This is a genomic window from Streptomyces sp. BV286, assembly GCF_019090165.1.
In the GTDB taxonomy this organism is placed as follows: Bacteria; Actinomycetota; Actinomycetes; order Streptomycetales; family Streptomycetaceae; genus Streptomyces.
Window position 1 is genome coordinate 1 of record NZ_JAHRIB010000178.1, and the last position, 113,695, is coordinate 113,695.

The window sequence follows — 113,695 nt, forward strand, 5'->3', positions numbered from 1 at the left end:
GTACTCACCCTCTCGGGCTTTCCTCCGGGCGCTTCCCTTCGGTCTTGCGTTTCCGACTCTATCAGACCGTTTCCCGATCCGATTTCCTCGGCGCTTTCCAGGTTTCCGCTTTCGCGTTTCCCTTTCCGGCGATTCCGACTCTATCAGATCCTTTCGGGCCCGATTCCCAGTCGAAGTGGGTTGTCTTCGCGGCTGTTGGGCCGTTCCGACGAGTGAGACTTTAGCGGAATCCTGGCCCCCGAGCTAATCGGGGTTGCGTCCTTTCGAACGCGGATTCCTCATTTCGCAAACGCGCATGAAAACGAGCCGACGACGGGTCGTCGATCGCTGTGTGTTTGTTGCGGAATGGCTGTCCGGGGACCAACCGAAGTCGGCGCTCACGTCGAACAACTCGGAGAACACTACGTAGGGGCCTGAGGTGTGTCAACTTGAGGCCAGGGGCCACCCTGGAGGCGTACCCTCGGCGTCATGACTACGCACGCGTGCACCCAGTTGTGGTGGGCCGCCTGACGGCGGCCGTACATACGCGTGTACTCAACGGCCGCCGCCTCGGCGGCCGTTCTCGTATCTCCTTCCTGGAGCGTCGGCCGGCGGTGGTGGCGGCCTCGACCAGGAGGTAGAGGAATGAAGCGGGTCTTCAGCGGGGTCAAGCCGACCGGGCACCTGACACTGGGCAACTACCTGGGGGCGATGCGGCGCTGGAGCGCGGTCGACCAGCACGAGGCCGACGCACTGTTCTGTGTCGTCGACCTGCACGCGCTGACCGTGGACCACGATCCCGGGCGGGTCCGCAGGCTCAGTCGGCAGGCGGCCACCCTGTTGCTGGCCGTGGGCCTCGATCCGAAGCTGTGCACGCTCTTCGTACAGAGTCACGTGGATGAGCACGCGCGGCTGTCGTACCTGCTGGAGTGCGTGGCCACCGACGGCGAGATGCGGCGGATGATCCAGTACAAGGAGAAGGCGGCGGCCGAGCGCGCGCGGGGCGGGAGTGTGCGGCTGTCGCTGCTGACGTATCCCGTGCTGATGGCGGCGGACATCCTGGCGTACGGGACCGACGAGGTGCCGGTGGGGGACGACCAGGCGCAGCACGTGGAGCTGGCGCGGGACCTGGCGGTGCGGTTCAACCAGCGGTACGGGCACACGTTCGTGGTGCCGCGGGCCACGCATCCGGAGGTGGCGACGCGGGTCATGAACCTGCAGGAGCCGACGTCGAAGATGGGGAAGTCCGACGACGTGGGGCCCGGGATCGTCTATCTGCTCGACGAGCCCGAGGTCGTCCGGAAGAAGATCATGAGGGCCGTGACGGACAGCGGGCGGGAGGTCGCCTACGACCGGGAGGCCCGGCCCGGGGTCTCGAACCTGCTGGAGATCCTCGCGGCCTGTGCGGAGGGGAACCCGAACGACCTGGCCGGTGTATATGAATCGTACGGATCTTTGAAGAAGGACACCGCCGAGGCCGTGGTGGAGCTCCTCGGGCCCGTACAGCAGAGGCACAAGGAGTTGTGCGCGGATCCTGCGTACGTGGAGGGGGTGTTGCGGAAGGGTGCCGAGAAGGCCAGGGAGATGGCGAGGCCGACGGTGGACTCGGCGTACCGGGCGATCGGGCTGCTGCCTGCGGAGTGAGGAGCGGTGGGGTGACGAGCGGTGGGGCCGGGTGCGGGCCCGGCCCCGGGGCTGTCAGCCGTTGCCGGAGGCCAGTGCGCGACTGCGGTCGCGGGCTGCCTCCAGGGCGGCGATGAGGGCGGCCCGTACACCGTGGTTCTCGAGTTCGCGGATGGCGTTGATCGTGGTGCCCGCGGGGGACGTGACGTTCTCGCGGAGCTTCACGGGGTGCTCGCCGCTGTCGCGGAGCATCACGGCGGCGCCGATCGCGGACTGGACGATGAGGTCGTGGGCCTTGTCGCGGGGCAGACCGAGCAGGATGCCGGCGTCGGTCATGGCCTCGACCAGATAGAAGAAGTACGCCGGTCCTGAGCCGGAGAGAGCGGTGCAGGCGTCCTGCTGGGACTCGGGGACGCGGAGTGTCTTGCCGACGGCGCCGAAGATCTCCTCGGCGTGGGTGAGGTGCTCGGCGGTGGCGTGGCTGCCGGCGGAGATGACGGACATGGCCTCGTCGACGAGGGCCGGGGTGTTCGTCATGACACGGACGACGGGGGTGTTCTGGGCGAGGCGCTCCTCGAAGAAGGAGGTGGGGATGCCCGCGGCGCCGCTGATGACCAGGCGGTCCGCGGGGACGTGCGGGGCCAGTTCGTCGAGGAGGGTGCCCATGTCCTGCGGCTTGACCGTGAGGATCAGGGTGTCCGCGCTCTTGGCGGCCTCCTGGTTGGTCACCGGGGTGACGCCGTGGCGCTCCTGGAGTTCCTTGGCGCGCTCGGGGCGGCGGGCGGTGACCAGGAGGTCGGCGGGGGCCCAGCCGGCTCGGATCATTCCGCTGAGCAGGGCCTCGCCGATCTTGCCGGTGCCGAGCACTGCGACTTTCTGGGTCATGTTCGGTTGCCCTCCGGGGGTGCGTCGTCCGGGGCCCATCCTCGCACCGGGGCACGGGGGCGGGTCGCGTTGTCCGCTGGGCGGGACACGGTCGTGCCCTTCGGGCGGGCGGGCTGAGGGGCGGCGCGGCTATGCGGTGCGGCGGCGGAGGGTTGCCGCGCCGAGTGTCAGGACGAGAAGGGCGCAGGCCGCGACGATCAGGGCGTCGCGGACGAAGGCGGCGGTGACGTCGGTGTGGATGAGGACTTCGTTCATGCCGTCGACGGCGTACGACATGGGGAGGACGTTGGAGATGGCTTCGAGTACGGGGTGCATGTCGGAGCGCGGGGTGAACAGGCCGCAGAGGAGGAGCTGGGGAAAGATCACGGCCGGCATGAACTGGACGGCCTGGAACTCCGAGGAGGCGAACGCCGAGACGAAGAGGCCCAGGGCGGTGCCGAGCAGGGCGTCGAGCAGCGCGACCAGGAGGAGCAGCCAGGCCGAGCCGGTGACGTCGAGACCGAGGGCCCAGACGGCCAGACCCGTGGCCAGGACGGACTGGACGATGGCGATGGCCCCGAAGGCGAGGGCGTAGCCGGCGATGAGGTCGGCCTTGCCGAGGGGCATGGCGAGGAGGCGTTCCAGAGTGCCGGAGGTGCGTTCGCGGAGGGTGGCGATGGAGGTCACCAGGAACATCGTGATGAGGGGGAAGATGCCGAGGAGCGAGGCGCCGATGGAGTCGAAGGTGCGCGGGCTGCCGTCGAAGACGTAGCGGAGCAGCAGAAGCATCAGGCACGGGATGAGGATCATCAGCGCGATCGTGCGCGGGTCGTGGCGGAGCTGGCGCAGGACGCGGGTCGCGGTGGCGGTGGTGCGGGCGAGGTTGATGGCGCTCGGCCCGGGGGGTGCGGCCGGGTTCGCGCGTGGCGCGGTGCTCGTGCTCATCGGACGGGCTCCTTGTGGTGCTTGTCGTGGTGCTTGTCGTGGTGCTTGTCGTGGTGCTGGTCGCGGGGCTCGTCGCCGGCCGCGATGGCTTCGTCGACCAGGTGGAGGAAGGCGGCCTCGACGGTGTCGGCGCCGGTCCGGGTGCGCAGGGCGTCCGGTGTGTCCTCGGCGAGGATTCCGCCCTCGCGCATCAGGAGCAGGCGATGGCAGCGCTCGGCCTCGTCCATGACGTGGGAGGAGACGAGGAGGGTGGCGCCCCGCTCGGCGGCGATGGTGTGGAAGAGCTGCCACAGATCGCGGCGCAGTACGGGGTCGAGGCCGACCGTGGGTTCGTCGAGGACGAGGAGTTCGGGGGTGCCGAGGAGGGCCACGGCGAGTGAGACGCGGCTGCGCTGGCCGCCGGAGAGGTTGCCCGCGAGGGCGTCGGCGTGGGAGGCGAGGTCCACGTCGGCGATGGCGTGGGTGACGTTCTCGTGGCGGCGGGTGGCGGCGGCGCGGCCGGGGTCGAGGATCGCGGCGAAGTAGTCCAGGTTCTGGCGGACGGTCAGGTCGTCGTAGACGGAGGGGGCTTGGGTGACGTAGCCGATGCGGGAGCGGAGCGTGGCGTGGCCGGCGGGGAGGCCGAGGACCTCCAAGGTGCCGGTGACCTGGGCCTGGGTGCCGACGATCGACCTCATCAGGGTGGATTTGCCGCACCCCGAGGGGCCGAGCAGGCCGGTGATCCGGCCGCGAGGGACGTCGAAGTCGAGTCCGCGGAGGACTTGGCGGGTTCCCCGGACGACTGTGAGGGCCTCGGCGTGGACCGCGGAGGGGACGGCTGTGTGGCCCGGAGCCGGTGTGTGGTCCGGGGTCTGTGGCGTGGGGTCGGGTGGGCCCGGCGCTTTATTCATCATGTGATGAATATTGCTCCCGGGGGCAGGGGTCGTCAAGCCCGGGCGGGGCATCGCATGGCGGGGTGTCGCGTCGGCGGGGGGCGTTGCCGCGGGGCGGGGCGGCGAGGGCGTGGCCGCGTACCGCGTCGGCAGGGGGGCGTGGCGAAGTGCCGCGTCGGCGGGGGCCGTGGCGGTGGACGGCGGAGCGGCTGGGAGAGGAGGGGCGCAGGCCTGGAACGGAACGGAACGGAACGGAACGGGGCAGGGCAGCAGGGTGAGGGGCGGTGGACGGCCGGGGCCGAGACCGCCGGGTGAAGGGCTTCGAGCTCAGGGACAGTGGGACTGCCTCGGCTGCCTCGGCTGCCCGATGGGCCGTCCGGTCAGGCGCGTCGTCCGCGTGACGGTTTGCCCTTGCGGCGGGACGCGCGGCGGTCGTACTGGGCGCGGGCCGTCTCGTACTCGGTGCGGTGGAGGCGCTCGCCCGGCGCTTCCGTCAGCGAGCGGAAGAAGTAGGCGGTGAGAGTGCCGACGAAACCGATGGTCAGCAGGCCTCGAAGGGCGGACTGGGTGTCCGGGGCCGGGCGGGCCGAGTAGCCCGACCAGGTGTTGCGGAACGCGACCGCGCTGCAGACGGCGAACATCGTCACGACGAGGAGGGTGACGAAGCCGCCCACGGCCGCGATCTCCAGGCCCTCGTAGGCGAAGCGGAGGACCAGGCAGCCGACCACGATCGCGGCGAGCGAGCCCGCGGTGACCGCCGCGCGGCGGGCGCGGTAGCCGCCGTCGTGGTTCACCCACGTCGTTCCGAAGAAGCGGATCGGCTCGGGGCGGGGGCCTGCGGAGGTACCTGGTTCGTCGCTCACGGTTCGATTATGGCCTCGGTCGGCCGGGCGACGGCATTCGCGTGCGGACCGGAGCGGTGGCGGGGCGAGCGGGAGCCCCGGCCCGCCGGCCCGTGGCCTGCCGGTGGGCGGGTCGGTAGTCGGCGGACCGGGGCTCGCGGCGGTTCAGCCGCAGCGCCCCGCCACGTAGCCGTCGCTGCCCGTCTGCACGTAGGCGTCCGAGATGTACTGGCCGTTGTCGATGTTGTCCCAGATCTTCGTCGTGCCGTACGGACCGGTGATCGTCTCGCCCGGGGTCTGGCAGTAGATCGGGACCTTGGCGCCGACCGGGAGCGTGCGGATGATGGAGTAGCTGGTGCTCGGTCCGCTGCGGACGTTCACGGAGTAGCCGGGGGCGACCGAGTAGTACCTCTGGTTCACGGCGGCGCTCGCCGCCGGGGCCGAGGCCATGACCATGAGGGTCGCCCCGATGGCCGCACCCGCGACCAGCGCGGCTCTGCCCTTGCCGAACCTCGCGGACCTGCTGAGCTTCACTTCTGTTTCCTCCCGGGTCTCATGGCCCCTGCTTCGTTCAGGCGCAGCGCGGTGCCACGTAACCGTCGCTGCCCGTCTTCACGTACGCGTCCGAGACGTACTGGCCGTTGGCGATGTTGTCCCAGACGTTCGTCGTGCCGTACGTGCCGGTCACCCACTCGCCGGGCTTCTGGCAGTTGATCGGCACGCGGGCGCCGAGCGGCAGCACCTTGACGAGCTGGTACTGCGTGCCGGGGCCGCTGCGGACCTTCAGGCGGACGCCCGGAGCCACCGGGTAGCGGACCGCCGTCGCCTCCGCGCTCTCCGCGGCGGCCAGTGTGCCGACCGCCGTCCCCTCAGCCGTGTCCTCGACCGTTCCTTCGACCGTGGTCGTGCCTTCCTCAACAGCCATGGCTGCCTCCCCCGTTGATGTTTTCCCCGTCGGTGCGTTCGTGGTTCTCACACGCGACCCGCGCAGGCTAGCAAGCCCCTCCGACATCGCACGCACCATCGACTAGGCTCCGTGCGTCGCGCTCGGCGGACACAGACACGGGGGTGGGCCATGGCCCCGCTGCGCAGCTTCGGACCCGGACAGGAAGCGGAACACCCGGACTACGCCGGGCAGTACCGCCTTGAGTCGTGCCTGGGTGCGGGCGGCATGGGTGTGGTGCATCTCGCGACGTCCGCTTCCGGACTGCGTCTCGCGGTCAAGGTCGTCCACGCCGCGTACGCGGCCGACCCCGAGTTCAGGGCACGCTTCCAGCAGGAGGTGAGCGCCGCCCGGCGGGTGAGCGGAGCCTTCACCGCGCCCGTGGTGGACGCCGACCCGAACGCCGAACTGCCGTGGATGGCAACGTTGTTCATACCGGGCCCGACCCTCGCCGAGCAGGTGAAGCGGAACGGCGCGATGGAGCCGGGCGAGGTGCGCAGGCTCGGTGCCGGTCTGGCCGAGGCGCTGCGCGACATCCATCGCGCCGGAGTGGTCCACCGTGATCTCAAGCCGAGCAACGTCCTTCTCGCGCCCGACGGGCCGAAGGTCATCGACTTCGGCATCTCGCGGCCGACGGACAGTGATGTGCGCACGGAGACGGGCAAGTTGATCGGTTCGCCTCCGTTCATGGCGCCCGAACAGTTCCAGCGGCCGAGGGAGGTCGGGCCGGCCGCCGACGTGTTCGCGATGGGCGCGGTGCTCGCCCACGCGGCGACGGGCCGCGGGCCCTTCGACTCCAACAGCCCGTACATCGTCGCGTATCAGGTGGTGCACAACGAACCGGACCTGGCGGGTGTCCCGGACGACCTGGTACCGCTGATCCTGCGCTGCCTCGCGAAGGAACCGGCCGAACGGCCCCTGCCCGCCGAGGTGATGGACGCACTGCGGCAGCCGGTGCCCGCGCCCGCACCCCGTATTCCGCTCCAGCGGCGGCCTCCCGAGGAGACACACATCGCCGCGGGCCCGCGGCCGGTGACGGCCGCTCCCGCCCGTACCCGCCGCCGCCCCGGACGGGCCGCGGTGGCCGGCGCGGCACTCGTGCTGGCCGTCGGCGGAGGGCTCGGTGTACGGGAGTTGGTCTCGTCCGAGGCACCTCCGGCCGGCTCCGCCCAGGCGAGTCCGGAGACCTTTCGGCCGTGGAGTACGGCTCTCACCGGCACCGGCACCGGCACCGGGACGGCCGGGGCACAGGTCACGCCTCCGGTCTGCACCTCGGGTGAGGGCGCCCTCTTCTGCTCGGCTCCCGGGGTTCCGGCGGCGCGGCTCGATCCCGTGGACGGCCGGATCATGTGGTCGTACAAGGGCGGGGACGCGGAAACGGGTGCGGGCGACAGCGGTAGCAGCAGCGGCAGTGGTGGCCGTGGCGACGGCGACGGTTCAGTGGACGCGAAAGCACTGCCCGAGCTGTCGGGCGGTCTGTTGCACATCACGAGCGGCGACCGGCTCAGCGCGGTCGATCCACGGTCGGGCAAGCAGCGTTGGGGCGTGGACATCTCCGCGTACGCGGCCGTCGTGCACGGTGTGGACACCACGCTCCTCGTCGGTGAGCGTGGCGCGGTGCGGGCACTCGACAGCGGGACGGGCAAGGAGCGCTGGAGCGCGCCGATCGGCGGACTCGGCACCCAGTGGATCGGCGGCTCGGCCGGGGCGGGCGTCCTCTACGCGGTGACGCCCTCCGACGACGGGACCACCACGCAGGTGAGCGCGGTGTCCGCGGAGCGGGGCACGGTGCTGTGGACGGGGTCGGCGGCCGGGAACCTGAGCCCGTTCTCCGCGCCCGACGGCGCCCTGTACCTCCTGTCGACGAACGCGGACCAGATGGTCGACGCGATCGTCCGGTTCGACAGTGGGAAGCGAAGCGCCCGCCGGGTGCCCCTGCCGACCCCGCTCGACCGGGCCTCCGCCGCGCAGAGCGGTGGAATCGCGTACCTCAGCGACGTGGGCGGCTCACTCGTGGCCGTCGACACGCGTCCGTCCGGGAAGGGCTCCGAGCTGTGGCGCCTGGAGACCTCGGTGAGCCGTCCGTCGCGGCCCGTGGTGGCGGGCGGCCGGGTGTACGTCACCGGTCCGGACGGCCGTCTTCTCGCCACGGACGCCGACAGCGGCGAACCCCTGGGGCAGACCCGGCCCCGGCTGGGCGGTGACACGGCGCGGGTCGTGGCGGAACTGCCCCTGCCGGTGGTCATGGACGGGGCGGTCTTCGGCAGCGCGCCCGACGGCAGTGTCTTCGCGGTGGACGCGGGCAGCCCTGCCGCCTGGTGAACCGGTGCACCGGCCGACCGGCCCGGCCGGGCCTGGTGAAGCGGTGCACCGGCCGCCCGGGCCGGCCGGTGACCCCCGGGAACGGCGAACCCGCCCGGTGGTGAGGACCGGGCGGGTCCACGTGCGGGTGGCGCTGCCGGGCTAGCCGAGCTTCGAGACGTCGCGGACCGCGCCCCTGTCCGCGCTGGTCGCCATCGCCGCGTACGCGCGCAGGGCGGCCGAGACCTTGCGCTCGCGGGCGACCGGTGCGTACACACCGGCGAGGGCCTCGCGGCGCGTGGCCAGTTCCTCGTCGGAGACCAGGAGCTCGATGCTGCGGCCCGGGATGTCGATGCGGATGCGGTCGCCGTCGCGGACCAGGGCGATCGTGCCACCGGCGGCGGCCTCGGGCGAGGCATGGCCGATGGAGAGGCCCGAGGTGCCGCCGGAGAAGCGGCCGTCGGTGATCAGGGCGCAGGTCTTGCCCAGGCCGCGGCCCTTCAGGTACGAGGTCGGGTAGAGCATCTCCTGCATACCGGGGCCGCCCTTGGGGCCCTCGTAGCGGATGACGACGACATCGCCCTCCGTGATCTCCTTCATGAGGATCTTCTGCACGGCCTCCTCCTGCGACTCGCAGACGACCGCCGGGCCCTCGAAGGTCCAGATCGACTCGTCCACGCCGGCCGTCTTCACGACACAGCCGTCGACGGCGAGGTTGCCCTTGAGGACGGCGAGGCCGCCGTCCTTCGAGTACGCGTGCTCGGCGCTGCGGATGCAGCCGCCGGCGGCGTCCGTGTCCAGGGCCTCCCAGCGCTCCGACTGGGAGAAGGCCTCCGCGGAGCGCACGCAGCCGGGGGCCGCGTGCCACAGCTCCAGCGCCTCCGGCGACGGGGAGCCGCCGCGCACGTCCCACGTCTTCAGCCAGTCGGCGAGGGACGAGCTGTGGACCGAGTTGACGTCCTCGTTGAGCAGGCCCGCGCGGTGCAGTTCACCGAGGAGGGCGGGGATGCCGCCGGCCCGGTGCACGTCCTCCATGTAGTACGTGCGGTCCTTGGCGACGTTCGGTGCGACCTTCGCCAGGCACGGCACCCGGCGCGAGACCTCGTTGATGTCGTCCAGGTCGAAGGCGACGCCCGCCTCCTGGGCCGCGGCCAGCAGGTGCAGGATCGTGTTGGTCGAGCCGCCCATGGCGATGTCGAGGGCCATGGCGTTCTGGAAGGCCGCGAAGGTGGCGACGTTGCGGGGCAGGACCGTCTCGTCGTCCTGCTCGTAGTAGCGGCGGGTGATGTCCATCACCGTGCGGCCCGCGTTCTCGTACAGCGCGCGGCGGGCCGTGTGCGTGGCCAGGACCGAGCCGTTGCCCGGGAGGGCGAGTCCGATGGCCTCCGCGAGGCAGTTCATGGAGTTGGCCGTGAACATGCCGGAACAGGAACCGCAGGTCGGACAGGCGTTCTCCTCGATACGGAGGATGTCCTCGTCCGAGATCTTGTCGTTCACGGCGTCGGAGATCGCGTCGACCAGGTCGAGCGTACGGACCGTGCCGTCGACCAGGGTGGCCCGGCCGGACTCCATGGGGCCACCGGAGACGAAGACGGTCGGGATGTTCAGCCGCAGGGCGGCGTTCAGCATGCCCGGGGTGATCTTGTCGCAGTTCGAGATGCAGATCAGGGCGTCGGCGCAGTGGGCCTCGACCATGTACTCCACGCTGTCCGCGATCAGGTCGCGGGAGGGCAGGGAGTACAGCATTCCGCCGTGGCCCATCGCGATGCCGTCGTCGACGGCGATCGTGTTGAACTCGCGCGGGATGCCGCCCGCGGCCGTGATGGCCTCGCTCACGATCCGGCCGACGGGCTGGAGGTGGGTGTGGCCGGGCACGAACTCCGTGAAGGAGTTGGCGACCGCGATGATCGGCTTGCGGCCGATGTCCGCGCCCGGTACACCGGAGGCGCGCATAAGGGCGCGTGCGCCCGCCATGTTGCGGCCGTGGGTGACTGTGCGGGACCTCAGCTCGGGCATCGTCGCTCGCTCCTTCGGAGAGTGTTGACTCCCATCGAGCGTACGCCGGTCATCCAGGGGGCGGACACGATGTCCGGAATGCGGGATGGTTGTCTCGGTTTTCAGCCCCGGACCGTGGTGGGCGGCCCGCGCGGTTCCCACAGCTTTGGGAGCTCCCAGGAGGGCCGGGCTCAGGGGTTCGTCAGGTGGCCCTGGATCACGGGGGCCACCCTCGCGATGATCTGTTCCGGGTCCGCCGAGGCGAGGGGCTCGACCTTGATCACGTAACGCAGCATCGCGATGCCGACCAGCTGGGCGGCGGCCAGTTCCGCGCGCAGTTCGGCGTCCGGCACGTCGAGCCGGCCGGCGACGCGGCGCAGCAGCTGGGCCGAGACGAGGCGGCGGAAGACCGAGGCCGCGACCTCGTTGTTCACGGCGGAGCGGATGATCGCGAGCAGCGCACCGCGGGTCGCCGGGTTCTCCCAGACCCCGAAGAAGAAGCGGGCCAGCTGCTCGCCGACACCGTCGAGCGGGCCCTCGGCGATCGCGCCGGGAGCCTTCAGGAGAGGGCCGAACGCGACCTCGATCGACGACTCGAAGACCTGTTCCTTGGTACCGAAGTAGTGGTGCACGAGCGCCGAGTCCACACCCGCCGCCTTGGCGATGCCGCGCACGGACGTCTTCTCGAAGCCCCGCTCCGAGAACTCCTCGCGGGCCGCCGCCAGGATGCGGTCACGGGCCGCGGGGGCGTCCGTGGAGTCCGTACGGGAAGGGCGTCCCCGGCGGCGCGGGGCTGCGGCGGTCATGTACGCGGAACCCGGGCGGCCGCCGAGGCCAGGTGGAGCCGGGTGAAGGCGAGGGCCTCCGCCAGGTCGGCCTCGCGCTCGGCGCCCGACATGGCCCGGCGGGTGTTGACCTCGATGACGACATGGCCGTCGAAGCCGGACAAGGCGAGCCGTTCGAGCAGCTCGGCGCAGGGCTGGGTGCCGCGGCCGGGGACCAGGTGTTCGTCCTTGTTGGAGCCGTTGCCGTCGGCAAGGTGGACGTGGCCGAGGCGGTCGCTCATGCGGTCGACCATCTGGAGCGCGTCGGAGCGGGCGGTCGCGGTGTGGCTCAGGTCGATCGTGAAGTGCCGGTAGTCGTCCTTCGTCACGTCCCAGTCGGGGGCGTACGCGAGCATCTCGCGGTCGCGATAACGCCAGGGGTACATGTTTTCGACGGCGAACCGTACGTCCGTCTCGTTCGCCATGCGCCAGATGCCGCTGACGAAGTCGCGGGAGTACTGGCGCTGCCAGCGGAACGGAGGGTGGACGACGACCGTGCTCGCCCCGAGCTTCTCGGCGGCCGCCTGGGCGCGCTGGAGCTTGGTCCACGGGTCGGTGGACCAGACGCGCTGGGTGATGAGCAGGCAGGGAGCGTGCACGGCGAGGATCGGGACGTGGTGGTAGTCGCTCAGGCGGCGCAGGGCCTCGATGTCCTGGCTGACCGGATCGGTCCACACCATGACCTCGACGCCGTCGTAGCCGAGGCGCGCGGCGATCTCGAAGGCCGTCGCCGTCGACTCCGGATACACGGAGGCCGTGGAGAGCGCGACCTTCGCATCCGGGATGCGCACGACTGGTTCTGCCACGGGGACAGGTTACGGGGTGGCTTCGGTGGCTGTGGCAGGGCGGTGGGGTTTGGCCGGGGAGCACCGGGTCGCCGACGGGGGCGCGGTCCCGGGCGGCAGCGGGCCGGCCGGGGCCTGGCCCGAGAACGCCCCTGGCCGCGCATGTCACGACCCCGCGCCGCCAGGCGGGTGGGGCGGGGGCGTGCGGCGGGTGGGGCGCGGAGTGTGCGCCGGGTGGGTTGTCCGGGGTTGTGCGCCCGGTTGCTCGCGCCCCTGTGGACGCCCCTGCGGCGGGGCGGCCTGGTCCCTACGGCAAAGCCGCCTGATCCCTGCCGCGAAGCCGCCGGTCCTTACGGCGAGGCCATCTGGTCGAGGCTGCGGAGGATCACGCCCTCGCGGAGCGCCCAGGGGCAGATCTCCACGGTCTCCACCCCGAAGAGGTCCATCGCGCCCTCGGCGACGATGGCGCCGGCGAGGAGCTGGCCCGCGCGGCCCTCGGACACCCCGGGGAGTTCCGCGCGTTCGGCGATGGTCATGGAGGCGAGCCGCGGCACCCAGTCCTCCAGGGAGCGGCGCTTGAGCTCACGCTGGACGTACAGGCCGTCGGTCGAGCGCGCGGCGCCGGCGAGGCGGGCGAGCTGCTTGAAGGTCTTGGAGGTGGCGACGACGTGGTCCGGGGCGCCGAAACGGCTGAACTCCCCGACCGTACGGGCGATCTGGGCCCGCACGTGACGGCGCAGGGCCTTGATGTCCGCCGGGTCCGCCGGGTCGCTCTGGAGCCAGCCCGCGGTCAGCCGGCCCGCGCCGAGCGGCAGCGACGCCGCCGCGTCGGGCTCCTCGTCTATGCCGTACGCGATCTCCAGCGAACCGCCGCCGATGTCCAGGCAGAGCAGCTTCCCGGCCGACCAGCCGAACCAGCGGCGGGCGGCGAGGAAGGTGAGCCGGGCCTCCTCGGCGCCGGTGAGGACCTGGAGCTCCACACCGGTCTCGGCGCGCACCCGGGCCAGCACCTCGTCGGCGTTGCTGGCCTCGCGGACCGCGGAGGTCGCGAACGGCAGCAAATCCTCGACACCCTTGTCCTCGGCGGCCTCCATCGCCTCCCGGACGACGGCGATCAGCTTGTCGACCCCTTCGGAATCGATCGCGCCACTCGCGTCGAGGAGTTGGGCGAGCCGCAGCTCCGCCTTGTGCGAATGCGCGGGCAGCGGGCGCGCGCCGGGGTGTGCGTCCACCACCAGCAGATGCACCGTGTTCGAACCCACGTCCAGGACACCGAGTCTCATGGACGGAACGCTACTGCGCCCGGGCCGCCCGGCCGTCCCCAGAGTGGTCACAGGCGACTTACTCTGGACACGTGCCAAAGACGAAAAAGGCGAAGAGCGACAAATCGACCAAGGGTTCCGCCGCGGAGTCCGTGGCGGACTTCGAGCAGGCCCTGGTGTCCGGGTCCAAGAAGCCCGTGAAGTCATCCAAGACCCCGAAGCACCCGAAGCCGCCGAAGGGCGACGAGAAGGGGCTCGACTTCGCGCGCGCGTGGGTGGAGTTCCCGGACCCGGCCGACGCCGAGCAGGTCTTCCGCTGCGACCTGACCTGGCTGACCTCTCGCTGGAACTGCATCTTCGGAAGCGGCTGCCAGGGCATCCAGGCCGGCCGCGCGGACGACGGGTGCTGCACGCTCGGCGCCCACTTCTCGGACGAGGACGACGAAAAGCGCGTCGCCGGGCATGTGGCGAGGCTCACGCCCGAGATCTGGCAGAACCACGCAGTCGGTACGGAGACCGGCTGGGTCTCGAAGGACGAGGACGGTGACCGGCAGACGCGCCCGTACCAGGGGTCCTGCATCTTCCAGAACCGGCCGGGTTTCGCCGGCGGCGCGGGCTGCTCGCTGCACATCCTGGCCGTCAAGGAGGGCCTCGAACCCCTGGAGACCAAGCCGGACGTCTGCTGGCAGCTGCCGGTCCGGCGGACGTACGAGTGGATCGACCGGCCCGACGACACCCGCGTGCTGCAGGTCTCGATCGGCGAGTACGACCGGCGCGGCTGGGGTCCCGGTGGCCACGACCTGCACTGGTGGTGCACGTCGGCGACGTCGGCGCACGGTGCGGGGGACCCGGTGTACGTCTCGTACCGGCCCGAGCTGATCGAGCTGATGGGCAAGGCGGGGTACGACCGTCTGGTCGAGCTGTGCGAGGAGCGGCTGGCCTCGCAGCTGCCGCTGCTCGCCCCGCATCCGGCGGACCCGGCCCGCGGCTGAAGGGCGCCCCGTAGCGGGCGGCCGCCTGTAAGGGGCGCGGGGAACTGCGCGACCAGCCCCCACGGCCCGCGGACGACGACGCCCCGCGCGGGACGCGTTCAGCCCTCCGACGGACTCGGGGCGCCACTGTCACTGGGAGTGCCGCTGTCACTGGGCGGCGGCGTGGAACCTCCGGAGGATTCCGGCGGTGGTTCCGGCTCAGGGTCCGAGGGGCCCGAGTCGCTGGGAGTGGGCTCGGGGGCGGGGCTGGAGGGCGTCGGCTCGCTCGGCGTGGGCTCGGGATCGGGCCCCGGGCCCGGGTCCGTCGGACCGGGGTCGGTCGGCGTCGGCGGGTCCGGGCGGGGCCCGGGGTGTGTCGGGCTCGGGCCCGCGGTGCCGTAACCGTCGATCGTGACCACCGCGCCCGCGGGTGCGATCGACACCCGTGCGCTCCAGAGGCCGATCGGCTCGCGGAGATGATCGACGTACACCTTGATCGTCAGCGACTCCCCTGGTTCCAGCGTTCCCGACGACTGGCTCAGGTAGAGCCAGGACGCTCCGGTGCGCGCGGACCAGTGGACCGGTGCGCCGCCGGTCGCCCTGAGGGTGATGAGAGTCGTGTCGCCGCTGGAGTCGGCCGCCACGGAGAGGCCGTGGTCCTGCTGCCCCGGGGCCACGCTGATGACCTCCACGGAGACATCGGGCGAGCCGCTGCGCGGGGTGAAACGGGCATCGGGCCTGGTACTGGCGTTGCCCGCGTTCTCGTAGCCGGGGGCCCCGTCCCCGAACCCCTCGGAGTCGTGCGCCTCGCTCGCGGTGACAGACCGGCCGTCGGCGCCCTCACCGATGAGGGGCGCGCCGCGGTAGGCCGCCCACAGGGCGAGTACGGGGGCCGCCACGACGGTGGCGACGACCGTGGTCGTGACGGCACGCGCGCGGAGACGGTCCCGGCGGGCCGCGTGGTCCTTGGGGTCCATCGGGAAGCCGCGCCGGTCGAAGCGCGGACCGCCGCCCCGCGCGCGCGGGAGGTGCGTCATCGCCATGTGGAGGGCCGCGCGCGGGGCTTCGAGCACGGGCAGCGCGGCGGGCGTGACGCTGGTGCCGGGCCAGGAGCCCGGGACCGCGCGCTCGGCGGTCCGGCGGCAGCGCGGGCAGTCGTCGACGTGCCGGACCAGTTCACGGCGCAGGGCCGTGCTGAGGACGAGGTGGTGGTCACCTGTGAGGCGCGTGACACCCGGACAGGTACCGGTCTCGACGACGGCGAGGGCCGCGCGTGTGCGCTCGACCTCGCAGGCGGCCGTCGCGAGGAGTTCCCGGGCGGCGGCCGGATCCATGCCGAGGACGGCGGCGACCTCGTGCGCGGCGAGCTGGTGACGGACGGCGAGTTCGAGCGCCTCACGCTGCTCGGGCGTCGTTCCGGCGGCCTCCGGCCAGGCCAGCAGGGCCAGTTCGCGACGGCGGCGGTCCTCCTCCGCGGCGGCGAGGAGGTCGGCAGTGCCGTCCCCGGAACGGTCCGGGGAGCGGTCCGGTGCCGCGGTGGGGGCGCGACGGGCGGCGTGGACGACCTTGGGCTGGCCCTCCGCGCGCGGGGCGGAGGAGCGGCCCGAAGCGTCCGCGCCCGAGGGGCGGCCCGGGGCGTCCGAGCCCGAGGGACGGCCGAGGGCATCCCTGCCCTGAGGGCGGCCCGGGGTGCGTGTGCCGGCCTCCGAGCGGCCCGAGGCGTGGGCGCCATGACGTTTCTGCTTGGCCTCGGCGAGCTTGCGCAGGCAGGACCAACGGGCGAGCGCGTACAGCCAGGCCCGGCGGTCGTCGGACGCCTCCGGGCCGCGCTGGCCGCGCCGCTCGGCCAGGGCTAGGACGTCCCCGAGAGCGGCGGTCGCCGTGTCGTGGTCGCACAGCACCGAGAGGCAGTACGTGAACAGGCCGTCCAGATACGGCTCGTAGCGCGCGGGTGGGCGCTGCGCCAGCGTGCGCGCCGCCGCCCGGTCACGCGCTGCACGGTGCGCCCGGTGTGCGCCGGTGGTGTGCGGGGAGGTCTCCGGACTGCTGCTCATCACCCGTGCGACCGTAGGTGCCTGGCAGGGGCCCCTTCTTCCTGCTTGCGCACATTTAATCCGTACGGGTGAAACGATCCCTCATAAGAGGACAGGAACCCCGAATTCCATGGCGTGTTCCTGACGAGTCGTGGCCGGTTTGTGAAGGGTGCCCGGATATCGGCATCGCGCGCCGAACAGGCCGTCACCGCACTGTCGGTGGTGCCGGTTACGGTTCGTGTCATGGCTGCCCGTACGAAGACCGCGAAGGACCGACCGTCCTACCGCTGCACCGAATGCGGCTGGCAGACGGCCAAATGGCTCGGCCGCTGCCCCGAGTGCCAGGCCTGGGGGACGATCGACGAGTACGGCGCGCCCGCGGTGCGTACGACGGCTCCCGGCCGGGTCACCACGTCCGCGCTCCCCATCGGCCAGGTCGACGGCCGGCAGGCGACCGCCCGCTCGACCGGCGTGCCCGAGCTGGACCGTGTGCTCGGCGGCGGCCTCGTGCCGGGCGCGGTAGTGCTCGTGGCGGGAGAGCCCGGCGTCGGCAAGTCCACGCTGCTGCTGGACGTGGCCGCCAAGGCGGCGAGCGACGAGCACCGCACGCTCTACATCACGGGTGAGGAGTCGGCGAGCCAGGTCCGCCTGCGCGCCGACCGCATCAAGGCGATCGACGACCACCTGTTCCTGGCGGCGGAGACCGATCTGTCGGCGGTCCTCGGCCACTTGGACGCCGTGAAGCCGTCCCTGCTCATCGTCGACTCCGTACAGACGGTGGCCTCCCCGGAGATCGACGGCGCCCCCGGGGGCATGTCCCAGGTCCGCGAGGTGGCCGGAGCCCTGATCCGCGCCTCCAAGGAGCGCGGCATGGCCACCCTCCTCGTCGGTCACGTCACCAAGGACGGGGCCATCGCCGGCCCGCGTCTCCTGGAGCACCTCGTGGACGTGGTCCTGAGCTTCGAGGGCGACCGGCACGCGCGCCTGCGGCTCGTGCGCGGCGTCAAGAACCGTTACGGGACGACGGACGAGGTCGGCTGCTTCGAGCTGCACGACGAGGGCATCACGGGTCTGACCGACCCGAGCGGCCTGTTCCTCACCCGCCGGGCGGAGCCCGTCCCCGGCACCTGTCTGACCGTCACCCTCGAAGGCCGCCGCCCCCTGGTGGCCGAGGTCCAGGCGCTCACCGTGGACACCCAGATCCCCACCCCGCGGCGTACGACGTCCGGCCTGGAGACCTCCCGGGTCCAGATGATGCTCGCCGTCCTCGAACAGCGCGGCCGGATCAGCGCGCTCGGGAAGCGGGACATCTACACGGCGACGGTCGGCGGCGTGAAGCTCTCCGAGCCCGCCGCGGACCTCGCGGTCGCGCTCGCGCTGGCCAGCGCGGCGAGCGACACCCCGCTCCCCAAGAACCTCGTCGCGATCGGTGAAGTGGGGCTCGCGGGCGAGGTCAGACGGGTCACGGGGGTGCAGCGCAGGCTCGCCGAAGCGCACCGTCTGGGCTTCACCCACGCCCTCGTTCCGGGCGACCCGGGCAAGATCCCCGCCGGTATGAAGGTCCTGGAAGTCGCCGACATGGGAGACGCGCTGCGGGTCCTCCCGAGGTCGCGTCGGCGAGACGCCCCACGGGAGGACGAAGAGCGCCGGTAGACTTTGCCCAGGTCTCGCCCGTCCGTACGAACCGAGGGCGCCCCCAGAAGCCTGCGACCGGAGGAGTGCAGTGGCAGCCAACGACCGGGCAGCAGTTCCCGGCAAGTCCGGCGGGAGTTCCGGTGCCGATGGTCTGATGCGTACCTCCCTGAGCGCCGTGGCACCCGGTACCGGGCTGCGTGACGGCCTGGAGCGGATCCTCCGCGGCAACACCGGCGGGCTCATCGTGCTCGGCTGGGACAAGACCGTCGAGGCCATGTGCAGCGGCGGTTTCGTGCTGGACGTCGAGTTCACGGCGACCCGCCTGCGCGAGCTGTGCAAGCTCGACGGCGGCATCATCGTCGACAAGGACATCACCAAGATCCTGCGGGCCGGCGTGCAGCTGGTCCCCGACCCGAACATCCCCACCGAGGAGACCGGCACCCGGCACCGCACGGCGGACCGGGTGAGCAAGCAGGTCGGCTTCCCCGTCGTCTCCGTCTCCCAGTCCATGCGTCTGATCGCGCTGTACGTGGACGGGCAGCGGCGGGTCCTGGAGGACTCGGCCGCGATCCTCTCCCGCGCCAACCAGGCACTGGCCACGCTGGAGCGGTACAAGCTCCGTCTCGACGAGGTCGCGGGCACGCTGTCCGCGCTGGAGATCGAGGACCTGGTCACCGTCCGGGACGTGTCGGCGGTGGCCCAGCGGCTGGAGATGGTGCGGCGGATCGCGACCGAGATCGCCGAGTACGTGGTCGAGTTGGGCACGGACGGGCGGCTGCTCGCGCTGCAGCTGGACGAGTTGATCGCCGGGGTCGAGCCCGAGCGGTCGCTCGTGGTGCGGGACTACGTGCCCGAACCGACCGCGAAGCGCTCCCGCACGGTCGACGAGGCGCTGTTCGAGCTCGACGCGCTCACGCATGCCGAGCTGCTCGAAATGCCCACGGTGGCGCGGGCGCTGGGCTACACCGGGTCGCCCGAGGCGCTCGACTCCGCGGTGTCGCCCCGCGGGTTCCGGCTGCTGGCCAAGGTGCCGCGGCTGCCCGGTGCGATCATCGACCGGCTGGTCGAGCACTTCGGGGGGCTGCAGAAGCTTCTCGCTGCCAGCGTGGATGATCTGCAGACCGTGGACGGGGTCGGGGAGGCTCGGGCGCGGAGTGTGCGGGAGGGGCTTTCGCGGTTGGCGGAGTCCTCGATTCTCGAGCGCTACGTGTAGCCTGCCGGCGGCTTGGCGGGGTTTTGGGCTTGGGTGAGTTGTGGGGGTGGCCCTTGCCTGGGCCCTTGCCCTCGCCGGGAGTGGGGGGCGTGTTTTCCGGTGCCGGTCCGTGGGGGCTGGTCGCGCAGTTCCCCGCGCCCCTGGAAGGCGCCTGACGGCGCCAGGTGGTTGTGCCAGTGACCGTTCCTGAGGGCTTGGCGCGCAGTTCCTCGCGCCCCTCAAGGGCGCCGGTCGGGTTTCGGTTGGGGTGTTAGTCCTTCTTCAGGACGAAGGATGTCTGGGACTTGGGGAGGCCCGGGGTTTTGGCTTCCACCAGGTATGTGCCGGGGGTTGCCGTCAGTGCCGGTGGGGTCGCGCACTGGGGGGCGCTCGCCTTGCGGTTCCATTCGACGGTGCGGGTGACGCGGTTCTCCGCAGGGACGCGGAAGAGAATGCTCGCGGCACTCGTCGGGCAGTCGGCGGAGGACCAGATCTCGTCGTCGCTCTCTGCCTGAGTGATCGTCAGGACCGCGTTCTTCGGGCCGAGGTCGAGCTTGCAGTCGCTGCCGGAGGAGTTCCTGGCGATCAGTTCGAAGGTGGGCTTCTCGTCGGGCGTGTACGAGTTGCTGACGCTGCGCAGCGTCAGTTTCACGGACCCCGCCGTGCAGTTGGGCAGGCTGGACCCGGCCGGAACCGTGTCGCCCGAGCCGCCACCGCCCTCGCCGTCGTCCCCGCCGCCACCGGAACCGGCACCGCCCGAGGCCGAACCGCCCGACCCGGAACCGCCCGAACCGCCCGAATCTCCGGAACCCGCCGACCCGCCGGACTCCCCGGACCCGTCGCCGCCACCGCTCGACTCGTCACGCCCGCCCGGGGCTTGACTGATCGCGGGGTCGGACCCGGAGGGGCCGGGTGTGATCGAGGCCGTGGGGTTCTTGCCGTTGCCCCCGTCGGCGTCGTTCCTGTTGCCGCCTCCGCCTCCGGAGGTGACCACCCACGTGATCAACAGTGCCAGCACCGCGAACATGGACGCGAGAATGGCCCTCCGTCGCCAGTAGATGGAGGAGGGAAGCGGCCCGACCGGATTGCGCAGAGATCCCACGGCGCAAACTGTACGAGAAATCGGGGAGTTCGCTGTCCCCACCCGCCGCCCAGGACCCCAACTTTTTCCGATCATCATCTCGGAAGAGCCTCGGTCCGCCGTCGTCCGCTGTCGTCCGCCGGGTGCTCCCCTCCGCGTGGGGGCGCGGGGAATTGCGCCGCGCGCCCCGCCGACCCGCGCCCAGAACACAACACAACGCCCCCGACCCCGGCAAACCGCCGGAGGCCGTGGCAGGATCGGAACTGCCATGACTGCTCCCACGAAGCCCTCATCCCGCGCCCAGGCCGACACGCTCGAGACCGTCGGCGACGACCTGCACGCCCCTGTCATCGACTGGTTCGAGGAGAACGCGCGCGACCTGCCGTGGCGGCGGGCCGACGCGGGGCCGTGGGGGGTGATGGTCAGCGAGTTCATGCTGCAGCAGACACCGGTGAGCCGGGTGCTTCCGGTGTACGAGCAGTGGCTCGCCCGCTGGCCGAGGCCCGCCGATCTCGCCGCCGACGCGCCGGGCGAGGCCGTCCGCGCCTGGGGCCGGCTCGGCTACCCCCGGCGTGCGCTGCGTCTGCACGGCGCGGCGGTCGCCATAACGGAGCGGCACGGCGGCGACGTCCCCACGGAGCACGCGCAGTTGCTCGCGCTGCCCGGCATCGGCGAGTACACGGCGGCCGCGGTGGCCTCCTTCGCGTACGGGCAGCGGCACGCCGTCCTCGACACGAACGTGCGGCGCGTGTTCGCGCGGGCCGTCACCGGAGTCCAGTACCCGCCGAACGCCACGACCGCCGCCGAGCGCAGGCTCGCCCGCACCCTGCTGCCCGACGACGAGCGCACGGCCTCGCGCTGGGCCGCCGCGTCCATGGAGCTCGGCGCACTCGTCTGCACGGCGAAGAACGAGACGTGCGCGCGGTGCCCGATCGCGGCCCTGTGCACCTGGCGGCTGGCCGGCAAGCCCACGCACGACGGTCCGCCGCGGCGCGGCCAGACCTACGCGGGCACGGACCGCCAGGTGCGCGGCCGGCTGCTCGCCGTACTGCGCGAGGCCGTCAACCCCGTGCCGCAGTCGGCCCTCGACCGTGTCTGGGAGGAGCCCGTGCAGCGGGCCCGCGCCCTGGACGGGCTGGTCGCCGACGGACTGGTCGAGCCGCTCGTCGGCGGTCTGTACCGGCTCCCGCAGAGCTGACCCACACATTCCACCGAGCCGGGTAACAGCTCCCCGGCGGGCAAATCACCGCGTACCCACCCCAGTCGCCACCTCGCTTTACCCAGGCCCTACTTCCGTTACACAACCGACGGACAGCCGAGCGCTCCCCGCAGGCTCGCTCGGACAACCCCGTGACAACACGTCCGTAACTTCAGTGCCGTACCGCGGAACAGCGGTACGGCAGGCAACGGACAACCGGCAGCACACAGGTCGGAACGGGGACGGAGGCGGTTGGAATGGCGCACGGCGAGGTGCTCGAGTTCGAGGAGTACGTACGTACCCGGCAGGACGCGCTGCTGCGCAGCGCACGCCGCCTGGTCCCCGACCCCGTCGACGCGCAGGACCTTCTGCAGACCGCTCTGGTGCGGACGTACGGCCGCTGGGACGGCATCGCGGACAAGCGTCTCGCCGACGCCTACCTGCGCCGCGTCATGATCAACACGCGTACGGAGTGGTGGCGGGCCCGCAAGCTGGAGGAGGTCCCCACCGAGCAGCTCCCGGACGCGAGCGTGGAGGACTCCACCGAGCAGCACGCCGACCGCGCGCTCCTGATGGACATCATGAAGGTGCTCGCTCCCAAGCAGCGCAGCGTCGTCGTGCTGCGACACTGGGAGCAGATGTCCACGGAGGAGACGGCCGCCGCCCTCGGCATGTCGGCCGGCACGGTCAAGAGCACACTGCACCGGGCGCTGGCCCGGCTCCGCGAGGAGCTGGAGCGCCGGTCCTGTGACGAGAACGGCGAGCCCGGCGTGCGTGCGCCGGAGCGTGAGGAGCGGGAGCGTTGCGCGGCCTAGACACTGAGGGCCCCCGGGCCCCCGAGGTCCGGACGGCGGTGATCACGGCAGTGGCCGTGATCGCCGCCCTCGGCCTTTTCGTGTCCGCCTGCGGCACGGGCGGCACCGGCGCCCGTGACGAGGGCCCGGCGCTGAGCGACTCGGCCGCCGGGAGCGTCGCGACCCCCTCCGTCTCGGCCTCGGCGACTCCCGACCGGGTGAACGCGGTCAGGCTCGTCAAGGCCGACCCCGGCGTCAGCTCGGCGGTCAAGCGGGACCTGAAGCCGTGCGTCGGTGACGAGTACCCGGTCGACGTGTCGTACGGAAACCTCACCGGAGGCTCCGCCGCCGACATCGTGATCAACGTGATGACCTGCGGGGACGCGGTCGGCGTCGGCTCGTACGTGTACCGCGAGGAGGACGACGTCTACCGGAACGTCTTCCGGGCCGAGGAGCCGCCCGTCTACGCGGAGATCGACCGGGGCGACCTGGTGGTCACCCAGCAGGTGTACGAGAAGGACGACCCGGTGACGTATCCGTCCGGCGAGGAAGTGATCACGTACCACTGGATGACGACCCGCTTCACGGAACGGGCCAGGACGCACAACGACTACAGCAAGGTGGTGGGCGGCGAGACCGCGGCGCCGACCGAGCAGTAGGGCGCGTTCCCGTACAACCGCTGGGTCCCCTGGCTCCGCAGGGCCCACCGACCGAGAAACTGAGAGCACCGGATGGCAGAGCAGACCCATGTCCTGTTCGTCGAGGACGACGACGTCATCCGCGAGGCCACCCAGCTCGCGCTGGAGCGCGACGGCTTCGTGGTCACCGCCATGCCCGACGGTCTGTCGGGGCTGGAGGCGTTCCGCGCGGACCAGCCCGACATCGCGCTCCTCGACGTGATGGTGCCGGGGATCGACGGGGTGTCGCTGTGCCGTCGGATCCGTGACGAGTCGACCGTCCCGGTGATCATGCTGTCGGCCCGTGCCGACTCGATCGACGTGGTCCTGGGCCTGGAGGCGGGCGCCGACGACTACGTGACGAAGCCCTTCGACGGAGCCGTGCTGGTCGCGCGCATCCGGGCCGTGCTGCGGCGCTTCGGGCACGCGAACGGATCGCACTCCGGCGCCGAGCCCGACGGCACGTCGTCGGTCCCCGCCGGCGGAACGCTGTCCTTCGGCGCCGGCGAACTGGAGATCGACACGGAGGGTATGGAGGTGCGCAGGGGCGGCGCGCCGGTGGCGCTGACACCCACCGAGATGCGGCTGCTCCTGGAGTTCTCGTCCGCGCCCGGTACGGTCCTGTCCCGCGACAAACTGCTGGAGCGGGTGTGGGACTACGGCTGGGGCGGTGACACCCGCGTCGTCGACGTCCATGTGCAGCGGCTGCGTACGAAGATCGGCCAGGACCGGATCGAGACGGTCCGCGGCTTCGGCTACAAGTTGAAGGCCTGAGCGGAGCGCACGATGCGGGGGAGGAACCAGAGCCCGGCCGGCGGGGCCGGTGGACCGGCTGAGGACGGGCGCGGGCGGATCGGCGGAGGTGGCCGCGTGGTGGGTCCGTCGGGAACGGGCGCCGGAGGGCACGGCGTGAGCGGGCGGGACGAGTTGCCCGGGGACGGCCGGCACCCCGGTCGCGGGGCCGGCCCCGCGCTCGAACCTGGCCCCGCGTCCGATGCCGGGCTCGGCCTCGGCGGGCGCGACCGGGGCGGTCTGCGGGAGAGAACCAGACGTCTGATGCCGCGTACGGGGATCAGGTGGAAGCTCAGCGCCGCGATCGCGGCGGTCGGCGCGCTGGTGGCCGTCGCGCTGAGCCTGGTCGTGCACAACGCCGCCCGGGTCTCGATGCTCGACAACGCGCGCGACCTGGCGGACGAACGCGTCCAGATCGCCCAGCGGAACTACGAGGCGTCCGGGCGGCCGAACTTCCCCGGCATCAAGATCGACGATCCCCTGCTGCCGAAGGACCTGCTGGCGAAGGTGACGGCCGGGCGCCGGGCGACCTACGTGACGGAGCATGCCGACGGCGTGCCCGACATCTGGGCCGCCGTCCCGCTCAAGGACGGCCGGATCCTGTCGCTGCACACGAACTTCACCGACCGCAGCACGACCGTGCTGAAGGACCTCGACGAGGCACTGCTCATCGGTTCGATCGCGGTGGTCTTCGGCGGCTGCGCACTCGGCGTGCTCATCGGCGGCCAGCTCTCACGGCGGCTGCGCAAGGCGGCCACGGCGGCCCGGCGGGTCGCGCAGGGCGAGACGGACGTGCGGGTGCGGGACTCCATCGGCGGCGTCGTGCGCGACGAGACCGACGACCTCGCGCGGGCCGTGGACGCGATGGCGGACGCACTGCAGCAGCGCATCGAGGCCGAGCGGCGGGTGACCGCCGACATCGCGCACGAGTTGCGCACTCCGGTGACCGGGCTGCTCACCGCGGCCGAGCTGCTGCCGCCGGGGCGGCCGACGGAACTCGTACGGGACCGGGCGCAGGCGATGCGGCAGCTGGTCGAGGACGTGCTGGAGGTGGCCCGGCTGGACAGCGCGTCCGAGCGGGCCGAGCTGCAGGACATCATGCTGGGCGAGTTCGTGACCCGGCGGGTGACCGCGCGTGACCCGGAGATCCGCGTACGCGTGGTGCACGAGTCGCGGGTCACCACCGACCCCCGGCGGCTGGAGCGGGTCCTCATCAACCTCCTGGTCAACGCCGCCAAGCACGGCAGGCCGCCCATCGAGGTCACGGTCGAGGGCCGGGTCATCCGGGTCCGCGACCACGGGCCGGGTTTCCCCGAGGCGCTGCTCGCCGACGGGCCGAGCCGTTTCCGCACCGGCAGCAGCGACCGTGCGGGGCAGGGGCACGGGCTGGGGCTCACCATCGCCGCGGGGCAGGCGCGGGTGCTCGGTGCGCGGCTCACCTTCCGGAACGTGCGGGCCGTCGGGGCGCCGGACGGCGTGCCCGCGGAGGGGGCGGTGGCGGTCCTGTGGCTCCCGGAGCACGCGCCGACGAACACCGGCAGCTATCCGATGATGCCGGTGTGAGAGCCGGGGGCCCGGGACCCCAGGGCTCGGGTCGGGAACGGCACGGGAACGGGTGAGGGCGGCGGGTGAGGGCTGCGGACGGCAGGCGACGGTTGGCGGGTAGCTGGCGGCTGGCGGCTGGCGGCTGGCGGCTGGCGGCTGGTGATGGAAAAAGGCCCCCGGTCGTGGACATGGTCCGCAACCGGGGGCCCTGGGCAGGGGCTGGGGCGACTCAGACGGCCTCCGCGACCGTCGGCTTCGCACCCGCGGCGTCCCCGGCCGCACCCCCGCCCGGCTCCTGACCGCCGGGCCCGCCGGAGGCTCCCCGCAACGGGACCTCCTTCACGAACACCGCGCCGATGAGGGCGACCACCGCGACGACGGCTCCCAGCAGGAACGCCGAGTGCGTCCCGGCGGCGACGGCGTGCTGGTAGGCCTCCCGGGCGGCCACCGGCAGCTTCGCCAGACTCGCCGCGTCCAGCTGTGCGGACTGCTCGGTCACCTTCGAGCCGAGCGCCCCGGCCCGCTCGGACATCACGTCCTGGACGCGGTTGTTGAACAGGGCCCCCATGATCGCGACGCCGAAGGACGACCCGAGCGTGCGGAACAGTGTGCTGCTGGACGACGCGACGCCCATGTCCTTCATCTCGACGCTGTTCTGCGAGACGAGCATGGTGATCTGCATGAGGCAGCCCATGCCGGCGCCGACGACGGCCATGTACACACCGGACGTCAGCCGCGAGGTGTCGGTGTCCATGAGCGACAGCAGGTACAGCCCGACCGCCATCAGCACACTGCCCACGATCGGGAAGGCCTTGTAGCGCCCGGTGCTGGTGGTCACCCGCCCGGCGACCATCGAGGTCACGAGCATGGCGCCGAGCATCGGAAGCAGCAGCAGTCCGGAGTTGGTCGCCGACGCGCCCTGCACCGACTGCTGGTAGAGCGGCAGGAACAGCACCGCGCCGAACATCACGAACCCGGTGATGAAGCCGACGACCGACATCAGCGTGAAGTTGCGGCTGCGGAAGATGTGCAGCGGCATGACGGGCGCGGCGGCCTTGGTCTGCACGAACAGGAAGCCGACGAGCGCGGCGACACCGATCGCGACCAGCTCCATGATCATCGCGGAGCCCCAGGCGTACTCGGTTCCGCCCCAGGTGGTGACGAGCACGATCGAGGTGATGCCCACGGTGAGCAGCGCGGCGCCCAGGTAGTCGATCCGCGCCTCCACCCGCTTCTTCGGCAGATGCAGTACGGCACTGACGGCGATCAGCGCCACGACACCGAGCGGCAGGTTGATGTAGAAGGACCAGCGCCAGCCCCAGTGGTCGGTGATGGTGCCGCCGACCAGCGGCCCGCCGATCATGGCGAGGGCCATCACGCCGGCCATCATGCCCTGGTACTTGCCCCGCTCCCTCGGCGGTATCAGGTCGCCGATGATCGCCATGACGCCGACCATCAGACCGCCCGCGCCGAGCCCCTGGATCGCGCGGAACCCGATGAGCTGTCCCATGTCCTGGGCCATGCCGCTCAGGGCCGACCCGATCAGGAAGAGCACGATCGACGTCATGAAGACGCCCTTGCGCCCGTACATGTCGCCGAGCTTGCCCCAGATCGGGGTCGAGGCGGCGGTCGCGAGCGTGTACGCGGTGACGACCCACGACAGGTGCTCCAGACCGCCCAGGTCCCCCACGATGGTCGGCATCGCGGTGCCGATGATCATGTTGTCGAGCATCGCGAGCATCATCGCGATCATCAGCGCGAACAGGACGACCCGTACGCTCCTGGGCTGCTTGCCCGCATCCACGGCGTCCGCCGGTGCCTCCGCCTCGTCCGCCGCCCCGGCCGCCGAGGCCGCCTTGGTGTCCGCCACTGTCCCACTCCCCTGGGTACCGCCCTGCACTTACTTGCCGACCGGCAAGTTGACTACACTGGGAAAGTAGACCCGTAACTAGCCGGGCGTCAAGTAAGTTTTTCTTTGCCCGCGCCGAAGGCGTGCGAGCAGGACGAGGAGCGGCCACGATGGACGGCAGCAGGCAGCGGCGGCGCGGGGACACCCGCCAGCGCATCCAGGACGTGGCCGTCGAGCTCTTCGCCGAGCAGGGCTACGAGAAGACGTCCCTGCGTGAGATCGCCGAGCGGCTCGACGTCACCAAGGCGGCGCTCTACTACCACTTCAAGACCAAGGAAGACATCCTGATCAGCCTCTTCGAGGACCTGACCAGGCCGCTGGACGAGCTGATCGAGTGGGGCAAGGGGCAGCCGCGTGCCCTGGAGACCAAGCGGGAGCTTCTCACCCGCTACAGCCAGGCCCTCACCGACGCGGCCCCCCTCTTCCGCTTCATGCAGGAGAACCAGGCGACGGTCCGCGAGCTGAGCATCGGCGAGTCCTTCAAGGACCGGATACTCAAGATGCTGGACATCATCAAGGTGCCGGACGCCCCGCTGACGGACCAGGTCCGGTGCGTGAGCGCCCTGTTCACCATGCACGCGGGGATGTACGCCCTCAAGGACATGGAAGGCGACCCCGAGGACAAGCGGCTGGCCGTCCTGGAGGTCGCCATCGACCTGGTCACGCGGGCGCACTCGGGCGCCCACGAGTCCTGAGCCGGGGTCCTCAGATGCTCAGGCCCTTGGAGCGCAGGAAGGCGACCGGGTCGACCGCGGTGCCGTAGTTGGCGGTCGTGCGGATCTCGAAGTGCAGGTGCGGGCCGCTGGAGTTGCCGGTGTTGCCGGACAGCGCGATCCGCTGGCCGGTCTTCACGACCTGGCCCGCCTTCACGTCCACGCGGGAGAGGTGCGCGTACTGCGAGTACGTGCCGTTGCCGTGCTTGATCACGACCGCGTTTCCGTACGCGGGTCCGTCACCGGCGCCGTTGCCGCCGGCCTTCACGACGGTGCCGCCGTGCGCGGCGACGACCTGGGTGCCCGAGGCGACGGCGAAGTCCTGGCCCGAGTGGGTGGAGGACCACAGGTTGCCGGCCTGGGCGAAGCTCGCGGAGAGCTTGTACTTCTTGACCGGGTCGACCCAGGAGGCGACCTTCTTCGCGGCGGCGGGCTTGGCGGCGGCCTTCTTGGCGGTCGCCTTGCTCTTCGACTGGACCGCGGCCTTGGCCTGGGCGGCGGCCTGCTGCTGCACGGAGGCGGCGGCCGTGCCCGGAAGGGCGACCGCGCTCGCCTTGGTGTCGGCGGCGACCGCGGCCCCGGCTCCGAGCGCGGCCGAGGCGCCGAGGCCGAGGGCCAGGAAGGCGGCCCGGGCACGGAGCGGGGTCGTGCCGGATATGCGGGTCGTGGTGCGCTGCGACATGGGGGCTACCTCCGGGGGACGGGCATGAACGCACCCGGCACGCTGACGATGCGCCGGGCTGGGGTCATCCCTTGGTAACCCGCACCCCCGCCATCCCCCAAAACACCCATCTACGACCGCAAGTCGTACTTGACCCCGAAACTTCCGAGTCCTTGACAGAATCGCCGTCCGGTACGAAATCCTCCTGGTTTTTTCTCAGAAGTCTGGTTTATGCCCACTTCACGGCCCCCCCTTTCGGCCCTGGAGCAGACCGGCGGAGACCTCCGCGGAGCCCCCGGGACCCCGCATCCACCCGTAGGGTCAAAGGTCCTTTTTGCCCGCCTTGCCCCCGCCACTACCGGTCCTAGTACAGGACGAATCGCCTGTGCGTCATGTCACCGGACGGCAGGACCGAGCGGCGCCGCATTGTGACGGGGGCTACAGCTCCGCCCGGTCAGAGCAACGGCAGCGCCCCGAAGACGTGCCCCTCCCACAGCGCCCGTGACGTCTCCTCCGGATACGCGGTCACGGTGGGCCGCACGTCGAAGAGCCGCACCGGCCTCCGCTCGACGTCGTACGCGGGCCACCCCGGCCTCTCCCCCGCCGCAAACCCGGTCCACGCGGCCCGGAACAGCCCCGACAGCTCCTCCGCCTCCGCGGGCGGCGCCTCCCCGAGCAGCATCGCGGGCAGCCCCCGGCCGAGGTTCCCGAAGACCAGCGGCACATCGAGCCCGTGGCAGGCCCCGAGCACCCCGCCCATACCGGGCGCCGCCCACGCCAGCTCGTAGAAGTGGGCCCGGCCGCCGCCCGCGACCTGGGCCTCGGCCAGATGGAGGGACGGCATGCGGAACAGCCAGTCGGAGTGGACGAGCTCGTACAGCCCCTCCGGGCCGAGGCCCGGGACCGCGTCCCGGTACGCCTCACCGCCGTGCCCGGCGGGCGCGAACGCCTTCAGCGCCACCGCCGCCCGCTCCTCCGTCACCTCGCCCAGCATCCCGCCGAGCGCCATGAAGAGCCGGTACTCGTCCCGGGTGTGGCCGACCACGAGCTCGACGTCCCGTCCCGCCCCGGCAGCGAGCGCCTCCCACGGTGCGACCGGCAGTACGTCCCCGTCCACCACGGGCGCGAGCGGGATCGACGTGTGCGCGAGCACCCCCCACCGCTGCGCGTACCGCTCCATCCTGGCCCCGACCGCGTCCCCCGCCGCGGGCAGCCGCTCCGGCGGCACGGCGGCCAGGTCCTCCACGGTCGGCCGCAGCCCCAGCTCCGCCGCCAGCTCTCCCGCGATGTCCGCGGCGAGCGCCGCCGAGAAGAAGGTGCCGGGCACGCTCTGCGCGACGGCCCGCCCGAACAGCCCCGCCGCGCGCTCCATCGCGAGCAGCGCGGCGACCGAACCCGCGCCCGCCGACTGGCCGAAGACCGTGACGCGCTCCGGATCACCGCCGAAGGCACGGATGTTGTCCCGCACCCACTCCAGCGCGGCGACCTGGTCGAGCAGTCCGCGGTTGGCCGGAGCGCCCTCGATGTGCGCGAAGCCCTCGATGCCGACCCGGTAGTTGAGTGTCACGAGGACGACGTTGCCCTCCCGGGCCAGCCGGCCGCCGTCGTACTCCGGCAGTCCGGACATCCCGATGACGTACGCGCCGCCGTGCAGCCACACCATCACGGGCAGTCCGGCGCCGGGGCCGGGGTCCGGCGTCCAGACGTTGAGCGTCAGCCAGTCGCCGTCGTCGGCGTCCCCCCGCGCCAGCGCGTCCATGCCGAACGCCGCGGACTGCGGGGGCGGCGGCCCGAAGCCGGCCGCCCGCCGTACGCCGTCCCATCCCCGCGCGGGCCTCGGAGCCCCGAACCGCAGGGGGCCGACGGGCGGTTCGGCGAAGGGGATGCCCCGGAACACCGCCGTGCCGGCCTTCCCGGCCGTGCCCCTCAACACCCCGGCCTTCGTACGGACTTCCGGTTCGGTTTCCATGTCGGCTCCCTCCGAGGACAGTTCGGGACACCTGGGATCCTCCCGCCGCACCGGACCGCACGGCCACCGGATTTGCCGCTCCAAGATCCACGGACAGGGGCCCGCCCCGGCGGATACGCTGGCCGACCACCCACCATGCCCTCGGGGGAGCGCCATGGAACCGGCAACCGTAGGCGTACGGCTGGCGTCCAGCGTGGCCACACCGCTGATCAGGAAGCTCTTCGTGACGGAGGGACCGGGCGCGGGCCTGGTCGACAAGCCCGTACGCATCTCGTCCCGGGTCTCCTTCAGGGGCGAGCAGCGCACCCTCCGCCGCAAGGACGTCGCCGGGCTGGCCGCCGAGCTGGTCGGGCGGGCCCTCAAGGGCGCCGCCGAACGGCCCGTCGCCGCCGACGAGGAACAGCCCGTCGTCCACGCCCTGGCCGACACCCTCCACGCCCTCGGCGACCTCACCATGACGGACGCGCAGGCCGTCGAACTGGGTCACACGGGCCTCGCCCTCCACCTGCGCCACACCGCCGGGAATCCCGGCCGGGACCTCGGCCTCGACGCGACACTCTTCTACGAGCGGCTGCTCGAAACGGCCTGCCTGCACATCCTGCACTTCTTCACGCAGCGTTCGACCTTCGTGCCCCGCACCCTCGTCGAGCAGACCCGCAGACAGGCCGAACTGATGGCCAAGGTCGACGAGTTGATCGCCCGGACACCGCGCACGGGTGACAGCGACGTGGCCTTCGAGCAGCGCTGTCTCGCCTACACGGCGACCCGGCACCGGCAGCTCACCATCTACGGGATCGACCTGGTGAACTCGCCCGACCGCTGGCCCCTGGACGCCGCGTACCTGAGCCTCCAGGCCCAGCGCCCGGCCACGAGCGACGAGGACGGCAGGTTCATCACCTCGCTCGGCACCCCTCTGCCCGCCGAAGAGGCCCTGGCGGACCAGGACCTGGTACTGCTGCGGGGCGTGGCCGGGTCGGGCAAGACGACCCTGGTGCAGTGGCTCGCGGTGACGGCCGCGCGGGGCGAGCGAGGGGACCGGATCCCCTTCGTCCTGCCGCTGCGCACGCTCGTACGCCGCCCCGACGGGCTGCCGGTGCCCGCCGACTTCCTCGCCGCCGCCCGCGTACCGTTCCACGACGCGGCCCCGGACGGCTGGGCGGACCGGGTACTCGGGGCGGGCCGCGGGCTGCTGCTCGTCGACGGCATCGACGAGATCCCCGAGGCCGACCGCGAGCGCACCCGCCGCTGGCTGCGCGACCTGATCGACGCCTATCCGGGCAACCAGTGGCTGGTCACCTCACGCCCCTCGGCCGTGCGCGAGGACTGGCTCGCCGCGGACGGCTTCACGGAGCTGGCGCTCTCGCCCATGAGCCGCGAGGACGTCACCGCGTTCATCCAGCGCTGGCACACGGCGGCCCGTATCGGCGCACCGGACACGGAACGCCTCACCGCGTACGAGGAATCGCTGCTCGACGCCGTCCGCACCAAGCCGGATCTCGGCCGCCTCGCCACCAACCCCCTGATGTGCGGCCTGATCTGCGCCCTGCACCGGGACCGGCGCGGCTATCTGCCGCACGGGCGGCAGGAGTTGTACGACGCGGCGCTGTCCATGCTGCTCTCGCGCCGCGACCAGGAACGGGACATGGTTCCCGACGGGCCGCACGGGGCGTCCGACGGGATCCGGCTGACGGAACTCCCGCAGATCCAGCTTCTCCAGCGCCTCGCCTACTGGCTGATCCGCAACAGCCGCTCGGAGATGGACCGTGAGCGCGCCGAACGTCTCATCGCCGACGCACTGCCGTCGCTGCCGGCCGTCGCGAGCCAGGGCGACGCGGCCGCGATCCACCGCCACCTCCTCGTCCGCAGTGGTCTGCTGCGCGAACCCGCCCTCGGGACGGTCGAGTTCGTCCACCGCACCTTCCAGGACTACCTCGGCGCGAAGGCGGCCGTGGAGGACGGTGATTTCGGGCTGCTCGTCCGCAACGCCGCCGACCATCAGTGGTCCGACGTGATCCGCATGGCCGTGGCCCACGCCCGGCCGCGCGAACGGGCCGAGCTGCTGGGCCAACTGCTCGCCGCCGCCTCCGCCGAACACACCGACCCGGCCGCGGGCACGCGTATCCGCCTCCTCGCGCTGGCCGGCCTCGAACACGCCACGGAGCTCGACCCGCGGGTCCGGGCCGCCGTCGAGGAGCAGGCGGCCCTGCTCATCCCGCCCCGCACGGCGGAGGAGGCCAGGGATCTGGCCTCGGCCGGCCCGCTCGTCCTGGAGCTGCTGCCCGGCCCGGAGGGGCTGTCCGACGCGGAGGCCAGAGCCGTCGTCGTCACCGCGTCGCTCATCGGCACGGACGCGGCCGTCCCGGTGCTGGCCCGCTTCCGGAACCACCCCTCCCTGCCGGTCCGCGCGCAGCTCACCTGGACATGGCACCGGTTCGACGCCGAGCGGTACGCGGCCGACGTCATCGCCCATCTCCCCCAGGAAGACCTGTATTTCACCGCCCGCTCGGCCGCGCATCTGCGCATTCTGCGCTCACTGGGCGGCCGACGCGGACTTCAGCTCGCCGGGAACATCGAGGCGGCGGAACTGAAGGCCTGTCTCGTGCCGGAGACGACACGTCATCTCGTCATGCGGGACAACCATCTGCTGCGCGAACTGGACTGCCTTTCCCCGCTCCGCGGGCTCAGGCATCTGGACATCAGCGGCAGTCCGTTCCTGGAGGATCTCGGGCCCTTGACCGGACTGCCGCTGAAATGGCTGTCACTGGACCTTTTGCCAGGCCTTGAAAGGGCGGACGCGCTGGCGCCCCTCTCCGATTCAACGACCCTGCGCGAGTTCGACACCGGCGTCCCGTTGCTGGGCGAATCCCTCGACGCCGCTCTTCCCCGGGGTCTGACGCTGACCTATCTGCGATTCACCAAGGATTCCCTGCGGTTCACCGGATTGCGCGGCTTGCGCCATATGCGCTCGGTACAGACGCTGAGTCTGGCGAGCCTGCGCTTCGACCCGCTCACCGCGGAGGACCGCGAGGAGGTCGCGCGCCTCCCGGAACTCGAGGAATTGCGCCTCAACTGGACCGCTGTTCCCTGGACCGAAGGACCTGTCCTGCCGGGCATTCGACGACTGCGCCTCAACAAATTCACCGGAAACGAAGATCTGTCGTCGGTACGGGCTCTGTTTCCCGGGTTGCAGGCGGTGACATTCGTACTCGCCCCCGAGACGGCCGAGGTGCCCGAGCACGTCCTCGGACTCTTCCCGGGCATGCACACCGTCATGAGGACGCACACCGTCCTGTAGGGGTGCGCGTGTCCGGCATCTAGCCCAACCCCAGCTGGGCGTCCTACAGTTACCAACCAGTAATCTCTCCGCTTCCCTGTGGCCCCGCAGGCCCACGAGCATGCTCCACGCCCCACGTCCGCAGCGCTCCGAACGCGAGAGGAACCCCCCACCCATGACTGGAAGCAGCTGGCAGCGCCTGATAGGCGTCACCGTCGCCACCGCGGCCGCCACCGCGGCCCTGATGAGCCCGGCCGCCGCGGCCCCGGCCGACGCCGCCGCCGTCACCTCCACGGCGACCGCCGCCGCCGCGGAGGACGTGGACTACGACACCTGGCAGAAGGACTGCAGAGCCGTCATGGCGCAGGCACTGCCCTACCTGAAGGAACGAATCTCCAAGGCGCCCTCGGGTGAGAAGCAGGCCATCGTCTTCGACATCGACAACACCACGCTGGAGACCGACTTCGGCTTCAGCTACCCCTCGCCGGCCAACGCCCCCGTCCTCGACGTGGCCAAGTACGCCCAGGACCGCGGGGTCGCCCTCTTCTTCGTCACCGCCCGCCCGGACATCATCAAGTCGGTGACGGACTACAACCTCAAGAACGTCGGCTACAAGGTCTCCGGCCTGTACGTACGCAACTTCATCGACCTCTTCAAGAACGTGGCCGAGTACAAGACGGCCCAGCGCAAGGCCGTCGAGGCCAAGGGCTACACGATCATCGCGAACATCGGCAACAGCGCCACCGACCTGTCGGGCGGGCACGCCGAGAAGACGTACAAGCTGCCGGACTACGACGGCCAGTTGTCGTAGCGGGGCCGGACGGCATGACGAAGGGGCCGGTGCCCGACGGCACCGGCCCCTTCGGCCGTACTCAGACGGAACCCCTCGGGGTCACGCCTCCTTGCTCAGGTTGGGGCCTGCCCCACCGGCCGCCTGCTCGATCGGCGGGACGTCCGGCAGCGCCGACTTCTCCTCGCCGCGGAAGGTGAAGGTCTTCGCCTCACCCTCGCCCTCGGTGTCGACGACCACGATGTGACCGGGACGCAGCTCGCCGAAGAGGATCTTCTCCGACAGGCTGTCCTCGATCTCACGCTGGATCGTGCGACGCAGCGGACGCGCGCCGAGCACCGGGTCGTAACCCTTCTGCGCCAGCAGCTCCTTCGCGGACTGGGAGAGCTCGATGCCCATGTCCCGGTCCTTGAGGCGCTCGTCGACCTTGCCGATCATCAGGTCGACGATCCGCAGGATGTCCTCCTGCGTCAGCTGCGGGAAGACGACGACGTCGTCGACACGGTTGAGGAACTCGGGCCGGAAGTGCTGCTTGAGCTCGTCCGAGACCTTGTTCTTCATGCGCTCGTAGTTGGTCTTCTTGTCACCGGAGGCCGCGAAGCCCAGGTTGAAGCCCTTGGAGATGTCCCGGGTGCCGAGGTTGGTCGTCATGATGATGACCGTGTTCTTGAAGTCCACGACCCGGCCCTGGGAGTCGGTCAGACGGCCGTCCTCCAGGATCTGCAACAGCGAGTTGAAGATGTCGGGGTGGGCCTTCTCGACCTCGTCGAAGAGCACGACGGAGAACGGCTTGCGGCGGACCTTCTCGGTCAGCTGGCCGCCCTCTTCGTAGCCCACGTAACCGGGAGGCGAACCGAAGAGACGCGAGACCGTGTGCTTTTCGCTGAACTCCGACATGTCGAGGGAGATCAGCGCGTCCTCGTCACCGAAGAGGAACTCCGCGAGTGCCTTGGACAGCTCGGTCTTACCGACACCGGACGGACCGGCGAAGATGAACGAACCACCGGGACGCTTCGGGTCCTTCAGACCGGCGCGCGTACGACGGATCGCCTTCGACAGCGCCTTGACGGCGTCGACCTGACCGATGACCCGCTTGTGGAGCTCGTCCTCCATGCGCAGCAGACGCGAGGACTCCTCCTCGGTCAGCTTGAAGACCGGGATGCCGGTGGCGGTCGCGAGGACCTCGGCGATCAGCTCGCCGTCGACCTCGGCCACGACGTCCATGTCGCCGGCCTTCCACTCCTTCTCCCGCTTGGCCTTGGCGGCCAGGAGCTGCTTCTCCTTGTCGCGGAGGGAGGCGGCCTTCTCGAAGTCCTGCGAGTCGATCGCGGACTCCTTGTCGCGGCGGACGCCGGCGATCTTCTCGTCGAACTCGCGGAGGTCCGGCGGCGCGGTCATCCGGCGGATGCGCATCCGGGAGCCGGCCTCGTCGATCAGGTCGATCGCCTTGTCCGGCAGGAAGCGGTCCGAGATGTACCGGTCGGCGAGCGTCGCCGCCTGCACCAGGGCCTCGTCCGTGATGGACACCCGGTGGTGCGCCTCGTAGCGGTCCCGCAGGCCCTTGAGGATCTCGATGGTGTGCGGCAGCGACGGCTCCGCGACCTGGATCGGCTGGAAGCGGCGCTCTAGGGCCGCGTCCTTCTCCAGGTGCTTGCGGTACTCGTCGAGCGTCGTGGCACCGATGGTCTGCAGCTCACCACGGGCCAGCATCGGCTTCAGGATGCTCGCGGCGTCGATGGCGCCCTCGGCGGCACCCGCACCGACCAGCGTGTGCAGCTCGTCGATGAACAGGATGATGTCGCCGCGGGTGCGGATCTCCTTGAGGACCTTCTTCAGGCGCTCCTCGAAGTCACCGCGGTAGCGGGAGCCGGCGACCAGCGCGCCGAGGTCCAGGGTGTAGAGGTGCTTGTCCTTGAGGGTCTCGGGCACCTCGCCCTTGACGATGGCCTGCGCGAGGCCCTCGACGACGGCGGTCTTGCCGACGCCGGGCTCACCGATCAGGACCGGGTTGTTCTTCGTGCGGCGGGACAGCACCTGCATGACCCGCTCGATCTCCTTCTCGCGCCCGATGACCGGGTCGAGCTTGGACTCACGAGCGGCCTGGGTGAGGTTCCGGCCGAACTGGTCGAGGACCAGGGACGTCGAGGGGGTGCCCTCGGCAGGACCGCCACTGGCGCCGGCGGTCTCCTTGCCCTGGTAACCGGAGAGCAGCTGGATGACCTGCTGCCGCACCCGGTTGAGGTCTGCGCCCAGCTTGACGAGGACCTGGGCGGCGACGCCCTCGCCCTCGCGGATCAGGCCGAGCAGGATGTGTTCCGTGCCGATGTAGTTGTGGCCCAGCTGAAGGGCCTCGCGGAGCGACAGCTCCAGGACCTTCTTGGCACGGGGGGTGAAGGGGATGTGCCCGGACGGGGCCTGCTGGCCCTGGCCGATGATCTCCTCCACCTGCTGGCGGACCGCCTCGAGCGAAATCCCGAGGCTCTCCAGGGCCTTAGCGGCGACACCCTCACCCTCGTGGATCAGGCCCAGGAGGATGTGCTCGGTGCCGATGTAGTTGTGGTTGAGCATCCGGGCTTCTTCCTGAGCCAGGACGACAACCCGCCGCGCGCGGTCGGTGAACCTCTCGAACATCGTTAATCGCTCCTCAGAGCGGTCAGGCAGTAAGGGGACGCTCCCCTCCCTGTCCTTCCGCAGCTTAGTCCCGCAAGCGGGGACCGCTCATTCCAACTGCCGACACCGTCCTTGGCCTCCTGACCCCGAACGCCGACATCTGCTCCAACCTGATGGTGCGAGACGATGTTCCCGCAGGCCAGGCAGATACCCCCACCATCTGTACGCCGATGGCGAACGTGAGATGCCCGAGCGCTGCGTGTCGCCCCTCCCACTAGGGATGTCTTACCCGTACGCACTGACACTCCATGCCCAGTACCCCGGTTCCCTCCGCTACGGGCGAACATCCTTGCGCCGCCGACCACCCGCAAGCGCCCACTTCTTCGGCACTCTTCGCACACGCCGGACCACTCAGCGTAACTCGAACGCGCTTCTGGCGGTTGGCCCTGCATGGTCCCCACGGTTCCCTTCCCCCGCCGTCCGGTCGACGCGTGCCGTCCGAGCGGCACGGTCCGGCACTGGTACGAGAACGAACTGGGGTGGGCGACGGTGCCCGGCACCCCCGTGGAACTGCAGACGGGGCTGCGCTTCGACGTCCTGGAGGCACCCGCGGAGGCGGGGTACGCGGCGCTGCGGCACCTGGGACCGGGCTCTCCGGTGGCCGTGCGGGCGGACCGGATGTGGCTGTTCGTGGCCGCGGGGACCGCGGAGGAGCTGCCTGGACTCCTCGACTGGCTGGAGTGGGGCGCTCTCGAACTGGACCTGCGGGCGACCGGCGCGGGCGGGCGCGTCGAGGCGCCACTGCCGCCGGGCCTGGTCCGCGCTCAGAGCGGTCGCGGTCACGCGAGCCCGGAAGGGGCGGGCCGGGACGGCACCGGACCGGGCGGGACGGGGACAGGGGCGGGAACCACGGCCGCGGGGGGCACGGTGGTCACCCCCGACGAAAGCTCGCAGGGGGCCGCTGTCTGGCTGCGGCCCCCTGAGCCTGGCTGCGAGGTGGAGCCGTACCTGCCGGCGCTCTCGACTCTCGGTGGGGGCGGTGGGGGCGCCCCCGATCTCGTACGGCTCGTGGACACCATGGCGACGGAATGCCACCGCATCCGGCTGCGCCGCTGCTGCGCTCAGCCGTTGGCCTTCTCGTAGGCCTCGCGAATGGACGCCGGAACGCGGCCACGGTCATTGACCTCGTAACCGTTCTCCTTCGCCCAGGCGCGGATCTGCGCGGTGTCCTGGCTGCCACCGGAAGCGGCGCGCGCCTTTCCACGGCCACCCGAGGCGCGGCCTCCGGTGCGACGACCGCCCTTGACGTACGGGTCGAGAAGTCCACGGAGCTTGTCCGCATTGGCAGTCGTGAGATCGATCTCGTACGTCTTGCCGTCCAACGCGAACGTCACGGTCTCGTCCGCCTCGCCACCGTCGAGGTCATCGACAAGAAGGACCTGAACCTTCTGTGCCACCGGATTTCCTTTCATCGATATCTACGGGGCCGAGAGGCCGCGGCGGCTGCCGCAGTTTCACGCCCCCTGTTATATGCAGTACTGCAGTACGTCGGAAAGCAAACCGCTTTTGCTGGAAAAACACAAACCCCTGGGAGAGACCGACGGGACCGGGAAGACCGGAAACGTGCGCGTTTCGGACATAGGGTCCGCGGGCAAGGGCGGCCGGTCTAGTGCCGGGGGTATGTCCGGGGTATTACGCGGTGGCGGTCACAGATGCAGAAGCATCCGGCTGTTGCCCAAGGTGTTCGGTTTCACTCGTTCGAGCCCCAGGAACTCGGCCACGCCCTCGTCATAGGAACGCAACAGCTCGGCGTAGACATCGGTGTCGACGGGCGTCTCACCGATCTCCACGAAGCCGTGCTTGGCGAAGAAGTCGACTTCGAAGGTCAGGCAGAATACGCGGCGAACACCGAGCCAGCGGGCGGTCTCCAGCAACTTCCCCAGCAACTGATGGCCGACACCGGCGCCCTTCATGACGGGGTTCACGGCGAGAGTGCGGACTTCCGCGAGGTCTTCCCACATGACGTGCAGAGCGCCGCAGCCCACGACCTCCGAACTCGGCCCGGTGCCGCGTTCCGCGACCCAGAACTCCTGGATGTCCTCGTAAAGCGTCACGGTCGCTTTGTCGAGCAGGATGCGGCCGCGGACGTACGAGTCGAGGAGGCTGCGAACCGCCGGGACATCGCTGGTCCTGGCCCGGCGGACCGTGAGGGCATTAGTGCTGACTTCGGGCTGCTCTGCTGGCATGTCCGGACGCTATCGCCCGGTCTCGCCCTCCGCGGCGGCGGGGTTCTCGCCTGCGGTGTTCTCCGGGGCGGCCGTTGTTTCCGGGCCCTGGACGATACGTACGGCGTCGCGCAGCGTCTCGCGCTGTTCCGGGGACATCATGCCGAAGAAGGCGACGAGAGCGGCGGCCGGGTTGTCGCTCTGGGACCAGGAGTCGTTCATCAGTGCGGCCGCGTAGGCGGCGCGGGTGGAGACCGCCTCATATCGATAGGCCCGGCCTTCCGCCTCGCGGCGGACCCAGCCCTTCTGATGGAGATTGTCCAGAACGGTCATCACCGTGGTGTAGGCGATGGACCGGCTCTGCTGAAGGTCTTCCAGGACTTCTCGGACGGTCACCGGGCGGTTCCACTTCCACACCCGCGTCATGACCGCGTCTTCGAGTTCTCCCAATGGGCGAGGCACAGCTCAGAACAATAGGGGGAGATGCCGCCGATCACGTGGTGGACGTGGCATGGAATGACAAACAGCAACAAAAAGGGCGTACGACTCGAAAAGCTGATGAGTCGCACGCCCTGTGATGAGCGTTCGTGCCGCGGCCGGTCCGCGCCGGAGCTGAGCTCAGGCGCCGGGTTCGCGCGGGGCCTGGCGGGTGTGCTCGGCGCGGGCGAGGACCGCGTCGACGGCCGCGTCCTCCTTGGCCTTGTTGGCGCCGCCCTGGGTCTTCACGATCGTCACGATCAGACCGATGAAGAACACGGCCATCACTACCGGGGGCACGAGCGCGGAGACGTATTCCATGCCGTCCAGAGTAGCCACGGCCCGGCGGTGTGCGGGGCTCGGGGTCGCGGACCGGCCCTACACGGCGGCGAGCTGTCGAGGGGGGTTCGCGGGCGGGGCGGAGGGTTTGCGCCTCGGAGGGAACACCTCGCCGGGGGTCGGAATGGGGCGGTCCCGGCTCGGGGACTGCGGGCTGGGCCGGGGGGCCGGCTTCTCGGCGGGCTTCTCCGCGGGCTTGCCGCCGGGGTCACCGGTGGCGGCGCCCGTCGTGGCCGGCGCGGTCAGGGCCGTCGCCCTCGCCGCCCCGGTCGCGGCGAGACCGCCGGGAAGGGCCGTCAGACGCGTACGGCCGCGAGTGCGCGAGGCCGGGACCGAGTGCAGGGCGAGGCGGGCGCGGACGTCCTGTTCCGCGAGTGTGAGGCAGCGGTCGAGGAGGGCGGCCGCCACGGGGTTGCCGCACAGGGCTCGCAGCGCGGCCAGGTCGTCGGGGACCGGGCGGTAGCCGGCGCCGAGCGCCTCCTCCAGAAGCGTCAGGTAGCCGGCCGCCGTTCCGGGCAGGGCGGCGCGGTAGCGGGAGAGGTCGGCCACCAGGAAGGCGCGGAGTCTGGCGCCCTCGCGGGTCGCCTCGTCGACGGTCTCCGCCAGGCGGAGGCAGTCCTGGACGTCCTGCGCCGAGGCGGGACTGGGGTGTAGGGCGAGAGCGAGCGCACGTCGGAGCACACGCAGCTCCTCCGCACCGAACGCCATGCCGCCGCGGGATCCGTAAGGCGTGGGCATGCTCGCGACGATACGCGCTAATCAGACAAAATCCGTAGATCGGATGTCGTGTGGCGTGGCTCCGTCCCGCGTGAGCAGAACGCGCACCTCCCCCGCAACCGTGCGGGGCCCGGGGGCGGTGCGCCTCCTGTCAGGTCCTGGAGACGTTTCTCTCGTAGACCAGGCGGAGGCCGATCAGGGTCAGCCAGGGCTCGTGCTCGTCGATCACCGAGGCCTCGCCGAGCACCATCGGGGCCAGACCGCCCGTCGCGATGACGGTGACGTCGTCCGGGTCCTCGGCGAGTTCGCGGGCCATGCGGCCGACGACGCCGTCGACCTGTCCGGCGAAGCCGTAGATGATGCCGGACTGCATGGCCTCGACGGTGTTCTTGCCGATGACCGTGCGGGGCCGGGCGATCTCGATCTTGCGGAGCTGTGCCCCCCGGACGCCCAGTGCCTCGACGGAGATCTCGATGCCGGGCGCGATGACGCCGCCGGCGTACTCCCCGCGCGCGGAGACCGCGTCGAAGGTCGTCGCCGTGCCGAAGTCGACGACGATGGCCGGTCCGCCGTAGAGCTCGACCGCCGCGACCGCGTTGATGATGCGGTCCGCGCCGACCTCCTTGGGGTTGTCCATCAGGATCGGGACGCCCGTCTTGATGCCCGGCTCGACGAGGACGGCGGGTACGTCGCCGTAGTAGCGGCGGGTCACCTCGCGCAGCTCGTGCAGGACCGAGGGGACGGTCGAGCAGATCGCGATGCCGTCGATGCCGTCGCCCAGCTCGTCGCCGAGGAGCGGGTGCATGCCCATGAGGCCCTGGAGGAGCACGGCCAGTTCGTCCGCCGTGCGGCGCGCGTCCGTGGAGATGCGCCAGTGCTCGACGATGTCCTCGCCGTCGAAGAGCCCGAGGACGGTGTGCGTGTTGCCGACGTCGATCGTGAGCAGCATGCCTACTCAGCCTCGCTCGTCGGTGTCCCGGAGGCCTCGCGCAGGTCGAGGCCGATGTCCAGGATGGGCGAGGAGTGGGTGAGGGCGCCCACCGCGAGGAAGTCGACGCCCGTCTTCGCGTACGCCGCGGCGGTGTCCAGGGTGAGGCGGCCCGAGGCCTCCAGGAGCGCGCGGCCGGCCACGAGGGCGACTGCCTCCTCGCACTCGCCGGGCGTGAAGTTGTCCAGGAGGATCAGGTCGGCGCCCGCGTCCACGACCTCGCGCAGCTGCTTCAGCGTGTCGACCTCGACCTCGATCGGCACGTCGGGGAAGGTCTCCCGCACCGAGGTGAAGGCCTCGGCGACGCCGCCCGCGGCGACCACGTGGTTGTCCTTGACGAGGGCCGCGTCCGAAAGGGACATGCGGTGGTTGACACCGCCGCCCATGCGGACCGCGAACTTCTCCAGGGAGCGCAGTCCGGGCGTCGTCTTGCGGGTGTCCCGCACGCGCGCGCCGGTGCCCTCCAGAAGGTCCGCCCACGCGCGCGTGGCCGTCGCGATGCCGGAGAGACGGCACAGGAGGTTCAGCGCGCTGCGCTCGGCCGTCAGCAGGTCCCGGGTGCGGGTCGTCACGCTCAGGAGCCGCTGGCCGGCCTCGACGCGGTCGCCGTCCTCGACGTGCCGCTCGACCTCGAACTCGTCGGTGCAGACCACGGAGACGACCGCCTCGGCGACCCGCAGGCCCGCCACCACGCCGGCCTCGCGGGCCGTGAAGTCGGCGGTGGAGACGGCCTCCTCGGGGATGGTCGCGACCGTGGTCACGTCCACGCCGTGGTCGAGGTCCTCCTCGATGGCCAGGTGCGCGATGTCCTCGACCTCGAGGGGGTCGAGCCCCGCGTCGGAGAGGAGCTGCGCGAGAGCGGGGTCGAGCCCGCACTCGGCGTACGCCGCGAATTCGGCGGAGTCGGCGTCGTACTCCCCGTCGGCCGCGCAGCCGCAGCCGTCGCCGCAGCCACCGCCGGTGAGAAGGGGAAGGTCGGGGGTGCTCACTTCTGTCACTGCTCCTGAGGACGGGACTGCTGTGTCGGGGGGAAGTCTGGGGTGTCGGTGGTGTGTACGGCGAGCGAGCGGTCGGGATTGAGCCGTACGACGATGTGGCGGCGCCAGGTGTCGTCGTCCCGGTCGCCCCGGTCCTCGCGCCAGTGGCAGCCGCGGGTCTCCTCCCGGAGGCGGGCGGCGGCGACGAGGACGCGCGCCACACACAGGAGGTTGGTGGTCTCCCAGGTGTCGACGCCGGGCTCGGCCGTCTTGCCGTGCTCGTCGAGCGCGTCGCGGGCGTCGGCGTGCAGCCGCTGGATGCGGTCGGCGGCGGTCTCCAGGGAGGTGGCCGAGCGCAGGACGCCGGCGCCGTCCGTCATGATCCGCTGGATCGCGAACCGTGCCTCGGCGGCGAGGAGCGGGTGCGCGGGCTTCTCCGGCTCGGCGATCGGCGCGGGCACCCGCACGCGTGGGCGGCTGTCCTCGTGCCGGCCGGTGATGTCCGCCGCGATGCGCTCGGCGTAGACGAGGCCCTCCAGGAGGGAGTTGGACGCGAGCCGGTTGGCGCCGTGGACACCGGTGCAGGCGACCTCGCCGCACGCGTACAGGCCGGGCACGGTCGTGCGGCCCCGGGAGTCCGTACGGACGCCGCCGGAGGCGTAGTGGGCGGCCGGGGCCACCGGGACGGGCTCGGTGACCGGGTCGATGCCGTGGGCGCGGCAGGCGGCCAGGATCGTCGGGAAGCGGTGCTCCCACATGTGCGCGCCGAAGTGCCGGGCGTCCAGGTACATGTGCTCGGCGTCCTGCTCCTGCATGCGCCGCATGATGCCCTTGGCGACGATGTCCCGGGGCGCCAGCTCGGCGAGTTCGTGCTGTCCGAGCATGAAGCGCTCGCCGTGCGCGTCGACGAGGTGGGCGCCCTCGCCGCGGACGGCCTCGGAGACCAGCGGCTGCTGGCCCTCCGCGTCCGGGCCGAGGAACAGCACGGTCGGGTGGAACTGCACGAACTCCAGGTCGCTGACCTCGGCGCCGGCCCGCAGGGCGAGGGCGACGCCGTCGCCGGTGGACACCGACGGGTTGGTCGTCGCGGAGAAGACCTGGCCCATGCCGCCGGTCGCGAGGACCACGGCGGGCGCGTGGACGGCTCCCACGCCGTCGTGCTGGCCCTCTCCCATGACGTGCAGGGTCACGCCGGCCGTGCGTCCGTCGGCGTCCGTGAGGAGGTCCAGGACGAGCGCGTTCTCGACCGTGCGCAGTCCCCGCGCGCGGACGGCCTCGACGAGGGCCCGGGAGATCTCGGCGCCGGTCGCGTCGCCGCCCGCGTGGGCGATGCGGCGGCGGTGGTGGCCGCCCTCCCGGGTGAGCTCCAGGCCGCCCTCCTCCGACTCGTCGAAGTGGGCGCCCGTCTCGATGAGGCGGCGTACGGCGTCGGGGCCCTCGGTGACGAGGATGCGGACGGCGTCCTCGTCGCACAGGCCCGCGCCCGCCACGAGGGTGTCGTCGAGGTGCTGCTCGGGGGTGTCGCCCTCGCCCAGGGCCGCGGCTATGCCGCCCTGGGCCCAGCGGGTGGAGCCGTCGTCGAGGCGGGCCTTGGTGACGACGACCGTCCGCAGGCCGGCGGCGTCGCAGCGCAGGGCGGTGGTGAGTCCGGCGACCCCGGAGCCGACGACCACGACGTCGGCGGTGACGGACCAGCCGGGTGCGGGCGCGTGCAGACGTATGCCTGTGCTGGTCACGAGGCGGCTCCGAAGGTCAGAGGAATGTTGTCGATCAGCCGGGTCGTCCCGACCCGGGCGGCGACGGCGAGGACCGCTTCGCCGGTGTGACCGGCCCGGACCTCGGTGAAGTCGGACGGATCGACCAGTGCCAGGTAGTCCAGGGCGAGCGGCGGGCTGAGGCGGGCCGCGTCGTCGAGGACCAGGCGGGCGGCGGCACGGACCGCGGCGGGGCCACCGGGGGCCGCCTTGGCGACGGCGTGCGCGTCGGCCGCGGCGCGGGACTCGCCGATGGCGCTGAGGGCCTCGGCACGCGCGTGCGTGGCGGGCACTTCGCGGGCACGCGCGCGCAGGGCCTCCTGGGCGGCGTGCCGGTCGCTGCCCGCGAACAGGGCCTGGGAGAGGGCGAGCGCGGTACGACGCTCGGCGGTCGACAGGTAGCGGTTGCGGCTGGACAGGGCCAGACCGTCCGCCTCGCGCACCGTCGGGACGCCGACGATCTCCACGCCGAAGTTCAGGTCGCGGACCATGCGGCGGATCAGGGCGAGCTGCTGGGCGTCCTTCTGCCCGTACAGCGCCACGTCGGGCCGGGTGAGGTGCAGCAGCTTGGCGACGACGGTGAGCATGCCGTCGAAGTGCCCGGGGCGCGTCGAGCCCTCCAGGCGCTCCCCCATGGGGCCCGCGCTGATGCGGACCTGGGGTTCGCCGCCCGGGTAGACCTCGTCCACGGAAGGGGCGAACACGACGTCCGCGCCCGCCTGCTCGGCGATCTTGACGTCGGCGTCCAGCGTGCGCGGGTAGCGGTCGAGGTCCTCGCCCGCGCCGAACTGGAGGGGGTTGACGAAGACGGTCACGACGACCTCGCCGTCGCCCGCGATCGACCGGGCGGTGCGGATCAGGGTCGCGTGGCCCTCGTGCAGGGCGCCCATCGTCATGACGACGGCACGGCGGCCGGTGCGTACGCGCGCGTGGAGCTCGTCTGCGGTGCTCAGCAGGGCGGTGGTCATCGGGCGTCTCCGGTCTCGGCACCTGCGCACGTCATCGGGCGTCTCCTTCGGTCCCGTCGGTGCGGCCGGCCCCGTCGGCGAGCACGCCGAGGAGGTCCTCGGCGAGCTCCGGCTTGAGCAGGCCGTGGGCGAGGGCCCGGTCGGCGGTCGCGCGGGCCATCGCCAGATAGCCGGCGACGGTCTGCGGCGCGTGCTTGCGCAACTCGGTGACGTGCGCCGCGACCGTGCCCGCGTCGCCTCGCGCCACCGGTCCGGTGAGCGCCGCGTCGCCCGACCTGAGAGCGTTGTCCAGGGCGGCGCCCAGCAGCGGGCCCAGCATCCGGTCCGGGGCCTCGACACCCGCGGCACGCAGCAGGTCCATGGACTCGGCGACCAGGGTGACCAGGTGGTTGGCGCCGAGCGCGAGGGCCGCGTGGTAGAGCGGGCGGGCCTCCTCGGCGATCCACTCGGGCTCGCCGCCCATCTCGATGACCAGGGCCTCGGCGGCCAGCCGCAGCTCCTCGGGGGCGGTGACTCCGAAGGAGCATCCGGCGAGCCGCTGCACGTCCACGGGGGTGCCGCTGAACGTCATCGCGGGATGCAGGGCGAGAGGCAGCGCTCCGGCGCGCAGAGCGGGGTCGAGGACCTTCGTCCCGTACCGCCCGGAGGTGTGCACGAGCAGCTGTCCCGGCCTGATGGACCCGGTCTCGACGAGTCCTTCCACCAGTCCCGGCAGGGCGTCGTCGGGGACCGTGAGCAGCACCAGGTCGGCTCGCTCCAGGACCTGCTCGGGTGTCATGAGCGGCACGTCCGGCAGCAGCTGCGCGGCGCGGCGCCGGGAGGCGTCGGACACCCCGGAGACGGCCACCGGGCGGTGTCCGGCGAGCTGGAGCGACGCGGCCAGGGCGGGACCCACACGGCCGGCGCCGACGACGCCGACGGTGAGCCGCGCGGGGCGGTCCTTGGGGTCTGCCTGGGGGAATGTACTCACTCGACGGCGGCCTTCCGTTCCAGTCCGCTCGGGGTACCGGACGCTTTCTCGTCATGTTAACGCGATTGGTCCGGGGGCCGTTTTCCTGTCCACAGGCTGTGGGGAATTCGCATGACCGGCCGCCGTGCCGTCCTGCATGATCCGGGACATGAGCGATACGGCGGAACGGGCTGCGGACGGATCGGCGGAACAACCCCCGGAACAGCCGACGGGGGAAGCGGAAGGGACGGCCGAGCAGCGGCGTGAGCGGCGCAGGGTCGCCTGGCGCGGCGCGCGGCGGGTGCTGTGGCGGCCCGGTTTCCGTTCCACGGTCGGTGAACTGCTGGCCGGGCTGACGGACGCGGCGCCCGACGTGTACGACCTGGACCGGCCGGTGGACATGTACGGCAACGGCATCGTGGAGACCCTGGAGGAGCGGGTCGCCGGACTGCTCGGTACGGACGCCGCCGCCTTCTTCCCCTCGGGCACCATGGCCCAGCAGGTGGCGCTGCGCTGCTGGGCGGGCCGGACGGGCAACGCGACGGTGGCGATGCATCCCCTCTCCCACCCGGAGGTCCACGAGAGGCATGCCTTCAGCACGCTCAGCGGCCTGCGGACCGTCCACCCGACGCGCGAGCCGCGGATGCCCTCCGCCGAGGAGATACGCGACCTGGACGAGCCCTTCGGGGCACTGTTCCTGGAACTGCCCCTCAGGGAGGCCGGTTACGTCCTGCCCTCCTGGGAGGAGCTGGTCGCCGTGACGGACGCGGCCCGCGAACGCGACGCCGTGGTGCACGTCGACGGGGCCCGCCTGTGGGAGTGCGCCACCCACTTCGGCCGCCCCCTGGACGAGATCGCGGGGCTCGCGGACAGCGTCTACGTGTCCTTCTACAAGTCGCTGGGCGGGTTCGGCGGCGCCGCCCTCGCGGGCCCGCGGACACTCGTCGACGAGGCGAAGGCCTGGCGCCACCGGTACGGCGGGCAGGTCCTCCAGCAGTTCCCCACCGCCCTGTCCGCGCTGATCGGCCTGGAGAGGGAACTGCCCCGGCTCCCGGAGTACGTGGTCCACGCGCGCGTGGTGGCCGCGGCGCTGCGGGAGGGGTTCGCCGGGGCCGGGCTCCCCTGGGCGCGGGTGCACCCCGAGGAGCCGCACACCCACCAGTTCCAGGTGTGGCTGCCGTACGAGGCCGATGCCCTGACCGAGGCGGGCATGCGGCAGGCCGAGGAGACGCTGACGTCCCTCTTTCCGCAGGTCTGGGAGAGGGGCGGGCCCGGTCTGGCGTACACCGAGGTCACGGTGGGCGCGCCGGGCCTGGAGTGGACGGCGGACGACGTACGGGCCGCCGCCGCGGACTTCGCGTCACGGCTTCCCCGCTGAACGGCCCGGGCGCCCGAACAGCCTGGCCAGTGCCGCCCGCGTCCGGCCGCGGGCCGGGCGTCCGGTCAGGGCCGCGCGGTACCGCCGGTGGTCGCGCAGTTCACGCATGGCCTGCCAGTCGTGCTCGCTGGGGGCGGGCGGCGTCGGATCGCCGTGCTGCCGGGCCCGGTGGGTGTCGAGGAGGTACTGCTGGGTGATGCTCATGGCGGATCGCCTTCTCGGGACGGGTACGGACGTCTGCCGGGACCGATACCGGTTCCGGACGTTCTCCGTGGGCCCCGCGGTGCCCCGGTGGTCCCAGCCTGCTCCCGGCGGGGCGGTCCGTCGCGTCGATTGACGACGCCCGTCAATCGGCGGCCGGCCTGTCGGTGGCGGGGTGCACCATGAGGACATGAGCGTGACCATCGACATCTCCGGGCTGCGCAGGGAGCGGGTGGCCGTCGTGCCCTCGCCCCTGGCCGAGCTCTGCATGGCGCTGCACGCGCTGGCCGAGCCGGGTCACCACCCCGGGCTTCAGGGCTGGGCGACCGCGGTGACCGCCCGGCTCGACCCGCATCTGGCGGACCGGATGTGCGAGGCGGACTTCCTGTGGCGGACGACGTTCTCGGACGTGTTCCTGCCGTACGCGGCGGCGGGCGGCACCACGCTCCCGGGCGGCACCCTCGCCGAGGAGCTGGACCTGCTCGACAAGCTGACGGACGAGCAGTTCGTGGACGCGGCGCTGGAGTTCACCTGCGCGCTTCCGTACGACGCGCAGGGTGCCGGCGCCCTCACGGACGCCGCGTCCCGGCGGCGCGCCCTGGAGCTGGCCGCAGCGCGCGGGCCCCGGCCGGCGGACTTCACCGCGCGGCTGCTGGACGATCCGCCGCGGATCCGCGCGTGGCTGCGGCGGTTCCTGGAGGACTGCGACGAGGCGTTCTTCGCCGAGACCTGGTCCCGGCTGCGCCACCAGCTCGGGGCGGACGCCCGCCGCAAGACGGACCTGCTCGCACGCCGGGGCCTGGCCGACGCCCTGGCGTCGGTGTCCCCCGCGGTGACGCTCGACGAGAGCGCCTGCCGGATCACCGTCGACAAGCTGGGCCACGGCCGCACCGCGACCCGCGACGGCGGCCTCCTGCTGGTGCCGACGAGCCTCGGCTGGCCCCACCTCATGGTGCTGCACCGGTACGGCTGGCAGCCGGTGATCCACTACCCGGCCGGTTCCCCGGAACTGACGGTCCCGACCTCCGTCGAGCAGCTGACCCTCCGGATGGCGGCCCTGTCCCACCCGACGAGGATGCGGCTGTGCCGGAGCCTGGCCCGCAGCGCGTTCACCACGAGCGAGCTGGCCCAGACGCACGGCATGACGGCCCCCGAGATATCCCGGCACCTGAGCGTGCTGAAGAAGGCGGGCCTGCTCACCACCCGCCGCCGCGGACGGTACGTACTGCACCAGCTGGACGTCACGATGGTGGCCCGGCTGGGCAGCGACTTCCTGGAGGGCATCCTGCGCTGAGCCGCCCGCGCTTCCCCGGGCCCGGGCCCCGCTCAGCCGGGACCCGGCCGACCGGATCCCGCCCGACCGGGCACGGCCCGACCGGATCCCGTGCTCAGCCCTGTCCCCCGGCCCGTACGAGACCGGTCTCGTACGCGAGGACGACGACCTGGACGCGGTCGCGCAGGCCCAGCTTCGTGAGGATGCGGCCCACGTGGGTCTTGACCGTCGCCTCGGAGAGGACGAGCCGGGCCGCGATCTCGCCGTTCGACAGGCCCTGCGCGACGAGGATCATGACCTCGCGCTCACGGCCGGTGAGCCGCTCCAGCTCCTGGTGCTGGGTCTCCTTGCCGGCGCTGGGCAGCATCGGCGCGAAGCGGTCCAGCAGGCGCCTGGTCGTCGAGGGCGCGACGACCGCGTCGCCGCTGTGCACGGAGCGGATCGCGGCGAGGAGTTCGCCGGGCGGCACGTCCTTGAGCATGAAGCCGGAGGCGCCCGCCTTGAGCCCCGAGAAGGCGTACTCGTCGAGGTCGAAGGTGGTCAGGATCAGCACCTTCGGCGGATTCGGGTCCTGGCAGATGCGGCGGGTGGTCTCCACACCGTCGAGCTTCGGCATGCGGACGTCCATGAGCACCACGTCGACCTCGGTCGTACGCAGCACCTGGAGGGCCTCGACGCCGTCGCCCGCCTCCCCCACGACCTCCATGTCCGGCTGGGCGGCGAGCACCATCCGGAACCCGGTGCGCAGCAGCACCTGGTCGTCGACGAGCATCACGCGGATCGGCATGGAAAGGTCCTCCGGTCGGTTCATGGAACGTGCACGTGTCAGTGGGCGGGCTTGAGCGGAAGCAGGGCACTGATGCGGAAGCCTCCGCCCGGACGCGGCCCCGCGTCCAGGGTGCCGCCGACCATGCCGATGCGCTCGCGCATCCCGATCAGGCCGTGGCCCTGGCCGTCGACGCCGCCCTCCTCGTAGAGCTCGTGCGGGGCGCCCTTGCCGTCGTCCTCGACGAGCAGGCCGAGGCCGTCGTCGAAGTAGACCAGGCGGACGCTCGCTCCCGCGTTCGGCCCCCCGTGCTTGCGGGTGTTGGTGAGGGCCTCCTGCACGATGCGGTACGCGGTCAGCTCGACGCCGCTCGGCAGGGGCCGCGGGGTGCCCTCGATCTTGAAGTCGACGGGGAGGCCGGAGGTCCGGCACTGCTCGATCAGGTCGTCGAGCTGCTCCACGTCCGGCTGCGGCACGTACTCGCCGGACTCCTGGTGCTCGCCGGTGCGCAGGACGCCGAGGAGGCGGCGCATCTCGGCGAGGGCCTGCCTGCCGGTCCCGGAGATGGTCTCCAGGGCCTTCCTGGCCTGGTCCGGCGCGGAGTCGAGGACGTAGGCGGCACCGTCGGCCTGGACCACCATCACCGAGACGTTGTGTGCGACCACGTCGTGCAGCTCCCGGGCGATCCGGGCGCGCTCGGCGGCGACCGCGACCTTGGCCTGCGCCTCGCGCTCCTTCTCCAGGCGGGCGGCACGCTCCTCGAGCTGCGCGAAGTAGGCGCGGCGGGTCCGCAGCGAGTCGCCGAGGACCCAGGCGAGGGCGAAGGGAACGGTCTGGAAGACCACTATCGCGATCTGCCCGCCGGCGCCGGCCTGCTCCTCCGGCCAGCGCAGCTGCGCCAGCGGGGCCGCGCACAGGCCCGCCGTCAGGGCGAGCCGGGACGCCCAGCCGGTGCCGTTCGAGGCGACCGTGTAGGTGATCACCAGCAGCGCGAAGTCGGCCGGCGCCATCTCCATGTCCAGCAGCAGCTGCGCCGCGCCCATGGAGACGGCGAGGAGCAGCATCGCCTCGGGCATGCGCCTGCGCAGCGCGATCACCAGGCACAGGAGCAGGGTGATCGGGACGGTGACGGCCAGGTGGTCGGCTCCGGAGTTCTCCTGCCCGGCCGTTCCACCCATGACCGAGATCCCGAGCAGGACGACGGCCCAGAAGCCGTCGACCCATGCCGGGTGCCTGCGGAGAAAATCATAGAGACGCTGCACGTAACCCAGCGTAGGGAAGCGTGCAGTGTGCAGGGGTCAACCGGAGGGTCGATCCGTAACCGGTGCTCGTACTCCCCAAGGTGGAGGCCCCCTTCGACTTGGCGCTTAGCCTGGCGCGGTGAGGGCGACGGAGAGCGGTGGTGGGCGCGGTGGGGCGTGAGGCGGCGGGCGGGATGCGCGGGTGGCGCGCGGCGACCGAGGACGCGCTGTACGGGCCCCGCGGTTTCTACCGTCGGCCCGAGGGGCCCGCAGGGCATTTCCGCACCTCGGTGCACGCGTCACCGCTGTTCGCGCGGGCCGTGGCCCGTCTGCTCGGCCTCGTCGACGAGGCGCTCGCCCACCCCGCCGAACTCGCCTTCGTCGACATGGGCGCGGGGCGTGGCGAGCTGGTGACCGGCGTCCTGCGGGCGCTTCCGGCCGACGTGGCGGCCCGGGTGCGCGGGTACGCGGTCGAGCGGGCCGCCCGCCCCGCCGGTCTCGATCACCGGATCGAGTGGCTGCCTGAGCCTCCGCCGGGTGTGACGGGTCTCATGTTCGCCAACGAGTGGCTCGACAACGTGCCGCTGGACGTGGCCGAGGTGGACGCCCACGGGGTGCCGCGCCTCGTCCTCGTGGGCCCGGACGGGACGGAGTGTCTCGGCGGGCCGGTGCGGGGAGCGGACGCGGCGTGGCTGCGGAGGTGGTGGCCGCTCACGGGCACGGCCGACGACCCGGCCCCCGCCGAAAGGCCCGCCCCCGAGGGGCTCTTCGCCGGGGACTCTCCCTCCGAAGGGCTCCGTGCCGAGATCGGTCTGCCCAGGGACACCGCCTGGGCGTCGGCCGTGGCCGGGCTCGGCCGCGGTCTCGCCGTCGCCGTCGACTACGGGCACAGCGCGGGAGCGCGACCGCCGTTCGGCACGCTGACGGGGTTCAGGGAGGGCCGCGGGACCGCGCCCGTGCCGGACGGCTCCTGCGACATCACCGCGCATGTGGCGCTGGACGCGTGCCTGCTGCCCGGGGGTCGGCTGCTGAGCCAGCGGGAGGCCCTGCGCGCGCTGGGAGTGAGCGGGGAGAGGCCGCCCGCGTCCCTGGCCGCCACGGACCCCGCGGGCTATGTACGGGCCCTCGCGGCCGCGGGCGAGGCAGCCGAGCTGACCGCCCGGGGCGGGCTGGGCGACTTCGGCTGGCTGCTGCAGCCGGTCGGCGTCACGGACCCGCTGGCGGGCGGGGAGCGGCTGCCCAGCGCGCACCGCCCTTCCGGGTAGCGGCGCGTCCTCCCGACGCCGGCCTTCGGCCGTCGGCTGCCGCGAGCAGGCGCAGGCGGCCGATCGTCGACCGCCTGCTGCCGACCGTCTGCCGTCGACCACCTGCCGTCGACCACCTGCCGTCGACGAACAGCTGTCGACTACTTGTCGATGTCCCCGACCACGAAGAACAGCGACCCCAGGATCGCCACCATGTCCGCGACCAGGGTGCCCGGCAGCAGCTCGGTGAGCGCCTGGATGTTGTTGTACGAGGCCGACCGCAGCTTGAGCCGGTACGGGGTCTTCTCACCCTTGCTGACGAGGTAGTAGCCGTTGATGCCCAGAGGGTTCTCGGTCCAGGCGTACGTGTGGCCCTCGGGTGCCTTCAGGACCTTGGGGAGCCGCTGGTTGATCGGGCCGGGCGGCAGCTCCGCGATCCGGTCAAGGCAGGCGTCGGCGAGGTCGAGCGCGTTGTGGGTCTGCTCCAGGAGGCACTCGAAGCGGGCCAGGCAGTCGCCCTCCTCGCGCATGACGACCTTCAGGGTGTCCTGGAGCTCTCCGTACGCGAGGTACGGCTCGTCCCGGCGCAGGTCGAAGTCGACCCCGGAGGCACGGGCGATGGGACCGCTCACCCCGTACGCGTGCACGGCCTCCGGGGAGAGGACGCCCACATTCCTCGTACGTCCGCGGAAGATCTCGTTGCCGAGCACCAGGCCGTCGAAGCGGTCCATGCGGGAGCGCACTCCGGAAACGGCCGCACGCGCGCGCGTGGTCCACCCGGCGGGCAGGTCCTCCTTGAGGCCGCCGACCCGGTTGAACATGTAGTGCATGCGCCCGCCGGAGATCTCCTCCATGACGTGCTGGAGCTCCTCGCGCTCCGTGAACGCGTAGAAGATCGGGGTGATCCCGCCCAGTTCGAGGGGGTACGAGCCCAGGAACATCAGGTGGTTCAGGACCCGGTTCAGCTCCGCGAGCAGCGTGCGGGTCCACACCGCGCGCGGGGGCACCTCCATGCCGAGCATCCGCTCCACACCGAGGACCACGCCCAGCTCGTTCGAGAACGCGGAGAGCCAGTCGTGGCGGTTGGCCAGCATGATGATCTGACGGTAGTCGCGCGCCTCGAAGAGCTTCTCGGCGCCGCGGTGCATGTAGCCGATCACCGGCTCCGCGTGCTGGATCCGCTCCCCGTCGAGGACGAGCCTCAGCCGCAGTACGCCGTGTGTGGACGGGTGCTGGGGGCCGATGTTGAGCACCATGTCGGTGCTCTCGGCAGCGCCGCCGACACCGACCGTGGTCTCTGTGGGACCCGTCGTAGGAGTCATGGGGACAGTGTCCCGTACGTACGCTTGCGGCATGGAGACGGGGACCTCGGAGAACACGGGGCAGACAGCGGGGCGGACGGCGAACGAGCCGGTGTGGATCGGGCTGCCGCCGGGGCTGCTGAGAATGCGACGGCTGTTGCTGGTGGTGTGGCTGGGTCTGCTGAGCGTCGGTACGGCCCTGCTGCTCGGCCTGCTGGCCGGGCCCGGCTGGGCGGCCTTCGCCCTGCTGCCGCTGGCGGTGCTGCTGTGGGGCTGGCCGATGCTGGGACGCAACTGGCGTTCCTGGCGGTACGCCGAGCGGGCGGACGACCTGCTGATCAGCCGGGGTGTCCTGTGGCGCGAGGAGACCGTGGTGCCGTACGGGCGCATGCAGCTGGTCGAGGTCACCTCCGGTCCCGTCGAGCGGCATTTCGGGCTGTCGAGTGTGCAGCTGCACACGGCCGCCGCGGCGACGGACGCCCGCATTCCGGGGCTCATCCCGGCGGAGGCGGAACGATTGCGCGACCGGCTGACGGAGCTGGGCGAGGCCCGATCGGCGGGGCTGTGACGACGCCACCGGACGCCCCCAAGGACGTACGCGAAGAACCCGGTCCGGACGGTCCGGCACAGGAAGCGGTCGAGGTCGGGGCCGGGGTCGGGGCCGCACCGGAAGAGGTGGGCACCTCAGGCACCGCAGGCACCCCGAGGGGAGGGGACCGGACCGGACCCGTACCGGGTGAGGCAGAGAAGGACGCTCCCGCATTGCGTGAGCGACGTTTGCATCCCGTGACGCCGCTGCGCCGAGCGTGGGCGCCGGTCGCCGTGATCGCCGGATGGGCCGTGCACGACCCCGACCAGGCACAGCGGCAGCTGACGCGGCTCACCACGGCCACCCTGCTGGCCGCCCTCGCCGCGGCCGTCCTGGGGGCCGCCCTCTACGGCTTTCTGAGCTGGTGGTTCACGCACTTCGCGGTGACCGACACCGAACTGCGCATCCGTACGGGCCTGGTGTTCCGCCGCACCGCGCACATCCGGCTCGAACGGATCCAGGCCGTCGACGTCACCCAGCCGCTGCTGGCCCGCGTGGCCGGCGTCGCCAAACTCAAACTCGACGTCGTCGGGACCGACAAGAAGGACGAGCTGGCCTATCTGGGCCAGGAGGAGGCCCGGGTCCTGCGGGCCGAACTGCTCGCCAGGGCCGCCGGTTTCGCGCCCGAGACCGCCCACGAGGTGGGCGAGGCACCGGTCCGGCAACTGCTGCACGTACCGGCCGGGGTCCTCGCCGTCTCGCTGGTCCTGACCGGGGCCACCTGGGCGACGCTGGCCGCCGCACTCGTCGTACCGGCGCTGCTGTGGTTCGCCACCCACAGCGTGTGGACGGTCCTCGCGACGGCGCTGCCCCTGCTCGGCGCGGCGGGCGCGAGCAGTGTGGGCCGGTTCGTCGCCGAGTACGACTGGACCGTCGGCGATTCCCCCGACGGGCTCCGCATCGACCACGGGCTGCTCGACCGCGCGCACGAGACGGTGCCGCCCGGCCGCGTGCAGACCGTACGCGTCGTCGAGCCGCTGCTCTGGCGGCGGCGCGGCTGGGTCCGGGTCGAGCTGGACGTGGCGGGTTCGTCCAACTCCGTGCTCGTACCGGTCGCTCCGCGCGAGGTCGCCGAGTCGGTGATCGCGCGCGTGCTGCCGGGAGTGAGCGTGCCGACCGCGCTGTCGCGGCCGCCCCGTCGCGCGGCCTGGTGCGTGCCGTTCTGGTGGCGGGGCTACGGGCTCGCCGTGACCGACACCGTCTTCGTGGCCCGGCACGGGCTGCTGCGCCGCAGTGTCGCGCTCGTGCCGCACGCCAAGGTGCAGAGCGTGCGCCTGGAGCAGGGGCCGTGGCAGCGTCACAAGGGGCTCGCCGACGTCCGGGTGGACACGGGGGCCAACAAGACGGTGACGGCCCGGCTGCGGGACGCCTCGGAGGCGGCCGAGCTGCTGTACGCGCAGGCGGACCGGTCGCACACCGGACGCCGGGAGGCCCTGCCGGACCGCTGGATGGCGTGAGGGCAGCGGCTGTTCGCCACTGCCCTCGTGTCACCTGTGGGTACGTCCGGCTCTCGCGGGCTAGGAGACCGCGCTCCGCAGCTCCGCCACGTCGATCTGTTCCGTCTCGTCGTGGGCGGTCAGGTCGATGACCTGACCGACCCCGCGGGACTCCTCGCCCGCGGGCCTGAACCCGGCCTCGGACTCGGCCTTGTGGAGCGCGAGCGCCTCCTGGCCCACCACGTCGGCGAGGTCCTCGTTCTGCACGGCCTCCAGCGCCTCGGCGCCCTTCTGCGTACCGAAGAAGTCGAAGCCGCCCTCGACGGAGGGGCGCGCGGGGGTGGCGGGTACGACCGCGACGGCGGTGGGCACGGTGAAGTGTCCGGCGGGGCGCCGGGGCCGCGCGGCGGGCGTCAGCGCGGCCGCGCTCGTCGGGGACGGACCCTCTTCGGCCGCGGGCGGCTCCTGTACGCGGGCCACCTCCGACGGGGTGGGCCGCGCGAGGGCGGTGCCCGACGGCGGCTGCGGCTCGGTGGCGGGCGTCTGCGCGTGCGCGGTGTCCGTCTCGGCGGCCGGCCTGGCAACGGGAGCGGGCCGGGGCGTCGCACGGCTCGCGGTGGCCTGCAGGGACGTCACGCCGATGGCGGCGGTCGCCGCGGTCGAGCGCTCGTGCCCGCCGACCGCCTCGGGCTTCCCCCGCGTCTCGCCCTCCTGCCGGGGCTCGCCCTCGGACTGGGCCGTCATCGTGCCCCCCGCCGCGGACGCGCCCTTCGCCGAACCACCGGGCCGGGGCGCGCCCTTGCCGGGGCCGCCGGGCGGGGGCGAACCCTTCCGGGCACCGCCCTTCGCGGCAGTCCGCTTGGCCGGACCGCTCTGCGGAGAGGCGGGCGGCGTCGCGCCACCGGCCCCGGGGCCACCGGTGTCCGGTCCGTCCGTGACCGGGCCGTCCTGCGCCGAACCACCCTCGACGGACGAGGAGTCGGCTGCCTCGGCCCCGGCGCGCTCGGACTCGGCACCGGCATCCGCGGCGACCTTGGCGGCATCCGCGGCCTCGGCCCCGACCCCGGCTGTCGTCGGGGAATCGTCCTGGGTGGAGCCGTTCCGCGTGGAACCGTCCGTCGCGGCGTCGTCCGCCAGCAGGGCGTCCAGCGCCGAAGCGACCGGCGCGGGAGCCTCCGGAGGAGTGGCATTCGGAGCAGTGGCGTCCGGTACGGGGCCCGTCTCCTCCGTCGCGCCTTCGGCGGTGGCATCGTGATCGGACGCGGACTCGGACTCGGACACGGAACCGCGCTCGGACTCGGACTCGGACTCGGACTCGGACTCGGACTCGGACTCGGACTCGGCCAAAGTCTCGTCCCCGGACTCGGTCCCGGTTCCGGTCCCGTTCTCGGCCGTGCCGTCCGCCGGAGCCGCGGTGCCGACAGCGCCTGCGGTGACCGCTCCCGCCAGCCTGTCCAGGGCCGCGTTGGCCCGTACGTAGAGAACCGAGGCCGCGGAGGACGCCGCGAGGGCCGCCTGAACCGTCGCCGCCGTCGCCTCGGGCACTACCGCCTCGGTCGCCGTGTCGGCGGACCCGCCGGAAGCCGGTGCCCCGTCCGCCGCGGCGGCCGGCAACGCCGGGACCGGAGTGGTCGTCTCTATCTCAAGAAGTCGTCGGTTCTCCAGCGCGGTGGCCCGCTCGGTCTCCGCCGTGGCGTACCGCCGCAGCAGCGCCGCGTGTTCGTTGCGCAGCCCGGCCAGCTCGGCCCGCTTGGCACGGAGTCGTTGTTCCAGCTTGGTGCGCAGTTCGCGCGACTCGTCCAGGTCGCTCTCGAGTTCGGCGACCCGCTCCTCGAAACGCCACTCGTCGCTCGCCCGTCCGCGGACGAGATCCGCGACGCGTCTGCCCGCCGACGCGTCCCAGCGACGCATCACGACCGCGCCCACGACAGCCGTCACCGCGGCGCCCGCGGCCAGCCCGCGGAGCACCAGTGGTTCGGAGAAAAGCCATGGCCCCACGGCGCAGACGACGGAGACGCCTGCGATCGCCGAGGGGGGCAACAGCCGGTGCAGCGGTGGGGAATGGCGGTGACGTCCTCGTGGCATGGCCAGAAACTTACCGCGCGTAGGCGAATCATGGTGCCCCGCGTGGCAAAAACGCAGCCACACCGAAACCTTCTCACCGCCCCTTCACCGGACAATCCCCGCACCACCCGCTCCCGGCCCACCACTTCGGCCCGGCACCGGCACTCGCAGCGGTCGCACGCCGTCCGCCGATTCCCGTCCGGCACCCGGCGCCCTTACCCGCCACCACTCCTTGATCGACCCCTTCTCCGCCAGGCGCGCCTTCGGGTACGCCCTCGGGGGCTCCCCTGGATCTGACCTGGCCTCTTCCGCTGTTCCGGGGCTTCTCGTCGTTCTCCCGCATTGCCACCGAGCGCGGTCCGGGCATTGCCGTCGACTGCGGTCCCGGTCTTGCGGCCGGACTTCCCGAGATCCGAAAAGCGTCTTCGTGCCGGGAATTCCGCGGGAGCCGCCGCGTATTCACGTGCGGAGCCGATCGCGCGCTTACGGGCCGGTCGCGTCGATTCCCCGGCCCGGCCGCATGCCGGGCCGCCGTCAGCGGTCGCTCAGCCGTCCGCTCAGCCACTGGAGGGTCGCCGGGATCTCCCGCCGCCAGGTGTTGAAGTTGTGCCCTCCGCTGTCGAGGATGATCGACGAGATCCGGGTCGGTTTCTTCGCCTTGACCAGGTCGATGAACCGCAGCGTCTCCCCGTAGTTGTTCTCGCCCTGCCTGCTGCTGCTGACGAGCAGTGAGGTGTCGGGCGCGGGCCTGTGCCCGAGGTACCACATCAGGTCGGCGCTGTTGCGCAACTCCTCGTCCCCATGGAAGAGATCACCGGTCGTGGGGTCGGTCGCCGCCTTGTAGTACGGGGAGAGGCCCGCCCCGGCCGCGTACGTCCGCGGATGGTGGACCGCGAGCTTCAGCGCGCAGTAACCGCCCGTCGAGTCACCGACGATGCCCCAGCTCCCGGGCTTCTTGCCCACCCTGTAGTGATGTGACACGGCGTCGGGGAGGTCCCTGGCGAAGAACGACTCGGTCTGCGGTCCGCCGGGGACGTCCACGCACTCGGTGTCCCGCGGGGGCGCGACGGTGGGCCGCATCATGACCAGGATCATCGGCTGCATCCTGCCGTCCTTGGCCAGCGCGTGGGCGGTCTGCGGATAGTGCAGGCCCTTGATCAGCGCCTCCGCGGTGCCCGGATAGCCGGTGAGCACGACAGCGGCCGGGAAGGTGCGGGTCCGGTACTGCGGCTGGAAGTACTCCGGCGGCAGATAGACGTACGCGGGACTGGCGATGTGGGTCCGCCGGCCCACGATGTCGACCTTCTGGAGCTGGCCGCCGATCTGCGGACGTGCCCCGCCGGACACGTTGACCTGCCGGGTGTCGACCACCTGGAGCGGCCCGGCCGTGCCCCCCGCGTCGTGGTCGACCACGATCCCCTGACCGGACTCCTGGCCGAAGAGGTCGGCCCAGCTCGCGTAGAACCCGAACGCCTGGTTGGCGCCGATGCCGACCGACGCGAAGACCAGGACCTGAGTGACCGCCAGCAGACCGATCCGGCCTGCCACCGCACGCCAGTTGCGGCCCGCGAGACGCGGCCAGAACCACACCGTGCCGACGAACAGCAGCACCGCGAAGAGGATCACCAGTGCCAGCACCTTGTTGCTCGTGAGACCCATGAGCTGTTCCTGCCTGCGCTTTCCGACCGGTGGCCGCACCGATTCCTCACGGCGCCTTGCCCCGGTCTTTCCTTGCCCTTTGACGCGGTTTTCCGGAAGGGAGTGAACCTGACTCCCTGTGACACCGTCCTAGAGGGCGCAATGTCGCCGGATGCCGGATTGGCACCGGATTCAAGGTCTCTCGCGGAACAACGGGATGCGATGTCTGTCAGGATAGATGGGGAAATGTCGGGCGAGGTTCCGGACCGAACGGGCCGACTGCGGAGCGTGCTCCGCGGTCCGCGCCCCGAGGCCGTCCCCGTCCTGGTCGCCAGGGCATGCACGCTCGTCGGAGTCCTGGACATCGCCGCGGGCGTCTTCCCGCGCTTCCGCCACAGCCGTATGCACACGCTCGCGGAGGTGCTGCCGGGCTCGCTCGGCCCCTTCGCCGCGGCCCTGTCGCTCAGCGCGGGCGTTCTGCTGCTGCTCCTGGCCCACGGGCTGCGCCGGCACAAGCGGCGGGCATGGCGGGCCGCGGTGGTGCTGCTCCCCGCCGGTGCCCTCGCCCAGTTCATGTACCGGCACTCGCTCGTCGGCGTCCTCATCTCGCTCGCGCTGCTCGCGCCGCTGCTGCGCCACCGGAGCCAGTTCACGGCGCTGCCCGACCCGCGCAGCCGCTGGCGGGCACTCGCCAACTTCGTTCTCATGGGCGCCGGTTCACTCGTCCTCGGCCTGGTCATCGTCAGCGTCCACCCGGACCGCATGGTCGGCGACCCGAGCCTCGCGGACCGCATCAGCCATGTGATGTACGGCCTGTTCGGCTTCGAGGGGCCCGTCGACTACACGGGCACCACGTCCTGGACGGTGGCCTTCTCCCTCGGCGCGCTCGGCCTGCTGACCGCCGTCACCACCATCTACCTGGCCTTCCGCCCCGAACACCCGGCCGCGCGCCTCACCGAGGACGACGAGACCCGGCTGCGCGCCCTGCTGGAGAAGCACGGCGGTCGCGACTCGCTCGGCCACTTCGCGCTCCGCCGCGACAAGGCGGTCGTCTTCTCGCCGAGCGGCAAGGCGGCCGTGACCTACCGCGTCGTCTCCGGGGTGATGCTCGCCAGCGGTGACCCCATCGGCGACGTCGAGGCCTGGCCGGGCGCGATCGAGCGCTTCATGGACGAGGCCAGGGCCCACTCCTGGACACCCGCCGTCATGGGCTGCTCCGAGACGGGCGGCGAGGTCTGGACCCGCGAGACCGGTCTCGACGCCCTCGAACTGGGCGACGAGGCGGTGGTGGACGTCGCGGATTTCTCCCTGGCCGGGCGCGCGATGCGGAACGTGCGCCAGATGGTGAAGCGCATCGAGCGAGCTGGCTACGAGACCCGGGTACGGCGCATCCGTGACCTCGGCGAGAACGAGCTCGACCGGATCCGGGCGGCCGCGGAGGACTGGCGCGGCACGGACACCGAGCGCGGCTTCTCCATGGCACTCGGCCGCATCGGCGACCCGGCGGACGGCGACTGTCTCATCGCGACGGCACACAAGGCGGACGAGGAGCCCGGCCCGTACGGCGACCTGAAAGCCGTGCTCCACTTCGTCCCCTGGGGCACGGACGGGGTCTCCCTCGACCTCATGCGCCGCGACCGCTCGGCGGACCCCGGCATGAACGAACTCCTCATCGTGGCGGCCCTCCAGGCTGCTCCCCGCCTGGGCATCACCCGGGTCTCGCTGAACTTCGCGATGTTCCGCGCGGCCCTGGCCCGCGGCGAGAAGATCGGCGCGGGCCCGGTCCTGCGGGCCTGGCGCGGCCTGCTGGTGTTCCTCTCCCGCTGGTTCCAGATCGAGTCGCTCTACAAGTTCAACGCGAAGTTCCGCCCCTACTGGGAGCCCCGCTTCGTCGTCTACCGCTCCTCCCGCGACCTCCCCCGTATCGGCCTCGCCGCCATGCAGGCCGAGGGCTTCGTGAGCCTCGCCCTCCCGCGCGTCCTGCGCCGCCGCCCGAAGCCGCTCCGTCCCTGCGCCCACGCGGTGACGGAACGGGGCGCGAGAGCGGCGTAACCGCCCCGCCGTACCTCCTCCCTCCCCCGTCCCCCACCACGGACTCCGGCCGCCTCGCGACGCCCACCCCCGCGCCGCGCGGCGGCCGGTTCGTACCCGAACCCGGGACGAACCCGCGCCCGCCGGGGGCGACCGACCGCTCACCGCCGGGGGCCTAGGCTTGGCGTATGAGCAAGAAGAGCGGGCGCGGCCATGTCGCGGGCCTTCCGGCATGGGACCGCTGCGCGGTCATGGGCGTCGTGAACGTGACGCCCGACTCCTTCTCGGACGGCGGACACTGGTTCGACACGACCGCGGCCGTCAAGCACGGCCTCGACCTGGTCGAGGAGGGTGCCGATTTGGTGGACGTGGGCGGTGAGTCCACCCGCCCCGGCGCCGCCCGCGTGGACGAGGCGGAGGAGCTCAAGCGGGTGATCCCCGTCGTCCGCGGCCTCGCCGCCGAGGGGGTCACCGTCTCCGTCGACACGATGCGCGCCTCCGTCGCCGAGCGCTCGCTCGCCGCCGGCGCCGCCCTCGTCAACGACGTCAGCGGCGGCCTCGCCGACCCGGCGATGATCCCGGCCGTCGCCGCCGCGGGCGCCCCCTTCGTGGTCATGCACTGGCGCGGCTTCCTCCAGGGCAGCACCGTACGGGGGTCGTACGAGGACGTCGTCTCCGAAGTCGTCGACGAGCTCCACGCGCGCGTGGAGGCCGTTCTGGCGGGCGGAATCGCCCCGGACCGGGTCGTCGTCGACCCGGGCCTCGGCTTCTCCAAGGAGGCCGAGCACGACCTCGTCCTGCTCGCCCACCTCGACCGTCTCCGGGAGATCGGCCACCCCTTGCTGGTGGCCGCCTCCCGCAAGCGCTTCCTGGGCCGCGTACTCGCCGGTCCGGAGGGGGCCCCGCCGCCCGCGCGGGAGCGCGACGCCGCCACCGCCGCGGTCTCCGCGCTCGCCGCCCACCAGGGCGCGTGGGCCGTACGCGTCCACGAGGTGCGGGCCACCGCCGACGCCGTCCGGGTCGCCCGGGCCGTGGAAGGCGCCCGCACGACAGAGGGAGCCCGGTGAGCGCCCCGCACACGGACGTCGAGCAGGTCGAGCTCGCCAACACCGCCTTCTACGAGGCACTGGAGCGGGGCGACTTCGAGGAGCTCTCCTCGCTCTGGCTGACCCCGTCCGACCTGGGCCACGACGAGGAGTACCACGACCCGGCGCAGGCCGGCGAGGTCTCCTGCGTCCATCCCGGCTGGCCGGTGCTCAACGGCCGCGGCGAGGTCCTGCGGTCGTACGCGCTGATCATGGCGAACACGGAGTACATCCAGTTCTTCCTGACCGACGTGCACGTCTCCGTCACCGGCGACACCGCCCTGGTGACCTGCACGGAGAACATCCTCAGCGGCGGCCCTCCGCCCGAGGACAGCGACGAACTCGGCCCCCTCGTGGGCCAGCTCGTCGTCGCGACGAACGTGTACCGCCGCACACCGGACGGCTGGAAGATCTGGTCGCACCACGCCTCGCCCGTCCTGGCCGAGACCGAGGAGGACGAGCCGGACGAACCGTCCGCCTGAGGCCGCGCCGGACCCCCGGGCCGCCCCGGACGGATGCCCGCCCCGACGATCACTTCGCCGCACCACGGTTCGACGCGCGTGTACGGGTATGCGTACCGGTGCCGCCTCCCGACGGGGCGGCGCGTACGCCGACCGCCGCCGCGAGGCCCGCCCCGGATCGGAGAGCTCGTTGATCCGCACGTCCGGGCGCAGTCGTGGTCCCGGCCGGGGCCCGGCAGCGGGCCGTGGAGCCGATCCTCGCCGTAGTACGTTGGTGATCGTGACGGCGGCCACGGACACGCGACGGGGAACGCCGTCGGGCCGGCCGGCCCGGACGTCACCGGGGCACGCCGGCCGGAGCGTTCGGTCCACACCGTGCGTCCTGCCGGGAAACGTCCGGCGCATCCGCCGGGCCATCGCGTGGACACGGGCCCCGTGGCCCGGCCGTGTCAGTGTCCGCGGGTAGATTCGTTCGAGGCCGGTGTACCGCCCGCACACCGTACGGACCGGCCCCCACCGACGATTTCAGGAGTGATTCGCGTGGATCGTGTCGCGCTGCGCGGCCTCAGGGCCCGTGGGCACCACGGTGTGTTCCCCAAGGAACGCGAAGAGGGCCAGACCTTCATCGTGGACATCACGCTGGGCCTGGACATCCGCCCGGCGGCGGCCGACGACGACCTCACCAAGACCGCGCACTACGGCATCGTGGCGGAGGAGGTCGTGGCCGTCGTCGAGGGCGAGCCGGTGAACCTCATCGAGACGCTCGCCGAGCGCATCGCCCAGACATGCCTGAAGCACGACGGGGTCCAGGAGGTCGAGGTGTGCGTCCACAAGCCGGACGCCCCGATCACGGTCCCCTTCGACGACGTGACCGTCACCATCACCCGGAGCCGAGCATGACCGCGTTCACCGGGGGCCAGAGCGACCCGACCGTCCAGCCGGTGCCCGCCTCCGTGGTGGAGCGCGTGGACGCCGCCGACACGACCCTGCAGAACCCGAGGCGCGCCGTCCTCTCCCTGGGCTCGAACCTGGGCAACCGTCTGGAGACCCTCCAGGGCGCCGTCGACGCCCTGGAGGACACCCCCGGCGTCCGCGTCAAAGCGGTCTCCCCGGTGTACGAGACGGAGCCGTGGGGCGTCGCCCCGGGCAGCCAGCCGTCGTACTTCAACGCGGTGATCGTCCTCAGGACGACCCTCCCGCCCTCGTCGCTCCTGGAGCGGGCCCACGCGGTCGAGGAGGCCTTCCACCGGGTCCGGGACGAGCGCTGGGGACCCCGCACGATCGACGTCGACATCGTGGCGTACGCGGACGTGGTCTCGGACGATCCGACCCTGACCCTCCCCCACCCGCGCGCCCACGAGCGCGCCTTCGTCCTCGCCCCCTGGCACGACGTCGACCCCGAGGCCCAGCTGCCCGGCCACGGCCCCGTGGCACAGCTGCTCGCCGCGGTCCCCCGGGACGGTGTCGCGCCCCGGACCGACCTGGAACTCCAGCTGCCCGAGTAGTCGTTAAGGTCAAGACGCACACGGGCGGTCGGCCGAAGGCCCGAAGAAACCGCGTCTTCCCCGGAGCCCCGGGCCCCGGGGTTCCCGGACCGGCCCGCCGTGGACCGGGACACGCAATCGCGAGAGGAACTGAGTGAAAGAGCTGCGCATCAGGACGCTGGCCGCGGTGTTCCTCGTGGCCGGGGTGCTGTCCTGGGCAGGTGCCCGCCTGTGGAACTCGGTGGGGACGCTCCCCCGGGTCCCCCTCGCGGCGCCCGTCGTCCTGGCTCTGATCGCCGTGGTCCTGCTGGCCACGGCGCTCTCCCTCCGGGCCCGTCTGAAGGCCCAGCGCGAGCGCCGGCCCGGCGCCAAGGCGGTCGACCCCATGATGGCCGCCCGCGCGGTCGTCTTCGGTCAGGCGAGCGCCCTGGTCGCCGCCCTCGTCGCCGGGATGTACGGCGGCACGGGCGCCTTCCTCCTGGAGTCCCTCGACATCCCGGCCCGCCGCGACCAGGCCATCTACGCCGGCTTCTCGGTCCTGGCGGGTATCGCCGTCATAGCGGCCGCCTTCTTCCTGGAGCGAGTCTGCAAGCTCCCGGAGGACGACGACACGAACGGCAGCGCGGCCCCGGCGTAGGCGCAGGCCCGCGCCCGAAGGGGCGCGAGGAACTGCGCACCCGGCCACGACGACCCCGCGGCCATGAACGCACGGCGCCTACGAGGCCGCCCTCAGCTGAGCGTCACGGCGTCACCGCGTCACCGCGTCACCGCGCCATGATGAGGCTCATGGCCTCGTTACGGGTGGCAGCGTCGCGCAGCTGCCCCCGCACGGCCGACGTTATGGTCTTGGCGCCCGGCTTGCGGATCCCCCGCATCGACATGCACATGTGCTCGCACTCCACCACGACGATCACGCCGCGCGGCTCCAGCATCTCCATCAGTGAATCGGCGACCTGCGTGGTGAGCCGTTCCTGCACCTGCGGCCGCCGGGCGAAGACATCCACGAGACGGGCCAGCTTGGACAGCCCCGTGATCTTGCCGGACGTGCTCGGAATGTAGCCGACGTGCGCGACGCCCCTGAAGGGCACCAGGTGGTGCTCACAGGTCGAGAACACCTCGATGTCCTTCACCAGGATCATCTCGTCGTGGCCGAGATCGAACGTCGTCGTCAGGACGTCCTCGGGTGTCTGCCACAACCCCGCGAAGATCTCCCGGTACGCCCGGGCCACCCGCCCCGGCGTCTCCCGCAGGCCCTCGCGGTCCGGGTCCTCGCCGACCGCGATCAGCAGTTCGCGCACGGCGTTCTCGGCGCGCTTCTCGTCGAAGTCGCCTATCCGGCCCTCTCCGTCCAGCGTCACGGGGTCGGTCATCTGGTGCCTCGTTTCTGTGCCTCTCACGCGTGTGGACCACGCGTCTCGCAGTCGGGCATACGAAGATGCCGCGCCCCCCAGGCTAGAACCTGGGGGGCGCGGCATGCATTCCGGGCCTGGTGAGGACCAGCAGAGCCGGGTTTTCAGCTCTCGGTGCGGTCCTCGGGGGCCGTCTCGGCCACCGGGGAGGCCTCCGCGGCTGCGGTGGACTTCGCGGTGATCGCGGGGCTGCCACCGTTCGTCCCGTTCGTCAGCGACAGCTCCCTGGGGGAGAGCACCGGCGGGCGGGTGGACGGCGTGCGGCGGGAGGAGCCGGTCCACGCGGGACGGGCCGGACGCTTGACGAGGGGAGCGAAGATCTCGGCGATCTGCGCCTTGCTCAGCGTCTCCTTCTCCAGCAGCTGGAGCACCAGCGCGTCGAGGACGTCGCGGTTCTCGACCAGGATCTCCCAGGCCTCGTTGTGCGCGTTCTCGATGAGCTTCTTGACCTCTTCGTCGACGAGCGCGGCGACCTCTTCCGAGTACTCGCGCGGGTGCGACATCTCCCGGCCCAGGAAGGGCTCGGTGTTGTCGCCGCCGAACTTGATCGCGCCGAGACGCTCGGTCATGCCGTACTGCGTGACCATCGCGCGGGCCGTGGCAGTGGCCTTCTCGATGTCGTTCGCGGCACCCGTGGTCGGGTCGTGGAAGACGAGCTCCTCGGCCGCACGCCCGCCCAGCATGTACGCCAGCTGGTCGAGCATCTCGTTGCGGGTCGTGGAGTACTTGTCCTCGTCCGGCAGGACCATCGTGTAGCCCAGCGCACGCCCTCTGGAGAGGATCGTGATCTTGTGGACCGGGTCGGAGTTCGGTGAGGCCGCCGCGACCAGGGCGTGTCCGCCCTCGTGGTACGCGGTGATCTTCTTCTCCTTGTCCGACATGATCCGGGTCCGCTTCTGCGGGCCCGCGACCACACGGTCGATCGCCTCGTCGAGCATGTTGTTGTCAATGAGCTTCATGTTGCCGCGCGCGGTGAGCAGCGCGGCTTCGTTCAGCACGTTCGACAGGTCGGCGCCCGTGAAGCCGGGCGTACGACGCGCGACAGCCCCGAGGTCGACGTCCGGAGCGACCGGCTTGCCCTTCTGGTGGACCTTGAGGATCTCCAGACGGCCCTGCATGTCCGGGCGGTCGACCGCGATCTGGCGGTCGAAGCGGCCGGGGCGCAGGAGGGCCGGGTCGAGGATGTCCGGGCGGTTCGTCGCGGCGATGAGGATCACGCCGCCCTTGACGTCGAAGCCGTCCATCTCGACGAGCAGCTGGTTCAGCGTCTGCTCTCGCTCGTCGTGACCGCCGCCCATACCGGCACCGCGGTGACGGCCGACCGCGTCGATCTCGTCCACGAAGACGATCGCCGGGGCGTTCGCCTTGGCCTGCTCGAACAGGTCACGGACTCGGGAGGCACCGACACCGACGAACATCTCGACGAAGTCGGAACCCGAGATCGAGTAGAAGGGGACGCCCGCCTCGCCGGCGACAGCCCGCGCGAGCAGCGTCTTGCCCGTACCGGGAGGCCCGTACAGAAGCACGCCCTTGGGGATCTTGGCGCCGACGGCCTGGAACTTCGCCGGCTCCTGGAGGAACTCCTTGATCTCGTGGAGCTCCTCGACCGCCTCGTCCGAGCCCGCCACATCGGCGAACGTCGTCTTCGGGGTGTCCTTGGTGATGAGCTTCGCCTTGGACTTCCCGAAGTTCATGACCCGGGAGCCGCCGCCCTGCATCTGATTCATCAGGAACAGGAAGACGACGACGATGAGGACGAAGGGGAGCAGCGACAGCAGGATGCCGACGAAGGCGTTCTGCTTGGTCGGCGAGACCGTGTAGCCGTCCGGAATCTGCTTGTCCTGGTACTTGGTCTGGAGGGTGGTGGCCAGGTTCACACCCTGGTCGCCGATGTAGCTCGCCTGGATCTTCGAGCTGCCCTCGATCTTTTCGCCGTCCTTGAGCTCGACCTTGATGATCTGCTCGTCGCCGGTGGTGATCTTGGCCTGCTGGACCTTGTTGTCACTGATCGCCTGGACGACCTGGCCGGTGTCCACCGTCTTGTAGCCGCCGGACGAGCCGACGACCTGCATCAACACGACCACGGCAAGGACGGCCAGCACGATCCACATGACCGGCCCACGGAAGTATCGCTTCACGTCCATCCATACGGAGCGGTGTCGCCCCGTCCCTCCTGCCATAGTGAGTTTGATAAGACTGTTCTTCGGACGGTACCCCAGCATTGTCACCCGAAGCTGCACGGTCCGGCTGACAAACCCGTCTACGTATGCTCCAACGGCGGGAAACCCGCTGGGGTTCCCGGTCGTCCTACAGGGGTTGGGCCCCTGTCAGCGGACGTCACCCGTCCAGGGTGCCTCAGCCTCCGTAGACATGCGGCGCGAGCGTCCCGACGAACGGGAGGTTCCGGTACTTCTCCGCGTAGTCGAGGCCGTACCCGATGACGAATTCGTTCGGGATGTCGAAGCCGACCCACTCCACGTCGATCGCGACCTTCGCGGCCTCGGGCTTGCGCAGCAGCGTGCACACCTTGAGGGACGCGGGCTCGCGGGAGCCGAGGTTGGAGATCAGCCACGACAGCGTCAGGCCGGAGTCGATGATGTCCTCGACGATCAGGACGTGCTTGCCCTTGATGTCGGTGTCGAGGTCCTTCAGGATCCGCACCACTCCGGAGGACTGGGTGCCCGCGCCGTACGAGGACACGGCCATCCAGTCCATGGTGACGGGGGTGGACAGGGCCCGGGCCAGGTCCGCCATGACCATCACCGCGCCCTTGAGGACACCGACGATCAGCAGGTCCTTGCCCGCGTACTCCGCGTCGATCTTCGCGGCCAGCTCCGCCAGCTTCGCGTCGATCTCTTCCTTGGTGATGAGCACCGACTTGAGGTCGGTGCCCAGGTCTTTCGCGTCCACCCGCATCACTTTCGGTCGTCCCACCGGCTGCTTCTGGGCCCTCCGCTAAGAGGGGCCGCTCCCCGAAGGGGTTGCCCTCCGGGGGAGTCGCCGCCCGAAGGGCGACCCTCTTTCAGCCTTGCCGAATCACCAGTCTGCCACCCTGCCGCTGAGCGACGACCTTGCCCGGGAGGTTGATGGCTCCCTGGCCGCGCCAGCCGGTGATCAGCCGGTCGATCTCCTCGATGTGCCGGGCGAACAGCGAACCGGCGGGGGCCCCGGCCTCGATGGCGGCGCGGCGCAGGATGCGGCGGCGCACGGCGGGCGGCAGGGCGTAGAGCTTGGCGCACTCCAGGAGTCCCCCCGCGTCGCGTACGGAGGCCTCGGCCTGACCGGCCCACGCGTCGAGGGCGTCGGCGTCGTCGCGGGACAGCTGGGCCGTACGGGCGAGAGCTTCGACGACACCCTTGCCGAGCGCCTTCTCCAGGGCGGGCAGGCCCTCGTGACGCAGCCGGGAACGGGTGTACGCCGGGTCGGCGTTGTGCGGGTCGTCCCAGACGGGCAGGGACTGTGCCATGCAGGCCTTGCGGGCGGTCTGCCGGTCGAGGTGCAGGAAGGGGCGGCGGTAGCGGCGGGCGGCGCCGGGCCCTCCGGAGACGGCGGCCATGCCGGACAGGGAGCGGGTGCCGGAGCCGCGGGCGAGGCCGAGCAGGACGGTTTCGGCTTGGTCGTCGCGGGTGTGGCCGAGCAGGACCGCGGCGGCGCCGTGCCGCTCGGCGGCGGCGTCCAGCGCGGCGTACCGGGCGTCGCGGGCGGCGGCCTCGGGGCCGCCGTCACGGCCGACCGTGACCGCGACGGACTCGGCGGGGGCCAGTCCGAGTTCGGTGAGGCGCAGGACGACCTCGTCGGCGCGCAGGTCGGACCCGGACTGCAGGCCGTGGTCCACGGTGATGCCGCCGGCGCGGACGCCGAGCTTGGGTGCTTCGAAGGCGAGGGCGGAGGCGAGCGCCATGGAGTCGGCGCCGCCGGAGCACGCGACGAGCACGAGCGGCGCGCGCGAGGGCGTGTCGGGGGCGTGGTCGGTGAGGACGTCATGGAGTACGCGGCGGACCGCCAGGCGTATCGCCGCGACCGCAGGATGGGGACCCATGTCCGGTTCCCTTCATGAAATTGTCGGGGGGTGAGCCCGAGGTCGGTCACTCAGAGTGTGTCGATGGTGACAGAACCGGGCCGTTCCCCGAGCATTGCACGCCTACCCATGCCTCACGGTCCCTCGGACGGGTGATTGGAGGGGCGTTCACCTGCCGTCGGCCGGAATCAATTCACGACTCTGCCTTACGGTGCACCCGCGCGACCCAGTCCGCCGGTTTGGAGATCTCCGACTTGGTGGGAAGCGTGTTCGGTGAGGTCCACACGCGGTTGAAGCCGTCCATGCCCACCTCGTTCACGACGGCCCGTACGAACCGTTCGCCGTCCCGGTACTGGCGCAGCTTCGCGTCGAGGCCCAGCAGCTTGCGCAGGGCGAGGTCGAGGCGGGAGGCGCCGCGGGCTCGCCGCTGCTGGAACTTCTCGCGGATCTCGGCGACGGACGGGACCACCGACGGGCCGACGCCGTCCATCACGAAGTCGGCGTGTCCCTCCAGGAGGGACATCACCGCGGTGAGCCGGCCGAGGATCTCGCGCTGGGCCGGGGTCTGCACGATTTCGACGAGGGAGCGTCCCTCTTCGCCGTCCTCGCCCTCGGGGCGGCCGCCGGCGAGGGACTGGGCGGCCTCGCGGACGCGCTCCAGGACGGTCATGGGGTCGACCTCGGTCTCCCCCAAGAAAGACTGGATTTCGCCCTCGAGGTGGTCGCGCAGCCAGGGCACGGCCGTGAACTGCGTGCGGTGGGTCTCCTCGTGGAGGCAGACCCAGAGCCGGAAGTCGTGGGGCTGGACGTCGAGTTCGCGCTCCACGTGCACGATGTTCGGTGCCACCAGGAGGAGCCTGCCGCCACCGCTCGGTGAGCCGGGAGGGCCGCCCGCCGGCAGGTCCCGTGTGGCCGGGGCGAAGGTCTCGTACTGACCGAGGACCCTGGAGGACAGGAAGGACAGCAGCATGCCCAGCTCGACGCCGGTGACCTTGCCGCCGACGGCGCCGAAGACGGCTCCGCCCGGGGTGCTGCCGCGACGTTCCTGCATCTTGTCGAGCAGCGGCTTGAGGATCTCCCGGAAGCCTGCGACGTTCGCCCGGACCCAGCCCGGGCGGTCGACCACGAGGACCGGGGTGTCGTGGAGGTCGTCGCCGCCCATCCGCGTGAAGCCGCGGACGTGCTCCTCCGACGCCTTGGCGTGCCGGCGCAGCTCGGCGACGACAGCCCTGGCCTCGTCGCGGCTCACCTCCGGGCCCGGTCGTACCAACCGGGTCGCGGTCGCCACCGCGAGGTTCCAGTCGACCATCTCCGCACCACCGATGCTCGTCATGCAGTCAACCGTACGTGAGCGCTGCCGCTTGGGGCAGGGAGTGGACCGCAGGGGGACGCTCACGGGTCACGTGCGGGTCCGCCGCGGCCGGTCGCGCGGTCGCGCACGCCCCTGAGGGTGCGCCCCTTCAGGGGCGTCAGTCGCAGCCGCAGGACGCCAGTGTCGAGGCCAGGCGGTCCAGGCCCTGCTGGGTCGTCGCCGCGTCGGTGGGCGGGTCGGAGGCGGTCAGGAAGGCGAAGGCCAGCAGGCGGCCCTCGGCGTCGACCACTGTGCCCGCGAGGGCGTGCACGCCGGTCAGGGTGCCCGTCTTGGCGCGTACGACGCCGGTGCCGGCCTGGCCGGTGTAGCGCTTGCTGAGGGTGCCGGTGAAGCCGGCCACGGGGAGGCCGGTGAGGGCCGGGCGCAGGGCGGGGCGGGCCGGGTCGGCGGCCTCGGCCAGCAGGGCGGTGAGCAGGCCCGTGGTGAGCTTGTCGGCGCGGTCCAGGCCGCTGCCGTCGGCGAATTCCACACCCTTGAGGGGCAGTTCGAGCTTCTTCAGCTGCTCACGGGTCGCCGCGCCGCCGCCCTTGAAGCTCGCCGGTTCACCGGAGGCCAGGGCGGTCTGGCGGGCGAGGGCCTCGGCGATGTCGTTGTCGCTGCTGGTCAGCATGCGTTCGACCAGTGCGGACAGGGGCGGGGACTTCACCGTGGCGAGGGCCTTGGCGCGGTCGCTCGCCTCGGCGGGGCCGGGCGGCGCGGTCTTGATGCCGCGGTCGCTCAGCAGGTCCGCGAACTTCTTCGCCGCCTCGGCCGCAGGATCGTCACTGCGGTCGGCGGTGCCGCTGGTGGAGTCGTCGAGGCGGCCCTCGTCGACCATCAGGGCGGTGACCGGGGCGAGGTTGTCGTTGTCGGCCCCGATGGGGTGCACGACGGGACCCTCGTACAGCGAGGTGTCGTACGAGAGCGTCACCTCGTCGGTCTTGCGGGCCTTGAGGGCGCGGGCCGTGTCGTCGGCGAGGGTGCGCAGGCTCGCGTTGCCGTCCGCGTCCTTGCGGGCGGTCAGTGTGGGATCGCCGCCGCCGACGAGGACGACCTTGCCCTTGCCGGGTTCCAGGACCGTCCGGGTCGCGATGCGGTGGTCCGCGCCGGCCGCGGTGAGCGCCGCGACAGCCGTGGCGATCTTCGTGGTGGAGGCCGGGGTCAGCGCGTCGTCCGCGCCCTTGCCGTACAGCCGCTTGCCGGTGGCCAGGTCGACGACGGCCGCCGAACGGTCCGAACCCAGCGAGGCGTCGGCGAGCAGCGGATCGAGGACGTCCGCGAGGGCCTTCCGCGTCGGCGAGGGCGCGGCGCCCGCCGCGCCGCCCAGTCCGGCGAGCACGGAACGGGCACTGGGCGCGGGCGCCGGCGCCTTTCCGGACGTACCGGACACATGACCGTGATCTGCGCCACCTGCGCGCTCCCGCGATGCGGCCCAGTCGCGCTCCGCCGTACGCTGACCGGTGGAGTCCCAGGGCCCGGCCGCGGTGACCACGGTGGCGGCCACGACGAGTCCGAGGGTGGCGGCACCCGTCGTGAACTGCACGGTCGAAGGCCGCCTGACCAGCGGTTTCACGACTCCTGCGGCCCGCTTGAGTGGTGGCTTCACGACTCCCGCGGCCCGTACGAGTTGCGGCCCCACGGATCGCGCGACCCGCACCACATGCGGTCTCGCGGCCCGCCAGGCCCTCAGCTCCGGCACGACCACCAGCCCCTTTCGCGATCACACACCTGCGTGAGGGACACTTAACCACCAGAACTATGTGCTGATCATGGAGGAGCCACCGGTGGAGTTCGACGTCACGATCGAGATTCCGAAGGGTTCACGGAACAAGTACGAGGTGGACCACGAGACCGGTCGGATCCGTCTGGACCGTCGCCTCTTCACCTCGACCAGTTACCCGGCCGACTACGGCTTCGTCGAGAACACTCTCGGCGAGGACGGAGACCCGCTGGACGCGCTGGTCATCCTGGACGAGCCGACCTTCCCGGGTTGCCTCATCCAGTGCCGCACCATCGGCATGTTCCGTATGACGGACGAGGCCGGCGGCGACGACAAGCTGCTGTGCGTGCCCGCGCACGACCCCCGGGTGGAGCACCTGCGGGACATCCACCACGTGTCGGAGTTCGACCGGCTGGAGATCCAGCACTTCTTCGAGGTCTACAAGGACCTGGAGCCCGGCAAGTCCGTCGAGGGCGCCAACTGGGTGGGCCGTACGGACGCCGAGGCCGAGATCGAGCGGTCGTACAAGCGTGCCAAGGAGCAGGGCGGGCACTGACCCCCTGTGGCCTGCGGGCCGCGTGACCCCACCAGGTCGCGCGGCCCGTTCCTGTGCCAGTGCGCATACTGGGGCGTACTGGAGGCGCGATTCGGGAGTAGTGGGTGACGGAGCCGGAGGCGGAGGACCGCAAGCCGCAGTCGGACGAGGCACGCAGTGCCTTCATTCCACCGAGCGGTGTGGTGGCGCAGGCCCCACCCGTCGAGGAGGAGTCGTCGACGACGTCCGAGTTCGCGCTGCCCAAGGGGTTCGGCGTCCCGCAGGCGCCCGCCGCGGAGTCGGAGGGGTCGGCGTTCAGCACGCCGCGGACGTACAGCTCGCGGCACGCGCCGCCCGCCTTCACCCCGCCGGCGGGCATACCGCGGGTCGACCTCGTCAAGGACGCTCCGTGGCAGGACCGGATGCGCACGATGCTGCGCATGCCGGTCGCCGAGCGGCCCGTGCCCGAGACGGTGCAGAAGTCCGAGGACGAGGGCCCGGCCGTGCCGCGTGTCCTCGACCTGACCCTGCGTATCGGCGAGCTGCTGCTTGCCGGTGGCGAGGGCGCCGAGGACGTGGAGGCGGCGATGTTCGCCGTCTGCCGCTCCTACGGCCTCGACCGCTGCGAGCCGGGAGTCACCTTCACCCTGCTGTCCATCTCGTACCAGCCGTCACTGGTCGAGGATCCGGTGACCGCCTCACGGACCGTACGGCGCCGGGGAACGGACTACACGCGTCTGTCCGCCGTGTACCGGCTCGTCGACGACATCAGCGACGACGAGACCGAGGTCTCCCTCGAGGAGGCCTACCGGCGGCTCGCCGAGATCCGCCGTAACCGCCACCCGTACAACGGCTGGGCGCTGACCACGGCCACCGGGCTGCTCGCGGGTGCGGCCTCCGTGCTCGTCGGCGGTGACCTGATCGTGTTCGTCGCGGCGGCCGTCGGCGCGATGCTGGGCGACCGGCTGGCGTGGCTGTGCGCCGGGCGCGGGCTGCCGGAGTTCTACCAGTTCACAGTGGCCGCGATGCCGGCCGCCGCGATGGGCGCCGCGCTCACGGTCGCGCACGTCGACGTGCGGGCGTCCGCGGTGATCACCGGTGGGCTGTTCGCGCTGCTGCCCGGGCGGGCCCTGGTGGCGGGCGTGCAGGACGGACTGACCGGTTACTACATCACCGCGGCGGCCCGGCTCCTGGAAGTCATGTACTTCTACGTCGGCATCGTCATCGGGGTCCTCGTCGTCCTGTACTTCGGCGTGACGCTGGGCGCCGAGCTCAATCCGGACGCGGCCCTGCAGTCCGCCGAGCGGCCCTACTGGCAGATCGGCGCGTCGATGCTCCTGACGTTCACCTTCGCGGTGCTGCTCCAGCAGGAACGATCCACCGTGCTGATCGTGACCCTCAACGGGGGCGTGGCGTGGAGCGTGTACGGGGCGATGCACTACGCGGGCGAGATCTCGCCGGTCGCCTCGACGGCCGTGGCGGCCGGTCTCGTGGGGCTCTTCGGACAGCTTCTGTCGCGCTACCGGTTCGCTTCCGCTCTCCCGTACACGACCGCCGCGATCGGGCCGCTGCTGCCCGGCTCGGCCACCTACTTCGGGCTGCTCGCCATCGCGCAGAACAACGTCGACGAGGGGCTGGTGTCGCTCACCAAGGCGGCCGCGCTCGCGATGGCCATCGCGATCGGGATGAACCTGGGGTCCGAGATCTCCCGGCTGATCCTGCGCGTACCCGGTGCCACGGCCGGTGCGCGGCGTGCCGCGAAGCGGACGCGCGGGTTCTGAGCCGCCGGGGTCCGACCCGCGGGGAACTGCACGGGGTGACGGCCGTCGTGGGCCGGTCACGCCGGTCCCCGCGCCTTTGAAGGGCGCGGGTTCCGCCGGGGTCAGTCAGTTCCGGGGACGGTCCTGGCCGTACGGGTACGGCTGCCGACCCTGCTGCTGCTGTTGTCCCTGCGGGTACTGCTGGTCCTCGGGGTACTGCAGCTGGTCCTGCCCGTGTCCCTGGGGGTACTGCGGCGCGTAGGGCTGGTTCTGCGGGGTGCCGTAGTTCTGGTCCGAGCCGTACGACGACGGCTGCTGCTGGTGCTGCTGGTCCTGCTGCCGGTAGTGATCCTGGCCCTGGTTGCCGTACTGCTGATCCTGGTTGCCGTAACCCTGGCCCTGATCGCCGTACTGCTGGCCCTGATCGCCGTAGCCCTGGGCCGGGTTGCCGTACTGCTGGCCCTGGTTGCCGTAACCCTGGCCCTGATCGCCGTACTGCTGACCCTGGTTGCCGTAAGCCTGACCCTGGTTCCCGTACTGCTGGCCCTGGTTGCCGTACTGGTCGCCCTGGTGGCCGTAGCCCTGGTCCTGACCGCCGTACTGCTGGTGCTGGCCGTTCTGGCCGTTCTGGTCGGCCGGCGGCACGCGGCGGAGCTGGGCCGTGCGGTCGTCCATGGCGGGGCCCGCCGGGGGAACGTGGGCACCCGGGGACTGGGCCTGAGCCTGCGTCTGGGGCTCCTGCGGGTTCTTCTTGGACTGACTCCGGGCCCGCATGAACTCGATGATGATCGGAACCACCGAGATGAAGACGATCAGGAGCAGGATCGCCTCGATGTGCTTCTGCACGAAGTCGATCTGACCGAGCCAGGAGCCGAGCAGTGTGACGCCCGCGCCCCAGAGGATGCCACCGACCACGTTGAAGATCAGGAACGAGCGGTACTTCATGCCGCTGACGCCGGCGATGATCGGCGTGAACGTGCGCACGATGGGCACGAAGCGGGCCAGGACCAGGGACTTCGGGCCGTGCTTCTCGAAGAACTCGTGGGCCTTGACCACGTTCTCCTGCTTGAAGAGGCGGGAGTCCGGGCGGGTGAAGAGCGACGGCCCCACCTTCTTGCCGAACATGTAGCCCACCTGGTCGCCGACGATCGCGGCGATGCAGATCAGGACGATGGCGGCCCACAGCGGGAAGTCCAGCTGATCCGACGTGATCAGCAGACCCGCCGTGAACAGCAGCGAGTCACCCGGCAGGAAGAAGCCGATGAGCAGGCCCGACTCGGCGAAGACGATCAGGAGCAGGCCCCAGATGCCGAACGAGTCGAGCAGATAGTCCGGATCCAACCAACTTGGGCCGAGAGCAAGCGTCGTCGTCACTGTTCCGGGCTCCTGAAGGTGGTGGATACGGCGGTCGGCGAAGGTATGGCCGACCAAAGTTATCAACGCGGCAAGATGTGACCAGGTTCCATCGGCTCGTACAGGATGCACTGTGCCCCGTCTGGGACAAAGCTGTGAGCCATGGGTATCGAAGAATACGGCGGCGGTCAGGGACCCCACCCCGACGTGCTGGTCCTGACGACGAACGACGCACCCGGCTACCGGGTCGAACAGGTCATCGGGGAGGTCTTCGGGCTGACCGTCCGCTCCAGGCATCTGGGCAGTCAGATCGGCGCGGGACTGAAGTCGATGATCGGCGGCGAGCTGAAGGGCCTCACCAAGACACTGGTGGAGACCCGCAACCAGGCGATGGAACGGCTGGTCGAACAGGCACGGGCACGGGGCGCCAACGGCGTGCTGGCGTTCCGTTTCGACGTGACCGAGGCGTCGGACGTGGGCACGGAGGTGTGTGCGTACGGCACGGCCGTGGTGATGGTCAAGGAATAGCGCGACCTACCAGTAAGTACGGGTAGCGGGTAAGGGGCGCCCGCCATTGCGGACGCCCCTTACCCGCGGGCGGAGGGAGTGCGAGCACCCGCGGGCGGATGCCGTGCGAGCCGCCGCTCGCGGACTACCGCCGGCCCTCGTGCCGGGCCGCGTTCGCCGTGATGGCGTCCCTCAGGTGCTCGGCCAGCCCGGGGCGGGTGGAGTCGTAGAACGCCTTGAACCGCTCGTCCGACATGTACATCTCACCCAGGCTCTGGTGCATCTCGTACGAGCAGTCGTAGAACCACTGCCCGATGTGCTGCCGGTGCTCCTCGGCCATGTCCATGGCCCGCTCCCCCGTGGCGGGCTCACCGGCCTCCATGAGGGCGTCGTAGCGCTCGCCCCAGGCGGCGATCTCGGCCTGCATGCGCTTCCAGTCGTCCTTGGTGTAGCGGGCGGCGCGCCGCTGCGACTCCGCGTACGCCTCCGTGCCGCCCCAGCGGCGCTCGGCCTCCTCCGCGTGCTCGTCGGGGTCCTTGTCGCCGAAGACCTCGAACTTCTCCTCGGGTGTGAGGTTGATTCCCATCGTGCGTGCCTCCATGGCCTGTTCCACGGCCGTGGCCATCTTCTGCAGCTTCTCGATCCGGGCGGTCAGCAGGTCGTGCTGGCGGCGCAGGTGCGCGCGCGGGTCCGTCCGCGGATCGTCGAGCAGGGCCGCGACCTCGTCGAGCGGAAACCCCAGCTCCCGGTAGAACAGGATCTGCTGCAGCCGGTCGAGGTCGGCGTCGCTGTAGCGCCGGTGACCCGCGTGGCTGCGCCCGCTCGGTGCGAGCAGCCCGATCTCGTCGTAGTGGTGCAGCGTCCGCACCGTCACCGCGGCGAATCCGGCGACCTGTCCCACGGAGTAGCTCATGGTCTCCGCTCCCTCCTTTTCGGTACGCACCTCAGGCTGAGGCCTCACGTCGCGTGAGGTGCAAGCCGGAAATCCATCAGGCGCCATGTCGGTTTTACCCGCTTATGACGGGGTGGTGGCTCACCATGGAGGCCCGACCCCGAGGACCGGAGGCATCATGCCGCTCCACAAAGGCCCCGCGAAGCCCGACGAGCGTCCCGCGACCGTCAACCCCTTCTACGGGGAGGCGAATCCGGTCGGCGGCATGACCGAGGCCCCGCCCCAGCACCGGCTACCGGACGGGCCTCTGGCGCCCTCCACCGCCTATCAGCTCGTGCACGACGAGCTGATGCTGGACGGCAACTCCCGGCTGAACCTCGCGACCTTCGTCACCACCTGGATGGAGCCGCAGGCCGATGTGCTGATGAGCGAGTGCCGGGACAAGAACATGATCGACAAGGACGAGTATCCGCGCACGGCCGAGCTGGAGCGGCGGTGCGTGGCGATGCTCGCCGATCTGTGGAACGCACCGGACCCGGCCGCCGCCGTGGGCTGCTCGACGACGGGGTCGAGCGAGGCGTGCATGCTCGCGGGCATGGCGCTCAAGCGCCGCTGGGCCAAGCGGAACGCCGACCGGTATCCGGGAGCCCGCCCGAACCTCGTCATGGGGGTCAACGTCCAGGTCTGCTGGGACAAGTTCTGCAACTTCTGGGAGGTCGAGCCGCGCCTCGTGCCCATGGAGGGCGACCGTTTCCATCTCGACCCGCAGGCGGCCGCCGAGCTGTGCGACGAGAACACCATCGGTGTCGTCGGCGTCCTCGGCTCCACCTTCGACGGGTCGTACGAGCCGATCGCCGAACTCTGCGCCGCGCTGGACGCGTTGCAGGCGCGCACGGGCCTGGACATCCCCGTCCACGTGGACGGCGCGTCCGGCGCGATGGTCGCCCCCTTCGTCGACGAGGACCTGGTGTGGGACTTCCGGCTGCCGCGCGTCTCCTCCATCAACACCTCGGGGCACAAGTACGGGCTGGTCTACCCGGGCGTCGGCTGGGCGCTGTGGCGCTCGGCCGCCGAGCTGCCGGAGGAGCTGGTCTTCCGCGTGAACTACCTGGGCGGCGACATGCCGACCTTCGCGCTCAACTTCTCCCGCCCCGGAGCCCAGGTGGTGGCGCAGTACTACACCTTCCTGCGCCTCGGCCGCGAGGGTTACCGGGCCGTCCAGCAGACGACGCGGGACGTCGCCCGGGGGCTCGCCGAACGGATCGGGGCCCTCGACGACTTCCGGCTCCTCACCCGGGGCGACCAGTTGCCGGTGTTCGCCTTCACCACCGCCCCGGACGTCACGGCGTACGACGTCTTCGACGTGTCCCGGCGCATGCGGGAGCGGGGCTGGCTGCTGCCCGCGTACACCTTCCCCGCCAACCGTGAGGACCTGTCCGTGCTGCGGGTGGTGTGCCGCAACGGCTTCTCGTCCGATCTGGCCCAGTTGTTCATCGAGGACCTGGAGCGGCTGTTGCCGGAACTGCGCCGGCAGTCGCGCCCGGCGACACGGGACAAGGATGCGGCGACGGGCTTCCACCACTGACCCGGACCGCGACCGCCCCTGCCCCTGCCGCCTTCCGTCCCCGAGCGCGGCCGCCCGCGGGCACGGGCATCCGCGAGCACGGCCGTCCGCGAGCACGGGCAGCCGGGCCGAGCCGGCCTCCCCACGAGGAGCCCGGCTCGGCCCGCTTCCCGGCCCGCGGGCCCGGGGCCGTTACTTGCTCAGTGCCGAGAACTTCCGTACCGCCAGCGGGAAGAACACGGCCAGGAGTGCCAGCGGCCAGGCCACCGCCGCCCACACGTGCCCCGCCTCGCCGCCCTCCCCGCCGAGCAGGTCCCGTACGGCCGTGGCCGTCTGTGACATCGGGTTCCACTCGACGACCGTGCCCAGCCAGCCCGGCATGGACTCGGGGGTCGCGAGGGCATTGGAGAGGAATCCGACGGGCCAGATCAGGATCTGCACGGCCTGCACCATCTCCGGTTTTCCGGCCACCATCGCCAACAGGATGCCGATCCACAGCATCGCGAACCGGAACAGCAGGAGCAGACCCATGGCCCCCAGGAAGGCTCCAAAGGTCCCGTGCACGCGCCAGCCGAGCGCGAGTGCGACCCCGACGAGCACGAGCAGGCCGAGTACCGACTGGAGCATGTCGGCGACCGAACGGCCCACCAGCACCGCTCCGTCGGCCATCGGCATCGACCGGAAGCGGTCGATCACTCCCTTGTTGAGGTCCTGGGTGACGGCCAGCATCGTGCCTTCGAGGCCGAAGGCCATGGTCAGCGCGAGCATGCCGGGCACCAGGAAGTCGACGTAGTCGCCGTCGACGCCCCGGCCGCCACCGATCAGGTAGCCGAACATCAGCAGCAGCATCACGGGGAAGACCAGGCCGACCAGGACCTGGGCCGGCTGCCGCGCCCAGTGGGCGAGTTCACGGCGGGTCATGGTCCAGGAATCACTCAGCGCGTACGTGGTCACACGGCCTCCTTCACAGGCTTCACCGGGTCGTCGCCCGCGGTGAGGCGCAGGAACACCTCGTCGAGCGTGGGCCTCCGCAGGGCCACGTCCTCCGCCTCCAGTCCGGCCTCCTCCAGTGCCCGTACGACTTTGGCGAGCACCCTCATGCGGTCGGTCACCGGGGCGCTCAGCAGACGCCGGTCGACGTCGACCGTGATCTCCTCCTTGTCGAGCGGCAGGAGGGCGACCGCGGCTCCCAGCCGGCCGCCGTCCCGCAGCACGACGTCGATCCGGTCGCCGCCCGCCATGGCCTTCAGCTCGTCCGCGGTGCCGCCCGCGACGACCTTCCCGTGGTCGACGAGCGAGATCCGGTGGGCCAGCTGGTCCGCCTCCTCCAGGTACTGGGTGGTGAGCAGTACCGTCGTGCCGCCGCCCACCAGGGAACGCACCGCCTCCCACACCTCCGCGCGGCCGCGCGGGTCGAGGCCCGACGTCGGCTCGTCCAGGAAGAGCACCTCCGGTTCGGTGATGAGCGAGGCCGCCAGGTCCAGGCGGCGGCGCATGCCGCCGCTGTACCGCTTCACCGCCTTGCGGCCCGTGTCCGCCAGGCCGAAGCGCTCCAGGAGCTCGCCGGCCCGCACGCGGGCGCGGCGCGTGCCGAGGTGGTGGAGGCGCCCGAACATCTCCAGGTTCTGCTGCCCGCCGAGCTCCTCGTCGAGCGCCGCGTGCTGGCCGAGCAGGCCGATGCGGCGGCGCACCTCGCGCGCGCGGGTCACCACGTCGTGTCCCGCCACCTCCACGTGGCCGCCGCCGGGCCGCAGCAGCGTGGACAGGACCCGGACCAGGGTCGTCTTGCCCGCGCCGTTGGGGCCGAGCACCGCGTGCACCGTGCCGCGCCCGACCCGCAGGTCGAGCCCGTCCAGCGCGTGTTTGTCTCCGTACTGCTTCCGTACGCCCTCGACGACGATCGCGTCGGTCATCGAGCTCCCTTCGCTCCAAGTAATCAAACTTGACTACCAACCCAGCGAGAGACGGTATGCCCACACGGCGGTTTAGTCAAACTTGATTACTTGGCATCCTCCGGATGCGTCTCCCCCGTCGCGTACGGGTTGTCCTCGCCCTCCGCGAGCACTCCCACGAACGGCTCGCCCTCGCCCGCGAAGGTGTACGCGCCGCCCTTGAGGCGCTGGATCAGGCCGCGGGTCCACTCGGCGCCGCTGTCGGCGGAGTGCACCCAGAAGTTCATGATCTCGCCGATGTGACCGAGCTGAGCGGGGCCGTCCTCCGGCACGTAGTGCTCGGTGACGGCCGAACGCCACTCCTCGATGACGCGAACGCGCTCCTCCAGGAGTTCGAGCGCCTCCTCGCGGCGCAGGTCCACCACGAAGCCGAGCGCCGCGGAGAGGATGTCCGGCTTCTGGTCGTACGAGGTGAGGGACTCGCGCAGGAGGGTGAAGTACTCCCCCGTGCCCTTCTCCGTGATCTCGTACTCCGTGCGGGGCGGGCCGCCGGCCGTGGACGGCGCGATCTCGTGGGCGATCAGCATGCCCTGCTTCGCCATCTGCTTGAGCGCGTGGTAGATCGAGCCGGGCTTGGCGTTGGACCACTCGTGCGCGCCCCAGTACTCCAGGTCGTTGCGCACTTGGTAGCCGTGGGCCCGGCCGTGCTGGCGTACGGCGCCCAGGACGAGGAGGCGGATCGCTGACATGCGGTCAAGCGTAGGACGCCCCGCGTCGTCCCGGGCACCTGCCCCGGCGGACGCTCAGCCCCAGCCCTGCTGCTGCGCGACGAGCTCGAAGGCCGTCCTGCCGTCGAGGGACTCGCGGATGACGTCGGCGTGGCCGGCGTGCCGGGCCATCTCGGCGATCAGGCGCAGCAGCAGCCAGCGCATCGAGACGGCCTCGTCGTCCGGGAACCAGGGCTGGTCGGGCAGCGGGAAGGTGTCGTTCAGGCTGGGCACGGACCGGATGAAATCCTCGGTCCGGCGGGCGACCTTGTCCCAGTAGGCGAGCATCGACTCGACCGTCTCGTCGCCGGTCAGCCTGAAGCTGTCGCCCCAGGTCTCCTCGGAGCGCTGGACGTCGGGCGCCACCTGCTGCGCCCTCGACAGCCAGCCCTGCTCGGTCTCCGCGACGTGCTTGAGCAGCCCGGAGAGGGAGAGTTCGCTGGCGCTCGGGCGGCTCGCGGCCTGCTCGTCCGTCAGCCCGAGCAGGGTCCGGCGGATGCCGCCGCGCTGCTCGTCGAGAAAGGCGAGCAGCGCGCCGCGCTCGTCGCCGTGGGCTTCTGCGTGCACGTGCATGACCATGGGAGCCGCCTTTTCGTGGGTGCCGTTTCCTTCTCGACACCCACGAAGTTACGGGCCCTTGCGGTCAGCTTCTGTCCGCAAGGGCCCGCGACGGGGGAAGAAATCCGGACCGGGATCAGAACGGGAAGAAGCTGCGGCCGTGCTGCACCGAGATCCACTTCTGGGTGGTGAACGCCCCGACCGTCGCCTCGCCGTTCAGGCGGCCGAGGCCCGAGGCCTTCTCGCCGCCGAACTCGACCAGCGGCTCGTCGTGCACGGTGCCGTCGTTCACGTGGAACATGCCCGTGTCGATCTGCTTGGCGAAGGAGACACCGCGCTCGACGTCGGCGGTGTGCACGGCGCCGCTGAGCCCGTAGGGGGTGTCGTTGACGATCCGTACGGCCTCCTCCTCGCCGTCGAACGGGACGAGGAGCGCCACGGGGCCGAAGATCTCCTGCCGGAGGATGTCGGAGTCGGCGGGCAGACCGGTCAGGACGGTCGGCTCGACGAGGTTCTCGTTGACACCGCCGTGCACGAGGGCGGTGGCGCCCTCGGCGATCGCCTGGGCCACGACGCCCGAAACGGCGTCCGCCTGGGAGGAGTTGATGAGCGGGCCGATGACCGTCTGCGGGTCGTTCGGGTCGCCGACCTTCAGCGTCCTCACCTTGGCGACGAACTTCTCGGTGAACTCCGCCTCGACCGAGCGGTCCACGAGCACGCGGTTCGCGGCCATGCAGACCTGGCCCTGGTGCACGTACCGGCTGAACACGGCGGCGTCCACGGCGTAGTCGATGTCCGCGTCGTCCAGGACCACCAGCGCGCTGTTGCCGCCCAGTTCGAGGACGGAACGCTTGAAGTTCGCGGCGCACACCGTGGCGACGTGGCGGCCGACCTTGTCGGAGCCGGTGAAGGAGATGACCTTCGGAACCGGGTGCTCGATGAAGGCGTCGCCGATCTCCGCGATGTCGGTGATCACGACGTTCAGCAGACCGGCCGGCAGACCCGCGTCCTCGAAGATCTTCCCGACCAGCGAGCCGCCCACGATCGGGGTGTTCTGGTGGGGCTTGAGCACCACGCCGTTGCCCAGAGCCAGGGCGGGCGCGACGGACTTCAGCGACAGCAGGAACGGGAAGTTGAAGGGGCTGATCACACCGACGACGCCGACCGGGACGAGGTAGAGGCGGTTCTCCTTGCCGTCGACCGGCGAGGGGATGATCTTGCCCTCGGGCCGCAGCGCCAGGTTGATCGACTCGCGCAGGAACTCCTTGGCGAGGTGCAGTTCGAAGCCGGCCTTCAGATGCGTACCGCCGAGCTCCGCGATGATCACCTCGGCGATCTCCTGCTCGCGCTCCTCGATGATCCGCAGGGCCTTCTCGAACACGGCACGACGCGCGTACGGGTTCGTCGCGGCCCATTCCTTCTGGGCGCGGGCGGCGGCGCGGTAGGCCTGATCCACCTCGTCGACCGTGGCTATCGTGATCGAGGCGAGCTTCTCACCGTCGTAGGGGTTGAAGTCGATGATGTCCCAGGAACCGGTCCCCGGGCGCCACTCGCCGTCGATGTACTGCTGAGCGAGGTCGGTGAAGTAGGACGACATGTGATCCCTCAATCCCTTGCTGCCGCGGCAGCCAGCCTGATCATCTTCACGGTCTGATCACACGTCATCGTACTGGTGTCGCAAGGGAGTTGAGGCCGACCTCGGCAGAGAGGGAAGCGGGGGCGCCGTCAGGAGAGCTGGAGCAGGCCCCTGAGCAGGTCGCGGCTCTCGTCGGGGCCCGGGCTGTCCTGCTGGAGCTCCTTCATCGCCTTCTCGTACTGGGCGACGTCCTCGCGCTTGTCCAGGTACAGCGCGCTGGTGAGCTGCTCCAGGTACACGACGTCGGAGAGGTCTGACTCGGGGAAGCTGAGCACCGTGAAGGCCCCGCTCTCGCCCGCGTGCCCGCCGAACCGGAACGGCATGACCTGGAGCCGTACGTTGGGGCGCTGCGAGATGTCGATGAGGTGCTGGAGCTGACCGCGCATCACGCCCGGGTCGCCGTACGGCCGCCGGAGCGCGGCCTCGTCCAGCACGACGTGGAACTCGGGCGCGCTCTCCGACACCAGGTACTTCTGGCGCTCCAGGCGCAGGGCCACGCGCCGCTCGATGTCGGCCGCGCTCGCACCCCGCATCCCGCGGGCGACGACCGCGTGCGCGTACGCCTCGGTCTGCAACAGGCCGTGCACGAACTGGACTTCGTACGAGCGGATCAGGGACGCGGCGCCCTCCAGGCCCACGTACGTCGGGAACCAGCTGGGCAGGACGTCCGAGTAACTGTGCCACCAGCCCGCGACGTTGGCCTCCTTGGCGAGGGAGAGCAGCGAGGTGCGCTCCACCTCGTCGGAGATCCCGTAGAGCGTCAGCAGATCCTCGACGTCCCGCGTCTTGAAGCTCACCCGGCCCAACTCCATACGGCTGATCTTCGATTCGGAGGCTCGGATCGAATAACCGGCCTTCTCCCGGGTGATCCCGCGCGACTCGCGCAGCCGCCTCAGGTGAGAGCCGAGCAGCATGCGCCGTACCACCGATCCCGACTCCTGCGCGCTCACGTTCGTCCGCCTCCCCAACCCGTTCTCAAGGGCCGCAGTCTGCCACTAAAACACTTCAAGCAGTACTCGTTCGGTTACAGAAACGGCAAGCTTTCAAGTGAGACGCACAGGAATCGGCAAGGAGAAGACAAGCCAGACCCGAGAAAGCGACAAGAAGATGGCGGAAAAAATGACCCAGAAGCGGTATGGGAAGGCCCAATTCGGGCGCGTGCACGTGCATCTGCCCTTGCATCTGCTGAACGCATTCGGAACGATGGTCTCGCGCCACCGCTGCATCGCAACGACCGCGAACCCCGGGAGTGCCTCGCATGGGGACGAATGGATCGACCATGCTCGAGCCGTTACGGCAGGGGCTTCCGCCACTGGACCCCGCGGCCGTGTCCAACGCCGCCTCCTGCGCCCTTCCGCCCCGTTACGAAGCGGTGCGCGACGCACGGCAGTTCACCCGCCGCACGCTGGACCAGTGGGACGTCGGAAACCGCTCCGACGACGTCTGTCTGGTCGTCTCGGAACTCGTCACCAACGCGCTGCGGCACGCGCTGCCCGCGGACACCCCGCGCCCGGCCGACCAGGGCCCGCCCGTGCGGCTGCATTTGATGCGGTGGACCGAGCGGCTCGTGTGCGCGGTGCGCGACCCCAGTCACGACAGTCCGGTCGCGGGCGACTCCGAGGACTTCTCGGCGGAGTCCGGACGCGGCCTGTTCCTCGTCGACTCGTTCGCCGACAGCTGGGGATGGCACCCGCTGGCCGGCACGCTCAACGGCAAGGTCGTGTGGGCGCTGTTCCGCCTGGGGCCTTCCGCCTGAGGGGCCGCGGCGCTTTTTCGGGCCTCGGTTCTACGCGCGTTACGCGATCCGGGGCCAGGCCGGACACCCCGAGCGCGCGGGCGCTCCGGGCGGCTTCGGCCGTCAGCCCGCCACCAGGTGGTCGAACTCGCCGTCCTTGATGCCCAGGAGCATGGCCTCGATCTCCGCGCGCGTGTAGACGAGGGCCGGGCCGTCGGGGAAGCGCGAGTTGCGCACGGCCACCTCGCCGCCGGGCAGGCGGGCGAACTCCACGCAGGATCCCTGCGAGTTGCTGTGCATGCTCTTCTGCCAGGCCGCCTCGTGCAGCTCCGTGGCAGCCATGCCGTTGTACACGTCGTGGTCCACAGGTCGCTCCCCGGTGGTGCATTGGCGTCTGTTGCCATTGATTCAGCGATCAACTGCCCCGGATCATAGCTGTCTTCACATGCAGATGCATGGGCAGATGCACGTGCACGGGGGGTGGTCTCCTGATTACAGCTCTGACGGCGGCGGGGCCCGAAACGTTCCCCTGCCGTCCCCCACCGGTGAGAGAGACGCGCGCAGGGCCGTTCCTGTTCCAGAACAGCCCTGTCCCGTCCGTTCGACGAACGGACGGGACAGGGCTGTGGGGCCGTTGCGGCCGGGTGGAACCGCCGGGACTACCGCGACGCGTACGGCAGCAGCGCCATCTCGCGGGCGTTCTTGATCGCGCGGGCCAGCCGGCGCTGCTGCTGGGCGGAGACCCGGGTGACCCTGCGGCTGCGGATCTTCCCCCGGTCGGAGATGAACTTCCGCAGGAGGTCGGTGTCCTTGTAGTCGATGTACGTGATCTTCGCCGCGTCCAGGGGGTTCGGGCGGGGCGACAGCTTGCGCTCGGGCTTGCGGGGCATGGTCAGACCTCCAGGAGGGTGTCGAAGGCGGGCGGGAGCCGCTTCCAGGCGGGTCGGCCGGCGGCGTACTCCGCGTCGGTCAACAGGCAGGACTCCAGGAGCAGTTCGAGTCCGTCGCGGTCCAGGCCCGGCGAGGTGAAGACGAGGTGCTGGCAGCAGTCGCCGTGCTCCGGGTGCCAGTCGAGCGCGGCGGCTGCCCGGCGCACCGGCGGAACCATGTCCCAGGCCGCGTCGGGCAGGGAGGCCAGCCACGGCCCGGCGCTCTCCACGCACAGGGCGCCGCCGGCCGCGTCCCAGTGCAGCAGCGTGTCGGGCCGGTCCGCGAGCCAGAACCGGCCCCGGCTGCGGGCGGCCGCGCAGGTCAGGTCCTCCAGCGCCGCGTACAGCCGCTCCGGGTGGAACGGCCGGCACCGGTGCCAGACGAGCGTGGAGACCCCGCACTCGTCCGCCTCGGCCGGCAACAGCGCACACGCCGGATGCTGGGCCGCGGCGGCCGCCTCCACGTCGAACCCGGCGAGCGCGAGTTCCGCGAGCGCGGAACCCACGGGCTCGGGGGTCACGGACTCGGGACCCGCGGGCTCAGAGGCCGCGGGGTCGGAACCCTCGGGCCCGGGAGCCGCCGGAGCCGTACGGCCGCGGGGAGCATCACGGCCCTCGGGGCCCGCGTGGCCGTCTCCGGCGTCCTGCCCCGCCGGCCCGGGGCGCCCGGAACCCTCGAAGTCCGGACGGTCGGTCCCGAGGGCCGCGCCGGGGTCGGTGGCGCGCGGGGTCTCGTCCTCCCGGCCCGCGAACTCCTGGCCCGTGAAGTCCCGGCCCGTGAAGTCCTGGCCCGCGAACCAGGACTCCCAGCCCCACGGGTCCGGCAGAGCGACGGGGCCGATCGGTACCTGGCGGGCTGTCGGATGGAGCTGGACCAGCAGCGCGCGGTCCTCTTCGTCGGCCTCCTCCGAGTCGGCGAGGGCCAGGACCGGGGCGTACTCCAGCTGCCGGGCGAAGGTGTCGGCGACGGTGCGCTGGTCGGTCGCGGCCGCGGCGAGGCCCGCGTCGGCGAGGTCGTCGCCGTTGCCGAGGTACGGGAGCACCAGCGCGGGGTCGACCGCGGTGATGACGCCGGTGAGGTGGAGACCGGCGCTCGCGACCACCTCGGCCATCGCCTTCGGCTCGACCGAGTCCCAGAGCTCGACGATCGCGAGGCGGGTCAGGCCGTCCGCCGCGAGCCGCTCCAGCTCCGGGACCAGGTCCTCGCGCAGGGCGCAGCACGCGCAGTCGTTGACCAGCGGTGCCTCACCGGCCGACACGATGCCGGTGCGGTCGCGGACCGTGCGGACCACCGTGCCCTGTACGGCGGTCGAGAGGTCGTGGTGCAGCGCCACGGCGCCCGGCACGTCGACGAGCAGCCGCTCCACCGCCTGCCTGCGGGCGTCGGCGTGCAGTCCGCCGACGATGGCGACGCTCAGCATCACTGCTCCCCGCTCACGGCGTCCCGCTCGGCGCCCGCTTCGCCGTCGCGCGACGCGTCCCGCCCGCGCTCGCGGTCGCCGGCCTGCCGGCCGTCACGCCGGCCGAACCGTCGCTCGAAGCGCTCCACGCGGCCGGCGGTGTCCATCACGCGGGCCGTGCCCGTGTAGAAGGGGTGGCTCACGTTCGAGATCTCGACGTCGACGACCGGGTAGGTGTTGCCGTCCTCCCACTCGACGGTCTTCTCGCTCGTCATGGTCGAGCTGGTCAGGAAGGCGTGGTTCGCGGCCCGGTCCCGGAAGACGACGGGCCCGTACGCCGGGTGGATTCCCTCGCGCATGACGCTCAGCGCTCCTCTCGGAAGTCGACGTGCCGGCCTGCTACCGGGTCGTACTTGCGCAGGGTGATCCGGTCGGGGTCGTTACGGCGGTTCTTGCGGGTGACGTACGTGTAGCCGGTCCCGGCCGTGGACCGGAGTTTGATGACCGGGCGGAGTTCGTTGCGTGCCATGCGGCTAGTATATGAAAACGAATCCCATTATCGACAACGGAGAGAACAGAGAGGTACGTCACTCACATGTCCGCGCACTGCATGCTGACCGGGACCCGGCCCCGCTTCGGCAACTCCATCTCCCACTCGCACCGGCGCACGTCGCGCCGCTTCGACCCCAACATCCAGAGCAAGCGCCACTGGCTGCCGAGCGAGGGGCGGTACGTACGGCTGAAGCTGAGCACGAAGGGCATCAAGACGGTCGACGTCCTCGGCGTCGAGGCCGCCGTGGCCCGGATCCGGGCCCGTGGGGTGAAGGTCTGATGGCCAAGAAGAGCAAGATCGCCAAGAACGACAGGCGCCAGGAGATCGTCGCCCGGTACGCCGGGCGACGGGCCGAGCTCAAGGAGATCATCCGCAAGCCGTCCTCGACGGATGCCGAACGGGCCGCTGCCAAGCGGGAGTTGGAGCGGCAGCCGCGTGACGCCAGCGCCACGCGTGTGCGCAACCGGGACAGTGTGGACGGTCGCCCGCGCGGCTACCTGCGGACGTTCGGCCTCTCGCGGGTGAACCTGCGGGACCAGGCGCACAAGGGGTTCCTGCCAGGGGTCCGCAAGTCCTCCTGGTAGTGCGGCCCGACGGCGGCGGGGTCGTCCCCGCGGTGCTGAAAGGAGCGGCTGGTAGCTTGCTCCGGTCGTTCCGGTGACATCGGCGCCACCGGTGGTACCCGGCGGGTACCGGCGACCCGTCCGGCCAGACCCTTGGGGGCTTCAGTGACTTCGGCGACCTTCTCGCGCAGGCAGGCGCGGATCGCGGGCTCGGTGGCGGCGCTGGCGGCCACGCTCGCCCTGACGGCGGGCTGCAGCGGCGACAGCGGCGGGGACGGTGACAAGGACCCGTCGTCCGGCACGAGCGCGGCGTCGACCGGGTCGGCGGACACCGGTGGCGGCTCCGGCGACGGCTCGGCCAAGGCCGGGAAGCTGGAGGGCAGTTGGCTGGCCACCACGGACGGCAAGGCCGTGGCACTGGTGATCACCGGCGACGAGGCCGGGCTGTTCTCGACGAGCGGGTCCGTGTGCAGTGGCACCGCCCGTGAGACCTCCGGCATGCGGATGATCGAGCTGAAGTGCTCCGACGGGAACAAGGACCGGGCCGAGGGCATGGTCGACTCCGTCGACTCCACGACCCTGAAGGTCACCTGGGAGGGCTTCGGCAAGGAGACCTACACGAAGACGGAGGGCGGGAAGCTGCCGTCCGGGCTGCCTACGGCGAGTCTGGGTTCCTGACACCGTCACACCGCCGGTCACGCGGGCCGCGGAACCCTATGGGTGCCGCGGCCCGTTCGGCTTCTGCGGCCCGTTCGGCTTCTGCGGCTCGTTCGGCGCCCGCGGCTCGTTCGGGCTCTGCGGCCCGTCCGGCCCGTCCGGCTTGCGCGGCCCGTTCGGCCTCTGCGGCCCGTCCGGCTTCCGCGGCTCGTCCGGCGCCCGCGGCCCGTCCGGCCCCTGCGGCCCGTCCGGCCCCTGCGGCCCGTCCGGCCCCTGCGGCCCGTCCGGCCCCTGCGGGGACGCGCCCTCCGAAGCGGCCGCCGTCCCGTCGAGCGTCATGGGCGCCACGGCGGTGTCGAGAGCCTCGGACAGCTCGATGAGCGCGTCGAGCACGCGCCGTGCCGCCTCCCGCACGAACTGGTCGTTGTCGGGGGTGGTGGCCGCACCGATGCCACCGGTCTCGCCGGTCTCGCTGATCCCACCGGTCTCGCCGGTCTCGCCGGGCGCACTGATCCCACCCGACTCACCGGGCTCACCGGGCTCACCGGGCTTCCCGCCTCCGGCGGTCTCCGTCGTCTCCCAGGTGGTCAGGGCGGTGCGTACGGCGTCCCAGGTGGGGATCCGGCGTTCGCGGATGGCCTTGGCACCGTGCTGGGTGGACTCGCGCAAAGCCTCGGCGAAGGCGGCGGCGGCCGGGACCGGCGTCGCGCCGCGTTCCGGGAGATGGGCCTCCAGGAGCATGGCGACCCGGCCCAGGTGGGCGAGCGCGTCCTCGGCGTCGTCGGCGGCGGTGCGGGAGAGGCCCCGGTGACGGACCGGTTCGGCGGTGGCGCGGGCCACGGCGGCATGCCAGGCCGCGCGGGCGGTGCGCGCGGAGAGCAGGGCCTCGCGGACGTCCGGGACGCTGCGGCGCGCGGGATCGGCGTAGGCGCCGAAGACCACGTCCGCGTACCGGCCCTGCGTGGCCAGCCAGTCCGCGAGCCGGGTGCGCAGCCGCGGGGTCTCCCACGCCGGGTAGACGGCGTACGCGAGCATCGCCAGCAGGCCGCCGAGCAGGGTGAGCAGAACGCGTTCGGGCACGGTCTGGTTCCACTCCTCGCCGCCCATGCCGAGCAGGAGCACGACGTACGCGGCGATGCAGGCCTGGGCCGCGAACTGCCCCGTACGCATCAGGAGGTACATCAGGCCGGCGCACACCACGGCGAGGGTGCCGGAGAGGTACGTGCCCGGGTCGGCCAGCCGCACCACGGCCGTGGCCACGGCCACGCCGACGACGGTGCCGCCGAGACGGGCCACCGCCCTGCTGTACGTCTGTGAGAAGTCCGGGCGCATGACCATGACCGAGGTCAGCGGCGCCCAGTAGCCGTGGCCGAGAGGGAGCCAGGAGCCGAGGACGTATCCGGTGGCGGCGACGACGGACACGCGCGTGGCGTGGCGGACGACGGGGGAACCCCTGCGGAACGCCTCGCGCATCGCCTTCAGCGCCACGGGGACCAGGCCGAGGAAGGTGGGGCGGCTGCGGGGGCGGTGGGACGCGGCGGCCGGGCGCCCGCCGGGTTCCGGGAGCTGGGCCCGCGCCTCCTCGCGCCCTTGCGGGGAGGCGCCGCCCGCTGTTTCCACCACGTCCTTCAGGAGGGTGTTGAGGCGGGCGGCCGCGCGGTAGGGGCGGCCGGTGAGGATGCTCCCGGTGTCCGGGGTACGGAACGCGGCCAGTGCGGCGGGCGGGACGGTCACGGGCTCGCCGTGGCGGATCGCGTGGGCCGCCGCGTCGAGGACGGCTGCGGCGGCGCCGAGGAGTTCACGGACCCGGTCACGGGCGCGGCCCTCCGCCGGGACGCCCGTCGCCGGGTCGGCCAGGGAGGCGAGGACCGGGCGGATGCGCTCGGCGAGGCCGCGGGCGCCGTGCAGTTCGGCGGGGCGACGGCGGGCCTGGCGGGGGGTGACGGCGGCCGCGTTGCGGGCTTCCATCAGGGGCAGCGGGTCGAAGGCCGCGAGGGGGTCGTGGCGCAGGCGGCGCGCGTAGTCCCCCTCGGCGGCCAGGGCGTCGGCGAGCGCGTCCCGGTGGGCGCCCCAGCGCCGTACGGGGAACAGCACGATGAGCGCGGCCTGGACGACACCGCCCACGATCATCATGGCTGCGTGGCCCGCGGCCTGGGCGACCGAGGTCGGCAGGGTGACCGTCACCAGCATGATCGCCACGTTCGAGGAGGCGATCAGACCGATGGTCGGGCCCGCCGCCCAGCTCATCCCCGCCGCGAACGTCCACGCCACCAGCAGCGCGAGGAAGAGCGGCTCGTAGGAGACCGTGAGGTAGGCGAGGAACGTGGAGACGGCGAGGCTCGTACCGGAGGCGAGGGCCAGTTCGGGCCGGGGGCGCCAGCTGCGCTGGAACGTCGCGATGGCCGCCTGGAACGCGCCGAACGCCGAACTCGCGGCGGCGACCGGGCCGAAGGCCCACAGGGACACCGCGATCACGATCGCGAGTCCCGCCGCTCCGCGCACCGCGACGAGGGGTTCGAGCCGCGTCTTCTCCACGGCGAGGCCCGAGCGCGCGGTGTCCTTCAGCGCCCGTCGCCAGCTCACCGCGCCAGGGTACGGGAGGGGGCCGGGCGGGCGGGGCATCCGGGGCCCGGGACGTGTGAAGGTTCAACGGGCGAAGGTGCGGGGGTCGGTGGAATCCCGGCACGCGGAACCGCATGATGATCCACGACCCAGCAGCACCGAGCAGCACGACCCAGAGGCCAGAGGAAAACCCATGCGCACCCTGCCGATCGCCGCCACCGCCCTCGCGGCGGCCCTCACCCTGACCCTGACCGCCTGTGGCGGCGACGACGACGGTGGCGGTGACAAGAAGACCGGCGGCAAGAAGACCCGCTCCTCGGACACCTCCTCGACCGCCTGCGCGGCCGGCAAGCTCGGCCAGGAGGTCGTCGCCAGTGAGGCCCCGGCCGCGGGCGACACCGGGACCGTCTCCGTCACCCTCACCAACGGCTCCGGAGCCGACTGCACCCTGGAGGGCTTCCCCACCGTCGAACTGACCGCGGGCACCACCGCCTTGGCCGTCGCTCCGGAGAAGTCCGCGGCTCCGGAGAAGCTGACCGTGAAGCAGGACGAGACGGTCAGCTTCACGATCACGTACGTACGGGGTCCGGCCGGTGACGCGGCGAAGGGCGCCGCGGTGAAGAGCGCGAAGTTCGGGCTGCCCGGGGCGGGTGCCGATCAGTCCTTCGACTGGAAGTACGGCGAGGTGGCCCTGCGGAGCGCGAGCGAGCCGGACGCGTCGGTGACCCCGTTCCAGCGGGCGGGCGACTGAGTCAGGGGCGTCGCAGCGGCGGCCGCGCCCCGACCTGGGCCCGGTCCGCCGCGGCGGCCCCCTCCTGCCAGCCCGCCGCGTCGTTGACCCCGCGCATCCGGGTCGTGACGGTGTCCGGGAACATGCGTTCCGTCTCGTCCGCGACCGCCACGTCGCGCGCCACGAGAACCGGCAGCAACTCCCCCTCCGTCGCGGTCACCTGCCCCTCGGCCGCGTCGGCGAGCCGGTCGCCGATGCGGTGCGCGTACGCGGCGAGGAAGGACTGCCGGAAGGTCTTCGTGCGTTTCCTGCCGCCCGCGCGCTGGGCCGCCTCCGCCTTCGTCATCGCGGCTGTGGCCTGCACGAGGAGTGAGGTGTGGAGGAGTTCGACCGCCTCCAGGTCGGGTTCGAAACCGACGACCGTGGAGAAGCCGAGGGCCTCGTTCCACACCGCGCGGCAGCGGTTCGCCCCGGCCACCGCGTCGAGGAGGACCGCCTTCGCGGTCTCGTAGGGCGCGTCGACGCCGATCCGGCAGGCGCCGGGCGCGTCCTTCGCGTGCGTCCGCGCGGCGAGCAGCGCCTCGTCGATGCTGTGCCGCGCCATCAGTTCCTGCGCCTTGGCGCTCAGCGCCTCCGCCTCCTCCGGGAACCCGGTGGCCTCCGCCTTGGCGAGCAGCGCGCGGATGCGGGTGAGCATGCGGGTGTCCCGCGGGGCGGCGGCGGCCGTCCGGGACGACGGGGGCGCGTGCGCGTCCAGCGGTTCCAGGGAGGGCAGGCGCAGCAGCAGGCGGTACAGCTCCAGGGCTGCGGTCGCGTACGTGAAGCGGTCCGTGCGGAGCGCTCCCGGGCCGGCGTCCAGTTCGCCGAGTTGTGCGGCCCAGCGCGCGCCCCGGGGCCGGCGGTCCCGGCCGGCCTCGGCGAGGACCAGCTCCGACACGAGGCGTTCGTGCACGTCGTCCAGCTCGCGCCGCACGATCCGTACGACGTCGGCCGGCTGCCAGCCGCGCCGCCAGGCCGCCGCGACGAACTCCTCGCCGCGGCGGGCCAGTTCGGCGTCGGAGGCCGGGTCGGCGGCCAGCAGGGAGGCGCCCGTGTCGAGGGACGCGTCGGTGTCGGAGTAGAGAGCGGCCTCGAAGGCGCGCTCCACCGTGCTGGACGTACTGCTCATTCCTCGATCGTGTCACGGGCGGAAAGGCGCCCAGAAGTCACCCACGAGAGTCACCCGCAGTCGCCCACGAGAGTCACCCACAAGTGTCAACTTGAGGTTGACACTCCACCACTGTCAACTTACGGTTGACACATGACCACGAATCCACGCGGCACCACCCCCGTACGCCTCGACGACCTCATCGAGGCCATCAAGAAGGTCCACGAAGACGCCCTCGACCAGCTCCAGGACGCGGTGATCGCCGCCGACCACCTCGGCGACGTGGCCGACCACCTGATCGGGCACTTCGTGGACCAGGCCCGGCGCTCGGGCGCGTCCTGGACGGACATCGGCAGGAGCATGGGGGTCACCCGGCAGGCGGCCCAGAAGCGGTTCGTGCCCAAGGCCGAGTCGGACCTCGACCCCAGCCAGGGCTTCAGCCGCTACACGCCACGGGCCAGGAACGTGGTGGTCGTCTCCCAGGAAGCGGCCCGGGCCGCCGACCACGACCAGATCCGCACCGAGCACCTGGTCCTCGGCCTCCTCGCCGAGCCCGAGGGCCTCGGGGCGAAGGCGATCACCGCGCAGGGCGTCTCCCTGGACACCGTGCGCGAGGCCGCGACCGCCGGTCTCCCCCCGGGCGCCGAGACCGTCCCCGCCCTCATCCCCTTCGACGCCGGCGCGAAGAAGTCCCTCGAACTCACCTTCCGCGAGGCCCTGCGCCTGGGCCACAACTACATCGGCACGGAGCACATCCTGCTCGCCCTCCTGGAGCACGAGGCCGGGACGGGCGTGCTCAGCGGGCTCGGCGTCGACAAGACGGCGGCCGAGGCGAACATCGCGGAGCAACTGGAGAAGATCCGGCAGCCCCTCCTGGAGGAGTGACCGGCCGGGAACCGTGCCCGGCCCCCGCGACCCCGTTCGCGAGGGCCGGGCCTGTCCGGACGCGGCCCCGGACGCGGTTCGGGGCCGTTGTCGGACCCTCCTGCGACACTCCAGTCATGACCGGCCGGTGGGCTCTCGCACCGACCGAGGACGGCGGCGCCGAGCTCGCCCCCCTCGGCCCCGACGGCCTGCCCGCCGGACCGGTCCTGAGGGAGCCGGACCTCGCCGGGTCCGTGCGCTCCCGGCCGGACGTCACCCGCTGGATCTGGCGGTCGACGGCCGAGGTCTACCCACAGCTGCGCACCGCGGGCGTCCGCGTCGAGCGCTGTTACGACCTGGAGGCCGCCGAGACCCTCCTGCTCGGCCACGAGGGACGGCTCGGCGAGCCCCGCTCGGCGGCCGCCGCCCTGGCGAGGCTGCGCGGCGGCCCCGTACCGCCCGACCCTCCGCAGCGCTCCGCCGAGCCCGGCTCGCAGTCCTCCCTCTTCGAGCCGCGTCCCGGCCCCGGCAGCCACGTGACGCTGGAACAGCTCATCGAGGTGTACGGACACCAGCAGCGCAGACACGACGCGACCGCGCACCCCCAGCGGATGCGGCTGCTCACGGCCTCCGAGTCGGCGGGCATGCTCGTGGCGACGGAGATGAACGCGACCGGGCTGCCCTGGAGCACGGACGTGCACCGCGAGGTGCTGCACGAACTGCTCGGCGAGCGGTACGCGGGCGGCGGCGAGCCGCGGCGGCTGGCCGAGCTGGCGGAGGAGGTGTCGGCCGCCTTCGGGCGCCGGGTCCGGCCCGACCTGCCGGCGGACGTCGTCAAGGCCTTCGCACAGGCCGGGATCAAGGTGAGGTCCACGCGGCGCTGGGAGATCGAGGCCATCGACCACCCGGCCGTGAAGCCCCTCGTCGAGTACAAGAAGCTGTACCGGATCTGGGTCGCCCACGGCTGGTCGTGGCTCCAGGACTGGGTGCGGGACGGCCGGTTCAGACCGGAGTACCTGGCGGGCGGTACCGTCACCGGCCGCTGGGTGACCAACGGCGGCGGCGCGCTGCAGATCCCCAAGGTCATCCGCCGGGCGGCGGTCGCCGACCCCGGCTGGCGGCTCGTCGTGGCGGACGCCGACCAGATGGAGCCGCGCGTGCTGGCCGCGATCTCCCGCGACCCCGGGCTGATGGAGGTGGCCGGACGCGAGAGCGACCTCTACCAGTCCGTCTCCGACCGGGCCTTCTCCGGCGACCGCGCCCAGGCGAAGCTCGCCGTCCTCGGCGCGATCTACGGCCAGACGTCCGGCGACGGCCTGAAGAACCTGGCGCTGCTCCGCCGCCGCTTCCCCAAGGCCGTGGCGTACGTGGACGACGCGGCGCGGGAGGGCGAGGAGGGGCGGCTCGTACGGACCTGGCTGGGGCGCACCTGCCCACCGGCCGTGGGCTCGGAATCCGCGGAGGAGGAGGCGGGCATCCCGCAGGACGGGCCGGCCGAGGGGGCCGACGACGGCTCGGGCGGGTCCGGCGGGCCCGGGGGCGACGAGTGGGTTCCGGGGTACGCGTCCAGCAACTCCCGCGCCCGGGGCCGCTTCGCCCGCAACTTCGTGGTGCAGGGCAGCGCCGCGGACTGGACCCTCCTCGTGCTCGCCGGGCTCCGGCGCGCCTGCCGGGACATGGCGGCCGAGCTGGTCTTCTTCCAGCACGACGAGGTGATGGTGCACTGCCCGGCGGAGGAGGCCGACGCCGTGGTCGAGGCGATCCGCGAAGCGGCGGAGCTGGCGGGCCGGCTGACGTTCGGACAGACCCCGGTGCGGTTCCCGTTCACGACGGCGGTGGTGAAGTGCTACGCGGACGCGAAGTGATCCCCGCGCAGACCCACAGACCCACAGACCCACAGACCCGCAGTCCCGCAGACCGCGGACTGCGGACTGCGGACTGCGGACTGCGGACCGCCTTCTGTGGGCCCTCGTGAAGCATCCTCTGCGCGCACTGGTGAACGTTCCTGTGCGCAAGGTCAGTTGAGCTGGCCCAGCAGCAGGTCCCTCAGCTCCTCGATGACCGGGCTGTCGGTGCCGTCGAGGTCGTCGAGGGCCAGCTCCCACTGCTCGTACGCCTCCTCGGTGCGGCCCGACGACCGGAGCAGCAGGCCCTGTTGGTGCCGGGCCAGACCGGCGGTGTAGCTGTCCGCCCGCTGCTCGGCCCGCTCCAGCAGCGCGGCGCACTCCCGGGCCGCCCGCTCCGCACGGTCGAGGTCGCGCAACGCGCGCACCAGGCCGAGGCGGGTCTGCGAGCCGCTCTGCCAGTCGACGCCGTCCGAGATGGTCAGGGCTCGGTCGAAGTGCTCCAGCGCACCGGCGGGTTCGCCGAGTGCGAGGTGGGCGTATCCGATGTTGCAGTGCCCCGACTCACGGACCCGTGAGTCGCCCACGGCCTCCCCGAGCGCGAGGCTCCTCTCGTGCCACTCGATGGCGGCGCGCGGGTCGCTGTGCTCGTACAGGTTGCCGAGGTTGCTGTAGGCGATGGCCTCGCCGTCCGTGTCGCCCAGCTCCCGTGCCAGTTCGAGGCCCTCCCGCAGGGCGATCTCGCACTCGACGTACCGGCCCAGGCTTTCGAGCAGCAGCCCCCGGTTGTTCAGACAACGCTGGATGCGCGACGTGACGCCGAGGCCGCGCCAGCGCGCGAGTGCCTGGTCGGTCAGGACGAGCGCCTCACCGGCCTGGCCCCGCATGAAGTGGAGAGCGGCCAGATCGGAGAGCGCGACGGCCTCGGCGGCATCGTCCCCGAGCCGCCGCGCCACCTCCAGCGCCCGCCGCCCGAGCGTGGCCAGCTCACGCAGCCGGCCCCGGCGCTGCAGGTACGGGAAGAGGGAGCGGACGAGGACGGGGACGAGCGGGGAGGCGGCGGCACGGCACTCGACGAGTGCGACGACGTTCGCCACCTCACGGTCGCCCCAGGCGACGGCCTCGGCGGCCGAGCCGAAAGGAGGGAAAGGGGGAAACGGCGGAACCGCTTCGAACGCGGTGATGGCGGTGAGCGCGGTGAACGGGGCGCCCTCGTCCTCCTCGGAGGCCGCGCAGGCCCGCTCGGCGGAGGTCACGCCGAGCCGGTTGTCCCGGTCGACACCGGACGGGGCGAGGGCGAGCACACACTGACGGGCGGCGGCGATGTACCAGCGGAGGGCTACGTCCGTGGGATCGCCGGGATCGGGAACAGCGAGGTCAGGGCTCATGGGGCCGAGGTCCGCCACGCCGGGACCCACGGCGTCCGGATTCGCCGTGTCCGAACTCGCCGTGTCCGAACTCGCCGCATGCTGACCCGCCGCGTCGGCGGCCTCTGCCGACGCCTCGGCGGCCACCTCGCGGGCGAAGTCCCGTACGAGGTCGTGAGGGGTGTAGCGGCCGTACGCGCTCTCGTCGAGGAGGGCCACGTCGACAAGGCGGTCGAGGGCGGCCTCGGCACGCCGTTCGCCGGTGCCGAGCAGCCGCGCGAGGAGCGGGACCCCGTACGTCGGAAGGTCGAGCGCGCCGATCCTGCGCAGGGCCAGCGCGGCGTCCCGGTCGGCCTCCCGGTCCGAGGCGCGCAGCGCGTCGAGGGCGACCGCAAGCGAGCGGCGCACGCTGAGGTCGTCGTACTCCAGGTGGTGCAACCGTTCGTCACTGGCCGCCAGTTGACCGGCGAGCGCGTCCGGGGTGAGCACCCGGCGGGCGGCGAGCCGGGCCGCGACGATCCGCAGCGCGAGGGGCAGCCGGCCGGTGAGGCCGACGAGAGGGTGCGTCCCGTCGAGGCCGTCCCGCCCGGAGACGGCGCGCAGCAGCTCGGCGCTCTCCTCGTCCGAGAGCGGTGCGAGCGGGAAGCGCGTCGCGCCGTCCAGTGCCGTGAGGGGCGAGCGGCTGGTGACGATCACGGCGCAACCGGGGCCCGCGGGCAGCAGGGGGCGGACCTGGGCGGCGTTCGCGACGTCGTCCAGTACCAGCAGGGTGCGGGTGGGTGCCAGCAGCGAGCGGAGCAACGCGCTGGCCGCGTCCGGGTGTTCGGGTACGTCCCGGGGCCTTGCGCCCAGGTCGCGGAGAAGCGCGGCGAGGGCCTGCCCGGCGGTGAGCGGCGGCACGCCCGGCGTCGCTCCGTGCAGGCGTACGTACAGCTGGCCGTCGGGGAACTCCGCCCGCAGCCCGTGCGCCACCCGCACACCCAGCGCGCTCTTCCCGACCCCCGCCATGCCACTGACGACGGCCACGCGCGGGCCGCCGTCCCCGGCCGGGACCAGCGCGGTGCGCAGCGCCTGGACGGCCGCCTCGCGACCTGTGAAGTGGAGCGGTGCGGGCGGCAGTTGGGCAGGCTTGGGGGCGGGAGCGCCGACTCCGACTCCGACTCCGGCTCCGACTCCGACTCCGGCTCCGGCTCCGGCTCCGGCTGAGCCGACCGGGGTGGTGGATCCGGCCGGTCCGACGGGAACGGCGGATCCGGCCGAGCCGACCGGGGTGGTCGATCCGGCTGAAGCGGAGCCCGCCCGGGCCGCCGTCCGGGCTCCCGCGGTCGGAACCGCTGCCTCAGCGGTCGGGGCCGGCTGAAGAGCTTCGGCCAGGGCCGTCCGAGGAGCTTCCGGCCGGGCCGCCCGGGTGGCCCCCGGCGTCTCCGTCCGGGCAGCTTCCGAAAGGTACGGCCGATGCGCGTCCGCCGGGGAGGCAGGGACGGCCTCCTCCTGGCCTGCGGGGACGCCCTCCGCCGGGGGCGTCGGCGTGACGTGCGCCCCGGGCCGGGCCGCTTCCCCGGAGCCCGCGCGGAAGGCCTCCGGATCGGCGGGCTGCCCCGGAGAAACAGCGCCGCCCTCGGTCCCGGATACCGGGCTCCCGGGAGAACGCACTCCCGGCAGCCCTTCCTCGACCGCGGGGGCCTCCGCGATCCCGCCCGCACGCACCCCGCCCCCGCCCTCTCCGACCGCTGCCCCTGCCCCTGCCTCGGGGTCACGCAGGATCTCCAGGTGCGCCTCCCGTACCGCGGCCCCGGGCTCCACGCCGAGTTCACGGACGAGCCTGCCGCGCAGGTCACGGTGGGCGGCGAGGGCCTCCGCCTGGCGCCCGGTCCGGTACAGGACCAGCATCAGCTGACGGTGAAAGGCCTCACGCAGCGGGAACTCAGCTACCAGCGCGGCCAGTTCGGGAGCGAGCCCGGCAAGCCGCACACCCCCGTCGGCCGCCCCTCGACTCAGCTCCAGTTCCGCGTCGTACCGGCACTCCAGCGCGAACAGCCGCGCCTCCTCCAGCCGTTGGACGAGAGGGATCCCACCGGCCTCCGGGGCCCAGCCACCCAGGGGGGTACCCCGCCACAGCGCGAGCGCCGCCACGGCCTCGGTCGCGGCCCTCCCCCACTGGCGCGCTGCGTGTGCCGCGCGGGCTGCCACGACCCGATCCTCGAAGACCCGCACGTCCAACTCGCCTTCGCCGACGCGCAGTTGATAGCCGGGCGGTATCGACCTCAGCCGGTCCGGGTCGTCCAGGAGCCGTCGCAGACGGGTGACATGGTTCTGCAGGGAGGCGTGCGCCGATGCGGGCGGGGCCCCGCCCCACAACGCGTCCTTGAGCACGTCCAGGGAGACGACCCGTCCCGGTTCCAGGAGCAGAGTGGTGAGCAGGACGCGTCCCTTGGCACTGCTGACCGGCCGGGGGACGCCGTCGGCGCCGTACACGACCGTCGGCCCGAGCAGCCCGAACCGCAGCCGGGGCGAGACCGCGGACGAGGACTCGAACGAACCGTCCGGGGCCCCGGACGAAGGCTCGACCCTCGGCGCGCCCGGGGACCTGGGCAAAGGCGTGGACGGGGGCCTGGACCGGGGCCCGGGAGGAGAAGCGTGCGCGGACGGCCGGACGGACATCGGTTCGGAGGAGGGCGGTGCCGCGGATATCGGGCCGCGGGACGGTTCGGAGGAGGATCCGGGCGACCGCCGGGACGACCGACCGCCACGCAGCCCGGCCTCCCGCTCCGACCGCTTCCCGCCGCCCACCTGTCCGCCTCTTCCCGTCGGCGACGCCCAGCGGCCTGAATCCGCCGCTCCGCCGTCCTTCAGGCGAAACTCCGTGCCCCGCCACACCGTTCGCCCCATGTTAGCGATCGGTTGGCGTGGCCTGATTTGATCACTTCATCGGACCCGGTCGCTCCGGCACGCGGTTGGCGTCATAGGTCGCCGCGACTCGGGGGAGTGTCGCCGTCGCGACCGGGTCCGAAAGTCCCACAGGGCACGCGAAGAACATCCGTCGGCGGACGCCGACGAGCGCCGCCGCGCACCCACCACCCCTGACCGGACCTCCGGACGGACCACGACCGACCACGGCCGACCACAGCTGTCCGTCCGTCCCGTCTGCACGCGGCACACCGCACACCGCACACCGCCGAACGGTCACCGGCACGACGCCGCGTCAGACGACCGGCGGCCGCCCCAGACGCGTGAGCCGCCACACGGTCCGCCAGCGCATCGGCCTGCGCTCCCCGGCCGGAGCCCTGAGCCCCTCCACGAAGCCGCCGAACCACGCCCGCAGCCCACCGACGGACCGCGTCCGTACGAGGGTCAGAGCGATCCACACCGCCAGGTGGACGGGGATGAGCGGAAGCGGCAGCCGCCGCCTGACCAGCCAGACACGGTTGCGGGCGGTGACACGGTGGTAGATGGCGTGCCGGGCAGGTGACGTCTTCGGATGCTGGAGCAGCAGCTCGGGCGCGTACCGGATGGTCCAGCCGGCGTCGGCGGCCCGCCACGCCAGGTCGGTCTCCTCGTGCGCGAAGAAGAACTCGGCGGGCCAGTCCCCGGTCTGCGCGAGCATCTCCATGGAGAGGGCGTGGCCGCCGCCGAGGAAGCAGGTCACCTCGCCGCCGCGCATGGGGTCCTTGGCGCCGAGCCTCGGCACGTGCCGCCGCTGGGTCTCGCCGTTCTCGTCGGCGATGCGGAACCCGACGATGCCCAGACGCGGTTCGGCGGCGTACAGGTCCCGTACACCGCGCAGGACATCGGGGTCGACGAGCAGCCCGTCGTCGTCGAGCTCGACGACGACGTCCACGTCCGCGAACTCCCGCAGCCGCCGCAGCGCGACGTTCCGGCCGCCCGGGCAGCCGAGGTTCTCGTCGACCTCGATGACCGTGACCTCACCGGGCAGGTCAAGCCGCTCGGCGAACTCCGGGAGCGGGCAGCCGTTCCCAACGATCACGATCCGCTCGGGTGCGACGTCCTGCTTGGCCACCGACGCGAGCAGCGCGTCCACTTCCTGGGGCCGCGTCCCCATGGTCACCACGGCCACCGCGATCCGCGGCTCCACCGACACGACGCCCACCCCGATCTCGACTCCGCCGACAATCAGCCGACAATCAAGGGGCGATGCTAGCCGTTCACGGCGAGGACTCCTCAAGTACGCGATTTCTTAAGGGTGTCGGACCGCAACTCCGCGAGGCTTCACGGCAGAGGACGCGAGGGGCGTCAGCGTCTACCGGGTCTACCGGCCCGGCAGACGGCGCGTGCCGGGGCACCCCACCGCACGGCCCCGCCCCACGCGCCGTACCGCCACCACGACCACCGTCGCCACCCATGACATGCCACCGCTGGCGCCACCGCTGACTGCATCGCTGACTGCACCGCTGACGCCCCCGGCGGTCGTGTGCGCTGTGACGTCACGCCGATCATTGCCTCCGGGGGCCCGAGGCCGGGTAGCGTGTTCACTACCGCTCACTCTCTCCGCCCGTCCACGGTCACGCACCACGGGCCGGCGGCCCACGGCCGGGGAGAGGCGATTGCGGACGGCGGCCGACGACAGGGCGACCGGCGGAACGACCCGGCGGAGCGAAAGGAAGGGGCCCACGACATGACCGTATCCATCTCCCTCCTGCTGATGGCGGCCGTCGCCCTGACCACCGCGGTCGTGGCCCCGCGTGTCCTGACCCGCGCCGCCTGGCCCGAGCGGGAACCGGTGCTCGCGCTGTGGGTGTGGCAGTGCCTGGTCGCCACGGTGCTGCTGTGCTGTCTGACGTCGCTCGTGCTGAGCGCCTCCGCCGTCTTCCACACCGTCCGCGCCCACGTCTTCGCGCCCGCGCCGCCCGCGGTCACCGCGGCGTACGACCTGGCCGCCGCCCCGCCGTGGACCACCGCGCTGACGCTGCTGCTGGCCGGCGGGGCCGCCTGGACCACGGCCATGCTCGCCCGTGAAGTGGTGGAGGCCCGCCGGCGCGGCCGCCTGCGCCGGGCGCACCTGCGCGAGCGCGCCCCCGAGCTGCCGGCCGGCCTCCCGGCCTCGCGCGGCCCGCTCCTCGTACTGGAGGACGAGTACCCGGACGCCTGGTGGATGCCGGGCAACCCGCCCCAGCTCGTCGTCACCACGGGCGCCCTGGGCCGTCTCACCGACCACCAGCTGGACGCCATCCAGGCCCACGAGCTCGGCCACGCACGGGCCCGTCACGACTGGCTCCTGCACCTCTCTCAGGCCCTGGCCGGCGGCTTTCCGGGCATCCCGGTCTTCACCCACTTCCGGGACCAGACCCACCGCCTCGTCGAGCTCTCCGCCGACGACACGGCTTCGCGCCGCTGCGGCCACCTCACCACCGCGCTGGCCCTCATCGAGCTCAACCAGCACCGGGGCGTCCTGTCCTGCGCCACCCCCCGCCCCCTGCTCCACCAACGCGTGGAACGTCTCCTGGACCCACCGCCCCGCCTCACCCGTACCCACCGCCGCGGCACCACGACGGCCGCCGCGCTGGCCCCCCTCGTCCCCCTGCTCATCGCCTTCGCCCCGGCACTGGCGACCCTGACCTCCTAGTCCGGCCGGTCCGGCACCGGCTACTGGGCTACTGGGCTACTGGGGGCAGAGCTTCCCGGCGACGGCCAGGAAGACGTAGAGGTTCGCCATGCCACTGACGGGGACCGTGGACCATGTGTCGGCCGTACCGGACCTCAGGACCCGGACGCTGCCTCCCTGGACCAGGATCTCCTGGACCTCGGACCAGGGAAGATGACCGTTCCTGGTGGAGGACACACCCTTGCTGGAGAGCGAGAGGGCTCCGAAGTCCACCGTCCCGCCCTCCAGAATCGCCTTCAGGACGGCCGGCCCCTGGGCGCGGAGGACCGCGTCCTGCAGAGCGGGACCCCAGCTCTCGGGGTTCTCGTAGAACTCCGTGATCTCCGCGCCGCCGTATTTCGGGGCGACCACGGAGTAGACGTACTTGGTCGGGGTCGGGACACCGTTGACGAACAGCTGAGTGATGTCCTGGTAGAGCTTCACGGAATCCCAGCGGAAGGCGGTCATGCCGTCGCCGAACTGCGGTTGCACGATCAGCCCGTGCTCGAACAGATAGAGGCGCTTGGCGGCCTGCTTCCTGCTGAAGTTCGGAAAACGGCGCATCCACCAGTAGCAGAGCAGACCGGGAACCACGAAGAACGCCGTGAAGCAGAGGATCATGTTGAGGTAGACGACGAACATCAGCGTCCCGAGCCGCTTGGGGGCGAACGCGCCCGCGAGTTCGCCGAGTTGATGACGGGCGGCCAGTTCGGCGACCTCGGGCGGCTGAAGGGTCGATGTGGTCATGAGCCTCTTCTTCGTGGGGAGTGACGGAGAGTTCGGGGCGCTTGCCCGCTTCCGGGGCCGGAGCTTGCGGGGCCGGAGCTTGCGGGGCCGGAGCTTGCGGGGCCGGAGCTTCCGAGGCCGGAACGTTCCTGCCGCGGTCACCGGGCGGGCCCTCGGCAGATCTGGTCGACGAGGTGGGCGAGCAGCTCGGTGCGCGGGACCATCCGTGCGACCTCCACGTGCTCGGTGTCCGCGTGGGCGCCGCTGCCGACGGCGCCCAGGCCGTCCAGCGTCGGACAACCCACGGCCGCCGTGTGGTTGCCGTCCGAGGCACCGCCGACGGCGACACCCCGCAAAGGCTCCTGGCCCAGCACCGAGGCGATGCGGGCGGCGAGGGCGAACAGCTCGGCGGAGGACTCCGGTTCCATCGGCGGCCGCCTCCTGCCGCCCAGCACCGTCAGGCGGGCACCGGGGTTGCGGACGGTGAGCCCTCGCATGAGTTCGTCGATCCGGTCCTGCACCGCGAGGGTCGGTACGCGCACGTCCACCGACACCTTCGCCGTCGCGGGCACCGTGTTGAGGGTGCTCCCCGCCGACAGAAGCGTGGGCGTGACGGTCGCCGCTCCCAGCACCGGACGGTCTGCGCCGGCGCCGGTATCGATGTCCGGGCCGGGTCCGGTATCGATGCCGGGGCCGAAACCGCGGCCGGTATCGATACCGCTGCCTGTGCCGGGGCTGTCGGCGGAGGCCCCGGTGTCGCCCACCGCGGCACCGAGACCGGCGATGGCCAGGACTTGGTGGGCGGCCTCAACAGCGGCGTTGATCCCCCGATGCGGTTCGAGACCCGCGTGGGCGGCCCTGCCGTGCACCACGATCTCGTACCGCGAGGTGCCACTGCGGGCGGTCTTGAGTGCGCCCGCGGCGTCCGCGGACGCCTCCAGCACGAGGGCGGCCGCGCAGCCGCGCGCGGATTCCTCGACGAGCGTCCGGGAGGTGGGGGAACCGACCTCCTCGTCCCCGTTGACCAGTACGCACACCCCGTCGAGGGTCGGCAGGGCGGCCAGCGCGTGGAACATCTGCACCAGCCCGGCCTTCATGTCCAGGACTCCGGGGCCCCGGGCCACCCCGTCGGCCAGCGACCACGGGTGGCTGTCCAGCGAACCGAGGGGCCACACCGTGTCGTGGTGCCCCACCAGCAGCACGCCCGGCCTGCCGAAGGTCCACCGCAGGTGGGTGACTCCGCCGGCCACGATCGTCTCCGGCTCGGCGCCCAGCAGCCTCGTCCCCAGGGCGCCGACCACCTCGGCGCTGCGGGCCACCGCCGCATGGTCGGCCGAGAAGGACTCGCAGGTCACGAGTTCCTCCAGGTCGAGCAGCATGGCAGGCAGATCGATCACGTTTCCCCCTCGGATCGGCGATGTCATGAGACGGTATGGGGCCACAAGGCATTCCACCAGCGGCTGGATCGCATGGAAGCCATGCGCTGACCGCATATGTGTGGGCAGTGCCCTACCTGCACACGTGGGGACAGCGCCCTGTTGCATGCCCAGAGCGAGCACACAGGACAGAGGGAAAGGGAACGTGTTGGAGACCGACGCCCTGCGCCTGCTCGTGACCGTGGCCGAGACCGGGTCCTTCACCGGGGCCGCGACCAGGCTCAACTACACGCAGTCCGCGGTTTCCCGGCGGATCGCCGCACTGGAACAGCAGGCGGGCGGCCCCCTGTTCGAACGGCTCCCCCGGGGCGTACGGCTGAACCCCGTCGGCCAAGCGCTGCACCGGCACGCCGTGGACGTGCTGGAGCGTCTGTCACGCGCGGAACAGGAGCTGACCGTGATCCACGCGGGCCACGGCGGCATGCTGCGCGTGGGAGCTTTCGCAACGGCGAACATCTCGTTGGTCCCCAAGGCCCTGCGCCGGTTCGGGCACACCAGCCCGGACGTCGAGATCGTCTCGGTCGAGGGCCGGAGCGGCACGCTGATGCGGCATCTCACGGAAGGCGCGCTGGACCTCGCCGTGGTCAGCGACTACCCGTCCGGCCTACCGTCGGCCGACGGCATCACGACGGAGGTACTGCTGGAGGACGAGTTGCTCGTCGCCCTTCGCCGCGACCATCCCCTGGCGGGCTCCGGGGCGATCGGCCTGCGCGACCTGCGCGACGAGGCCTGGATCCAGGACACGTACGGCGACCGCCCCACGATGCTCGCCGACGCCTGCGCACGGGCCGGCTTCACCCCGAGAAAGATCATCAGAATCGCGGAGTGGACCGGCAAGTTCGGCTACGCGGCCGCCGGACTCGGAGTGGCCCTCGTCCCCTCACTGGCGGCGTGGGCGGTCCCTGCCGCAGTCACCCTGTGCCGCCTCGACGACCCCGCGCTCCGACGAACGGTCCACCTGGCACTGCCCGCCACCCCACTACCGGCGGCCCTGAATCTGCGGGACGCCCTGCACGACACGATCAACTGACCCTCCGCCCACGCACGGCACACGGCGACCCCACCCGATGGTGGACCAGCCTGAGCAAGTCGACGGCGACGACCCGGCAGGCGTTGCCCAGACATAGGACGGTGCACGGGTACCGGCCGCGCTCGGCAAGGTCGTACCCCGCGGTGCGACGGAGGGACAGCGCGCGGTTCGCCGTCTCCAGGTCCACGGCCGCGGGCAGCGCGAGCGGTTCCTCGCGCGTCAGCCCACGGGTCGCACGGTCGCGCTCGGCGATCACAGAGGATCTGCACCCCACGAGGCAATCCGCCACCTGCCTCCGGTCAAGCCACAACGCCGCAGAATCACCCGCCCAATAACAAGAGTTTTGTTAATATGGCTCCATGGCCACCACCCCCGAGCCCGCTCCCGGCGAAGGCCCCGTCCGCCCGGTCTCCGTCTCCCTCCACGAAGGCACCATCGCGGCACTCAAGGCACGCACCGGCAAGCGCGGCATGTCCGCCTACGTCGAAGCCCTCATCCAGCGCCAACTGGAGCGTGACCGGCTGCGTGAACTCATCGAGGACGCCGAAGCCGAGCACGGCCCGGTCGACCAGGCTGCGGTCGATGCCAAGCGAGCGCTCCTGCGCAGCGACACGGCCGGCTCGGCGGACGCCGCGTGAGCGGCACCCTTGTCCTGGACTGCGAAGGCCTGTCCAAGCTCGTACTACGCACAACGGAACTCACCGAATGGCTCGCCGCCGCCGAGGCCGAGGACATCCGCGTCGTCACCAGCTCCGTCACCCTCGTCGAAGCCCGCGACCCCAGGACCAACCAGGCCCGCTTCGACCATGCCGTCTCGCGCGTCAACATCGTCACGCCCACCGAAGCCATCGCCCGCCACGCGAGCAAGCTGCTCGCCGCAGCCGGCCTGCATGGCCACAAGTACGCCCTCGACGCCATCGTGGCCGCCACCGCACTCGCCTCACCCGCCCCCGTGACCGTCCTGACGTCAGACCCTGAAGACCTCCACATGCTGTGCGGCCCCGGCGTCCACGTCATCAAGATCTGACACAGCGCGAGGCCAGGGCAGCCGTAACTGCCAGGGAACACCTGCCCTCGCGCCCGGAAAAAGCAAAAGCCCCAGGTCACGGCGAGTGAGTCCTGAGGCTTCCACAGAGCCGCCTTCGGGATTCGAACCCGAGACCTACGCATTACGAGTGCGTTGCTCTGGCCATCTGAGCTAAGGCGGCGTGCTGCCGGAACTATGGTGCGATCGGCAACGCCGGTAAGTCTACACAGTTTCCGGGGGTGCTCCGAACCCGCTCCGGACGCACCCCCGGCAGGCCCCTCGGCGACCTGGTGACGGGCCTGCCGGGGGCCGGTGATCAGGTCGCTGAGCAGCGCTTTCCGTTCTGTGGCGGGGTGCCCTCGATGAGGTAGAGGTTGATCGCGGAGTCGATGCACGCGCTGCCGCGCCCGTACGCCGTGTGGCCGTCGCCGTCGTAGGTGAGGAGCCTTGCCGAGGAGAGCTGGGAGGCGAGCGCCTGCGCCCACGGGTACGGGGTCGCCGGGTCGCGGGTGGTGCCGACCACGACGATGGGCGCGGAGCCCTTCGCCTCGATGCGGTGCGCCTCGCCGGTTGCCTTCACGGGCCAGTAGGCGCAGTTCAGGGAGGCCCAGGCGAGACCCACGCCGAAGACCGGGGAGGCCTTCTCGAAGGCGGGGAGTCCCGCCTCGACCTCAGCGGGGGAAGCGAAGGCGGCGGGCAGGTCCAGGCAGTTGACCGCCGCGTTGGCGAACATCAGGTTCGCGTACTGACCGTCGGCGTCCCGGTCGTAGTAGCTGTCGGACAGGGCGAGCAGGCCCGCGCCGTCCTTGTCCTGCATGGCCATGGTGAGGGCCTCCCGCAGCTGTGGCCAGGCCCCCTCGTCGTACATCGCGGCGATGACGCCCGTCGTGGCCAGTGCCTCACCGACCTTGCGGCCGTCCTTGTCTCCCGCGTCGACGGGGGCGGAGTCCAGCTGCCGGAAGAAGGCCTTCAGGTTCCTGCCGACCTGGTCCGGTGACGTCTTCGCCCCGCCCAGCGGGCAGTCCGGTTCGCGTACGCAGTCCTTCGCGAAGGACTGGAACGCCGTCTCGAAGCCGGCCGTCTGGTCCTGGTTCAGCTGCCGGGCGGACAGGGACGGGTCCAGCGCGCCGTCCAGGACCAGCCGGCCCACCCGCTCCGGGTACAGGCCCGCGTAGGTCGCCCCGAGGAACGTGCCGTACGACGCGCCGACGTACGTCAGTTTGTCGTCGCCCAGCACGGCCCGCACGAGGTCCATGTCGCGGGCCGTCTCGACCGTGGACACGTGGCGCAGCAGGTTCGCCGAGCGCTGTCCGCAACCCTCCGCGAACTCCTTGAAGGCGTCGACCAGTTCCGTGGTCTCGCGCGCGTCGTCCGGGGTCGTGTCCGTCTGCGTGTACGCGTCCATCCGCCGCCCGGTGAGGCATTCGACGGGCTCGCTGCCGGCCACGCCCCGCGGGTCCACCGCGACCATGTCGTAACGGGCGCGCACCTTCGCCGGGTAGCCGATGCCGGCGTACGCCTCGAGGTAGTCGACCGCCGATCCGCCCGGCCCACCCGGGTTGACCAGCAGCGAGCCGAGCCGCTTACCCGGTCCGGTCGCCTTCTTCCGGGACACGGCCAGCCTGATGTCGCCCTTGGCCGGCTGGGCGTAGTCGAGCGGCGCCTTCACCGTGGCGCACTCGAAGCCGGGGGCGCCGCACGAGCGCCAGGTCGGCCGCTGCCCGTAGTACGAGGTCAGCTCGGACGGGGTGACCTCGGGCAGCGCGCGCAGCGCCCCCGCCCCGGCCGGGCTCGCGGAACTCGTCGAACTCCCCGCGGAGCAGGCGGAGACGAGCAGTGCGGCAACGGCGACCAGCGTGCCGCATGCGCGAAGGGATCGGTGGGCCCGGGATGCCCCGGGCCGGCGCCTGGTGTCCATCGAGCGAGCGTAACCCTGCGCGACGACACGATCGCTGAGAGTGGCAAGCGCGCCTCGTACGAGTGACGGCGTCAACTCGTCAACGCACGGACCGACGACCCCCGACCGGGACGGTCCGACCCGGGCCGCCGTCACCCTGCCCGCGACGCCGTCACCCCGCCCGCAACGCCATCGTCATGGCCTCCACCGCCAGCAGCGGCGCCACGTTCCGGTCCAGGGCCTCGCGGCAGGCGGCGATCGCCTCTATCCGGCGCAGGGTGCTCTCGGGGGACGACCCACGCGCCAGTCGGTCCAGGGTGTCCTGCATGTCCGTGTTGGCGAGGGCGAGGTTGGTGCCGAACTGGAGGGCGAGCACGTCGCGGTAGAAGGCCGTGAGGTCGATCAGGGCCAGGTCCAGGCTGTCGCGCTGCGTACGCGTCCTGCGGCGCTTCTGCTTGTCCTCCAGCTCCTTCATCACGCCCGCGGTGCCGCGCGGCATACGGCCGCCCTGGGCCGCGCCGAGGGCCGCCTTCATGTCCTCGGTCTCCTTGACGTCGGTCTCCTCCGCGACCTGTCTGGCGTCCTCGGAGGCCGCGTCGATCAGCTCCTGGGCCGCCTTGAGACAACCGCCCACGTCGTCGACGCGGAGCGGCAGCTTGAGGACGGCGGCACGGCGCGCGCGGGCCCGCTCGTCCGTGGCGAGGCGGCGGGCCCGCCCGATGTGGCCCTGGGTGGCGCGGGCCACGACGGCCGCGACATCCGGCTCGATGCCGTCGCGGCGCACGAGGACGTCGGCGACCGCGGCCACCGGGGGCGTCCGCAGGGTGAGGTGGCGGCACCGGGAGCGGATCGTGGGCAGCACGTCCTCCAGGGAGGGCGCGCACAGGAGCCACACCGTACGGGGGGCGGGCTCTTCCACGGCCTTCAGCAGCACGTTGCCCGCGCCTTCGGTGAGGCGGTCGGCGTCCTCCAGGACGATGACCTGCCAGCGGCCGACGGCGGGCGACAGCTGGGCGCGGCGAACGAGCTCGCGGGTCTCCTTCACACCGATGGAGAGCAGGTCGGTGCGGATGATCTGCACGTCCGCGTGCGTGCCGATGAGGCTCGTGTGACAGCCGTCGCAGAAGCCGCAGCCGGGGACGCCGCCGAGTGCGCGGTCGGGGCTCACGCACTGGAGGGCCGCCGCGAAGGCACGCGCCGCGGTGGAACGGCCCGATCCCGGCGGGCCCGTGAAGAGCCAGGCGTGCGTCATCTTCGATGCCTCGGGCACCGGGGTGGCGGCCGCGACCGCGGTGACCTGGGCGTCGGCATCCCGCGCGGCGGCCGCGAGCTGCGCGCTCACCTTCTCCTGGCCCACCAGGTCGTCCCATACGGTCATGGGGTGCCGCCCTTTCGTCACACCTGTGCCCTGCCGCGTCCCATTGTGCGGGAGGGGACTGACAACGAGATCCGTCGGCGCCCGTGCGACGGGGCACCGACGGTCGAAGAGGCGGAGCAGAGGCAGGTCCCCCGGCCGGACCGGCTCAGGAGGCCGGACCGGCGCAGGAGGCCGCGCCCAGGGTCAGCGTCGCCGCCCGCGCCCCTCGTCCGGCTCGTCGTCCTCGCGTCGGCCCAGCAACTCGTCGGCCAGCGTCGGCAGATCGTCCAGCGGGGTCTCCTCCGCCCAGTCCGAACGGGGGCGCCGCCTGGGCGTACCCTCCGCGTCGACCTGGGGCAGCTCGCGCGTGCGGGCGTCGGAGGGCCCGGAGTCCGGCCGCTCGTCGCGGAAGTACCCGGGAGGCACCCGGTCCGCGGCCCCGCTCCCCTGCTCGCCGTCCCGGTCGGCCCCGTCGGCCCGGTCGTCCCGGACCGGCGGAAGGACCGCCGTCTCGTCCGCACCGGGCTCCGGCCGGACCGGGGGCAGCACGGCCGTCTCGTCCGGGCCGTGGTCCTGCCGGACCGGCGGGAGTACCGCCGTCTCGTCCGCGGCCGGGCCGCGGCCCACCGGGGGCAGTACGGCCGTCTCGTCCGCGGCTCCCTGCGGGGCCGGGGGCTGCGGGAGCACGGTCGTCTCCTCGGAGTCCGGGCCGGCGTCCCGCGGCGGTACCGGGGGCAGGACGGCCGTCTCGTCGGCCGGGCCTCCGGACGCGTTCGTGGGTGTCACCAGGGGCGTCGGCACCGTGGTCTCGTGGTCGCCCGCACCCGCCGCCGGACCGGAACCAGCCCGTCCGGAAGTCCTGGAAGTCCTGGGAGTCCTGGGGGTCCTGGGGGTCCTGGGGGTCCCGGAGGTCTTGGGAATCCTGGGCGGCCTGGGCGGGCCGGAGGATTCCGAAGCGCCGCCGGCCGCCGCGCCGGTACCGGCCGCCCCGGCAGCCGGTCCTTCGGCCACCGCGTTGGAAGCCGCGACCGCGGCAGCTGCCGCCCGCCGGGCCTCCTCGGCCCGCACCAGTGCCTCCTCGGCCTTCCGCTGCTTCTCCAGGCGCCGTTCCTCAGCCTCGGCCCGCAGCCGCGCCTCCTCCTCGGCCTGCCGGCGCCGCCGCTCCTCCTCGGCCGCGCGGGCCTTCTCCTCCGCGAGCTGCCGGGCCTGTTCCTGCTCGGCACGCACGCGTGCGGCCTCCGCGCGCTGCCGCGCCTCCTCGGCCTGCCGCTCGGCCTCGCGCCGCTGAGCCTCTTCCAGCTCGCGCTGCTTGCGCTCTTCCTCCTCCGCGCGCAGCCGGGCGAGCTGCTCCTGGCGCTCGCGCTCCAGCCGCTCCTCCTCCGCCTTGCGGGCGGCCTCTTCCTCGGCCTTGCGGCGGGCCTCCTCCTCGGCTGCCCTGCGGGCCTCCTCCTGGGCCTTGATCTCGGCCTCGGAGAGCGGGAGGACCACGTCGAGCCGGTGCCGGATCACGGTGGTGACGGCCTCGGGCTCCTGCCCGGCGTCGACGACCAGGTAGCGGCCCGGATCGGCCGCCGCCAGCGTCAGGAAACCGGACCGCACGCGCGCGTGGAACTCGGCGGGCTCCGACTCCAGCCGGTCCGGCGCC

Annotated in this window: 100 protein-coding genes, 1 tRNA gene and 1 pseudogene (1 of these 102 cut by a window edge); 40 read left to right on the forward strand and 62 right to left on the reverse strand. The window is 71.9% G+C overall.

From position 1 onward, the window contains the following. Positions 1 to 624: 624 nt before the first annotated feature. A complete protein-coding gene (gene trpS, locus KUF83_RS33880; protein ID WP_217458863.1) occupies positions 625 to 1,623 on the forward strand; it encodes a tryptophan--tRNA ligase in 999 nt (332 codons plus the stop codon). Positions 1,624 to 1,677: 54 nt separating this feature from the next. Here trpS and proC read toward each other — a convergent pair whose 3' ends face one another. From proC to KUF83_RS33910, 6 genes are all read right to left on the reverse strand, one after another. Then, positions 1,678 to 2,487 (reverse strand): pyrroline-5-carboxylate reductase, encoded by an 810-nt coding sequence (proC, locus tag KUF83_RS33885; RefSeq protein WP_217458864.1) that lies wholly within the window; start codon positions 2,485 to 2,487, stop codon positions 1,678 to 1,680. Between the two features lie 129 nt (positions 2,488 to 2,616). Next, positions 2,617 to 3,411: an ABC transporter permease gene (locus tag KUF83_RS33890; protein ID WP_217458865.1), complete on the reverse strand. Its 795-nt coding sequence runs from the start codon at positions 3,409 to 3,411 to the stop codon at positions 2,617 to 2,619. After that, positions 3,408 to 4,304, reverse strand: a complete 897-nt coding sequence (locus tag KUF83_RS33895) for an ABC transporter ATP-binding protein (RefSeq protein WP_217458866.1) — start codon at positions 4,302 to 4,304, stop codon at positions 3,408 to 3,410. Before KUF83_RS33895 ends, KUF83_RS33890 begins: the two co-directional genes overlap by 4 nt. Before the next feature lie 359 nt (positions 4,305 to 4,663). Beyond that, positions 4,664 to 5,146, reverse strand: a complete 483-nt coding sequence (locus tag KUF83_RS33900) for an EamA/RhaT family transporter (RefSeq protein ID WP_217458867.1) — start codon at positions 5,144 to 5,146, stop codon at positions 4,664 to 4,666. A 144-nt stretch (positions 5,147 to 5,290) separates the two neighbouring features. Then, complete coding sequence (locus KUF83_RS33905) at positions 5,291 to 5,581, reverse strand: SH3 domain-containing protein (protein WP_254644777.1); 291 nt, start codon at positions 5,579 to 5,581, stop codon at positions 5,291 to 5,293. A gap of 115 nt (positions 5,582 to 5,696) precedes the next feature. Beyond that, positions 5,697 to 6,050, reverse strand: a complete 354-nt coding sequence (locus tag KUF83_RS33910) for a peptidase (protein WP_217458868.1) — start codon at positions 6,048 to 6,050, stop codon at positions 5,697 to 5,699. 150 nt (positions 6,051 to 6,200) lie between these two features. On the opposite strand from KUF83_RS33910, the gene KUF83_RS33915 reads away from it, so the two are divergent. After that, on the forward strand, positions 6,201 to 8,390 hold the full coding sequence (locus KUF83_RS33915; protein ID WP_217458869.1) for a serine/threonine-protein kinase: 2,190 nt from the start codon (positions 6,201 to 6,203) through the stop codon (positions 8,388 to 8,390). A gap of 141 nt (positions 8,391 to 8,531) precedes the next feature. Here KUF83_RS33915 and ilvD read toward each other — a convergent pair whose 3' ends face one another. The 4 genes from ilvD to KUF83_RS33935 all read right to left on the reverse strand — a co-directional run bounded on the left by ilvD (position 8,532) and on the right by KUF83_RS33935 (position 13,256). After that, complete coding sequence (gene ilvD, locus KUF83_RS33920) at positions 8,532 to 10,385, reverse strand: dihydroxy-acid dehydratase (protein WP_217458870.1); 1,854 nt, start codon at positions 10,383 to 10,385, stop codon at positions 8,532 to 8,534. Between the two features lie 170 nt (positions 10,386 to 10,555). Beyond that, positions 10,556 to 11,170 carry a TetR family transcriptional regulator gene (locus KUF83_RS33925; protein ID WP_217458871.1) on the reverse strand — a complete coding sequence of 205 codons (615 nt, stop codon included), beginning with the start codon at positions 11,168 to 11,170 and terminating at the stop codon, positions 10,556 to 10,558. Continuing rightward, on the reverse strand, positions 11,167 to 11,994 hold the full coding sequence (locus tag KUF83_RS33930; RefSeq protein WP_217458872.1) for a sugar phosphate isomerase/epimerase: 828 nt from the start codon (positions 11,992 to 11,994) through the stop codon (positions 11,167 to 11,169). Before KUF83_RS33930 ends, KUF83_RS33925 begins: the two co-directional genes overlap by 4 nt. A gap of 329 nt (positions 11,995 to 12,323) precedes the next feature. After that, positions 12,324 to 13,256 (reverse strand): Ppx/GppA phosphatase family protein, encoded by a 933-nt coding sequence (locus KUF83_RS33935; RefSeq protein ID WP_217458873.1) that lies wholly within the window; start codon positions 13,254 to 13,256, stop codon positions 12,324 to 12,326. Between the two features lie 71 nt (positions 13,257 to 13,327). Between KUF83_RS33935 and KUF83_RS33940 the strand changes: the two genes are divergently transcribed. Then, positions 13,328 to 14,227: a hypothetical protein gene (locus KUF83_RS33940; protein WP_217458874.1), complete on the forward strand. Its 900-nt coding sequence runs from the start codon at positions 13,328 to 13,330 to the stop codon at positions 14,225 to 14,227. 98 nt (positions 14,228 to 14,325) lie between these two features. Here the strand turns inward: KUF83_RS33940 and KUF83_RS33945 are convergent, their stop codons facing one another. Then, positions 14,326 to 16,260 (reverse strand): hypothetical protein, encoded by a 1,935-nt coding sequence (locus KUF83_RS33945; protein ID WP_254644764.1) that lies wholly within the window; start codon positions 16,258 to 16,260, stop codon positions 14,326 to 14,328. 222 nt (positions 16,261 to 16,482) lie between these two features. Here KUF83_RS33945 and radA point away from each other — a divergent pair, with 222 nt between their 5' ends. Continuing rightward, positions 16,483 to 17,892, forward strand: a complete 1,410-nt coding sequence (gene radA / locus KUF83_RS33950; protein WP_217458876.1) for a DNA repair protein RadA — start codon at positions 16,483 to 16,485, stop codon at positions 17,890 to 17,892. Between the two features lie 70 nt (positions 17,893 to 17,962). Then, positions 17,963 to 19,087, forward strand: a complete 1,125-nt coding sequence (gene disA, locus KUF83_RS33955) for a DNA integrity scanning diadenylate cyclase DisA (RefSeq protein ID WP_217458877.1) — start codon at positions 17,963 to 17,965, stop codon at positions 19,085 to 19,087. A 250-nt stretch (positions 19,088 to 19,337) separates the two neighbouring features. Here the strand turns inward: disA and KUF83_RS33960 are convergent, their stop codons facing one another. After that, positions 19,338 to 20,168 carry a hypothetical protein gene (locus KUF83_RS33960; protein WP_217458878.1) on the reverse strand — a complete coding sequence of 277 codons (831 nt, stop codon included), beginning with the start codon at positions 20,166 to 20,168 and terminating at the stop codon, positions 19,338 to 19,340. Positions 20,169 to 20,415: 247 nt separating this feature from the next. On the opposite strand from KUF83_RS33960, the gene KUF83_RS33965 reads away from it, so the two are divergent. The 5 genes from KUF83_RS33965 (at position 20,416) to cseC (ending at position 25,171) form a co-directional block, all read left to right on the forward strand. After that, entirely contained in the window at positions 20,416 to 21,345 is a 930-nt protein-coding gene (locus tag KUF83_RS33965; protein WP_217458879.1) for an A/G-specific adenine glycosylase, read from the forward strand. Between the two features lie 257 nt (positions 21,346 to 21,602). Next, positions 21,603 to 22,160, forward strand: coding sequence for a SigE family RNA polymerase sigma factor (locus KUF83_RS33970; protein ID WP_217458880.1), 558 nt, complete (start codon positions 21,603 to 21,605; stop codon positions 22,158 to 22,160). After that, positions 22,148 to 22,798 (forward strand): hypothetical protein, encoded by a 651-nt coding sequence (locus tag KUF83_RS33975; RefSeq protein ID WP_254644765.1) that lies wholly within the window; start codon positions 22,148 to 22,150, stop codon positions 22,796 to 22,798. Before KUF83_RS33970 ends, KUF83_RS33975 begins: the two co-directional genes overlap by 13 nt. 72 nt (positions 22,799 to 22,870) lie before the next feature. After that, positions 22,871 to 23,590, forward strand: coding sequence for a two-component system response regulator CseB (gene cseB, locus KUF83_RS33980; RefSeq protein ID WP_217458882.1), 720 nt, complete (start codon positions 22,871 to 22,873; stop codon positions 23,588 to 23,590). Between the two features lie 282 nt (positions 23,591 to 23,872). Further along, on the forward strand, positions 23,873 to 25,171 hold the full coding sequence (cseC, locus tag KUF83_RS33985; RefSeq protein ID WP_217458883.1) for a two-component system sensor histidine kinase CseC: 1,299 nt from the start codon (positions 23,873 to 23,875) through the stop codon (positions 25,169 to 25,171). Positions 25,172 to 25,382: 211 nt separating this feature from the next. On the opposite strand, the gene KUF83_RS33990 is transcribed toward cseC, so the two are convergent. Beyond that, positions 25,383 to 26,957, reverse strand: coding sequence for an MDR family MFS transporter (locus KUF83_RS33990; protein WP_217459000.1), 1,575 nt, complete (start codon positions 26,955 to 26,957; stop codon positions 25,383 to 25,385). A 215-nt stretch (positions 26,958 to 27,172) separates the two neighbouring features. Here KUF83_RS33990 and KUF83_RS33995 point away from each other — a divergent pair, with 215 nt between their 5' ends. Then, positions 27,173 to 27,757, forward strand: a complete 585-nt coding sequence (locus tag KUF83_RS33995; protein ID WP_217458884.1) for a TetR/AcrR family transcriptional regulator — start codon at positions 27,173 to 27,175, stop codon at positions 27,755 to 27,757. Between the two features lie 10 nt (positions 27,758 to 27,767). On the opposite strand, the gene KUF83_RS34000 is transcribed toward KUF83_RS33995, so the two are convergent. Further along, positions 27,768 to 28,457 carry a M23 family metallopeptidase gene (locus KUF83_RS34000; protein WP_217458885.1) on the reverse strand — a complete coding sequence of 230 codons (690 nt, stop codon included), beginning with the start codon at positions 28,455 to 28,457 and terminating at the stop codon, positions 27,768 to 27,770. A 433-nt stretch (positions 28,458 to 28,890) separates the two neighbouring features. After that, on the reverse strand, positions 28,891 to 30,405 hold the full coding sequence (locus KUF83_RS34005) for a carboxylesterase/lipase family protein (RefSeq protein WP_217458886.1): 1,515 nt from the start codon (positions 30,403 to 30,405) through the stop codon (positions 28,891 to 28,893). A gap of 154 nt (positions 30,406 to 30,559) precedes the next feature. Here KUF83_RS34005 and KUF83_RS34010 point away from each other — a divergent pair, with 154 nt between their 5' ends. Together KUF83_RS34010 and KUF83_RS34015 are read left to right on the forward strand one after the other, a co-directional pair. Next, positions 30,560 to 33,700: an NACHT domain-containing NTPase gene (locus KUF83_RS34010; protein ID WP_217458887.1), complete on the forward strand. Its 3,141-nt coding sequence runs from the start codon at positions 30,560 to 30,562 to the stop codon at positions 33,698 to 33,700. 154 nt (positions 33,701 to 33,854) lie between these two features. Then, positions 33,855 to 34,490 (forward strand): HAD family acid phosphatase, encoded by a 636-nt coding sequence (locus tag KUF83_RS34015; protein ID WP_217458888.1) that lies wholly within the window; start codon positions 33,855 to 33,857, stop codon positions 34,488 to 34,490. Positions 34,491 to 34,571: 81 nt separating this feature from the next. On the opposite strand, the gene KUF83_RS34020 is transcribed toward KUF83_RS34015, so the two are convergent. Then, a complete protein-coding gene (locus KUF83_RS34020; RefSeq protein WP_217458889.1) occupies positions 34,572 to 37,100 on the reverse strand; it encodes an ATP-dependent Clp protease ATP-binding subunit in 2,529 nt (842 codons plus the stop codon). Between the two features lie 429 nt (positions 37,101 to 37,529). Here KUF83_RS34020 and KUF83_RS34025 point away from each other — a divergent pair, with 429 nt between their 5' ends. Continuing rightward, entirely contained in the window at positions 37,530 to 38,222 is a 693-nt protein-coding gene (locus KUF83_RS34025) for an SCO3374 family protein (protein ID WP_217458890.1), read from the forward strand. Here the strand turns inward: KUF83_RS34025 and KUF83_RS34030 are convergent. From KUF83_RS34030 to KUF83_RS34075, 10 genes are all read right to left on the reverse strand, one after another. Then, complete coding sequence (locus KUF83_RS34030; RefSeq protein WP_149512141.1) at positions 38,201 to 38,536, reverse strand: Lsr2 family protein; 336 nt, start codon at positions 38,534 to 38,536, stop codon at positions 38,201 to 38,203. The two genes, KUF83_RS34025 and KUF83_RS34030, sit on opposite strands and share 22 nt — an antisense overlap. Positions 38,537 to 38,785: 249 nt before the next feature. Continuing rightward, the gene (locus KUF83_RS34035) at positions 38,786 to 39,325 is read right to left on the reverse strand and encodes an amino-acid N-acetyltransferase (protein WP_217458891.1); all 540 of its coding nucleotides are present in this window, start codon (positions 39,323 to 39,325) and stop codon (positions 38,786 to 38,788) included. A gap of 9 nt (positions 39,326 to 39,334) precedes the next feature. Further along, positions 39,335 to 39,766: a BlaI/MecI/CopY family transcriptional regulator gene (locus tag KUF83_RS34040; protein WP_217458892.1), complete on the reverse strand. Its 432-nt coding sequence runs from the start codon at positions 39,764 to 39,766 to the stop codon at positions 39,335 to 39,337. A gap of 156 nt (positions 39,767 to 39,922) precedes the next feature. Beyond that, positions 39,923 to 40,102: a hypothetical protein gene (locus KUF83_RS34045; RefSeq protein WP_217458893.1), complete on the reverse strand. Its 180-nt coding sequence runs from the start codon at positions 40,100 to 40,102 to the stop codon at positions 39,923 to 39,925. A 57-nt stretch (positions 40,103 to 40,159) separates the two neighbouring features. Continuing rightward, positions 40,160 to 40,828 carry a hypothetical protein gene (locus tag KUF83_RS34050; RefSeq protein ID WP_217459001.1) on the reverse strand — a complete coding sequence of 223 codons (669 nt, stop codon included), beginning with the start codon at positions 40,826 to 40,828 and terminating at the stop codon, positions 40,160 to 40,162. Between the two features lie 160 nt (positions 40,829 to 40,988). Next, positions 40,989 to 41,786, reverse strand: coding sequence for a type III pantothenate kinase (locus tag KUF83_RS34055; protein WP_217458894.1), 798 nt, complete (start codon positions 41,784 to 41,786; stop codon positions 40,989 to 40,991). A 2-nt stretch (positions 41,787 to 41,788) separates the two neighbouring features. Then, positions 41,789 to 42,814, reverse strand: a complete 1,026-nt coding sequence (gene nadC / locus KUF83_RS34060) for a carboxylating nicotinate-nucleotide diphosphorylase (protein WP_217458895.1) — start codon at positions 42,812 to 42,814, stop codon at positions 41,789 to 41,791. Positions 42,815 to 42,819: 5 nt separating this feature from the next. Further along, complete coding sequence (locus tag KUF83_RS34065; protein ID WP_217458896.1) at positions 42,820 to 44,538, reverse strand: L-aspartate oxidase; 1,719 nt, start codon at positions 44,536 to 44,538, stop codon at positions 42,820 to 42,822. Continuing rightward, a complete protein-coding gene (gene panC / locus KUF83_RS34070) occupies positions 44,535 to 45,524 on the reverse strand; it encodes a pantoate--beta-alanine ligase (protein ID WP_217458897.1) in 990 nt (329 codons plus the stop codon). The genes KUF83_RS34065 and panC overlap by 4 nt, the downstream gene beginning before the upstream one ends. A gap of 31 nt (positions 45,525 to 45,555) precedes the next feature. Beyond that, a complete protein-coding gene (locus KUF83_RS34075; RefSeq protein WP_217458898.1) occupies positions 45,556 to 46,494 on the reverse strand; it encodes a Rossmann-like and DUF2520 domain-containing protein in 939 nt (312 codons plus the stop codon). A gap of 148 nt (positions 46,495 to 46,642) precedes the next feature. Here KUF83_RS34075 and KUF83_RS34080 point away from each other — a divergent pair, with 148 nt between their 5' ends. Continuing rightward, on the forward strand, positions 46,643 to 47,851 hold the full coding sequence (locus tag KUF83_RS34080; protein ID WP_217458899.1) for a low specificity L-threonine aldolase: 1,209 nt from the start codon (positions 46,643 to 46,645) through the stop codon (positions 47,849 to 47,851). Here KUF83_RS34080 and KUF83_RS34085 read toward each other — a convergent pair. After that, positions 47,834 to 48,055 carry a hypothetical protein gene (locus KUF83_RS34085; RefSeq protein ID WP_217458900.1) on the reverse strand — a complete coding sequence of 74 codons (222 nt, stop codon included), beginning with the start codon at positions 48,053 to 48,055 and terminating at the stop codon, positions 47,834 to 47,836. The genes KUF83_RS34080 and KUF83_RS34085 overlap by 18 nt on opposite strands. Positions 48,056 to 48,242: 187 nt before the next feature. Between KUF83_RS34085 and KUF83_RS34090 the strand changes: the two genes are divergently transcribed. After that, positions 48,243 to 49,346, forward strand: coding sequence for a DUF5937 family protein (locus tag KUF83_RS34090; protein ID WP_217458901.1), 1,104 nt, complete (start codon positions 48,243 to 48,245; stop codon positions 49,344 to 49,346). A 94-nt stretch (positions 49,347 to 49,440) separates the two neighbouring features. Here KUF83_RS34090 and KUF83_RS34095 read toward each other — a convergent pair whose 3' ends face one another. Then, positions 49,441 to 50,112 carry a response regulator transcription factor gene (locus tag KUF83_RS34095; protein WP_217458902.1) on the reverse strand — a complete coding sequence of 224 codons (672 nt, stop codon included), beginning with the start codon at positions 50,110 to 50,112 and terminating at the stop codon, positions 49,441 to 49,443. A gap of 38 nt (positions 50,113 to 50,150) precedes the next feature. Beyond that, the gene (locus tag KUF83_RS34100; RefSeq protein WP_217458903.1) at positions 50,151 to 51,353 is read right to left on the reverse strand and encodes a sensor histidine kinase; all 1,203 of its coding nucleotides are present in this window, start codon (positions 51,351 to 51,353) and stop codon (positions 50,151 to 50,153) included. A gap of 173 nt (positions 51,354 to 51,526) precedes the next feature. Between KUF83_RS34100 and KUF83_RS34105 the strand changes: the two genes are divergently transcribed. After that, positions 51,527 to 52,597: an SAM-dependent methyltransferase gene (locus tag KUF83_RS34105; protein ID WP_217459002.1), complete on the forward strand. Its 1,071-nt coding sequence runs from the start codon at positions 51,527 to 51,529 to the stop codon at positions 52,595 to 52,597. A 140-nt stretch (positions 52,598 to 52,737) separates the two neighbouring features. On the opposite strand, the gene KUF83_RS34110 is transcribed toward KUF83_RS34105, so the two are convergent. Then, complete coding sequence (locus tag KUF83_RS34110) at positions 52,738 to 53,898, reverse strand: NADH-quinone oxidoreductase subunit D (RefSeq protein ID WP_217458904.1); 1,161 nt, start codon at positions 53,896 to 53,898, stop codon at positions 52,738 to 52,740. Between the two features lie 31 nt (positions 53,899 to 53,929). On the opposite strand from KUF83_RS34110, the gene KUF83_RS34115 reads away from it, so the two are divergent. Then, a complete protein-coding gene (locus KUF83_RS34115) occupies positions 53,930 to 54,445 on the forward strand; it encodes a PH domain-containing protein (protein ID WP_217458905.1) in 516 nt (171 codons plus the stop codon). Positions 54,446 to 54,639: 194 nt separating this feature from the next. Next, complete coding sequence (locus tag KUF83_RS34120; protein WP_254644766.1) at positions 54,640 to 55,923, forward strand: PH domain-containing protein; 1,284 nt, start codon at positions 54,640 to 54,642, stop codon at positions 55,921 to 55,923. 60 nt (positions 55,924 to 55,983) lie between these two features. Here the strand turns inward: KUF83_RS34120 and KUF83_RS34125 are convergent, their stop codons facing one another. Beyond that, the gene (locus tag KUF83_RS34125; RefSeq protein WP_254644767.1) at positions 55,984 to 57,987 is read right to left on the reverse strand and encodes a hypothetical protein; all 2,004 of its coding nucleotides are present in this window, start codon (positions 57,985 to 57,987) and stop codon (positions 55,984 to 55,986) included. A gap of 513 nt (positions 57,988 to 58,500) precedes the next feature. Then, on the reverse strand, positions 58,501 to 59,625 hold the full coding sequence (locus KUF83_RS34130) for an esterase family protein (protein ID WP_217458906.1): 1,125 nt from the start codon (positions 59,623 to 59,625) through the stop codon (positions 58,501 to 58,503). Between the two features lie 225 nt (positions 59,626 to 59,850). Between KUF83_RS34130 and KUF83_RS34135 the strand changes: the two genes are divergently transcribed. The 6 genes from KUF83_RS34135 (at position 59,851) to KUF83_RS34160 (ending at position 65,302) form a co-directional block, all read left to right on the forward strand. Beyond that, the gene (locus KUF83_RS34135; protein WP_217458907.1) at positions 59,851 to 61,656 is read left to right on the forward strand and encodes a phosphatidylglycerol lysyltransferase domain-containing protein; all 1,806 of its coding nucleotides are present in this window, start codon (positions 59,851 to 59,853) and stop codon (positions 61,654 to 61,656) included. Positions 61,657 to 61,823: 167 nt separating this feature from the next. Then, the gene (folP, locus tag KUF83_RS34140; protein ID WP_217458908.1) at positions 61,824 to 62,702 is read left to right on the forward strand and encodes a dihydropteroate synthase; all 879 of its coding nucleotides are present in this window, start codon (positions 61,824 to 61,826) and stop codon (positions 62,700 to 62,702) included. Further along, on the forward strand, positions 62,699 to 63,202 hold the full coding sequence (locus KUF83_RS34145) for a nuclear transport factor 2 family protein (RefSeq protein ID WP_217458909.1): 504 nt from the start codon (positions 62,699 to 62,701) through the stop codon (positions 63,200 to 63,202). The genes folP and KUF83_RS34145 overlap by 4 nt, the downstream gene beginning before the upstream one ends. A 519-nt stretch (positions 63,203 to 63,721) precedes the next feature. After that, positions 63,722 to 64,081: a dihydroneopterin aldolase gene (gene folB / locus KUF83_RS34150; protein WP_217458910.1), complete on the forward strand. Its 360-nt coding sequence runs from the start codon at positions 63,722 to 63,724 to the stop codon at positions 64,079 to 64,081. After that, complete coding sequence (folK, locus tag KUF83_RS34155) at positions 64,078 to 64,686, forward strand: 2-amino-4-hydroxy-6-hydroxymethyldihydropteridine diphosphokinase (protein WP_217458911.1); 609 nt, start codon at positions 64,078 to 64,080, stop codon at positions 64,684 to 64,686. The genes folB and folK overlap by 4 nt, the downstream gene beginning before the upstream one ends. 133 nt (positions 64,687 to 64,819) lie before the next feature. Further along, positions 64,820 to 65,302, forward strand: coding sequence for a DUF3180 domain-containing protein (locus tag KUF83_RS34160; protein WP_217458912.1), 483 nt, complete (start codon positions 64,820 to 64,822; stop codon positions 65,300 to 65,302). A 127-nt stretch (positions 65,303 to 65,429) separates the two neighbouring features. Here KUF83_RS34160 and folE read toward each other — a convergent pair whose 3' ends face one another. The 6 genes from folE to dacB all read right to left on the reverse strand — a co-directional run bounded on the left by folE (position 65,430) and on the right by dacB (position 73,148). Next, a complete protein-coding gene (gene folE / locus KUF83_RS34165; RefSeq protein WP_217458913.1) occupies positions 65,430 to 66,035 on the reverse strand; it encodes a GTP cyclohydrolase I FolE in 606 nt (201 codons plus the stop codon). A 143-nt stretch (positions 66,036 to 66,178) separates the two neighbouring features. Beyond that, positions 66,179 to 68,218 (reverse strand): ATP-dependent zinc metalloprotease FtsH, encoded by a 2,040-nt coding sequence (gene ftsH, locus KUF83_RS34170; RefSeq protein WP_217458914.1) that lies wholly within the window; start codon positions 68,216 to 68,218, stop codon positions 66,179 to 66,181. Between the two features lie 211 nt (positions 68,219 to 68,429). Continuing rightward, complete coding sequence (gene hpt / locus KUF83_RS34175; protein ID WP_151477812.1) at positions 68,430 to 68,990, reverse strand: hypoxanthine phosphoribosyltransferase; 561 nt, start codon at positions 68,988 to 68,990, stop codon at positions 68,430 to 68,432. A gap of 106 nt (positions 68,991 to 69,096) precedes the next feature. Further along, positions 69,097 to 70,113 (reverse strand): tRNA lysidine(34) synthetase TilS, encoded by a 1,017-nt coding sequence (gene tilS / locus KUF83_RS34180; protein ID WP_217458915.1) that lies wholly within the window; start codon positions 70,111 to 70,113, stop codon positions 69,097 to 69,099. A gap of 172 nt (positions 70,114 to 70,285) precedes the next feature. After that, positions 70,286 to 71,425 carry a zinc-dependent metalloprotease gene (locus KUF83_RS34185; protein WP_217458916.1) on the reverse strand — a complete coding sequence of 380 codons (1,140 nt, stop codon included), beginning with the start codon at positions 71,423 to 71,425 and terminating at the stop codon, positions 70,286 to 70,288. A gap of 136 nt (positions 71,426 to 71,561) precedes the next feature. Then, positions 71,562 to 73,148, reverse strand: coding sequence for a D-alanyl-D-alanine carboxypeptidase/D-alanyl-D-alanine-endopeptidase (gene dacB, locus KUF83_RS34190; protein ID WP_217458917.1), 1,587 nt, complete (start codon positions 73,146 to 73,148; stop codon positions 71,562 to 71,564). Between the two features lie 79 nt (positions 73,149 to 73,227). Here dacB and KUF83_RS34195 point away from each other — a divergent pair, with 79 nt between their 5' ends. Both KUF83_RS34195 and KUF83_RS34200 read left to right on the forward strand, forming a co-directional pair. Then, complete coding sequence (locus KUF83_RS34195; RefSeq protein WP_055610781.1) at positions 73,228 to 73,719, forward strand: inorganic diphosphatase; 492 nt, start codon at positions 73,228 to 73,230, stop codon at positions 73,717 to 73,719. A gap of 104 nt (positions 73,720 to 73,823) precedes the next feature. Further along, complete coding sequence (locus KUF83_RS34200; RefSeq protein WP_217458918.1) at positions 73,824 to 75,479, forward strand: threonine/serine exporter family protein; 1,656 nt, start codon at positions 73,824 to 73,826, stop codon at positions 75,477 to 75,479. A 105-nt stretch (positions 75,480 to 75,584) separates the two neighbouring features. Here KUF83_RS34200 and KUF83_RS34205 read toward each other — a convergent pair whose 3' ends face one another. Continuing rightward, complete coding sequence (locus KUF83_RS34205; protein ID WP_308403257.1) at positions 75,585 to 76,832, reverse strand: VTT domain-containing protein; 1,248 nt, start codon at positions 76,830 to 76,832, stop codon at positions 75,585 to 75,587. Between the two features lie 141 nt (positions 76,833 to 76,973). Between KUF83_RS34205 and KUF83_RS34210 the strand changes: the two genes are divergently transcribed. Continuing rightward, positions 76,974 to 77,339, forward strand: a complete 366-nt coding sequence (locus KUF83_RS34210; RefSeq protein WP_217458919.1) for a YbjQ family protein — start codon at positions 76,974 to 76,976, stop codon at positions 77,337 to 77,339. A 124-nt stretch (positions 77,340 to 77,463) separates the two neighbouring features. Here the strand turns inward: KUF83_RS34210 and KUF83_RS34215 are convergent, their stop codons facing one another. Beyond that, the gene (locus KUF83_RS34215; RefSeq protein ID WP_217458920.1) at positions 77,464 to 78,231 is read right to left on the reverse strand and encodes a MerR family transcriptional regulator; all 768 of its coding nucleotides are present in this window, start codon (positions 78,229 to 78,231) and stop codon (positions 77,464 to 77,466) included. Between the two features lie 157 nt (positions 78,232 to 78,388). Between KUF83_RS34215 and KUF83_RS34220 the strand changes: the two genes are divergently transcribed. Beyond that, positions 78,389 to 79,795, forward strand: a complete 1,407-nt coding sequence (locus KUF83_RS34220; protein ID WP_217458921.1) for a glutamate decarboxylase — start codon at positions 78,389 to 78,391, stop codon at positions 79,793 to 79,795. A gap of 171 nt (positions 79,796 to 79,966) precedes the next feature. Here the strand turns inward: KUF83_RS34220 and KUF83_RS34225 are convergent, their stop codons facing one another. The 6 genes from KUF83_RS34225 to KUF83_RS34250 all read right to left on the reverse strand — a co-directional run bounded on the left by KUF83_RS34225 (position 79,967) and on the right by KUF83_RS34250 (position 85,541). Next, positions 79,967 to 80,728 (reverse strand): ABC transporter permease, encoded by a 762-nt coding sequence (locus KUF83_RS34225; protein WP_217458922.1) that lies wholly within the window; start codon positions 80,726 to 80,728, stop codon positions 79,967 to 79,969. Further along, the gene (locus tag KUF83_RS34230) at positions 80,725 to 81,687 is read right to left on the reverse strand and encodes an ATP-binding cassette domain-containing protein (protein ID WP_217458923.1); all 963 of its coding nucleotides are present in this window, start codon (positions 81,685 to 81,687) and stop codon (positions 80,725 to 80,727) included. Before KUF83_RS34230 ends, KUF83_RS34225 begins: the two co-directional genes overlap by 4 nt. An 86-nt stretch (positions 81,688 to 81,773) precedes the next feature. Further along, positions 81,774 to 82,415 (reverse strand): PadR family transcriptional regulator, encoded by a 642-nt coding sequence (locus KUF83_RS34235; protein ID WP_217458924.1) that lies wholly within the window; start codon positions 82,413 to 82,415, stop codon positions 81,774 to 81,776. A gap of 54 nt (positions 82,416 to 82,469) precedes the next feature. Then, on the reverse strand, positions 82,470 to 83,012 hold the full coding sequence (locus KUF83_RS34240; RefSeq protein ID WP_217458925.1) for a DinB family protein: 543 nt from the start codon (positions 83,010 to 83,012) through the stop codon (positions 82,470 to 82,472). Positions 83,013 to 83,127: 115 nt separating this feature from the next. Then, positions 83,128 to 84,588, reverse strand: coding sequence for an aldehyde dehydrogenase family protein (locus KUF83_RS34245; protein WP_217458926.1), 1,461 nt, complete (start codon positions 84,586 to 84,588; stop codon positions 83,128 to 83,130). Between the two features lie 128 nt (positions 84,589 to 84,716). Continuing rightward, entirely contained in the window at positions 84,717 to 85,541 is an 825-nt protein-coding gene (locus tag KUF83_RS34250; RefSeq protein WP_217459006.1) for a helix-turn-helix transcriptional regulator, read from the reverse strand. Positions 85,542 to 85,906: 365 nt separating this feature from the next. Between KUF83_RS34250 and KUF83_RS34255 the strand changes: the two genes are divergently transcribed. Beyond that, the gene (locus KUF83_RS34255; RefSeq protein WP_254644769.1) at positions 85,907 to 86,383 is read left to right on the forward strand and encodes an ATP-binding protein; all 477 of its coding nucleotides are present in this window, start codon (positions 85,907 to 85,909) and stop codon (positions 86,381 to 86,383) included. A 102-nt stretch (positions 86,384 to 86,485) separates the two neighbouring features. Here KUF83_RS34255 and KUF83_RS34260 read toward each other — a convergent pair whose 3' ends face one another. From KUF83_RS34260 to rpmG, 5 genes and pseudogenes are all read right to left on the reverse strand, one after another. Beyond that, positions 86,486 to 86,728: a DUF397 domain-containing protein gene (locus KUF83_RS34260; protein WP_269246827.1), complete on the reverse strand. Its 243-nt coding sequence runs from the start codon at positions 86,726 to 86,728 to the stop codon at positions 86,486 to 86,488. Between the two features lie 293 nt (positions 86,729 to 87,021). Next, positions 87,022 to 87,252: a 30S ribosomal protein S18 gene (gene rpsR / locus KUF83_RS34265; protein WP_217458928.1), complete on the reverse strand. Its 231-nt coding sequence runs from the start codon at positions 87,250 to 87,252 to the stop codon at positions 87,022 to 87,024. 2 nt (positions 87,253 to 87,254) lie between these two features. Then, positions 87,255 to 88,712, reverse strand: coding sequence for a GTP-binding protein (locus KUF83_RS34270; protein WP_217458929.1), 1,458 nt, complete (start codon positions 88,710 to 88,712; stop codon positions 87,255 to 87,257). 95 nt (positions 88,713 to 88,807) lie between these two features. Further along, a pseudogene (locus KUF83_RS34275) lies at positions 88,808 to 89,050 on the reverse strand (type B 50S ribosomal protein L31); the annotation flags it as partial. Positions 89,051 to 89,055: 5 nt separating this feature from the next. Continuing rightward, positions 89,056 to 89,220, reverse strand: a complete 165-nt coding sequence (rpmG, locus tag KUF83_RS34280; protein ID WP_217458931.1) for a 50S ribosomal protein L33 — start codon at positions 89,218 to 89,220, stop codon at positions 89,056 to 89,058. Positions 89,221 to 89,286: 66 nt separating this feature from the next. On the opposite strand from rpmG, the gene rpmB reads away from it, so the two are divergent. The 3 genes from rpmB (at position 89,287) to KUF83_RS34295 (ending at position 90,485) form a co-directional block, all read left to right on the forward strand. Further along, positions 89,287 to 89,523 (forward strand): 50S ribosomal protein L28, encoded by a 237-nt coding sequence (gene rpmB, locus KUF83_RS34285; RefSeq protein ID WP_217458932.1) that lies wholly within the window; start codon positions 89,287 to 89,289, stop codon positions 89,521 to 89,523. Next, entirely contained in the window at positions 89,523 to 89,828 is a 306-nt protein-coding gene (rpsN, locus tag KUF83_RS34290; RefSeq protein WP_217458933.1) for a 30S ribosomal protein S14, read from the forward strand. The genes rpmB and rpsN overlap by 1 nt, the downstream gene beginning before the upstream one ends. A gap of 144 nt (positions 89,829 to 89,972) precedes the next feature. Then, positions 89,973 to 90,485: a hypothetical protein gene (locus KUF83_RS34295; RefSeq protein ID WP_217458934.1), complete on the forward strand. Its 513-nt coding sequence runs from the start codon at positions 89,973 to 89,975 to the stop codon at positions 90,483 to 90,485. A gap of 36 nt (positions 90,486 to 90,521) precedes the next feature. Here KUF83_RS34295 and KUF83_RS34300 read toward each other — a convergent pair whose 3' ends face one another. Further along, positions 90,522 to 93,047: an FUSC family protein gene (locus KUF83_RS34300; RefSeq protein ID WP_308403260.1), complete on the reverse strand. Its 2,526-nt coding sequence runs from the start codon at positions 93,045 to 93,047 to the stop codon at positions 90,522 to 90,524. Between the two features lie 172 nt (positions 93,048 to 93,219). Here KUF83_RS34300 and KUF83_RS34305 point away from each other — a divergent pair, with 172 nt between their 5' ends. After that, positions 93,220 to 93,777, forward strand: coding sequence for a DUF4232 domain-containing protein (locus KUF83_RS34305; protein WP_217458935.1), 558 nt, complete (start codon positions 93,220 to 93,222; stop codon positions 93,775 to 93,777). Position 93,778: 1 nt separating this feature from the next. Here KUF83_RS34305 and KUF83_RS34310 read toward each other — a convergent pair whose 3' ends face one another. Beyond that, entirely contained in the window at positions 93,779 to 94,924 is a 1,146-nt protein-coding gene (locus KUF83_RS34310; RefSeq protein ID WP_217458936.1) for a DUF2786 domain-containing protein, read from the reverse strand. Between the two features lie 132 nt (positions 94,925 to 95,056). Between KUF83_RS34310 and KUF83_RS34315 the strand changes: the two genes are divergently transcribed. Together KUF83_RS34315 and KUF83_RS34320 are read left to right on the forward strand one after the other, a co-directional pair. Beyond that, the gene (locus KUF83_RS34315; RefSeq protein ID WP_217458937.1) at positions 95,057 to 95,788 is read left to right on the forward strand and encodes a Clp protease N-terminal domain-containing protein; all 732 of its coding nucleotides are present in this window, start codon (positions 95,057 to 95,059) and stop codon (positions 95,786 to 95,788) included. 116 nt (positions 95,789 to 95,904) lie between these two features. After that, positions 95,905 to 97,632, forward strand: a complete 1,728-nt coding sequence (locus KUF83_RS34320) for a bifunctional 3'-5' exonuclease/DNA polymerase (RefSeq protein ID WP_217458938.1) — start codon at positions 95,905 to 95,907, stop codon at positions 97,630 to 97,632. Between the two features lie 152 nt (positions 97,633 to 97,784). Here the strand turns inward: KUF83_RS34320 and KUF83_RS34325 are convergent, their stop codons facing one another. Together KUF83_RS34325 and KUF83_RS34330 are read right to left on the reverse strand one after the other, a co-directional pair. After that, a complete protein-coding gene (locus tag KUF83_RS34325; RefSeq protein ID WP_254644788.1) occupies positions 97,785 to 101,483 on the reverse strand; it encodes a BTAD domain-containing putative transcriptional regulator in 3,699 nt (1,232 codons plus the stop codon). Between the two features lie 697 nt (positions 101,484 to 102,180). Further along, on the reverse strand, positions 102,181 to 103,071 hold the full coding sequence (locus KUF83_RS34330; protein WP_308403269.1) for a glycosyltransferase: 891 nt from the start codon (positions 103,069 to 103,071) through the stop codon (positions 102,181 to 102,183). A 540-nt stretch (positions 103,072 to 103,611) separates the two neighbouring features. On the opposite strand from KUF83_RS34330, the gene KUF83_RS34335 reads away from it, so the two are divergent. Next, positions 103,612 to 104,559, forward strand: a complete 948-nt coding sequence (locus KUF83_RS34335) for a M56 family metallopeptidase (protein WP_217458940.1) — start codon at positions 103,612 to 103,614, stop codon at positions 104,557 to 104,559. A gap of 36 nt (positions 104,560 to 104,595) precedes the next feature. On the opposite strand, the gene KUF83_RS34340 is transcribed toward KUF83_RS34335, so the two are convergent. Continuing rightward, the gene (locus tag KUF83_RS34340; protein WP_217458941.1) at positions 104,596 to 105,324 is read right to left on the reverse strand and encodes a DUF6585 family protein; all 729 of its coding nucleotides are present in this window, start codon (positions 105,322 to 105,324) and stop codon (positions 104,596 to 104,598) included. Positions 105,325 to 105,461: 137 nt separating this feature from the next. Next, positions 105,462 to 106,682: a M20/M25/M40 family metallo-hydrolase gene (locus KUF83_RS34345; protein ID WP_217459009.1), complete on the reverse strand. Its 1,221-nt coding sequence runs from the start codon at positions 106,680 to 106,682 to the stop codon at positions 105,462 to 105,464. Between the two features lie 202 nt (positions 106,683 to 106,884). Here KUF83_RS34345 and KUF83_RS34350 point away from each other — a divergent pair, with 202 nt between their 5' ends. After that, complete coding sequence (locus tag KUF83_RS34350) at positions 106,885 to 107,769, forward strand: LysR family transcriptional regulator (protein WP_217458942.1); 885 nt, start codon at positions 106,885 to 106,887, stop codon at positions 107,767 to 107,769. Here the strand turns inward: KUF83_RS34350 and KUF83_RS42215 are convergent. Next, positions 107,762 to 108,025 carry a hypothetical protein gene (locus KUF83_RS42215; RefSeq protein WP_308403261.1) on the reverse strand — a complete coding sequence of 88 codons (264 nt, stop codon included), beginning with the start codon at positions 108,023 to 108,025 and terminating at the stop codon, positions 107,762 to 107,764. The two genes, KUF83_RS34350 and KUF83_RS42215, sit on opposite strands and share 8 nt — an antisense overlap. A 103-nt stretch (positions 108,026 to 108,128) precedes the next feature. On the opposite strand from KUF83_RS42215, the gene KUF83_RS34355 reads away from it, so the two are divergent. Both KUF83_RS34355 and KUF83_RS34360 read left to right on the forward strand, forming a co-directional pair. Continuing rightward, positions 108,129 to 108,407 carry a hypothetical protein gene (locus KUF83_RS34355; protein ID WP_217458943.1) on the forward strand — a complete coding sequence of 93 codons (279 nt, stop codon included), beginning with the start codon at positions 108,129 to 108,131 and terminating at the stop codon, positions 108,405 to 108,407. Beyond that, a complete protein-coding gene (locus tag KUF83_RS34360; protein ID WP_217458944.1) occupies positions 108,404 to 108,796 on the forward strand; it encodes a type II toxin-antitoxin system VapC family toxin in 393 nt (130 codons plus the stop codon). Before KUF83_RS34355 ends, KUF83_RS34360 begins: the two co-directional genes overlap by 4 nt. A gap of 107 nt (positions 108,797 to 108,903) precedes the next feature. On the opposite strand, the gene KUF83_RS34365 is transcribed toward KUF83_RS34360, so the two are convergent. The 4 genes from KUF83_RS34365 to tmk all read right to left on the reverse strand — a co-directional run. Next, positions 108,904 to 108,977: transfer RNA gene (locus KUF83_RS34365), tRNA-Thr, on the reverse strand. Positions 108,978 to 109,112: 135 nt separating this feature from the next. Then, a complete protein-coding gene (locus tag KUF83_RS34370) occupies positions 109,113 to 110,714 on the reverse strand; it encodes an alpha/beta hydrolase (RefSeq protein ID WP_217458945.1) in 1,602 nt (533 codons plus the stop codon). Between the two features lie 151 nt (positions 110,715 to 110,865). Then, positions 110,866 to 112,071, reverse strand: coding sequence for a DNA polymerase III subunit delta' (locus KUF83_RS34375; RefSeq protein ID WP_217458946.1), 1,206 nt, complete (start codon positions 112,069 to 112,071; stop codon positions 110,866 to 110,868). A gap of 183 nt (positions 112,072 to 112,254) precedes the next feature. Beyond that, positions 112,255 to 113,695, reverse strand: the 3' portion of a protein-coding gene (tmk, locus tag KUF83_RS34380; protein ID WP_217458947.1) for a dTMP kinase. 1,961 nt of this gene lie beyond the right edge of the window; only the last 1,441 of its 3,402 coding nucleotides appear in the window; its start codon lies beyond the right edge, outside the window; the stop codon is at positions 112,255 to 112,257.

Bases quoted from the DNA above. Each gene is read 5' to 3' on its own strand.
- KUF83_RS34000 (WP_217458885.1), bottom strand. From the start codon at position 28,457: ATGTCGCAGCGCACCACGACCCGCATATCCGGCACGACCCCGCTCCGT.
- KUF83_RS34245 (WP_217458926.1), bottom strand. From the start codon at position 84,588: ATGTCGTCCTACTTCACCGACCTCGCTCAGCAGTACATCGACGGCGAG.
- KUF83_RS34025 (WP_217458890.1), top strand. From the start codon at position 37,530: ATGGTCCCCACGGTTCCCTTCCCCCGCCGTCCGGTCGACGCGTGCCGT.
- KUF83_RS33905 (WP_254644777.1), bottom strand. From the start codon at position 5,581: ATGGTCATGGCCTCGGCCCCGGCGGCGAGCGCCGCCGTGAACCAGAGG.
- KUF83_RS34240 (WP_217458925.1), bottom strand. From the start codon at position 83,012: ATGGTCATGCACGTGCACGCAGAAGCCCACGGCGACGAGCGCGGCGCG.
- KUF83_RS34270 (WP_217458929.1), bottom strand. From the start codon at position 88,712: ATGCTGAGCGTCGCCATCGTCGGCGGACTGCACGCCGACGCCCGCAGG.
- KUF83_RS34305 (WP_217458935.1), top strand. From the start codon at position 93,220: ATGCGCACCCTGCCGATCGCCGCCACCGCCCTCGCGGCGGCCCTCACC.
- KUF83_RS34015 (WP_217458888.1), top strand. From the start codon at position 33,855: ATGACTGGAAGCAGCTGGCAGCGCCTGATAGGCGTCACCGTCGCCACC.
- KUF83_RS34050 (WP_217459001.1), bottom strand. From the start codon at position 40,828: ATGGCGTTCGGTGCGGAGGAGCTGCGTGTGCTCCGACGTGCGCTCGCT.
- KUF83_RS34235 (WP_217458924.1), bottom strand. From the start codon at position 82,415: ATGTCAGCGATCCGCCTCCTCGTCCTGGGCGCCGTACGCCAGCACGGC.
- KUF83_RS33925 (WP_217458871.1), bottom strand. From the start codon at position 11,170: ATGACCGCCGCAGCCCCGCGCCGCCGGGGACGCCCTTCCCGTACGGAC.
- KUF83_RS33935 (WP_217458873.1), bottom strand. From the start codon at position 13,256: ATGAGACTCGGTGTCCTGGACGTGGGTTCGAACACGGTGCATCTGCTG.
- KUF83_RS34250 (WP_217459006.1), bottom strand. From the start codon at position 85,541: ATGCTGCTCGGCTCTCACCTGAGGCGGCTGCGCGAGTCGCGCGGGATC.
- KUF83_RS33970 (WP_217458880.1), top strand. From the start codon at position 21,603: ATGGCGCACGGCGAGGTGCTCGAGTTCGAGGAGTACGTACGTACCCGG.
- KUF83_RS34090 (WP_217458901.1), top strand. From the start codon at position 48,243: ATGAGCGTGACCATCGACATCTCCGGGCTGCGCAGGGAGCGGGTGGCC.
- KUF83_RS34135 (WP_217458907.1), top strand. From the start codon at position 59,851: ATGTCGGGCGAGGTTCCGGACCGAACGGGCCGACTGCGGAGCGTGCTC.
- proC (WP_217458864.1), bottom strand. From the start codon at position 2,487: ATGACCCAGAAAGTCGCAGTGCTCGGCACCGGCAAGATCGGCGAGGCC.
- KUF83_RS34310 (WP_217458936.1), bottom strand. From the start codon at position 94,924: ATGAGCAGTACGTCCAGCACGGTGGAGCGCGCCTTCGAGGCCGCTCTC.
- trpS (WP_217458863.1), top strand. From the start codon at position 625: ATGAAGCGGGTCTTCAGCGGGGTCAAGCCGACCGGGCACCTGACACTG.
- KUF83_RS34080 (WP_217458899.1), top strand. From the start codon at position 46,643: ATGAGCGATACGGCGGAACGGGCTGCGGACGGATCGGCGGAACAACCC.
- rpsN (WP_217458933.1), top strand. From the start codon at position 89,523: ATGGCCAAGAAGAGCAAGATCGCCAAGAACGACAGGCGCCAGGAGATC.
- folE (WP_217458913.1), bottom strand. From the start codon at position 66,035: ATGACCGACCCCGTGACGCTGGACGGAGAGGGCCGGATAGGCGACTTC.
- KUF83_RS34315 (WP_217458937.1), top strand. From the start codon at position 95,057: ATGACCACGAATCCACGCGGCACCACCCCCGTACGCCTCGACGACCTC.
- KUF83_RS34035 (WP_217458891.1), bottom strand. From the start codon at position 39,325: ATGCCAGCAGAGCAGCCCGAAGTCAGCACTAATGCCCTCACGGTCCGC.
- KUF83_RS34220 (WP_217458921.1), top strand. From the start codon at position 78,389: ATGCCGCTCCACAAAGGCCCCGCGAAGCCCGACGAGCGTCCCGCGACC.
- tilS (WP_217458915.1), bottom strand. From the start codon at position 70,113: ATGGGTCCCCATCCTGCGGTCGCGGCGATACGCCTGGCGGTCCGCCGC.
- KUF83_RS34110 (WP_217458904.1), bottom strand. From the start codon at position 53,898: ATGACTCCTACGACGGGTCCCACAGAGACCACGGTCGGTGTCGGCGGC.
- KUF83_RS34210 (WP_217458919.1), top strand. From the start codon at position 76,974: ATGGGTATCGAAGAATACGGCGGCGGTCAGGGACCCCACCCCGACGTG.
- KUF83_RS34045 (WP_217458893.1), bottom strand. From the start codon at position 40,102: ATGGAATACGTCTCCGCGCTCGTGCCCCCGGTAGTGATGGCCGTGTTC.
- KUF83_RS34320 (WP_217458938.1), top strand. From the start codon at position 95,905: ATGACCGGCCGGTGGGCTCTCGCACCGACCGAGGACGGCGGCGCCGAG.
- ftsH (WP_217458914.1), bottom strand. From the start codon at position 68,218: ATGGACGTGAAGCGATACTTCCGTGGGCCGGTCATGTGGATCGTGCTG.
- hpt (WP_151477812.1), bottom strand. From the start codon at position 68,990: ATGCGGGTGGACGCGAAAGACCTGGGCACCGACCTCAAGTCGGTGCTC.
- cseB (WP_217458882.1), top strand. From the start codon at position 22,871: ATGGCAGAGCAGACCCATGTCCTGTTCGTCGAGGACGACGACGTCATC.
- folP (WP_217458908.1), top strand. From the start codon at position 61,824: ATGAGCAAGAAGAGCGGGCGCGGCCATGTCGCGGGCCTTCCGGCATGG.
- radA (WP_217458876.1), top strand. From the start codon at position 16,483: ATGGCTGCCCGTACGAAGACCGCGAAGGACCGACCGTCCTACCGCTGC.
- rpmB (WP_217458932.1), top strand. From the start codon at position 89,287: ATGTCCGCGCACTGCATGCTGACCGGGACCCGGCCCCGCTTCGGCAAC.
- rpsR (WP_217458928.1), bottom strand. From the start codon at position 87,252: ATGCCCCGCAAGCCCGAGCGCAAGCTGTCGCCCCGCCCGAACCCCCTG.
- folK (WP_217458911.1), top strand. From the start codon at position 64,078: ATGACCGCGTTCACCGGGGGCCAGAGCGACCCGACCGTCCAGCCGGTG.
- KUF83_RS34095 (WP_217458902.1), bottom strand. From the start codon at position 50,112: ATGCCGATCCGCGTGATGCTCGTCGACGACCAGGTGCTGCTGCGCACC.
- ilvD (WP_217458870.1), bottom strand. From the start codon at position 10,385: ATGCCCGAGCTGAGGTCCCGCACAGTCACCCACGGCCGCAACATGGCG.
- KUF83_RS33995 (WP_217458884.1), top strand. From the start codon at position 27,173: ATGGACGGCAGCAGGCAGCGGCGGCGCGGGGACACCCGCCAGCGCATC.
- cseC (WP_217458883.1), top strand. From the start codon at position 23,873: ATGCCGCGTACGGGGATCAGGTGGAAGCTCAGCGCCGCGATCGCGGCG.
- KUF83_RS33895 (WP_217458866.1), bottom strand. From the start codon at position 4,304: ATGATGAATAAAGCGCCGGGCCCACCCGACCCCACGCCACAGACCCCG.
- KUF83_RS33910 (WP_217458868.1), bottom strand. From the start codon at position 6,050: ATGGCTGTTGAGGAAGGCACGACCACGGTCGAAGGAACGGTCGAGGAC.
- KUF83_RS34010 (WP_217458887.1), top strand. From the start codon at position 30,560: ATGGAACCGGCAACCGTAGGCGTACGGCTGGCGTCCAGCGTGGCCACA.
- KUF83_RS34230 (WP_217458923.1), bottom strand. From the start codon at position 81,687: ATGACCGACGCGATCGTCGTCGAGGGCGTACGGAAGCAGTACGGAGAC.
- KUF83_RS33890 (WP_217458865.1), bottom strand. From the start codon at position 3,411: ATGAGCACGAGCACCGCGCCACGCGCGAACCCGGCCGCACCCCCCGGG.
- KUF83_RS34255 (WP_254644769.1), top strand. From the start codon at position 85,907: ATGCTCGAGCCGTTACGGCAGGGGCTTCCGCCACTGGACCCCGCGGCC.
- KUF83_RS34185 (WP_217458916.1), bottom strand. From the start codon at position 71,425: ATGACGAGCATCGGTGGTGCGGAGATGGTCGACTGGAACCTCGCGGTG.
- KUF83_RS34005 (WP_217458886.1), bottom strand. From the start codon at position 30,405: ATGGAAACCGAACCGGAAGTCCGTACGAAGGCCGGGGTGTTGAGGGGC.
- KUF83_RS33915 (WP_217458869.1), top strand. From the start codon at position 6,201: ATGGCCCCGCTGCGCAGCTTCGGACCCGGACAGGAAGCGGAACACCCG.
- KUF83_RS34105 (WP_217459002.1), top strand. From the start codon at position 51,527: ATGCGCGGGTGGCGCGCGGCGACCGAGGACGCGCTGTACGGGCCCCGC.
- KUF83_RS34055 (WP_217458894.1), bottom strand. From the start codon at position 41,786: ATGCTGCTCACGATCGACGTCGGCAACACGCACACCGTCCTCGGGCTC.
- KUF83_RS34085 (WP_217458900.1), bottom strand. From the start codon at position 48,055: ATGAGCATCACCCAGCAGTACCTCCTCGACACCCACCGGGCCCGGCAG.
- KUF83_RS34345 (WP_217459009.1), bottom strand. From the start codon at position 106,682: ATGCTGCTCGACCTGGAGGAACTCGTGACCTGCGAGTCCTTCTCGGCC.
- KUF83_RS34370 (WP_217458945.1), bottom strand. From the start codon at position 110,714: ATGGACACCAGGCGCCGGCCCGGGGCATCCCGGGCCCACCGATCCCTT.
- KUF83_RS34215 (WP_217458920.1), bottom strand. From the start codon at position 78,231: ATGAGCTACTCCGTGGGACAGGTCGCCGGATTCGCCGCGGTGACGGTG.
- rpmG (WP_217458931.1), bottom strand. From the start codon at position 89,220: ATGGCACGCAACGAACTCCGCCCGGTCATCAAACTCCGGTCCACGGCC.
- KUF83_RS33945 (WP_254644764.1), bottom strand. From the start codon at position 16,260: ATGAGCAGCAGTCCGGAGACCTCCCCGCACACCACCGGCGCACACCGG.
- KUF83_RS33965 (WP_217458879.1), top strand. From the start codon at position 20,416: ATGACTGCTCCCACGAAGCCCTCATCCCGCGCCCAGGCCGACACGCTC.
- KUF83_RS34115 (WP_217458905.1), top strand. From the start codon at position 53,930: ATGGAGACGGGGACCTCGGAGAACACGGGGCAGACAGCGGGGCGGACG.
- KUF83_RS34355 (WP_217458943.1), top strand. From the start codon at position 108,129: ATGGCCACCACCCCCGAGCCCGCTCCCGGCGAAGGCCCCGTCCGCCCG.
- KUF83_RS34020 (WP_217458889.1), bottom strand. From the start codon at position 37,100: ATGTTCGAGAGGTTCACCGACCGCGCGCGGCGGGTTGTCGTCCTGGCT.
- KUF83_RS34335 (WP_217458940.1), top strand. From the start codon at position 103,612: ATGACCGTATCCATCTCCCTCCTGCTGATGGCGGCCGTCGCCCTGACC.
- panC (WP_217458897.1), bottom strand. From the start codon at position 45,524: ATGACCACCGCCCTGCTGAGCACCGCAGACGAGCTCCACGCGCGCGTA.
- KUF83_RS34375 (WP_217458946.1), bottom strand. From the start codon at position 112,071: ATGACCGTATGGGACGACCTGGTGGGCCAGGAGAAGGTGAGCGCGCAG.
- KUF83_RS34130 (WP_217458906.1), bottom strand. From the start codon at position 59,625: ATGGGTCTCACGAGCAACAAGGTGCTGGCACTGGTGATCCTCTTCGCG.
- KUF83_RS34340 (WP_217458941.1), bottom strand. From the start codon at position 105,324: ATGACCACATCGACCCTTCAGCCGCCCGAGGTCGCCGAACTGGCCGCC.
- KUF83_RS34125 (WP_254644767.1), bottom strand. From the start codon at position 57,987: ATGCCACGAGGACGTCACCGCCATTCCCCACCGCTGCACCGGCTGTTG.